Origin of the sequence: Bradyrhizobium sp. A5, assembly GCF_042076515.1 — a bacterium.
In the GTDB taxonomy this organism is placed as follows: Bacteria; Pseudomonadota; Alphaproteobacteria; order Rhizobiales; family Xanthobacteraceae; genus Bradyrhizobium; species Bradyrhizobium cosmicum.
Genome location: NZ_CP148990.1, coordinates 742,001 through 856,238, shown reverse-complemented (window position 1 = coordinate 856,238; position 114,238 = coordinate 742,001). Strand labels below are relative to the sequence as shown.

Here is a 114,238-nt window from a genome sequence, read left to right as displayed (position 1 = left end):
CGTGATCGCGGCGCTCAGGGGCGCCGTGATCGGCGGCGGGCTCGAGCTAGCCTGCGCCGCGCATATCCGCGTCGCCGAGCCCTCGGCCTATTTCGCGCTGCCGGAGGGACAGCGCGGCATCTTCGTCGGCGGCGGTGGGTCGGTGCGGCTGCCGCGGTTGATCGGCGTTGCCAGAATGATGGACATGATGCTGACGGGGCGCGTCTACAGCGCGACCGAAGGCGCCTCCTACGGCTTTGCGCAATATCTGACGGAGACCGGCAACGGGCTCGGCAAGGCGCTGGAGCTTGCGACCAAGATCGCCTCCAACGCGCCGCTGACGAATTTCGCCGTGCTGCAGGCGCTGCCGATGATCGCGGAGGCCAATCCGCAGACCGGCCTGCTGATGGAATCGCTGATGGCAACGGTCGCGCAGAGCGACAAGGAGGCCAAGCGCAGGATCCGCGAGTTTCTCGAGCACAAGACCGCCAAGGTGAAGCCGAAGCCATGAGTGCGCAGCCGTCCTCTTCCAGCATGGAGCGCGGCGCGAGTACTTTCCCGCTGCGGCCGATCTCTTTCGGCGATCCCGTCGTCGACATCGATCGTCGCGACGACGGCACGATTTACCTCAGGCCAAAACAGCCGCTCGGCGACTATCCCGTCCGCATCACCGACCGGCTGCATCACTGGGCGACGACCACGCCGGACCGCGTCTTCATGGCGGAGCGCGAGGGTGGCCGCGGTTGGCGCAAGATCACCTATGCCGAGCTGCTCACCGCGAGCCGGCATATCGCATCCGCGCTGATCCAGCGCGGCCTGTCGGCGGAGCGGCCGGTCGTGATCCTCTCCGGCAATTCGATCGACCATGCGTTGCTCGCCTTCGGCGCGTTCTATGCTGGCATTCCGTTCTGCCCGGTGTCCCCGGCCTATTCGCTGGTGTCGAAGGATTACGGCAAGCTGTCTTACCTGATGAAGCTGCTGACGCCCGGCCTCGTCTTCGCCGAGGATGCCGACAAGTTTTCCGATGCGCTTGCCGCCAATGTCTCTGATGGCACCGAGATCGCGGCCTCCTACGGCAGCGTGCCGGGCCGCGACGTCACGCTGCTCGCCGACCTCATGGCGACGCCAGTCCGCGGCGATCTCGACGCGGTGCACGAAAAAATCAGCCCCGATACGATCGCAAAATTCCTGCTGACGTCGGGCTCGACCGGAAATCCCAAGGCTGTCATCAATACCCAGCGCATGATCTGCGCCAACCAGGTGATGCTGCGCGAGACGCTCGCCTTCCTCAAGGACGAGCCGCCCGTCATCATCGACTGGCTGCCCTGGAACCACACCTTCGGCGGCAACCACAATATCGGGCTGACGCTGTACAATGGCGGCTCGATGTATCTCGATGCCGGCAAGCCGATGCCTGGAGGCATCGAGGAGACCGTGCGCAATCTCCAGGAGATTTCGCCAACGGTGTATTTCAACGTGCCCAAGGGCTATGAATCGCTGCTGCCATACTTGCGCGACGACCAGGGCCTGCGCGCGAAGTTCTTCGACCGGCTGCACGCGATGTTCTTCTCCGGCGCGGCGCTCTCGCCCTTCGTCTGGAACAGCCTCGACGAGCTCGCGGTGAAGGAAAAAGGCTATCGCGTGCCGATGCTGACCGGCCTTGGCGCCACCGAGACCGCGCCGTTCTTCATGTCGGTCAATCCGCGCACCAGCCGCTCCGGCCATGTCGGCCTGCCCGTGTCGGGCAACGACGCCAAGCTGGTGCCGAACAACGGCAAGCTGGAAGTACGCGCCAAGGGCCCGAACGTGATGCCCGGCTACTGGCGCCAGCCCGACATCACCGCGAAATCCTTCGACGAGGAAGGTTTCTACAAGCTCGGCGATGCGCTCAAGCCGGTCGATCCCGGCGATCTCAATGCCGGCTTCGACTTCGACGGCCGCGTCAGCGAGGACTTCAAGCTCGGCAGCGGCACCTGGGTCAGCGTCGGCCCGCTGCGCGCCCGTCTGGTTGCGGCCTGCGCGCCGCTGGTGCGCGACGTCGTCATCGCCGGCATCAACCGCGACGAAGTCTCCGCCCTCGTGCTGCTCGATCTCGACGGCTGCCGGCTGATCAACCCGACGCTGCCGGCCGACGATCTCACCGTCACCGCGCGCGACCGGCTGGTGCGCGAAGCCTTCCGCGAACGCCTGACGCGCTTCCTCGCTTCGGCCACCGGTTCCTCGACGCGGATCACGCGTGCGATCCTGCTGGACACGCCGCTGTCGATCGACAAGGGCGAGGTCACCGACAAGGGCTCGATCAACCAGCGCGCAGTGCTGGAACATCGCGGCGCGCTGATCGACGAGCTCTACGCTGCCAATCCATCGGACCGTGTGATATCGGTCGGCTAAGAAACCATCGCACCTCAGGAGAACGCCATGTTGTTGAAAGATCAGGCAGCCATCGTCACCGGCGGCGCATCGGGGCTTGGCGCGGCCACCGCGCGAAGACTGGCGGCGCAGGGCGCCAAGGTCGCGGTCTTCGACCTCAATACCAAGCTCGCGGAAACCGTTGCGGCCGAGATCAAAGGCATCGCCGTGACCTGCGACGTGTCCGACGCCGCTTCCGCGGAAGCCGCGATCGCGCAGGCGACCAAGGCCCTTGGCGCACCGCGCGTGCTGGTCAATTGCGCCGGCATCGGCGTTGCCAAGCGCGTCGTCGGCCGCGACGGCCCGATGGCGCTCGCCGATTTCGACAAGGTGATCAAGGTCAATTTGATCGGCACCTTCAATATGCTGCGCCTTGCCGCGACCGAGATGTCCAAGCTCGAGCCGCAGGCGACCGGCGAACGCGGCGTCATCATCAACACCGCCTCCGTTGCCGCCTATGACGGCCAGATCGGCCAGTCGGCCTATTCGGCCTCCAAGGGCGGCATCGTCGGCATGACCTTGCCGATCGCGCGCGAGCTGGCGCAGTTCGGAGTGCGCGTGCTGACCATCGCGCCCGGCCTGTTCCTCACGCCCCTGCTCGCCAATTTGCCGCAGGAGGCCCAGGACTCGCTCGCCTCCGCGATCCCGTTCCCGCGCCGTCTCGGCAATGCCGACGAGTTCGCGGCCCTTGCCCTGCACATGGTCGAGAACTCGTACCTGAACGGCGAAGTGGTGCGTCTCGACGGTTCGCTGCGCATGGCGCCGAAGTAAGGCGAGAATCGCATGTTCGTGAACCGGCGCGACGTCCAGATCCAGTGGGGTGATTGCGACCCCGCCAACATCGTCTATTACCCGCGCTATTTCGCGATGTTCGACGATTCGACGTCGACCCTGTTCGAGGTCGCCGGATTCTCAAAGCAGGACCTGGTCCGCAAATACGGCCTGGTGGGCATCCCCATGGTCGACACGCGGTCCAGGTTCTACATCCCCTCGACCTATGGCGACTGGATCACCATCGAAACCAGGATCGAGAGCATCAAGCGCTCGAGCTTCGAGGTGAAGCACAACGTCTACAAGGGCGAGGCGCTGGCGATCGAGGGGTTTGAGACCCGCGTCCTGGTCGGCCGCGACCCCGTTAACCCCGACAAGCTGAAATCGGCTCCATTTCCTGCGGAAATGGTAGCCAAATTCACGGGGAGTTAGGTCCGGAACTAAATCGCCGCATCGCCAAAAGAGGGGGCTGAATTACCCCCCGATTTCTGCTTTCAAAGAAATACGTCAAGGGAGGAATAAATGAAACGCTTTTACCTAACCGCCGCCATCACTGCTGCGACGCTTGCCCTGCCGGCCCTGCCCGCGCTGGCCCAGACCGCCGAAGTCACCATCGGCATCACCACCACCACGACCGGCCCCGGCGCCGCGCTCGGCATTCCCGAGCGCAACGCACTGGAATTCGTGCCGAAGGAGATCGGCGGCGTGCCGCTGAAGGTGATCGTGCTCGACGACGGCGGCGATCCCACCACCGCGACCACCAACGCCCGCCGCTTCGTCACCGAATCTAAAGCCGACATCATCATGGGCTCGGCGCTGACCCCGCCGACCATCGCAGTCTCCAACGTCGCCAACGAAGCCGGCATTCCGCATTTCGGCCTCGCGCCGTTCCCGATTACACCGGAGCGCATGAAGTGGTCGGTGGCGATGCCGCAGCCGATCCCGATCGTGGGCAAGGTGCTGTACGACCACATGAAGTCAAAGGGCGTAAAGACGATCGGCTATATCGGCTATTCCGACTCCTATGGCGACCTCTGGTTCAACGATTTGAAGGCCCAGACCGGGCCGATGGGCATGACCATCGCCGACGAAGAGCGCTTCGCCCGCCCCGACACGTCAGTGACCGGACAGGTGCTCAAGCTCGTCGCCGCCAACCCCGACGCGATCCTGGTCGGCGCTTCCGGCACCGCGGCCGCGCTGCCGCAGACCGAGCTGCGCGAGCGCGGCTATCAGGGCCTGATCTACCAGACCCATGGCGCAGCCAGCATGGATTTCATCCGCATCGCCGGCAAGGCTGCTGAAGGCGTGCTGATGGCGTCGGGTCCGGTCATGGATCCCGAAGACCAGCCGGACGAGGCCGCCACCAAGAAGCCCGGCCTCGCGCTCAACACGGCGTATGAAGGCAAGTACGGCCCGAACAGCCGCAGCCAGTTCGCCGGTCACTCCTACGATGCGTTCGAGATCCTGAAGCGCGTGATCCCGGCGGCACTGAAGACGGCCAAGCCCGGCACGCCGGAATTCCGCGAAGCGATCCGCCAGGCACTGTTGTCGGAAAAGGAAATGGCCGCGAGCCAGGGTGTCTACAATTTCACCGAGAAGGACCGCTACGGCCTCGACGAGCGCTCGCGCATCCTGCTCACCGTGAAGAACGGCAAGTACTCGCTCGTGAAGTAGCCGCAGCGACAGGTTTGAGACGACGAGAGCCGGCCCGATGGGCCGGCTCTTTTGTTTCTCAAGCCGCCTGCCGCAGCGGGGCCCACGCGAACTCTGGATAGTACGCGTCCATCATGCGGTCGACATAGGCGGTGAGGTTTGCAAATCCCTCGGCCCGCTGGCGCAGTCCGGATTCGAAGAACGGCGTCAGGATCCCGGCGAGCGCGCCGAAGGCAGTGGCATCGACGCCGCAGGGCTTGTTGCCCATCAGGTAGGATTTGTTACCAAGCTGCACCGACAGCGCGAACAGCGAGCGCACCGCGAGATCGATATCATCATCCGGCCCGTGGCGGCCAAGGCCGGAAAGCAGATAGTTCTCGGCGACACGGAATTGCGCGTCCTCGCGCAGCTTCTCGCGATTGTGCTCCGGTGCGCCGTCGAAGAAATGCGCGGGGCCCTTGGCGAAATTGACCGGATCGACCCAGCGCGCGCCGACCAGCGCCCAATAGACGTGATGCTCGATCATGCGCTCGAACGCCCAGGCCTGCGCGCGCTCGGCCAGCGACAGGCCGGCGTCGAAATCGAAACCGTAGCGGCGCTCGATATGGGCGCGGATAAAGGTGGAATCGGCCACGGCCTCGCCGCCGTCGTCGATGAACGGCAATTGCCCCTTGGGCGAGGCGGGCGGCATCGCGCGTTCCTTCCGGTAGGGCAGTCCCGCCATTTTCAGCTGCACCTCGGTCTTGGTGACGAAGGGACTGATTTCCGGCAGGCCGAAGCCCGCGCCAAAGCCATAAAGTGTGATCATGAAAGCTCTCCTGAACGACCGAAAGAGTTGACGGAACCTAGTGCCGGGCTGCTGCCACCATGGTGGCAGCAGCCGTGATATCTTCTGCGAAACGGGCCCCCCGCCAGGCGCGGCCCATCACATGGCGGACCAGCGCGTCCGCGGCCTGGACCAGCGAGCGTGCCACCACGCTTGCGACTGCAAATCGGAGGTCGGCGGCCATGAGATCGAGCGAAACGAGGCGGCCGAACGCCCGGGCGTGCCACAGCTGTGCTCGCCACAACGGCGCCGCCGAGCCGAAATGGGTTGGAATGATCATGGACAAATCCTCTTCAGTCGATGTGTTGTCCCGGTATAGAACTCCCCTGCTGCCAACATCCTGTCAGCATCCACGCGCCGTTGTCTGATCCGCCCCCGATGAGAGAATCGTCATGAGACGCGCCGACCGGCTGTTTCAGATCATCCAGGTGCTGAGGCGCACGCGTAAGCCGCTGACCGCTGATGCGATTGCGGCCGAGCTCGAGACCTCGAAGCGCACCATCTATCGCGACATCGCGACCTTGATGGGCCAGCGCGTGCCGATCCGCGGCGAAGCCGGCATGGGCTACATCCTGGAGAAAGGATTCGACCTGCCGCCTTTGATGCTGACACCCGACGAGATCGAGGCGGCGGTGCTGGGCGCGCAATGGGTCGCGGGCCATGCCGATTCCACGCTGGCACGCGCGGCCGAAGATCTGATGGCCAAGATTGCCGACACCGTGCCCGAACGTCTGCGTCCCTTCGTGCTGGAGCCCGCGAGCCGCGCACGGCCAAGCTGGAACAGGGAGCCCGATCGCCTGGACATGGCGCGCACCCGCGCCCAGATCCACGAAGGCAAGAAGATCATGCTGCGCTATCGTGACGAGCAGGGCCGCCCCAGCGAGCGCATGATCTGGCCGATCTCGGTCGGCTATCTCGAAGCCGTGCGCCTGCTCGCGGCCTGGTGCGAGCTGCGCAGCGACTTCCGCAGCTTCCGCACCGACCGCGTGGTGGACGCCACCTATCTCGACGACAAATACCCGGAGCGGCGCGACGTGCTGCGCGCAAGATGGCGGCAGAGCCTGGTCTGGGGCCCGCCAAAGGACACGTGACGACGATGGAAGAGACCTCCCCCATCGACCTGTCGACGTGCTGCCAGAATTGCGGCGCCTGCTGTGGTTATTCGGAGAACTGGCCGCGCTTCTCGATCGAGAGTGACGAGGAACTTGCGGCAATCCCGGAAGCGTTCGTCAACGCACGCCAATCCGGCATGCGCTGCGAGGGCGATCGCTGTTCGGCGCTTAAGGGAGAGATCGGAAAGCAGACGGCCTGCGGCATTTATGAAGTGCGGCCGGAGGTGTGCCGCACCTGCATGCCGGGCGATGCCGAATGCGCAATGGCGCGGCGGAAGTTTGGGTTGCCGATAATAGAGGCCGTTTAAGCGGGAACGGCTTCGCCGATCTCGTCGTCGAGCTCGTCATCGAGCGGTGCGAGCACCGAGAGCGGCTTGGTCGACAGCGTGATCGGCTTGCGGCCGCCCGACAGCGACGGCGATGCCTTGGCCGAGCTTTCGCGCGACAGCGCGTAGAGCGTCGAGCCGACACGGCCGCCGTTCTCGATCAGGTCGCGCTCGTTGCAGCTGCCTGCGATCGCAACAGCCAGCGAGTGCAGATGGCTGCGGCGATAGCAGAACAGCGCCAGCTTCGCGCGTGCGTCTGGGGAAACACTCTCAACCAGCCTCGGCAGGCCACTCTCGCTGGCGCGATACATCTCGCCAAGGAGTTCGTCCTGAACCGGGCAGAAATCGCTTTCAAAGGCGTCGCGGCTTGAAAACATTGCAGTTCTCCCTCGACGCCGAAGATGCAGCGCAATTCTCTAATGAAAGGTTAACCAACCCCGACGGTAGTCACCCGGGGTGCTTGCGCGCCGGCCGCGAATCAGTCGCGCCCTGGCGCGTTGAAAAGGGAGCTAGCGACTGCCCTGTTGCCATCCTTCGAGACGCCCGCCGTTGGCGGGCTCCTCAGGATGAGGTCTGTTTCTGCTGAAAGATCCTAACTCCTCATGGTGAGTAGGCGCGAAGCGCCGTCTCGAACCATGCAGGCCCAGCGCCAATCCAGAGAGCGGCCCGTCTCAGTTCGCCGCCATGAAGATGGAGAGGCCGAAGCCGGTGAGATGATGCAGCGCCTGGTCGACGCCGATCAGGGTCCAGAACCAGGGATGCTGCAGGTCGACGCCGAAATTGGCCGAGATGAGTCCCTTGGCGCGGTCGATCGTGATGTGGATCACGAAGTCGATCAACGCCACGAACCAGAATTTTGGCGCCACGATCAGGATCAGGGGCAGCGCTACCGCGAGGTGAATCAGGCAGTGCACGAGCAGCGGCAGCGCCCAGCCGTGCTTCTGATCCTTGCCGTGCGCCATCCACGCGGTTTGCAGGACGAAATCGGCGATGATGTGCTTGAAGGTGAGCAACAACATCCAGCCAATGAGCGCTTCGACCGGAATCGCCGATGACATGGGTGGAAACGACAAGCTGACGCCCTCATTGAGGTGACAAGAAAAATTGGAGCGTTCAGCGCAACTTCTTCTTGGACCGGTCAAATCGCCGGGACCCCTTATTTATGACATCTCCCGCGGCGGAATGCAGCCGGGGGAACCGGAAAATCGCCAACTGTGGCTAACTGGTGATAGGATGACCAATCGCCGCGCCTGAGTTGAGTAAGGTTACCTTCGGCTCGAAATTTGCCTTCCGGCATCGGCGCGCTATCATTGAAGACAGAGAATAACGTTCTTTTTTCAGGCGTTTAGGAATTACAGGGCGCCGCCGCGATCGCATCCCGCGAGCCACCGCCATCCAGATATAAGGCCAGAGTGCTGCCATGAGTGCTGAAGGCCCCACGACGTCACCAACAGAGCCGCCGCCGCGGCGCCCCAAGGTGATCAAGACCAATCAGCAGCAGGTATTTCTCTACGTCGTTCTGACCCTGCTTCTGTCGCTCGCCACCGTCTGGGGCGGACGCGCCTTGCTGCACAATTCGGAGACGCTGACCTTTGCCGTCGGCGCCCCCAACAGCGACGAGGCGCTGTTCGCCGCCAAGCTCGCCACCGTCCTGAAGAACAACGCCTCGCGCTTCCGGATCAAGATCGTCAACAACGGCGATAACGCCAAGGCGCTCGCACAGTTCGACCGCAAGCAGGCCGACCTCGCCGTGCTGCGCACCGATGCCAAGGTGCCCCTGCGGGCGCGCACGCTCGCGATCCTCGAGCACGATCTCGTGCTCCTGCTGGGTCCCGGCAACAAGAAGATCAAGTCACTTGCCGAGCTGAAGAAGAAGAAGAAGGTCGCGGTCGTCGCCGAGAGCGAATCCTCGCTCGCCTTCGTGCGCAGCATCCTCGACATCCCCGACGGTCCTGATACCGCCAGGATCCAGATGGCGCCGCAGGGCGCAACGCTCGACAAGCTGTTTGCACCGTCGAGCGGCTTCGGCGCGGTGATCGCCATCGTCCACGCCTCCAGGGCGGTGCGCGACAAGGCCTATGAGCAGGTCGCCAAACGCGGCGGCTTCACGCTGAACGCCATCGACGAGGCCAAGGCACTGGCGCGCAAATTCCCCGGCCTCTCGAACGAGACGCTGACAGCCGGCACGCTATCGGCCTCCCCCGAGATCCCCGACGACGACCTCGACACGATCGGGCTGGAATGGCTGCTGGTTGCGCAATCCAGGATGTCCGCGAGTGCGGCGGGCGACCTCGCACGCACCATCTACGAGAACAAGTCCGCGCTCCGCCTCGACAACGGCTTTGCCAGCAGGATCGAGCCGGCCTCCGTCGAGAAGGACGCCTTCGTGATGGCGCATCAGGGGGCCGCCGACTACATCAACGACGACACCAAGTCGTTCATGGATAAGTACAGCGACCTGATGTATCTGGGCGCCGCTGCGCTCAGCGTCATCGGCTCGATCTTCGCGGCGATCTACGCCAAGATCACCCGGATCGCGCCCGAGAAGGCCAGCGAGCTCTCCACCGCCATCCTCGACATCGGCGAACGGATCGAGCACGCCCATTCGCTCGATCAGCTCGAATGTCTCCAGGACGAGCTCGAGGGCATTTTGCGCGGTGCCGTCATCGGCCTCAGGGACGGCACGATCAGCACCGACGGGCTCGACACCTTCAAGCTCGGCTACGAATTCGTCCGCGACGAGATCGGCATGCGCCGCGACTACCTCAAGCGCCATGCTGGCGAGGCCGACAAGGTCGCCCAGGATACAGCCCCGCCCCAGCATGACGACAGCAAGGTCGTGGTGGTGAAGACGGCTCAGAGTGCCTGACCTTTCATCGAATATCTCGAAATCGCGGTCCGCCGGCATGGCGGCCCGGCCCGCCGAAGCACCGGAGCCGCGCCCCGGTTCAACGACATTGCAGGCGGCCAGCACCCGTCGTTGACGGCCCCTGCCCGGGCGGGCACTTTGGCATCGAGGTCCCAACCGGGACCGCTGGATTCACGACCGAGCCCGCCTCCCCGCATGTCCAAGCCGATGATCCCCGCTTTGGCCCAGTTCGTGGCCGCCACGGCCGGCCGCAACATGACCAAGGCGGCCTATGTGGCGGTCGGCGTCGGCGTGCTCAGCATGGTGCTGCTGACGGTCAGCCCGGCCTATGAGACCGCGCACCGCTGGGTCGATGCCCTGCTGTGGGCCTGCCTCGTCTATTTCGTGTTCGAATGGGTGGTCCGGATGCGCCACATGGCGCGAACGGGGCGTCTGTCGCTCTACATTTCCTCCTCCGCCGGGCTGGTCGACGCCCTTGGCGCGCTGGCCGTGCCGGTCGCGCTCCTTCTCGGCGTCGAGCCGAAGACGGCGTGGCTGCTCAGCGTGCTCTGGGGGCTGAAGGTGGTGCCGGGCATTCCCGGCCTGCGGCAGCTTCGCCGGGTGCTGGTGCTGGAATCGGGGCCGCTGGTGAGCGTGCTCGTGATCTTCCTGATGGTGGTCTTCCTCGCCTCCGTCGCCGAATATTTTCTGGAGCGGGACGTGCAGCCGCAGACGTTTGGCAGCGTCCCCGCCGCGCTGTGGTGGGCGGTCGTCACACTAACGACGACAGGCTATGGCGACGTCGTGCCGGTCACGCCGCTGGGACGCGTGGTGGCGGCGATGGTGATGATCTCCGGCCTCGGCGTGTTCGGGCTGTGGACCGGTATTCTGGCGACGGGATTCGCTGCCGAGACCAGGCGCGACAATTTTCTCAAGACCTGGGAATCCGTCAGCAAGGTGCCATTCTTCGCGGCACTTGGACCTTCGGCCATCGCCGACGTCACCCACATGCTGCGGACCATGGAGCTGCCGGCACGGACCATGATCATCCGGAAGGGCGCGCAGGGCGATTGCATGTATTTCATCGCCGCCGGAGAGGTCGAGGTCGACCTGCCCGGCAAGAAGGTGCAGCTTGGCGAGGGCGCCTTCTTCGGCGAAATGGCCCTGCTCGGCAACAATCTGCGCGGCGCCAACGTCTCGACCACGAAGGTATCGCGGCTCCTGGTGCTCGACCTCGTCGACTTCCGTGTGCTGATGGCGCGGCATCCCGACCTCGCCGAGACCATCGACGCGGAAGCGAAGCGCCGCACGCTCGAAAACAAGTAAATGGAGACAAGAATGTCGGATATCACCGACGCGGCCTCTGGCCCCGTGCTCGAAGTTGACGGCGCACGCGCCACCATCCGCCTCAACAGACCCAAACATCTCAACCGGCTCCAGGCCGAAGATCTCGGCGACCTGATCAAACTGTTCGACCGGATCGAGGCCGATCCTGATATCCGCGTGCTGGTGCTGACCGGCACCGGGCGCGCGTTCTCCGCAGGCTACGATCTCAACTCGGTCGCCGAACGCGCCGTCAGCGCCAACGAGCAGCAGAGCGCGGGCTCAGCGTTCGAGGTGGTCGTCAACCGGCTGGAGGATCTGGGCGTGCCGACGATCTGCCGGCTCAATGGCGGCGTCTATGGCGGCTCGACCGACCTCGCGCTCGCCTGCGACTTCCGCATCGGCGTCGACACCGCCGAGATGTTCATGCCGGCGGCGCGGCTCGGGCTGCATTATTACAGGAGCGGCATCAAGCGCTACGTGACGCGGCTCGGCGTCGACAATGCGAAGAAGCTGTTCCTCACCGCGCAAAAGATCGGCGCGCCGGAGATGCTGCGGATCGGCTATCTCACCGCCATGGTGCCGGAGGAGACGCTCGACGAGGAAGTCGACGAGCTCGCGGGCATCCTCGCCCGCAACGCGCCGCAGGCGATGCGCGGCATGAAGCGCGCCATCAACGAATTCGCCCGCGGCGAGCTCGACGAGCCCGCCGCCGACCAGCGCCACCGCGACAGCATGCGCGGCGACGAGATCAAGGAAGGCATCAAGGCGTTTGGAGAGAAGCGAGCGCCAAGATTCTGATCATGCCCGCTTCGACCGCATCGCGCGCACCTGCGTGAGCTTGGGATCGCGGACGAGCGCCTGGTAGCATTTGCTGTCGATGGCGTAGATCGCGATCCGGCCCTCACTGTCGGCATGAACGCCCCAGCCGAAGCGCTTGCCCAGGCTTGATGCCCTCATGCACGCCCGCCCCCGAGAGAAGAACGCTCCACGGGCCGCATGCTTCTCCGTTTTCGTCGCCTTCACATCGAGTTCGCGTCCCTGCGCAGACGTCGCGAAGATCACATCGTCGGACGTGTATTTGTAGGGCGCCTTGGCGATCATCCCGTATTGCAGGCACGCCACCGTCGGCTTTCCCCCGCGGAGCGGCGGTTCCTCGCCGGTACGCGCGGGACAGTCTTCAGCAACCCGGATGAAAGTGTTGAAGCAGTTGGTCGTGTGCATCGCCTTCGTCATCTGCAACCCCGGATCATTCAACCACCCGCGGAGGCGGCATGCTGCGCCGCCATCTCGTCATCGGCCGCATTGATCTGCTTGAATGCCGGCCTCGACGTCATCCTGTCGGCATAGCGCACGAAAACGTCTTTCTTCGGCACGATGCCGAACATCATGGTCCAGCTGAACGCGACGCCCCACAGGACGTCGGCGGCGGTCATGCGCTCGCCGAGCAGATACGGCCCCTTCGACAGTTGCGTCTCCAGCGCGCCCAGCATGGTGTCGTAATCGGCATAGGGCGATTGCGTGATCGGCGCCGGCTCGCGCTGCATGAACTTGTCGATCAGGGCCGGCTCGAAGGACGAGCCGTAATAGGCGATCCAGCGCAGATAGGGACCGCGCAGCGGATCGTTCAGCGCGGGCGTGAGGCCCGCCTGCGGAAACAGATCGGCGAGATAGATCGTGATCGCGACCTGCTCGGTCACGAGCGCTTCGCCGTGCCGGATCGCCGGCACCTTTCCGAGCGGGTTGACGGCGAGATAGGCCGACTTCCGCTGCTCGCCGGCCTTCATGTTGAGGACATGGAGATCGTAGGGCGCGCCCAGCTCCTCCAGCAGCACCCGCGTGCCGGTGGCGCGGCTTTGCGGCGAATAATACAGGGTGATGCGGCGGGAATCGGTCATGGCAGCTCTCCATCTGGCCGGCTGGCGATGGCGCGCTTGTAGCCGACCATACCTGACATCTTGTGTCAGGTATGCTTTAAGGGATCATGCGCGCGAGCCGGATGCTATCGATCCTCACCACCCTCCAGGCCAGGGGGCGGGTCACCGCGCCCGAGCTCGCGGAGACTTGCGAGGTCTCGGTGCGCACGATCTATCGCGACATCGACGCGCTGGCGGCGTCCGGCGTTCCCGTCTATGCCGATCGTGGCGCCGAGGGCGGCTATCGCCTGCTCGATGGCTATCGTGTGCGGCTGAACGGTCTGTCGCAGAGCGAGGCGGGCGCGCTGTTCCTTGCCGGATTGCCGGGCCCCGCCGCGGCGCTCGGGCTGGATGCCGCGATGATCGCGGCGCAGAACAAGCTGATGGCGGCACTGCCGGCTAATCTGCGCGAAGATGCCGGGCGGATGCAGGAGCGTTTTCATCTCGATGCGCCCGGCTGGTTCGGCGAGGCGGAAGAACCCAGACATCTGCGCACCATCGCCGGCGCGGCTCTGCGCGGAACACTGATCCAGATTCGTTACCAGAGCTGGCGCGCCGAGAAGCAGAGCCGCGTCGCGCCGCTCGGCCTCGTGCTGAAGGGCGGCAGCTGGTATATCGCGGGCCTGGTCGACGGCAGCGTGCGCACCTATCGAGTTGCACGCGTGCTCGACTGCACCGCGCTCGACGATCGCTTCGATCGCCCCGCCGATTTCGATCTCGCCGCCTATTGGCAGGCCGCGACGCTCCGCCTCGAAGCCGAGATGCATCCGAATGTCGCGATCGTCCGGCTGTCGCCGTTCGGCGTGAAACTGCTCGATGCGCTGAGCCAGCCTTACGTCAAGGTGCGCACGCAGCTCGAAGAGACCGCTGACGCTGACGGCTGGCGCATCGCCAGAGTGCCGACCGGCAAGACGTCATGGCATGCCGCGGCCGAATTGCTGCGGCTTGGGCCCGAGGCCGAAGTGCTGGAGCCGGCCGATCTGCGCGAGAAGATGGCGGAGCTGACGCAGGCCATGGCCGCGCGTTATCGCACATCGACGCATGACGCGGCCCGGGCGGCGCGGAAAGCCTGATATCGGCGCATGTCGCCGAGGCCCACGAAACAATCCTGAAACACGATTCTCCTCTCCCCGCATGAACGCGTTCGCGCTTCGGCTCGACCGAGATGCAGGGACACAACAACGGCCCCGCGCCACACTGGAGAATGACAATGTTTCGTAAGCTTGCACTTGGTCTGATCGCCGCCGCTTCGCTCGGCGCCGCCGCTCTGGCGCCCACCGCCGCCTCGGCGCACGGCTTCCACCACCACTGGGGTCCCGGCTGGGGCTTTGGCGGCATCTACGTCAACACCGGCGTCAGCAACTGCTACCAGGAGCGCGTCGTCCGCACCCGCCATGGCCTGCGCGTCCGTGTGGTGAATGTCTGCGCGTACGGGATCTACTGAGCACGCCGTGCATCGGCTGGCGCAACCCCGGTCGCCTTGCGACCGGGGTTCGTCGCCTCAGTTCGCGAGAGCCGTCAGCCCCGGCTCGCCGCGTTGTGGCAGCGCCGCGGAAGCCGCCTGCTCCTCTACGAGAGAATTACGCTGCGATATCCACCTTTCGGCGCTCGAGCGCCGCAGCGACGGTGCGAAGAAGAAACCCTGGGCAACGTCGCAGCCGATCCGGCGTATGATCTCGAGCGCTTCCGAACTCTCGACGCCCTCGGCGACGACCTTCATATTGAACGCCTTCGCAAGCGCCACGGAGGCATCGACGATCTTCATCATGTCGTCATCGGATTCACAGCCCTTGATGAAGGACTGATCGATCTTCAGTTCGCTGAACGGCAGCCGCGCCAACGCTGCGAGCGACGAATAGCCCGTGCCGAAATCGTCGATCGCCGTCCCGATCTGCTTGATCCGCAGCCGCACCAGAATGTCGTTGGCGCGATCGACGTCGGCCATCGCCGAGGTCTCCGTGATCTCCACCGTCAGGGACGACGGAGCGACGTTTTCGCGCCGCAGGATCTCCTCGATGCGCTCAGGCAGGGTCAGATCCGACATCAGCGAGCCGGAGATGTTGACGGCGACGGTGAAGCCGGGAGTGCGTTCGATCAGCTTGCGGCCCTGCGACATTGCCGACGAGAGGATACGGTCCGTCACCTCGCGCATGAGGCCGGATTCCTCGGCAATTGGGATGAAGACCAGTGGCGAGATCATGCCGAATTCGGGTGTACGCCAGCGCGCGAGCGCTTCGGCGCCGACGACCTTTCCGGTCTGAAGCCCGATCTTCGGCTGGAATTCGACGAAGAACTCGTGGTCGGCCAGGCCGCGCAGAATTCTCTCCGGCGTGATCTGGAGTGACGGAGTGGCGGAGGTCGCCACCGGCGGCGACCGCTGCGGCAACTCCAGCGCGCTACGCAGGCGGTTGAGATCGAGCGGCTTCGTCAGGCAGCCGCCGAGCGAGAGCTTCAGCCCGTTCACGACTCTGCGCGTTGCCTTCATGATGCGATCGTCGCAACCGCTGATGATCACGATCGACATCTCGCGAAGGTCTCGCTCGGCCACGAAACGCAGCAGCTCCACCCCGTCGCGCTCGCCGAGCGACAGGTCGAGCGCCATGACTTCGAAGGTGTCGCGGGTCAGAAGCTCGGTCGCAGCCTCGTACGAAGAAGCGACGACGGTGTCGTAGCCGAGTTTTGCGCCGATCTTGCCGATCAGAACGCGCTGCACCAGATCGTCATCGACCACCAGAAGACGGTCTCTCGTCGCATTCATCACCAATCTCTCCCGATGTCGTCGCCCTGATGGCGCGACGTTAGGGCGGCGGTATCGACGGGTCGTGAATGCCAGATCGCTAAAGCTTTCCCGATTCGGAGCGATTCGTTAAGTACGTTTCTGGAGCGCCAAGCCGTTGATTCTGATCGAGATTTATGCACTGCACGGCGAAGCAGTATCGGAATATTCCGTCCAATCCGAAGATGCGATGAACACGCCGTAAAGCAGCCTATCGGAAGCCGGCAGAAGCACGACAGACTACGGGGCCGGCATCACCAGCGCTCCGTCACCTGACCGCCGGCCGATGCTTGCGAAACCAGGCCCAGGTCTCGCGTGTCGTTCTGATGTAGCCTCGGCCGCGATAGACGATCTCGCCGTCAACGATCTCGTTCAGCCTCGGCAGCGCATGAAACGGGATCGATGGATAGGCGTGGTGCTCGACGTGATAGGGCATGTTCCACGCGAACCATTTGACGATTGCGCCGGTATAGGTGGTGCGGGTGTTCTGGAACGCGCTGCGCGTCGTGTCGCAGCCGGTATGCTCGGCATAGAGATAGGGCCGCAGGAAGAACTGCCCGATGATCAGCGGCACGATCCAGACCCAGAGCAGCAGCGCCGATTCAAACCACAGCGACAGCGCGAAAAGCAGCGCATAGAGCGCGACATAGGCCCGCGCTTCGGTCACGATGGTGGCGCGCTTGCTTTCGGGAATCCAGGGCACGACGACCTTGCCGGTGACGGCATGGCCGAGCATCAGCCGGAGGCGGCCGGCGACCTGAATCAGGCCGCTATAGGCGATCGCGAGCTGCGTATCGGTGGCCGGCTTCACGCCGACGATCAGCTCCGGGTCCTTGTCCGGATCCTGGGTGTAGCGGTGATGGTCCCAGTGAAACAGGCAGTAATATTCGTACGGCAATCCGATGATGAAGGCCGAGAGATTGCCGACCGCGAGGTTGAGGCCACGGCTTCTGAACGCGGTCTTGTGCGCGGTCTCGTGCACCGCCATGAACAGGAAGGCGACGAGATAGCCCTGCACCGCCATCAGCGGCAGCGCCCAGAGCACGCCGTAGCTCGACGTCACCTTCCAGATCAGCGCACCGACCAGCACGATCACGCCGTAATGGCCGAGGCTTTGGGCGGCCCCCCTGAGATTCGAGCGCACTGACAATTCGCGCAGCATCGCCGGCGTCAGCGGCTTCAGGCGGTGCCCGGGTTCTGAAACGGTCGCGTCGCTCATGGTCGGATGCCTGCCCTATTTGCTGAGAAGCGCTGCGATCTCGGCCTTGATGAAGGCCTGGTCGCGCGGATTGTTGACGGGATTGCCGGCACGATGGCCGTGCAGCGACGGGATCGGATGCAGCACTGCCGATTTCGCGTTGGCCAGCTTGCCAAGCTCGTCCTCGTTGTCGCGGACGTCGAAATAGCGGTCGGTGGCGCCCGGCATCAACAGCATGTGCGCCTTGATCGCCGCGAGCGCGCGGTCCAGATCGCCGCCAAAGGCGGCGCAGCGGCTAATGTCGCCGCCCTGCCAGATGCCGACCTGCGCCAGCAGGTCGTTGGCGTCACGCCGCGCGAACGCGGCATCCCAGGCCCGGACGAGATAGTCCTCCAGCGAGATGAAGCCGGCCTCGCGCCAGACTTCGTCGCGGTAGAACCCGTGCGACATCGCCCAGCCGGCATAGACGCGCCCCATGGCGCGATAGCCGGCCACGGGCTTCTCGACGAATCGGCCATCGCGGAAGGCGGGATCGCCTGTGAGGGCGGCCTTCACGCTTTCGAGGAAGACGTGATTGTAGGGCGCGCATCGCGCACTGCCGCAAACGATTGCGGCGCGCGCGACCATGTCAGGATGCAGCGCCGCCCAGTGATAGGCCTGCATGCCGCCCATCGACCAGCCATAAACAAGAGCCAGCCTTGTGATGCCAAAGCGCTCGATGAGCAGCCGATGCTGAACCGCGACGGCGTCGTGATAGGTCAGTTGCGGAAACGGCACGGCCGAGTTCGACGGCGAGGACGACAGCCCGTTGCCGAACAGGTTCGGGATGATGATGAAATAGCGCGTGGGATCGAGCACGCCGTCGGACCCAATGAGCCACTCGGTATCAAAATGCTGCGCGCTGAACGAGGTCGGATAGAGGATGACGTTGTCCTTGGCCGGGCTGAGCGTGCCGTAGGTCTGGTACGCCAGCTTCAGTGCGGGGAAGACGGCGCCCGACTGGAGCGCGACGTCGCCGGCCTCGAAGATTTCGTAGTCGCGCTGTGCCGTCATCGATCAACCTCGCTCACGCGGCCGCAAACTACGCCCGCCGAAACAACGATGCATCGATCGTGCCGGTCCAGCAAACGCATCGTTGCGTCGCATTTAATAATGTACTTATAGTACAGTTATTAAATCGATGCAACGAGCAATCCAGGGTCTTTCCGCGGAGACATGGATCGCTTCGCCGCAATGATGGTGGGGAACGTGTGGAGCGCCCCCAACCAACCGAGCACCTGCTACGGAAACTCCACGACGATCTTGCCGAAGTGCCCGCCCCGCTGCATCAGGCGCAGCGCATCGGGCACGGCGTCGAAGCCGAACACGCGGTCGATCACCGGTCTCATGGCGTTGCGTCCGACCGCTGCTGTCATCCCCTCGAACATGCGGCGGCTGCCGACCGACAGGCCAGTAACATGCAGGTTCTTTGAAAACAGGGTCGGGATCGCGATCTGCTGCGAGACGCCGGAGAGCACGCCGATCACCAGAATGTTGCCGCCGACCCGCGCAGCCTCGAGCGATTGCGCGAAGGTGTCCTTGCCGCCGACCTCGACGACATGGTCGACGCCGCCGCCCGTCCACTCCGAAGCCGCCTTGCCCCATTCCGGCAACGAACGATAGTTGATGGTGTGGCCGGCGCCGAGCGCACGCGCGCGTTCGAGCTTCTCGTCACTCGACGACGTCACGATCACACTCGCGCCGGCGAGCTTTGCGAATTGCAGCGCGAAGATCGACACGCCGCCGGTGCCCTGCACCAGCACGGTGTCGCCGGGCTGAACCTTTGCTTCCTCGAACAACGCGCGCCAGGCCGTGAGCCCGGCGCAGGGCAGCGTCGCAGCCTCCTGGAAGGACAGGTGCGAGGGGATGTGGCTGACGCCCTCGGCATCGAGCAGCATCACCTCCTGCAAAACGCCCGGCCGCGTGCCGCCAAGCGCGTAGCGGCGGCTGGCCGCCGACACCTTGCCGTCGATCCATGACTGGAAGAACATCGGACAGACGCGGTCGCCGACCGCGACACGGGTAACGCCCTCACCGACGGCGATCACCTCGCCCGCACCATCCGAGAACGGGATCAGCGGCAACCTGGCGACACCGCCCTTGCCCTGTATCGTGAGCAGATCGCGGTAGTTCAGCGACGCCGCCTTCATCCTCACCGCGACCTGGCCCGGACCGGGCGCGGGCTCCGGCAGATCGGCCAGCTCCATGCCCTCGATCGACCAGTCGCGCGCGACCTGCCAGGCCTTCATGGGAACCGCTCCGTTTCAGGTGCCAAAGCTCTTCTGGACCGCCCTGTCGAGGGTCTCGCCGCCGACGAAGCGCTGGCGCAGCTCGCGCTTGAGCAGCTTGCCGCTCGGATTCTTCGGCAGGCTGTCGACGAAGATCACGCGCTTGGGCACCTTGAAATGCGCCATCTGGCCGGCGCAGTGCTTCACCACGGTTTCCTCGTCGAGCGTCTCGCCGGCCTTGACCACGACGATCGCGGTGACCGCCTCGATCCAGCGTGGATCGGGCAGGCCAACGACGGCAACCTCGGAGACCGCGGGGATACGATAGACCATCTCCTCGACCTCGCGGCTGGCGACATTCTCGCCGCCGGTCTTGATCATGTCCTTGACGCGGTCGACCACGGTGATGTGGCCTTCGTCATCGACGGTGGCGAGATCGCCGGAGTGAAACCAGCCGCCGGTGAAGGCAGCCGCAGTCTTCACCGGGTCATTGTAGTAACCGGACAAGAGATGCGGCGAGCGATGCACAATCTCGCCCACCTCTCCGACCTTGACGTCTTCCATCGCCGTGTTGACCACGCGTGTCTCGACATTGAGCACGGGCTTGCCCGCAGAGCCGGCCTTGCGCAGCTGGTCCTCGGGCCGCAGCACGGTCGCGAGCGGCGCGATCTCGGTCTGGCCGTAGAAGTTCCAGAATTTGACGTTGGGCAGGCGGCGCTGCAGTTCGAGCAGCACTTCCACCGGCATGATCGACGCGCCGTAGTAGCCCTTCTGCAGCGTCGACAGGTCGGTCTTGTCGAACTTCGGCGAGCGCAGCATTGCGATCCAGATCGTCGGCGGTGCGAAGAACGACGTGATCTTGTGCGCCTGGATCAACGCCAGGATGTTGTCGGCGGTCGGCTTGCCCGTGATGACGCCGGAGGCGCCGAGATACACTTGCGGCCCCAGGAACACGTCGAGCTGGGCGCAATGATAGAGCGGCAGCGCGTGCAGGAACTTGTCGTCGACGCTCATGCCGCCGTCGATGATGCAGCTGACATACTGCCACATCACGGCTTCATGAGTCAGCATCGCGCCCTTGGGCAGCGACTCCGTGCCGCTGGTGTAGACGATCTGCGCGAGATCGCGGCTGTCGACGGACGCTTCCAGGAACGAGCCGTCGGCATCAAGGAGATCGTCGAAGGTGGTGAGCCCTGCGGGCGCCGTGGCGGGGTCTTCGCCCGGCAGCCAGATCATCTTCTCGACCGCGCAATCCCTGGCGCTTGCAGCCTTCGCCGGCTCGACGAAATCGGGGCCGGTCGCGAGCAGCTTTGCGCCGGAGCTCTTGAGGATGAAATTGATCTCGTCCGGATTGAGCATGAAGTTGATCGGCACCAGCACCGCGCCTATGCGCGCCAACGCGAAACGCAGCGCGGCGAACGCATGCGAATTGCGCGAGAGCACGGCGACGCGATCGCCCTTCCTGACGCCGAGGCCAAGCAGGCCACGGCCGAGCCGATTGCAGATCGCGTCCATCTCGGCAAAGGTCCAGCTCACATTGCCGCAGCTCACCGCAAGCTTGTTCGGCTCGCGACCTGCCGAGCGGCGCAAGAGATCGCCGATGGAGTGCTCGCGCGCTTTCGAGATGGTGGCTGCGGTATCGTTCGGCATTTCCGTCCCCCGGGAATTTCAATCTGCGTGACGGCCGACTCAACGCTCGTCAGGCCACTTCGCTTACGCATTTCGCGTTTGCCCAAAGCGTAGTCGGCGCAACCTGCCCCGTCAAATCATCCAGAGGCGCGGCGCCGTCACGCAAGAATTGACGTTTCAGAGAGGCAACCCTAGCCTCGCGCACCAAAATATATAAACGGGGGGAAATATCCATGTATCGAATTGCGCGCGCCGCTCTTGCGGCCGGACTGCTTGCCGGGTTCGCCATCGCCCCGGCTCTGGCCCAGCAGACGCCGCTCAAGATCGGCGTGCTCTCCGACTTCTCCTCGGTCTATTCCGATATCGGCGGCCAGGGCAATGTCGAGGCCACCAGGATGGCGATCGAGGATTTCGGCGGGCAGATGTTCGGCAAGCCGATCGACATGGTCTCTGCCGACGTGCTGAACAAGCCCGACGTTGCCTCCACCATCGCCCGCAAATGGTGGGAGACCGAGAGCGTCGACATGATCATCGACCTGCCGACCTCGGCCACCGCGCTGGCGGTGATGGAGCTGTCGAAGCAGTACGAGAAGATCATGATCGTGACCGATGCGGCGAGCTCCGACATTACCGGTAAATCCTGCTCGCCCTACACCGCGCACTGGACCTACGACACCTATTCCAACGCCCACACGGTCGGCAGCGCCATCGTCAAGAACGGCGGCGACACCTGGTTCTTCCTCACCGCGGACTATGTATTCGGCCATTCGATCGAGCGCGACACCGGCGACGTCGTGAAAGCGGCCGGTGGCAAGGTACTCGGCAGCGTCAAGCACCCGCTCAACACGGCCGATTTCTCGTCCTTCCTGCTGCAGGCCCAGGCCTCCAAGGCCAAGATCATCGGGCTTGCCAATGGCGGCGGCGACACCATCAACGCGATCAAGCAGGCCGGCGAGTTCGGCATCGTCGCCGGCGGCCAGAACCTGGCGGCGATCGTGATGTTCATCTCCGACGTGCACAGCCTGGGGCTGAAGCTGGCGCAGGGCCTGATCATCACCGAGGCCTATTACTGGGACCTCAACGACAAGACCCGCGCCTTCGGCAAGCGTTTCATGGAGCGCATGAAGCGCATGCCGACGATGAACCAGGCCGCCACCTACAGCGCGACGCTGCACTACCTCAAGGCCGTGCAGGCCGCCGGCACCAGGGACACCAAGACGGTGATGGCGAAGATGCGCGAGCTGCCCGTGAAGGATGCCTTCACCGACAACGGCATCCTGCGCGAGGACGGCCGCATGGTGCACAGCATGTTCCTGTTCCAGGTGAAGAAGCCAGAGGAGTCGAAAGGCCCGTGGGACTACTACAAGCTGCTCGCCGAAGTCCCCGCCGACCAGGCCTTCCGTCCGCTGAAGGACGGCGGCTGCCCGCTGGTGAAGTAACGCTGACGAAGACGAACCTGCATCGCCGCGCGCGGTGCAGGTTCTCTAGCGGCGCCGCAGGTCCGACGGGCTGTGGCCGAACTTCCTGCGGAACGCCGTGCTGAAATACGACGAGCTGCTGAAACCGAGCTGATAGGCAACTTCAGTGATCGACAGCGACCGCAGCTCCGGGCGGGTCAGCACGTCGTAGCAGCGCTGCAGCCGGCGATCCAGGATCCATTCGGACACCGAGACATCAGTGAGCCGGAACAGATAATGCAGATGCCTGAGCGAGACGCCGTTGCTCTTCGCGATCTTCTCCAGCGACAAATCCGCATCGGTGAGATGCGCCTCGATCCAGGCCTTGACCGAGCGCAGGCGCGCCTGCTGCGCGCTCGCATCTTCCGAGAATTCGTCCCGATCGCCCATGTCGAGCGCGAGCGCCACCACGTCCATCAGTTCGGCGCCGAGCCGCGTCCTCGCTGTCTCGTCAAGCGACGCACCTTCCGCGGCGAGCGTCGCGCAGAACTCGGCGGCGATCCGCCCAAGGCCGCGGCCCGTCGCCATCGTCGTGACGACAGGCAGGCGTCCGTCACTGAAGCGCGCGGAAAACTCCTTGCGCGGGATCTCGAGATACAGCGATCGCACCTTGCCGATACATTCGAGATCGTAGGCCTCGGAGGCCGAAAAGATCGCGCCGACGCCGGGATTCGACAGCAGGGTCTGGCCCGCCTGCAGCACGTTGACCCGGCCCTGCTGGACGAATTCAACGTAGTAGCAATCTTTGTCGAGTTTTGCGATGTGACGCTCGCGGCGCGAGATGCGCTGCTCCGACAGCAGGACATCCGTCATCGTAACGGCGCCGAAGTGGGCCTCGCGAATGAAGCCGTGATAGTCGGAGCGCTCCTCGGCATTCACGTCGACATGGACGTAGACATCGCAGATCGCGCCTTGCCACGCAGCGTAGCGTTTGGCCGGCTCCAGATCGTCCGTCGAAAATACCAGGTTCATCGTCCGCCCATCAATTGCAAGGCCATGATGAACGTCGTTTGTGCATCGCACAAGCCGGCCAAGCACCGGGATTCTAGATCGCCGCCGCCTACACGCAAGACCGGTTTGCGCGGAGAAGCAAAAGCTTTGCGCTCCGGAGCAAGCCGCGTTCCGGCATGTGGCCTATGAAGAACAAAAAGCAGTACACAAAATAGGCGGGAAACGTTCGCTTGCGTCAGGTCCAGTCAACTGCTGCACAGCTTGCCGTGCCGCCCGAATGGCGATGCCCGTGAGCAGCGCCTTGTCGTCGCAAATCACAACGCGGTTCACGCAGCCGGTCAAGACCATCGCCGATATCGAGGCGCTGGAGCAGCGGCCTTACGACTCCCTCATCCCTGCCCGCAATCTCCTGCACCTGTTCGAAGCCACGGCACGCCTGCATCCCGACCGTCCCGCGCTGACGGTGCTGACCAAGGGCTCGCGCGAGCCTGATGACGTCACGCTGACGCATCGTCAGTTGCTTGCGGAAATCATTCGCGCCGCCAATCTGTTCAGGTCGCATGGGATCGGGAAAAGCGGCGGAACAGCCGCGTTTCTCTGTCCGATCCTGCCGCCGCTGTTTCCTTCATTGCTCGGCGCCCAGGTGGCGGGCGTCGCCAGCTCGATCAACTATCTTCTCAACGAAGACGCGATCGCCGACCTGCTCGAGGCGCAGAGCGCAACCGTGCTGGTGGTCCCGTCCGAAGCCACCGATCGCGCCATCTGGGCCAAGGCGGCCAACGTCGCGCAGCGCGTCCCATCGCTCAAGACGATCTTGGTGATCGGCGCGAATAATCCTCTGCCTGGAGGTTTTCTGAACTTCGATGAGGCGGTCGCGCGCGCGCACGACACGCTGGACTTCGAGCCCTCGACAGATCGCGCCGCGATATGCGCCCTCTTCCACACCGGCGGGACCACCGGGCGACCGAAACTGGTTCGGCTGACGCACGGCAACCAGATCCACGCCGCCTGGAGTTTTGCGCAGGTGCACGGACTGGATGAACTGGATGCCGCCGTGAACGGCTTTCCGCTGTTTCACGTCGGCGGCACCATAACGCTCGGCCTGTCGATCCTCGCGGCCGGCGGACACGTGATCATGCCCTCGCCCTACAGCCTCAGAAGTCCCGATGCGATCCGCGACTATTGGCACACTGTCGAGCGGTTCGGCGCGACCATCGTCAGCGGCGTGCCGACGTCGATTGCCGCGCTTGCCGAGGTGCCGGTCGGATCCTCCGACATCAGCACCGTCCGCATGGCGCTCACCGGCGGCGCCGTGGCGCCAAAGGCCGTCAGCGAGAGGTTTCAGGCACGCACCGGCATCACGCTGTTCGAGACCTACGGCATGACGGAGACCGCGGCCGCAATCGCGTTCAATCCCGGTCGCGGAACGCCGGTGCAGGGCAGCGTCGGCTTCCGGGCGCCGTTCGCGAAGACGAAGATCGTCGCGCTTGATGATGCCGATTTGAAGACGGAATGTCCGCCGCTCACCAGCGGGCTCGTCCTTGTCAGCGGCCCTCAGGTGTTTCCCGGCTATCTCGATCCCCGGCACAACAAGGGCGTGCTGACCGACGACAACTGGATCGTCACCGGCGACGTCGGCTATCTCACGCCGGACCAGCGCCTGGTGCTGACGGGGCGCGAAAAGGACCTGATCGTGCGGAGCGGTCACAACATCGACCCCGCCGCCATCGAGGACGTCGCCAATGCCTTTCCGGGGGTGCAGATGAGCTCGGCCGTCGGCATGCCGGACGCCTATGCCGGCGAAGTGCCCATTCTCTTCGTGGTGCCGTCGCCGGGACAGACCATCGACCTCGCAGAGCTGCGCGAGCATCTCGAGCGCAACGTCAATGAACCTCCAGCGAAGCCGAAGCGCGTCGTGCTGCTCGAAAGCCTTCCGGTCACCGCGGTCGGCAAGATCTTCAAGCCCACGCTCCGCGACCTCGCCGTTCAGGAGAAGGTCAGGAGCGAGATCGACCGCATCTTCGGCCCGGACACCGCGGCGGAGATTCGCGTCGAGAAGGATTCGAGGCTGAATACGCTGGTCCACGTCACGGTGAACTCCAACGATCAGGATCGGAGGAAAGCACTCGCCGAGAGCCTGACGCCGCTTCCACAGACCTATCGCATCGAGACCCGATCGTCATAGCGGACCCCGCAGAGGCCGGCGTCGAAGAAAGGCAACACTGGGATGAAGCGCATTCGGTTCAATCAGCAGGAAATCGTCTTCGCGGTCTTTGCGCTGCTGTTCCTGCTATTCTCGATTTTCCTGCGCGGCTTTCTCACGCCGGAAAACATGCTGACGCTGCTGCAGAACGTCTCCGTGCTCGGCATCCTCGGCCTCGCCATGGCGATCGTCGTGATCGGGCGCGGCATCGACATCTCGCTGATCGCGGCGCTCGCGGTGCCGCCGGGACTGGTCCTGCAGATGGTGCAGAACGGTCACTCGCTGCCGGCCTCGCTGCTGACCGCCGTGCTGCTCGCGATTGCCTTCGGTCTCGTCAACGGCTGGCTGATCGCCTACGCCGAAGTCCCTTCGCTGTTCGCCACGCTCGCGACGGGCCTGCTCCTCGCGGGCCTCGGACAGGCCGCGTTGTTCCAACTCGACGTCGTGCAGTGGAGCCCGGGCATGGACGGCTTCGAGCGGCTCGGACAGGGCACCATTCTCGGCATTCCGACGTCGATCTGGATGTTCGCGATCGCCTGCGTCGTGGTCGCCTTCCTGCTGCGGAAGACGCGCTGGGGCGCCTATATCTACGCGATCGGCGATAATCCCTACGCAGCGCGCGTAACCGGCATTCCCTCCCGCCCGATCATCGTCCTGCAATATGTGATCACCGCCTTGATCGGCTGCTTCGCCGGCCTCGTGATGGCGGCATCGGTCAACTCGATGCCGACCCGCATCTTCAACTCGACGCTGATCTACGACGTCATCCTGGTCGTGGTGCTCGGCGGCATCGGCCTGTCGGGCGGACGCGGCGGCGTGTTGAACGTCGTCATCGGCACGCTCGTGATCGGCACGATGCTCAACGGCATGACGATCATGGACATCTCCTACGCCGGACAGAATCTCATCAAGGGCATCGTCCTGCTGCTCGCCGTCATCACGGACTCCTTCCTGAATCCGCGCAACGAAGAAACGGCACAACAAGGCGACATCTGAACCACCGACTACAGCGATAATCACAACCAAGGAGGAAACAATGAAGCATCTCGGCAGCCCGACAAAGGTAATCGTTGCCGCACTGGGCCTTGCGGCCATGACCGCGCCAGCACTCGCCCAACAGGGTCTGGACGAGCCGTTTCAGAAGCCATTCAAGGAGGCGCTGGCCGGCAAGACCGTGGCCTACGTCCCGGTCGCCATGAACTTCGATCTCACCGAAGGCTGGTATGCCGGCCTGAAGAAGGAGCTTGAGCCGTTCGGCGTCAAGTTCGTGATCCGCGACGCCAACTGGAACACCAATGCCGGCGCGCAAGCCGTGACGTCGCTGATCTCCGAGAAGCCGGCGGTCATCGTCGTCCATAATCCGGACGTGCAGACCTACGCAAAACTGCTGCAGCGCGCCGAGAACGAAGGCATCTACGTCATCCAGATCAACATGGGATCGGCCTATCGCAGCTCCGCCTTCGTCGGCGCCAACTGGGTCGAGATCGGCGAGCGCCAGACCGAAGGCGTGGTCAAGGCCTGCGAGGGCAAGTCGAACAAGATCGCGATCATCCAGGGCGCGCTGTCGGCGGCCGCGAGCGCCTATACCTTGAAGGGCGTCGAGAACGTGCTCGCCAAGCACCCCGAAATCAAGGTGGTGTCCAGCCAGGCCGCCGATTGGGACGCCGCCAAGGCCAAGGCGATCACGCAGACAGTGCTGAAGCAGAATCCGGATCTCTGCGGCATCGTCGGCTTCTGGGACGGCATGGACATCGGCACTGCCGCCGCGGTCAAGGAAGCCGGTCTCACCGGCAAGGTGTTCGTGGCGACCTCGGGCGGCGGCGAGCGCAAGGGCGCGTGCGAGCTGGTCAAGTCCGGCGCGTTCGATCTCAACATGAGCTACGACGTGCCGACCCAGGCATCGCAGATGGCCGGCACCATCAAGTGGCTGCTGTCGTCGGGCGTGAAGCCCGGCTCGGTCAAAGGTTCGGAATACACCACGCTGATTCCGATCACCAAGGAGAACGCAGATAACCAGATGACCTGCTGGAATCTCAGCGACCTCAAGAAATAGTCGTCGCGACGCAAGACCAAGGCATCCCGGACGATCTCACGTCCGGGATGCGGTCCCGAAACTTGCAAGGTCCTGGAATGCCGATGCGCGATACCCTGACAAGCCTGCGTTACCGCTACTGGCCCGATCATCTCCTCGGTGAAATCCTGTCCAAGCGATGGACCGAGACCGCCATTCCGGTGATCCTTCTCCTGATCGTTGGCCTCGCGCTCAGCCGGTCCATCGACAACTTCCTGTCGCCGGCGAGCTTCGCTGACACCGCACGGCAGGCCGGAGAGATCGGTTTCATCGCGCTCGGGCTGGCGCTGGTCGTCATCGTTGGCGGCATCGATCTCTCCGTCGGCTCGATCTTCGCTCTGACCGATTTTTGCGCGCTCTACTGCCTTGACGTTCTGGGCTGGCCGGTGCCGGCGGTGATCGCCGCCACGCTGCTCTGCGGCGCCCTGCTCGGCGCGGTCAACGGCGTTCTGATCGGATATCTGCGGCTGCGCGCTTTCATCACCACGCTGATCACCCTGATCATCTACCGTTCGGCCTACGATCTGCTGATCCAGCGCTATTCCAACGCGATCGCGTCGGCCTTTCCCGACATCCCCTCGTGGGATTTCATCGGCGGCGGCAGCGTGTTCGGCATCCCGACTGTCGCGCTCGTCTATATCGTCATCGCCATCTTTGGCCACATCTTCCTGACCCGGCTCCGGCCCGGCTGGCACATCACCGCGATCGGCGGCTCGCGCCGCTCGGCGTACAATTCCGGCATTCCCGTCCGCCGCACCATCGCGCTCTGCTACGTCGCAAGCGGCGTGCTGACCAGTATCGGCGCGCTGTTCTTCGCGTCCCGGCTCGGCACCGTCGGCGGCGACATCGGCGTCGGCCTCGAGGTGATCGTGCTGACCGCGACGGTGCTGGGCGGCATCACGCTCGGCGGCGGCAAGGGCTCGGTCGCCAAATCAGCCGTCGGCGTGCTGATCGTGCTGCTGGTCACCAACGGCCTGACCACCATGAACGCACGCGGCGGCGTCAACCGGATGGCGCTCGCCAGCATTTTGCTGGTCGCCGCGATGGTCGACATCCGCTGGCAGAAGAACCGCACCCGCATCATCAGCAAGGTCTATGTCGCGCCGACCTATCATTCGCTGCCGCCGCCACCACCGACCGAGATCGGACAAGGCGGCCCGTTCGAGCAGAACGACAAGCTGCGCAACGTCGAATCGATCGGCCTCGGCCGCATCGAGGCGCCGGAGGACGTCATCCTCGATCGCCACGACAATCTCTATGCCGGCTCGCGCCATGGCGACATCATGCGCTTCCTGGCGCCCGACTATCAGAAGATGGAGGTGTTCGCACATATCGGCGGTCAGCCGCTCGGCATGGCCTTTGACCGTGAGGACAATCTCTACGTCTGCATCGGCGGCATGGGGCTCTACCGCATCAAGCCCGACGGCACGGTGGAGAAGGCGACTGACGAGACCAACCGCAGCATGCGCTCGGTGAACGACGACAGCCGGCTGCGGCTCGCCGACGACCTCGACATTACCGACGACGGCCTGATCTTCTTCTCGGAAGCCACGGTGCGTTACGAGATGGACGAGTGGCCGATCGACGGCCTCGAGGCGCGCGGCAACGGCCGCATCATCTCCTACGACACCAAGACCGGCGCAACGCGCACCGAACTGCGCGGCCTCAAATTCCCCAACGGCATTTGCGTGGCCTCCGACGGCCAGTCAATCCTGTTCGCCGAAACCTTCGGCTGCTCGATCAAGCGCTATTGGTTCGCGGGGCCGAAGAAGGGCAACGTCGAGGTCGTGATGGACAATCTGCCGGGCTACCCCGACAACATCAACCTCGCTTCCGACGGCAATTACTGGCTCGCGCTGGTCGGCATGCGCAGCCCCTCGCTCGACCTCGCCTGGAAGATGCCGGGCTTCCGGCGCCGCATGGCCAAACGCGTACCGGTCGACGAATGGCTGTTCCCCAACATCAACACGGGCTGCGTGGTCAAGTTCAACGAGCAGGGCAAGATCGTCGAATCGTTCTGGGACCTGCATGGCGAAAACCATCCGATGATCACCTCGATGCGCGAGCATCGCGGCTATCTCTATCTCGGCGGCATCCTCAACAACCGGATCGGCCGTTACAAGCTCGACGACGCCGATCCGGACTTCGTCCAGTATGACAAGCGGTGGGGGAAGCAGTCGTGATCGCAGCCGTCAGGGAATTCGCCAACCGCATTCTCGGGCGCGGCGATGCCACCATCACCGTGCCGTCCTTCGACGGCGCACTGAAACCCAACCAGAGGCTGGAAGCGGCGGAGACCTTGCTGACATGCGAGGCGCCCGAAGACCTCGCTACCGATGGAAGCAATCTTTTCATCGCGGACGGCGCGCGGCTGATGCGGCTGGACGACGGCGTGGCTTCGGAGGTTCGCAGCTTCGAGCGGCCGATCTCGGCGCTGTGTGCCCTGCCTGGCGGGGGACTTGCGGTCGCGCTCGGGGGACGCGAGGTGCGTCTTTATTCCAGCCCTTCGGCCGAGCAACCACACCTGACGTTTGCCGATGCCGCCTTCAACGCCGTCAACGCGCTGGCCTTGGCGAATGACAACACGCTCATCGCAACCGATGGCTCAGCGACATGCGGCGTCGACGACTGGGCGCGCGACCTGATGGAGCTCAATCGCACCGGCCGCGTGTTCAAGCTGGACCCCGGCAGCAAGACCGTGACACCGCTGGCGCAAGGGCTCGGCCACGCCTTTGGTGCCTGCGTGCATGGCAACGGCGTGCTGGTCAGCGAGAGCTGGCGTCATCGCCTCGTGCTCGTGGCGCCGGGCGCACCGCCGCGGACCGTGCTCGCTCACCTGCCCGTCTATCCGTCGCGGCTCGCGAAGGCCTCGGGCGGCGGTTACTGGCTCACGGCCTTCACCGCGCGCACCCAGCTCGTCGAGTTTGTGTTGCGCGAGCCGGCCTATCGGCGCCGCATGATGGCCGAGATCGATCCGGCGTACTGGGTCGCGCCGCGCCTGCGCTCCGGCATCTCGTTCAAGGAACCGATGCAGGGCGCGCACATCAAGACCATGGGTGTCATCAAGCCATGGGCGCCGCCCCGCTCCTACGGCCTCGTCATCCGCCTCGATGCCGAGGGACAGCCGCTCTATTCGCTGCACAGCCGGGTCGATGGTATCAATCACGGCGTCGTCGCGGCCATCGAGATGGGCGGCGACCTCGTCCTGATCGCGAAGGGACCGGGCCGGGTTCTGAAGCTGCCCCTGGCCGGCCTTGCCGAGGAGTTCTGCTCATGAGCGACATCGCACTCTCGTTGCGCAACGCCACGAAACTCTACGCCGGCGTGCCCGCCATCGACGGGGTCGACTTCGACCTGCGCCGCGGCGAGATCCACGCGCTGGTCGGCGAGAATGGCGCCGGCAAATCGACCCTGACCAAGGTGATGGCAGGCGTGGTGACGCTGACCTCGGGCACCATGACGGTCGACGGCGCCGACGTCGCGCCAAGGACCCCACTGGAAGCGCGCAATCTCGGCATCGCCATGGTGTTCCAGGAGAACAGCCTGGTGCCGACCATGACGGTGGCGCAGAATTTGTTCTTGGGGCAGGAGAAATTCTACAACCGCCTGCGCGGCATCTACATTGCCGCGCAGCAGTTCCTGCAATCGCTCAATTTCGACGTCACGCCGACCGCGACCGTCAGCGGTCTCGGGGCGGCCAAGAAGCAGATGGTGGAAATCGCGCGCGCGGTCCTGCACCGCGCCAAGGTCATCATCTTCGACGAGCCGACCGCATCGCTGACGCCGGAGGAGAAGAAGTACTTCTTCGACCTCGTCCGCGATCTCAAGAAGCGCGGTGTCTCGATCGTCTTCATCTCGCACGCCCTGGAAGAGGCCCTGCTGCTTGCCGACCGCATCACTGTCCTGCGTGACGGCAGGCATGTCGTGACCGACGACGCCGCCAAATTCGATCGCGCCGCCATCATTCAGGCCATGGTCGGCCGCGACCTCTCCAACACGCTCTACGGCGCTCGAAAGAGCACCGTGCGGCCGGCCGGCGCACGCGTGCTCACGGTGCAGAACCTGAAGATGGCGCCGATGGTGAAGAACAATTCGCTGTCAGTGTTCGCAGGCCAGATCACCGGCGTGTTCGGCTTGGTCGGCGCGGGCCGCACCGAGACGTTCAAGATCGTCTCCGGCGTGCTCAAGCGCGACTTCTTCCACGGCGGCGAGATCCTGCTGCACGACAAGCCGGTGCGCTACCGGGTGCCGGCGCCGGCGGTCAAGGCCGGCATCGCCTATGTCACCGAGGATCGCAAGGTCGAAGGCTTCTTCGAGACGTCCTCGATCGCGCGCAACATTTATCTCGGCCTGCTGTCGAAATTTCCCAAGGGCCGCATGATCCTGTCGCGGCGGGAGACCGATGCGGTGGGCAAGACCTGGATCCAGAAGCTCAAGGTTCGGGCCATCGGCGACCACGGCAAGGTGGTCGAGCTCTCGGGCGGCAATCAGCAAAAGGTCGTGATCGCCAAATCGCTGGTGCAGGAGCCGGACCTGATCATCTTCGACGAGCCGACGCGCGGCGTCGACGTGGGCGCCATCGTCGAGATCCACGAGTTGATCAACCAGCTCGCCGACGAGGGCAAGGCGGTCGTGGTCATCTCATCCTACCTGCCAGAGGTCATGGCTCTCTCCGACCGCATCCTGGTCTCGCGCCAGGGCAAGGTCGTGGAGGAATTCTCCGCGCTGGACGCGACGGAGGAGAGGATCATGTACGCGGCTATCCACTAGGCGCCTCCCGAGCTTTCCAGGCCGGCAGACTGCCGGAACCTTGAGCAGAGGTACCGTTCGCACGGTCTGATCTGCATCAAGTTGCGCTGCAAAAATCGCTGCCATGTTGCGCCAGCCCTTCCGCACGATGAGCGGCCGGGCGTTCGTGTCTCAACATGTGGGCGCCGCTGGCGGCGTGATGAACAGATGAACTTCACACCGGGTCGCATCGCCGCGGCGGTCGCCATCCTCGTCGCGGGCGGCGGCTATTACTACTGGCTGCACCGCGATTCCAACCCGCTGCCGGCAGGCTTCGCCCGCGGCAACGGCCGCGTCGAAGCGGTCGAGATCGACATCGCCACCAAGACACCGGGCCGGATTCGCGAGATCCTGGTCAACGAAGGCGATTTCGTGAAAGCCGGCCAGGTTCTGGCGCGGATGGACACCGATCAATTGCAGGCGCAACGCCGCCAGGCCGAAGCGCAACTCCAGCGCGCTTCGATCAATGTCGAGACCGCGAAGAGCCTGGTGAACCAGCGCGAGGCCGAGCGCAGGGCTGCCGAGGCCGTGGTCGACCAGCGCATCGCGCAGCTCGACAGCGCGAGGCGCAAGCTGGATCGTTCCGAGCAATTGATCAGGACGAACGCAGTGTCACAGCAGGTGCTGGACGACGACCGCTCGGCCAACGCCACGGCGAAGGCGGCGCTTGCCGCTGCCCAGGCCCAGGTCGCCGCATCCGAGGCCGCGATCAGCTCCGCCCGTGCCATGGTGATCGATGCCGGCGCCTCGGTCGACGCGGCCAAGGCCGCGATCGAAAGCATCAACGCCGACCTCAACGACAGCGTGCTGAAGGCGCCGCGCGAAGGCCGGGTGCAATATCGGGTATCACAGCCGGGCGAGGTGCTCGCGGCCGGCGGCCGCGTGCTCAACATGGTCGATCTCGGCGACGTCTACATGACGTTCTTCCTGCCGACGGCGGCTGCCGGCCGCGTCGCGATCGGATCCGAGGTCCGCCTCGTGCTCGACGCCATTCCGCAATACGTGATCCCGGCCAAGGCCACCTTCGTCGCCGATGTCGCGCAATTCACGCCCAAGACCGTCGAGACCGAGGAGGAGCGCCAGAAGCTGATGTTCCGCATCAAGGCGCATATCGCGCCCGAGCTGCTGCGCCAGCACGTCGAGCACGTGAAGACCGGCCTGCCCGGTATGGCCTATGTGCAGCTCGATTCGGCCACGCAATGGCCCGACAATCTCAAGATCAAGCTGACCCGATGAGCACGACTGCCGCAACCGACGCACCGGCCGGGCCCGGCAGCGTGGTGCATCTGGAAGGCGTGAGCCTGAGCTACGGCAAGATCCGGGCGCTCGACGCCATTACCCTCGACTTGCCGTCCGGCTGCATGGTCGGATTGATCGGCCCTGACGGCGTCGGCAAATCCAGCCTGCTCGCGCTGATCGCCGGCGCACGCGAAATTCAGGAAGGACATGTCCACGTGCTCGGCGGCGACATGGCGAGCTCGCGCCATCGCCGCACGGTCTGTCCCGACATCGCCTTTATGCCGCAGGGGCTCGGCAAGAACCTTTATCCGACGCTGTCGGTGTTCGAGAACATCGACTTCTTCGGCCGCCTCTTCGGGCACGGGAAGGCGGAACGAACGCGGCGGATCGCGGGCCTGTTGCGCGACACGGGACTCACCCCCTTCGCCGACCGCCCGGCGGCCAAGCTCTCCGGCGGCATGAAGCAGAAGCTGGGCCTGTGCTGCGCCTTGATCCACGATCCCGAGCTGCTGATTCTGGATGAGCCGACGACCGGCGTCGATCCATTGTCGCGGCGCCAGTTCTGGGAGTTGATCGCCTCGATCCGAGGCGGCCGGCCCGGCATGAGCGTGATCGTCTCGACCGCCTATATGGAAGAGGCCGCGCAGTTCGACTTCCTGATCGCGATGAACGCGGGGCGCGTGCTGGCGACCGGAACACCCGCCTCACTCAAGAGCCAGACCGGCACCGACACGCTCGATGGCGCCTTCATCCGGCTCTTGCCGGAGGCAGATCGCGGCAGCCATACCGGGATCGTCATCCCGCCGCGCAGCGGCGACCACGACGAGATCGCGATCGAGGCCGACCACCTGACCCGGCGGTTCAATGGCTTCGTCGCCGTCGACGATGTGAGCTTCCGCATCGGCAAGGGCGAGATCTTCGGCTTCCTCGGCTCGAACGGATGCGGCAAGACCACGACCATGAAGATGCTCACCGGCCTGTTGCCCGTGAGCGAAGGCAGCGCTCGGCTGTTCGGCAAGGCGATCGATGCCGGCGACATGTCGGTGCGCCGGCGCATCGGCTACATGTCGCAGGGCTTCTCGCTCTATTCGGAGCTCACGGTCGTCCAGAATCTCGATCTGCATGCAAGGCTGTTCAAATTGCCGGCGGAGACCATTCCCGCGCGAATCCACGAGATGATCACGAGGTTCGATCTTGCCGACGCGGCCGATGCCCTGCCCGATGCGCTGCCGCTCGGCCTGCGGCAGCGGCTGTCGCTGGCCGTCGCCATGATCCATGCGCCCGACATCCTCATCCTCGACGAACCGACCTCCGGTGTCGACCCGGTCGCCCGCGACCGCTTCTGGCAGATTCTCGCCGAGCTCGCGCGCAAGGACAACGTCACCATCTTCGTATCGACCCATTTCATGAACGAGGCCGAGCGCTGCGATCGCATTTCGCTGATGCATGCCGGCAAGGTGCTGACGTCGGACACACCAGCCGCGATCGTGGCCGCGCACGGCGCCGCCACGCTGGAGCAGGCCTTCATCGCCTGCCTGGAACAGGCGGGCGCGGACGCGGCGGATGAAACCAGCCAGCCGGCGGCCACATCGCCCGAGCCGGCTGCGACGGCAGCACCTCGGCGCAGGCGCAGCGCGAGGTTCAATCCGACCCGCATGTTCGCCTATTCCCGGCGCGAGACGCTGGAGCTGCGCCGCGATCCGATCCGCGCCACGCTCGCGGTCCTCGGCAGCGTGCTGCTCCTGTTCGTGCTCGGCTACGGCATCAGCATGGACGTCGAGAACCTGACCTTCGCCGTGCTCGACCGCGACGACAGTGCGATCAGCCGCGACTACAGCCTCCAGATCGCAGGCTCGCGCTACTTCACCGAAAAATCCCCGATCACGGATTATGCCGATCTCGACCGCCGCATGCGTGCCGGTGAGATTGGCCTCGCCATCGAATTGCCGCCCGGCTTCGGCCGGGACGTCAGTCACGGCCGGCATGTCGAAATCGGCGCCTGGGTCGACGGCGCCAACCCGACCCGCGCCGAGACGTTGCGTTCCTATACCCAGGCCATCCACGCGACCTGGCTCGCGCAAAAGGGGCGCGAGCTCTATGGCGAAACGGCGATCGCCGGCACCTTTCAGCTCGCGATGCGCTATCGCTACAATCCGGACGTCCGAAGCGTCGTCGCAATGGCGCCGGGCATCATCCCGCTGCTCCTGATCATGATCCCCGCGGTGCTCGCCGCGCTCGCGGTCGTGCGCGAGAAGGAGCTCGGCTCGATCGTCAATTTCTACGTCACGCCGGTGACGCGGCTGGAGTTCCTGCTAGGCACGCAGCTGCCTTACGTCGTGCTGGCATTCGGTAACTTCCTCCTCCTCGTCGCCTTCGCGCTCGCCGTCTTCGGCGTGCCCTTCACCGGCAGCTTTCCGACCTACGCGCTCGCCGCGCTTCTCTACGTCACGGCAACGACCGCCATGGGGCTGGTGATCTCGGCCTTCATGAAGAGCCAGATCGCCGCGCTGTTCGGCACCGTGCTGATCACGCTGATTCCGGCGATCCAATATTCCGGCCTGATCGATCCGGTCTCCTCGCTGCAGGGAGCGGGCAGGCTGATCGGGCTCATCTACCCGACAAGCCATTTCGTGACCATCTCGCGCGGCGCGTTCTCGAAGGGTCTCGGCTTCGACACGCTTCACAACGACCTGCTAGCGCTCGCCGTCACGATCCCGGTGCTGCTCGCCACCGGCGCGCTGCTCCTGAAAAAACAGGCCCGCTGACCATGCGCCTCGGCAACCTCTTCCAGCTCGGCATCAAGGAATTGCGGGGCCTCTCGCGCGACCCGGTGCTGCTCGTGCTGATCGCCTACTCCTTTACGCTCGCGGTCTATGAGGGCGCCAACACGCTGCCGGAGACGTTGAATCGCGCCGCGATCGCCATCGTCGACGAGGACCATTCGCCGATCTCGACCCGGATCGGGATGGCGTTCACCGAGCCCTACTTCTCCACCCCCCGGCTGATCTCGCAATACGAGATGGACCAGCGAATGGATGCCGGTCTCGACACCTTCGCGCTCGACATCCCGCCGGACTTCCAGCGCGACCTGCTGGCGCGCAAGGCGCCGACCATTCAGCTCAACGTCGACGCGACGCGGATCTCGCAGGCCTTCAACGGCAGCGGTTATGTCGAACAGATCGTCAGCGCCGAGATCGCGGAATTCCTGGCGCGCAGCAGGCAGGCGCAGATGCCACAGATCGATCTCGCGCTGCGCGCCCGCTTCAATCCGGAGCTGAAGAGGTCCTGGTTCGGCGCGATCGACCACCTCATCATGTCGATCACCATGCTCTCGATCATCCTGACCGGCGCGGCGCTGATCAGGGAGCGCGAGCACGGCACGATCGAGCACCTGCTGGTGATGCCGGTCACGCCGTTGGAGATCATGGTGAGCAAGATCTGGTCGATGGGAGCCGTGGTGCTGGTCGCCTCCGCGCTGTCGATCGCCTTCGTGGTCAAGGGATGGCTGGCGGTCACGATCGACGGCTCGGTGGCGCTGTTCCTCGTCGGCGCGGCGCTGCAGCTCTTTGCCACCACCAGCATGGGCATCTTCCTCGCCACCGTCGCCGGCTCGATGCCGCAATTCGGGCTGCTGCTGATCATGATCCTGCTGCCGCTGCAGACCCTGTCCGGCAGCATGACGCCGCGGGAGAGCATGCCGCAATTCGTCCAGGACATCATGCTGGCGGCGCCCAACACGCATTTCGTGATGCTCGCGCAGGCCATCCTGTTCCGCGGCGCGGGACTTGAGGCCGTATGGCCGCAGCTGGTCGCGCTCACGCTGATCGGCGTCGTCTTCTTCCTGATCGCGCTGCGCCGGTTCCGCGCGTTTCTGGCCTAGGGCCTTTGACGCGTTTTCTTGACGCGAACCGGTATCCACTTCGCTCGAAAACGCTCTAGGCACGACGCGGCCCGGCGCGCCGCCTGCCTCAGAGCTTGTGCCCCTTCTGCCGCAGCGCCTCGATCAGGCGCTGCTTCAACTCGTCGGCCGCCTTCTGGCTGACGTCCTGGCCGATCTGCACGCTCGCCTGCGCCAGCGCATCCGACTTCTCCAGGAATTTCTGGCCCGCAGGCCCGGCATAGAAGGCTTCGATCTGGCGCAGCTCGTCCACCGTGAAGCTGGCGGCATAGAGCGCCGCGATCCGGTCGATCATCGCGGCAGAGAACGGGGCATAGATCTGGGCGCCGGGCGCCGTCATGGCGTCATAGTCGCGCTCGATCTCCGGCCTGTCCTGCGCGACCACCGGCCGGAGCTTGAGCAGGAGCTGCGGCAGCAATGCGCGGTATTGATCCGCGATCTTCAACGTCGCCACCAGCTTGCGCGCCGCATTCATCGCCTCCGGCGACGGCGCTTGTGCAAAGGCACCGCAGACCAGGAACAGGAGGGTGCCGGCAATCGTCAACAAACGTCTGGACATGAACCTCTCCGTGAAATGCAGGCGACGCGATGCTTCAGCGGCTCGCAGGGGCGCGGGCCCCGGCGCCCACGTCGGGAGCCTCACCTTCCTCGACCTCCGTCACCTTCACGAACAGGCTGGGCACGCGTTCGGCACGATCGAGCAGCCAGGCGGCGCCGATCATGATGACGATGCCGCCGGCGGAGACCGCGAGCTGCTCCCAGGCGCCCTGGGTGTATTGCGTCAGGATCCAGTGCGCGGAGAACGACAGGAACACCCCGAGGCAGAAGATCGGCAGCGAATGCTGGCCGCAGAGGATGACCGGACGCAGCCACGCGATATGCAGCGGCCGCCATTTGGGCGGGATGAAATGGGTGACCCAGATCGCCAGCGCCAGGAAATGGGTGAAACGCAGCATGTCGAGATCGGTCTTGTCGATCGGGTAGATCGCCTTGATCATCCATTTCGGGATCAGGGCCTCGAGCGCGGGAATGTGCCAGGTCATCACGATCAAGAAGGCAAAGACGAGCCAGACCGCGGCCAGTCCCAGCGCCGTCTTCGACCACACCCACGTCGCGACCTTGTCGATCTGGCCGATGCCGCACCAGGCCGCGAACACGAACATCAGCTGCCAGCAGAACGGGTTGAAGTACCAGGTGGTGCCGGGCGGGTAGGAGGCGATGTTCCAGTCGAACCAGCGCGCCAGCACGTAGAGCATCACGGAAGCGGCAAGCGTCAGGTTCGGCCGGCGCACCAGGCACCACACCATGAACGGCGCGGCCAGCACCAGCACGATGTAGAGCGGCAGCACGTCGAGATTGACCGGCTTGTATTTCAGCACGATCGCCTGGCCGATCAGCTCGTCCGGGTGCTGGAGAAAATTGAACACGTTGAACTCGTGCTGGTACATCGGATTGTCGAAGCGGCGCGCGGTGCGGGCGACCTGCGCGGTGAACAGCAGGAACAGCATGATGTGGGCGACGTACAGCTCGGCCGCGCGACGCCACAGCCGCTTGAGCGCGGCGAGAAACCAGCCGCCCGCGACGACCGGGCCGTAGATCCAGCCGACCAGGTATCCGGAGATGAACACGAAGAACTCGGCGGCGTCGCTGAAGCCGTAACTGCGCAACGTCAGCCAGGCGACGACGTCGTGCGGGATGTGGTCGAGGAAGATCATCCACAGGCCGATGCCGCGGAAGAGATCGAGCCGCAAATCGCGCTCGACCGGCGCCAACAGCGCCGACTGGTCCCGTATGATCATGGCCCCGCCTCTTCCGCTGGACGTCGCGCCGGTGCGGCGCCAGCAAAATGGGATGCTGCTAAATCAAAAGTCGCCTGGCCCCGCGGCCATCGGCAAACGGTAGCCGACCTTGGCGTCTGCGCAAGAGGCTTGGTCATCGCGACCGCAGGGGGCTCTCGTCAAAGACGTCGAAAACAACCCCATGCACAGTAGCCAAGCCGTTGCGTCACCTGCGGAATCCAATTGACCCGTCGGGCAGGCAATAGCCGCGGCGGTACGATCGCACGCCTGGGCGCAAAAGGTCAGGTGAACTCGTCGCCCCGGGCGAGCGCCTCGTTCAGCATCGCCTCTGCCTTGTGCTGCAGCGGCAGCGCGCCGCTTTCGGCCGCGATCGCGATGGCGGCGCGCAGGGCCACGAGAATGGCCGCCTGGTTCGCCGCGCCGGAGGCCGGCGTCACGACGGCTTCGCCGAACAGGGCCTCCGCCTCGAGGCCGGCAAAGCCCTGCTGGCGGGCGGTGTTGCGCGCTTCGCGCAACATGTTCTGCGCCGCCTTGACGTCGCCGAGCTCGCTGGTGGCGAGCGCGAGGTAGATCGAGCTGCGCAGCACCGCCGAGGTATAGCCGACCGCCTTCGCCTCCTCCCGCGCCTCGGCCAGCATGCCGCGCGCGCGGTCGAACAGCCCCTGCTCCAGATAGGCGATGCCGAGGTGGCAGGCCAGCACCGGCACGAACAGCCGGATGCCGTGCTTCTGCGCCAGCACGAACCCCTCTTCGAGAATGGCGGCAGCCGCCGCCGGCTCGCCGCGGCCAAGCATCAGCCAGCCGCCGCTATAGGCGGCAGCGACGCGGTCATAGGGACGTCCCGTCTCCTCTGCGATCGCAGCGGCCTGCCGCTGGAGCTGTTCGGCGGTGTCGAACTCGCCCATGACGGTATGGGTAATGCTGTTCATCATGCAGCAAAGCAGGAGCAAAGATCGTGGGGTCGTGCCGATCGGGGCGCTTGCTGCCGGCTCCACGAGATGGCCGCGAGCAGTGGCAAGCATCTCCTTGGCAGCCTGATAGCGGCCGGCAAGAAAATACGCCTGCCCGAGACCATATTGCGCGAGATTGCGCCAGCCAGGATTGCCAGAGCTCTCCGCCAGATGCACGACGTCTTCACCAATCGCGACAGCCTCGACGGGCGTACCATAAAAATTCTGCGCACCTGCCCTCATCGTCATGGCCGCGACCTTGCGGCCAACGTCGTTGATCGCTTGGGCTCGCCGTTCGGCTTCGCTTCCCAAATCCAGGGCTTCCGCCACACGGCCCGACCCAGCAAAGGCCAAGCGCGCCTCCATCCGGAGGTCAATGGCGTCCGTTTCGCGCGCTTGTGTCACTGGTGTCTTGTCAAGAGACCCCATCGCGATCTCGAAATAATCAACCGCGTCGGCATAGGCTGAGCGCACCAGACATTTTCGACCGGCACTCCTGCCGTGGTAAAACGCCTTCTGCCAATCCTTTGCCCTCGTCGCGTGATAGCAGAGCGTATCCGGACCATCGGCCCATGCCTGATCGGTTTCGAGGGCTGCCAGAATGCTGGCGTGGATGCCTTCGCGCACCTTTTCGACCATTGAATCGTAAGTCACCTGCCGGACCATCTCGTGCCGAAATTCGAGCGAGTCCTCCAACTCACTATCGATCCTGACCAGCAGTTCGGCCCGATCAAGCGCAGTGAGGCAATCCTGCAGAACGTCCTCCGGCAAGGCCGCGACTTTCCGCAGCATGGCCTGGTCCGCCCGGGGACCAAGCGCTGCGGCGATCTGGAGAAGCGACCGCTCCTGTCGTGACACGCGATCCAGTCGAGCCGCGATCACACCTTGAATGCTGCTGGGGATGCCGAGTTCGTCCACAGGACGCGCGAGGGAAAGGTCGCCCCACTGGCCAAGAAGCATGCCGCTGTCCTTCAGACTGCGGCAGACTTCCTCGATGAACAGTGGAACGTTGGCCGTATGAGAGATGATCCGGTTTTTCAGGTCGGCGTTCGTCGCGGAAGGACCGAGCATCTCCGCGAGCATGGCCAGACCCGAATCATCGTCGAGAGGCCGCATCGCCACGATTTCCGCATGGCAACGCGCGATCCACACCGGCATTCCATTGGGCCGCGTCGTCAGCAGCACAAGCAAATCAGGGCTCTGCAGCCCGGCCAGGGTGGCCACAACCGCATCGCTGGCCCGGTCGATCCAGTGCAAGTCCTCGATCAGAAGGATCGTACGCTGGCGACGCGCGACGCCTTCGACAATTGCGCAGCTTGCGTCTGAAATCGCACGACCGCGGGCGTGAGGCTCCAATTCGTCCCATTGCGAATCGGAAATCGGCAGGTCCAGGACCGCGTCGATGGCTCGCTGCTGCACCGCCGGCAACGCGTCTCTGGGGTCGTCCGTCTTGACGTGATCCCTCGCAGCGGTATCGAGGATCGACAGCAACAGGCGCTTGAGAGTGCTGTACGGCGCGCCCTGGAGATTCGGGCTGCACTCGGCATCGATCAACCGCCAGCCGTCAGCCCGAAGGTCCTGCGCGAACTCATGTGCAAGCCGTGACTTTCCAATGCCCGCGTCCCCCATCAGCAGGACAGTCTGCCGGCTGACGCCGACCCTTTCCGTAGCGCGCCACAGCAATGCTCGCTCCGTCGTGCGGTCGACGAAGCGGGAAACGCTGCGCGCACGCCGTACCCGCCAGCTCGAAAGATCGCTCGCGCCCATGACCCTGTACACAGGCATAGGCTCGGCAAAACCACGGAGCGCCCTGCGGCCCAGGAATTCGAAGCGGACGTGCCCGTCCGCGAGCTTCTGACAGGCTTCGGAGACGTAGATCTGGTTCGCCTCGGCCGCCGCCTCCAGCCGCGCCGCCAGATGCTGGGCGGCTCCGCCGATCTCGTAGACCTTGGAAAATTCGTTGGCGACCATATAGGCCACGACATGACCGGAGTGGAGGCCGACCCGGACCTGGAGCCCGGGATCGCCCAGGCTGCCAACACGCCGGACCAGTTCGATGGCCGCGTGGCAGGCCAGAGGCGCGTGGTTGTCGTCGGCGATCGGGGCGCCGAAGACCGCGGCCACACCGTCACCCAGCTCCTTGCTGACGATGCCGCCGAACTGGCGCACGGCGCCTCTCATGGCCGCAAGCGCCGGTTCGAGGCGCGACACGGCCGCCTCCGGCTCCAGCTCGGCAACAAGACCTGTGGAATCGACGACGTCGGCACGCAGGATCGTCACAAACCGCCGTTCGCTGTCGGGGTCGACGCGCTGGCGGACCGCCGCTCCGCATTTGGAGCACCAGCTGTCGCCCGGACCAATCGCCGACTGACACGCGAAGCAATGCATTCCAGCGCCTTCAACGACTGCCCCGGCAGTCCCGCTCCAACGCCCGCGAGGCGTTCGACTCAACATTACCTATAGGACAATGCATGGCAATCGGGCTTGCAACATATGCGACGTTACAAGATGGCGGCTATCTGGACGGAGCAGAGTCCGGAATGATAGCGTGGCTGCTCACAATAAATCGCATGATCGGCCGCAGTGTATTTTCGGCCACTCATCTGCAGTTTTCTGGGCACAGACATATCGGGGGAAAAGGCGATGGCCGGACTGGTATATAGCGGCAAGGCATTTCGAGACTTGATGAACAGCAATTACTACCCTTTGGCGAACATGAAAAAGAGCGTCGCCAAGCTCAAGGCTTCGGACGACATCGACCTGCCGACCCTGGAGTACGGCGAGTATCACCTGATTTTGAATCCGCCATCGAGGTGGCCACAGGGCAGCGCCAAGTTCTGGCACAAGGAGAAGGGACGGGCGCGCGTCGATCTCAGCACCCAGCCAAACACGGTCCCGCTATCCAAGGACGAGCCGGGCGTGATTCCCCTGACACGATGCGATCTGCTCGATGCCTGTGTCCGGAAATGCTTCAATTCCGAGCCGCCGATCCCGATGAAGACGAACATCATCACCCACGCGGCCAGCGATGCCTATGCCCACCGGCACGAAATCCGGCTGGAATGGGAGTACAAGAAGGGTTCGGACAAGCCGACGCTGCTCAATCTGACGATGGTGTGCCCGCACAGATCCTGACCTTGGCGGGAAGGCGATATCGGGTTGTGATGACTTCGGGTCGCCAGGCAAAAACGGCCCGCGCGAGGCGGGCCGTTCTTCATGGGAGCCGGTAGCCGCCCCAGGGTCCTGCGAGCTCATCCTTGGCAAGCGAGGTCATGATGATGCCGGGGCGGATCGCGTTTCAAGCAGGCACCTCGCCTGCCCCAACGCACTTTCCGCCGTGCTTCCATCACAGGCGCAGCAGCACCTTGACGGCGCGCCGCTCGTCCATCGCGCGGTAGCCTTCGGCGACATCGGCAAGCGGCAGCTCGAGGTCGAACACCTTGCCGGGATTGATCTTGCGCTGGAGCACCAAATCCATCAGGTGCGGCAGGAACCTGCGCACCGGAGCCGGTCCACCCATCAGGCCGCGCTGCGAGAAGAACAGTTGCTGACCGTCGAAGGTCACGCCATGCGGGACGCCGACATAACCGATCATCGAACCCGGCCGCGCGCATGCGAGCGCCTGGTCCATCGATTCCTTGGTGCCGACGCATTCCAGGACCGAATCGGCGCCGACGTTCTGGGTCAGCTGCCTGATCCTTGCGATGCCCTCCTCGCCGCGTTCCGACACGATGTCGGTCGCGCCGTATTCGAGCGCGAGCTCCTGGCGCTTCTTGTGGCGGCTCATCGCGATGATGCGGGCTGCACCCATCTGACTGGCGGCGAGCACGCCCATCAAGCCCACGGCGCCGTCGCCCACGACGACGACCGTCGATCCCGGCTGCACGCGCGCCGCGTCGGCCGCATACCAGCCGGTGCCGAGCACGTCCGACGTCGCCAGCAGGCTGGGGATCAGATCGGCCGGCGGCAGCTCGGCCGTCGCAACCAGGGTGCCGTCGGCCAGGGGGACTCGCGCCACCGGCGCCTGCGCGCCCGTCATGAACTCGCGCTGCTCGCAGGACGATTGGAAACCGAACCGGCAATGTGGACACGTGTTGTCGGACAGGCAGAACGAGCCGACGACGAACTGCCCCGGGCGCACGGTTTTGACCGCACCACCGACTTGCTCGACGATGCCGCAATATTCGTGGCCCATGGCCTGGGGCCCGGCCGTTTCGTTCAAGCCGCGGTACGGCCACAGATCGGAGCCGCAGATGCAAGTGGCGGCCAGGCGGATGACGGCGTCCGTGGGCCTGAGGATTTTCGGCTCCGCCACCTGTTCGCAACGAATGTCGCGGGGGCCGTGCAAGACTGTAGCGAGCATGATGCGGTCTCTCCTGGTTGACGTCGCTATGACCGGCTTGCCGGAGCGCCGGCCGCATATTGCGCGTCGGTCACCTTCTCCAGCCAGTCGACCGGACTGCCGTTCAGCTTTTCGGCGATGGCGATATGCGTCATCGCGGTCGCGGGTGTGGCGCCGTGCCAGTGCTTTTCCGCCGGCGCGAACCACACGATGTCTCCCGGCCTGATCTCCTCGATCGGCCCGCCCTCGCGCTGCACCCAGCCGAGCCCCGACGTCACGATCAGCGTCTGACCGAGCGGGTGGGTGTGCCAGGCCGTGCGGGCGCCCGGTTCGAACGTGACGGTCGCGCCGCCGATGCGCGCGGGATCATCACCGGCGAACGGCGCGTCGATCCGCACGGTCCCGGTGAAATATTCGGCAGGGCCTCTCGCCGAAGCCTGCGCCCCGCTGCGTGTGATGCGCATGATGGACCTCCATTGTTGCGCTGGACCATACGCCACGGCGGTTCATGCGATTAGACGCCGAAACCGGCATATACTTATGAGATTTACTCACGAATGGCGGGGATTGCCGGGCCGGATGGCCCGGCCGCGCTGGCCGCGTAGGTACGCGGTCTTGACGTGAGTCAATCTGCCGGAGAGCCAAGCCGCTATCATTGGGCTCTTTCCAGCCGGCGTCGGAGCGTGAGATGGTCAAATGCGGCGTGAAATGGTTGATGATGATTTCCGGCCTGACCGCCGGGTTCGCCGTTGTCGCCCAGGCTGAAGACCTCGACATCGGCAAAGGAGAGTTTCAATCTTCGTGCGCGAGTTGTCACGGTGCCGACGCAAGGGGCAAAGGACCGGTCAGCGACCAACTCAGGATAGCGCCTCCTGACTTGACCATGCTGGCCAGGAACAACAACGGCGTCTTTCCCGCGGACGCTGTCTACAAAGCCATCGACGGATCGAAACTACCTCCCGCGCATGGCATTCGTGAAATGCCGATTTGGGGCGACCGATTCAATCCCATCGTCAACTTGCCCCATTATGTCGATCCCTCCTATTGGAAGATGGCGGGGCCGGAGCAGAACCCGGAAGTCGTCGTGCGAAAACGCATCCTGGCTGTCGTCGATTACCTCAGTCGCATTCAGCAAAAGTAACGATCTGCGCCAGACCTTCTCTCTACTGCGCCCGGTCAAAGCAAAATGGCCCGCGTGATGCGGGGGCCATTTTCCCATCGGGACCGGTAAAGTCCAATCACGCAGGCCGTCAGCGCAGGCCGCCGGTGACATGGAGCGTCTCGCCGGTGACGTAGGACGCGTCATCAGACGCGAAGAAGGCCACCGCGGCGGCGATCTCCTCCACCTTGCCGATGCGGCCGAGCGGGGTGGTGGATTCGATCCAGCTGCGCATGTCGCCTTCGTGCAGGCCGGCCGAGACGACGCCTTCGGTGGCGATCATGCCCGGATTGACGGCGTTGACGCGGATCTTGCGCGGCGCCAGCTCCTTCGCCAGCACGGCGGAGATGGCGTCCACCGAGGCCTTCGTTGCGGTGTAGACGGCGGTGTTCGCCGGCGCGAGGGTCGAGACGCCGGAGCTGATGTTGATGATGCTTCCGCCATTGGGGTTGAAGTGCTTCGACGCTTCACCTGAAACCAGCAGCAGGCCGAGCACGTTGAGGTCGAAATGCCGGTGGAAATGCTCGGGCGTGATGGCCTCGAGCGGCGCGAATTCGTAGACGCCGGCGTTGTTGACCAGGATGTCGATCGCGCCCAACGCCTTCACGGTCTCCGCGACGACGCTTTTCACGTCCTTGGGGTCGGCGAGGTTGCCGTGGACCGCGACGGCCTTGCCACCCTTGGCGACGATGGACGCGACCACGCGGTCGGCGGCCTCTTTGCTGGCGCTGTAATTGACGCCGACCGCCGCGCCCTCGGCCGCGAGCCGGACGGCGATTTCGGCACCGATGCCTTTGGACGCGCCGGTCACGAGCGCTACTTTTCCTTCAAGTCTCTTGGTCATCGCATGTCTCCGTTGTTCGGCAGGACGCCGATATTCAATAGTTCAATACTAGTGAACTATTGAAGGAGTTCAAGGGAGGTGTTATCTTTTAGGCATGGTGCAGTTCGTTCACCCATCGCGGGACGAGATCACGCTGGCCGGGGTGCTCGCAGCCCTCGCGGATCCGATGCGGCGGCGCATCGTCAAAAGCCTGGTCGCGGAAAACGCCTGCATGTCATGCACCGAGGCGGCGCCCTGCCCCGACATGGCGAAATCGACCCTGTCGAACCATTTCCGCATCCTGCGCGAGGCCGGCCTGATCCGGACATCGAAGCAAGGCGTCCAGCACCGCAACGTCGTGCGCGAGGACGACATCAACGCGCGGTTTCCGAAACTGTTGAAGATGATTTTGAGTTTTCCGGAGTGACGCTGCTCGCGCACGAGCGAAGTTACGGGACGCGCCAGGCAGCGCTAATGATTTCGCCGAAGCGATGATCCAAAAAAATGGCCCGCGCAACGCGGGCCATTTTCGCATCGGGACCGGTGAAGTCCGAACTTGGTTGCGGGGATAGGATTTGAACCTATGACCTTCAGGTTATGAGCCTGACGAGCTACCGGGCTGCTCCACCCCGCGTTAAACCATTGCGCGCCTTCGCGAAAATGCCGGGGACGGTGGATGAAGGGCCGACGCGGTTCGCGTGGCTTGCTTGTCCCGTCCCAAAGGCTTCCTTGGAAGGCAACCCCGGGCAAAGCCCATTGGGTGCGGGGGGTATGTACCAACCCGCACTGGCTTTGGAAAGGGCTGCGCGGACGTTTTTTTCGACTTTATGACAGGCCGGTGGGCCGAATTCCGGCCGGTTTGGCCCGCTCTTGCCAGAAGTTCCACAAAGGGCCAGCTTGCGGCAACAAAAGCGAAGGGAAACGTCATGTCAGGGAGCAGCGCCTTGTCAAACGCCTTGGATGGATCCCCGACGAGCGTTCCACTGGGAGCTCTGAAGGATTGCTTCCAGGCCATGGTCTTGCGGTCGCGGACGGAGCCGCCGCCTGACCTCGCCGAGCGGCTCGACCGGCTGGCGCGGCTGCGCGCCGTGGTCGCCGACAACGAAGAGCGTTTCCGGCAGGCGATCTCGGCCGATTTCGGCCACCGCTCCGCGGTCGAAACCACCATTGCCGAGACGATGATGGTGTACTCCGAGATCCGGCATGCGACCAAGCAGTTGAAGAGCTGGATGGCGCCGCAGCGCATCGCCACCACGCTGCAATTCCTGCCCGCGCGCAACCGGCTGATGCCGCAGCCGCTCGGCGTGGTCGGCATCATCGCGCCCTGGAATTATCCGCTGCAGCTGACGCTGGCGCCCGCGATCGGCGCGCTCGCCGCCGGCAATCGCGTCATCATCAAGCCGAGCGAGCTCGCGCCGCACTTCGCCGGCCTGCTGAAGGAGACCGTCGCCGCCAGGTTCGACGCGACCGAGCTGCTCGTCACCGGCATCGAGGACGAGATTGCAAAGGCCTTTGCCTCGCTGCCGTTCGATCATCTCGTCTTCACCGGCTCGACGCGGGTCGGGCGGCTGGTCGCGGAAGCCGCGGGGCGTAATCTGACGCCTGTGACGCTCGAGCTCGGCGGCAAGTCACCGGCGATCATCGATGCCTCCGCCGATCTCGACGAGGCGGCCGAGCGCATCGCCTATGGCAAGCTGCTGAATGCCGGGCAGACCTGCATCGCGCCCGATTACGTGCTGGTGCCGGAGCGTTCGCTGCAGGCCTTCACCGAGAAGGTGCGTGCGCAGATGCGGCGCATGTTCGGCACCGATCCCGCCAACAAGGACTACACCTCGATCATTTCCGACCGGCATTATGCGCGCCTGGAAGGCCTCGTCGCCGATGCGGCTCAGCGCGGGGCAAAGATCCTGCAGCCGGCGAAGGCCGACGATCCCAACTGGAAATCCCATCGCAAATTTCCGCCGACGCTGATCGTCGGTGCGACCGCAGACATGGCGGTGATGCAGGAGGAAATCTTCGGCCCCGTGCTGCCGATGCTCGGCACGCGCTCGCCGGCCGACGCAATCGCCTTCGTCAACGCCCGCGACCGGCCGCTGGCGTTGTACTGGTTCGGCAAGGACCGCATTGCGCGCGACGAGGTGCTGGCGCGCACCATTTCCGGCGGGGTCACCGTCAACGACTGCCTGTTCCACTTCGCGCAGGCCAACCAGCCGATGGGCGGCGTCGGCGCATCCGGCACCGGCGCCTATCACGGCGAATGGGGTTTTCGCACCTTCAGCAAGCTGAAGCCGGTGTTCTATCGCTCGAAGTTCAACCGCCTCGCCGACCTCTATCCGCCCTATGGCGGCAAGATCGCGCGGCTGGAGAAGCTGATGCGGTTCATGTCGTAATTGCTCGTCATTCCGGGGCGCGACGAAGTCGCGAGCCCGGAATCCATTTGTCCGCATCAATGATGGTGAGATGGATTCCGGGCTCGCGCTACGCGCGCCCCGGAATGACGACCAAACAAAAAGACTCTCAGGGGGAAACATCAGTGACTGATACATTCGATTTCGTCGTCGTGGGCGCGGGCTCGGGCGGCTGCGCAGTGGCGGGGCGGCTGTCGGAGGATGCGGCGACATCGGTGGCGCTGCTCGATGCCGGCGGACGGAACGACAATTGGCGGATCACCACGCCATTCGGGCTCGCTTTGCCCTACAGCGCGGCCAACTGGGCCTTCGATACCGTGCCGCAAAAAGGATTGAATGGCCGCATCGGCTATCAACCACGTGGCAAGGGCCTCGGCGGCTCCTCGGCGATCAACGCCATGGTCTACATCCGCGGCAACAAATGGGACTACGACCACTGGGCCTCGCTCGGCAATGCGGGCTGGTCGTACGCCGACGTGCTGCCCTATTTCAAGGCTTCCGAGAACAACGCCGATTTCGACGGCGAGTATCATGGCAAGGGCGGCCCGCTGCACGTCAACAGACTGCGTTCGGACAATCCGATCCATGACGTCTTCCATCAGGCCGCGCGCGAGGCGCAGTTCCGCATCCGCGACGACTTCAACGCCGAGGACCACGAAGGGCTCGGCAGCTACCAGGTGACCCAGCACAATGGCGAGCGCTGGAGCGCGGCGCGCGCCTATCTGCAGCCCCACATGGACAAGCGCGCGAATCTGCGGGTCGAGACGGGGGCGCATGCGACGAAAATCCTGTTCCAAGGGGGGCGCGCGGTCGGCATCGAATATCTGCAGGGCAAGCAGACCAAGCAGCTGCGCGCACGCCGCGAGGTGATCCTCGCCTCCGGCGCGTTCCAGTCACCACAATTGCTGATGCTGTCGGGCGTCGGCGATGGCGAGGCGCTTCGCGCGCACGGCATCGGCGTCGTGCATCATTTGCCGGGCGTCGGGCGCAATCTGCAGGACCATCCGGACTTCGTGTTCGTCTACGCCTCGGACTATCCGCACTTCGTTCACTCGTCGCTCGGCCGATTGCCGTCCCTGCTGCGCGCCATCCAGCAGTATCGCAGCAAGCGGCGCGGCCTGATGACCACCAATTTCGCCGAGTGCGGCGGCTTCCTGAAGACCAGCCCCGATCTCGACGTGCCCGATATCCAGCTGCACTTCATCATCGCCATGCTCGACGACCATGGCCGCAAGAAGCACAAGGAAGCAGGCTTCTCATGCCATGTCTGCCTGCTCAGGCCGAAGAGCCGCGGCAGCGTATGGCTGAAAAGCGCCGATCCGCTCGCTGCACCGATGATCGATCCGAATTTTCTGGGCGAGGAAGCCGATCTGGAAACGATGGTCGGGGGCTTCAAGACCACGCGGCGGCTGATGGAGACGCCTGCGATGCGCGCGTTGCAGAAGAAGGACATGTTCACGTCCGATGTCCGCACCGACGACGACATCCGCGCCGTGCTGCGCAACCGCGTCGACACCGTCTATCACCCCGTCGGCACCTGCAAGATGGGCACCGATACCTTGGCCGTGGTCGACCCGAAGCTGAAGGTGCACGGCGTCGAAGGCCTGCGCGTCGTCGACGCCTCGATCATGCCGACGTTGATCGGCGGCAACACCAACGCGCCGACCATCATGATTGGGGAGAAGGCGGCGGACATGATCAGGGCGGAGGCGCGGGCAAGTTGAGGGGCCGCTGTCGCGTCACTCTCCGCCGTCGTCCCCGCGAAAGCGGGGACCCATAACCACAGGGAGGCGTGATGGCGCGAGATGGTCACTCCGAGTCTTCGCCAAATTGCTCCCTGTGGTTAGGGTCCCGGGCTCGCGCTACGCGCGCCCCGGGACGACAGCTGGGCTCAATTCAGCAGGAACCCGCCGTCCACCGTCACCACGCTCCCCGTCATGTAGCGCGACGCCTTCGAGACCAGCAGCAGGATGGCGCCGTCGAGATCGGACTCGGCGCCGACGCGGCGCTGCGGGATGCGCTTTGCCAATCGCTCGCCTGGCGGCGTCGACCAGAACGCGTGATTCATTTCCGTGTCGATATAGCCGGGCGCAAGCGCGTTGATGCGGATGTTCTGCCCGGCAAGCTCAAGCGCCATTGCCTTGGTCGCCTGGATGATCCCGGCCTTGGAGATCGCGTAAGGCGACACCGCCTTCAACACGCCGGTGCCGAGCACGGAGGCGATATTGACGATGTTGCCCTCCTGCTTGCGCGCGATCATGCGCCGCGCAATCTCGGTCGCGAGAAAATAGGCGCCCTTCAGATTGGCGCCGATCACCGCGTCCCAGTCGGATTCGGTCTGCTCGGTCGCGAGCTTCTCGATGGCGATGCCGGCATTGTTGATCAGCACGGTGATCGGACCGAGCGCGGCTTCGGCCGCGTCGACGGCCCTGGCGATCGAAGCAATGTCGGTGACGTCGAGCGCGACTGCCGCGGCACGGCCACCCTTGCCGCGGATTTCCTGTTCCAGACTCTTCAACTTGTCCGTTTGCCGCGCCGCAAGCACGACGGCCGCACCGTTGGCCGCTAGAACCCGGGCAAATTGCCGCCCCAACCCCTGGCTTGCGCCGGTGACGAGGATGGTTTCTTGACTGACGTCGAATAGGTCTGACATGACGGTTTCCTTGACGCTTCCCTGACGCTTCCCTGGGCGCAATCCCACGAACTTTGCGGCTATCAATACAGACGATTTTAGCGATCTGAAACCGGAATGATCGTTGGGACGTTCATTCGTTCCATGGCAGGCTCTCGCTCATGAACAGCTTCGATCTCGCGGTCTATGCGGCGCTCGTCATCGCTGTCGGCTTCGGCTTCCGGACCGGCCTGCTCCGCAGCGCCATGACCATCCTCGCCTATCTGCTTGCCGCCCCCATTGCGGTTTCGCTGATGCCGATGATCGTGCCGCAGATCGCCGGCGATCCGAATTCACCGCAGCTCCAGAACTGGATCTGGTTCTTCGGCATCTTTTTGGTCGTCGGCATGTTGCTGGGGTATATCGGCCGCTTCGTGCTGGATGACACGGTCCGCGAGGCCGGCATCGGCGACCAGCTCGGAGGCGCCGCGCTCGGTGCCATCAGGGTCGGCCTCGTCGCCACCACGCTGGTCCTGGTGTTTGACCAGATCGTGCCGGCCAACCGCCAGCCGCCATTTCTCGTCGGCTCGCGGCTGCGGCCGCTGTTCTCGGCCATGGGACAGATGGGCTTCAAGACACTGCCGCCGGAAGCCGCCGCCGCTATCGACCGCCTCAAGCAGGAACAGCGCATCTGATCAGGCACATTTGCATCGCCGCGCGGGCGCGCATGCATTTTGGTGCGAACCCCTCCCTTATCAGCGGCGCCACGATTGGCTAGAGTGCAGCCCTCTAAAAACCTGCCTGACATTACGGGAGTGAAACAGTGGATCTTGGGATCAAAGGTCGCCGCGCCATCGTCTGCGCATCCAGCAAGGGCCTCGGCCGCGCCTGCGCCTTCTCGCTGGCCGAAGCCGGCGTTGACGTCACGCTGACCGCGCGCGGCGCCGAAGCTTTGAAGAAGACGGCCGACGAGATCCGGAAGCTCTATCCGGGCGTGAAGGTCACCGAGATCGTCGGCGACATCACGACGCCCGCGGGGCGCGAGGCCGTACTGAAGGCCTGCCCCGAGCCGGACATTCTCATCAACAATGCCGGCGGCCCGCCGCCCGGCGATTTCCGCAACTGGACCCGTGACGACTGGATCAAGGCGATCGACGCCAACATGCTCACGCCGATCGAGCTGATCAAGTCGACCGTGGACGGCATGATGGCGCGCAAGTTCGGCCGCATCGTCAACATCACTTCGGCCGCGGTGAAGGCGCCGATCGACATCCTCGGCCTCTCCAACGGCGCGCGCGCCGGCCTCACCGGCTTCATTGCCGGCCTGTCACGCAAGACCGTTATCAACAACGTCACCATCAACGGCCTGCTGCCGGGCCCGTTCGAGACCGATCGTCTGACGAGCACTGCCAAGGGCGAGGCCGACAAGCGGGGCACGACGCCCGAGCAGGTCCTGGCCGAGCGCGCCAAGCTCAACCCGGCCGGCCGCTTCGGCCAGCCCGACGAGTTCGGCTATGCCTGCGCGTTCCTGTGCGGCGCCAAGGCCGGCTTCATCACCGGTCAGAACATTTTGCTCGACGGCGGCGCCTTCCCCGGAACGCTGTGAGGGCGGTCTGGTACGAGCAGACGGGACCGGCGCCGGACGTTCTCACCTATGGTGAGATGGCGACGCCGGTCGCGGGCCCAGGCGAAGTTCGCATTCGCCTGGAAGCCTCCGGCGTCAACCCGGCCGATGTCGGCCGGCGCGGCGGCAGCTACCGCGCGATGGACTACCCACGCGTGATCCCGAACAGCGACGGCGCGGGTTTCGTCAAGCAGGTCGGCAACGGCGTGACGCGCTTCAAGGTCGGCGACCGCGTCTGGCTGTTCAACGGCCAGCGCAACGGCCGCGCCTTCGGCACGGCGGCCGAATATATTGCGCTCGCCGAGCAACTGGTGACGCCGCTGCCGGACCATCTCTCCTTTGCGGAAGGCGCGACGCTCGGCATTCCCGCCATGACGGCGTGGTGCTCGCTGTTTGCGGACGGCCCGATCGTCGGCAAGACCGTGCTCGTCACCGGCGGTGCCGGCGCGGTCGGGCACTACGCCGTGCAGCTTGCCAAATGGGGCGGCGCGCAGGTGATCGCGACCGTCAGCTCGGCGATGAAGGGCGAGCAGGCGCGGCGCGCGGGCGCCGATCTCGTCGTCAACTACAGGGATGAAGACGTCGTCGCCAAGGCGATGGCCTTCACCGGCGGACGCGGCGTCGACCACGTCGTCGATGTGGATTTCGGCGGCAACATTGCGACCACGTTGAAGCTGATGGCGATGAATTCCACCATCGCGGTCTACGCCACCAACGGCAACCGCACGCCAACGGTGCCGATGCGCGAGCTGATGGAGAAGTGCATTACGCTCCGCGCGCTGGTGCTGTTCGCGCTGCCGTCGGCGCTGCTTGCCGCAGCGCAGGCCGACATCTCGAATTGGCTGGCGGCGGGGCCGCGGCTTCACAATGTCGCGGCGCAATTCGCGCTGTCGGACACGGCACAGGCGCACCTGGCCGTCGAGAAAGGCGACAAGCTCGGCACCGTGATCGTCGACTGCGCACGGTGAGCTTCCACAGCGTCATGGCCGGGCTTGTCCCAGCCATCCACGCCCTTCGTTGCGGTAAAAAGAACGTGGATGCCGGGGACAAGCCCGGGCATGACGAACTCATGCAAATCTCAAGCCCTACACGACCGGCGTGGTCCGCTCGTCGGTCCAGTCGATGCCGAGCTCGTCCATGCCGTCGGCCAGGAGATCGCCCAGCATCGGCTCGCCCAGCAGGTACTGCACCGCCTCATGCCTGGGCTTCTTGTATTCGGCGCGCGCCTCGATGGCGCGGGCGCGCAAATCATCCCACTCCTCCACCGTGCCGTCGCCGCGACCGAGCCACATCAGCGTCACGAGGTCGAGTTGCTCGTCCTCGTTCATCGCCAGGATGAAGCCCGAAAGCTCGCCGGCGACCGGATCGGACGCGGTGTCCTCCAGCACGTCCGTCTCGCCATCGTCCGCGGGATTGGAGCCCGAATCCGGATCGGAGGCGGCTTCCTTGACGTCGAATTCGCGCGCCTTTTCGATGATGAAGGTTACCTTCTCGGTGGAAATCGAAAGCTCTGGCATCTGCTCCCCCTTTGGATCTCGATGGGTTCCCTCGATAACGCAGGATCACGACAGATGATCCATTGCGCTGCGCAACGGAAAGTGCGCATCTTTCGGCATCAAGATGAGAACATGGGGACACACCGCATGCAGTGGAAGGTCGGCAAGGTCAAAATCACCAAGATTGTGGAGCTGGAGACCGTCGGCTCGACCCGCTTCATCCTGCCGCTGGCGAGCAACGAGGAAGTCCAGAAGCTGCCCTGGCTGATTCCGCACTTTGCGACGGAAGAAGGCCGGCTGAAGATGTCGATCCATTCGCTGGTGGTGGAGACGCCGAACCAGCGCGTCGTGGTCGACACCGGCCTTGGCAACGACAAGCAGGGCCGCAGCGTCCCGACCTGGAATAACCGCACCACTCCGTTCCTGGAGACCATGATTGCGGCGGGCTTTGCCCCCGACAGCATCGACACCGTGCTGTGCACCCATCTTCACGTCGACCATGTCGGCTGGAATACGAAGCTCGTCGGCGGCAAATGGGTGCCGACCTTTCCGAAGGCGCGCTATGTCTTCGGCAGGACCGAATACGAGCATTGGCGCGACCATTCGACCGAGCCGGACAAGCAGGCGGTGTTTGCAGATTCCGTGAAACCGATCGTGGATGCCGGCCGGGCCGATTTGATCCCCAGCGACCATCGGCTGTCCGATGACATCAGCATGATCCCGACCCCGGGGCATAGCCCCGGCCATATGAGCATCCTGATCCAGTCGGACGGCGAGCAGGGATTGCTGACCGGCGACGTCGCCCATCATCCCTGCCAGATGAAGCATCTCGGCTGGTCCTCGACGGCGGATTCCGACCAGACGCAATCGGCCAGGACGCGCCGTGAGCTGTTCGGTCGGTTTGCGGATACGCCGACATTGGTCATCGGCGGGCATTTCTCGGCGGGGCATATCAAACGGGATGGGGATGCGTTCAGGTTGGTGGCGCTGCAATCGTAGGGTGGGCAAAGCGAAGCGTGCCCACCAACCTCAGTCGGCCAAGAGCATTGGTGGGGCACGTCGCTTCGGCCCACCCTACAAAGTAAGGGCTGCAATGCGCCCCGTTTTGAGCGGTTGAATTTCCCGCCGCCCTGTTCCATGAAGCTATTTAACCGATCGGTCCATCTCCAGGGAGAAACGAGAATGAAGCTTGTTCGTTACGGCGAAAAGGGTGCGGAAAAGCCCGGCCTGATCGACAAATCCGGCCAGTTGCGCGACCTGTCGGCGCATCTGAAGGATCTCACCGGCGAGGCCTATTCTCCGGAGTCGCTGAAGAAGCTGGCAGCCCTTGATCCCGCCTCACTGCCCGCCGTCTCCGGCAAGCCGCGGTTCGGGGCGCCCGTGACCGGCATCTCGAAATTCGTCGCCATCGGCCTCAACTACAGCGACCACGCCAAGGAAACCGGCGCTGCGATCCCGACCGAGCCGATCATCTTCCTGAAGGCCAACACGTCGCTGTCCGGCCCGAACGACGCGGTCGAGAAGCCGCGCGGATCGACCAAGCTCGACTGGGAGGTCGAGATCGCCGCGATCATCGGCACCCGCGCCAAATACGTCTCGGAGGCCGATGCGCTGAACTACGTCGCCGGCTACTGCGTCTGCAACGACGTCTCCGAGCGCAACTTCCAGACCGAGCGCCTGGGCCAGTGGACCAAGGGCAAGTCGCATGACACGTTCGGCCCGGTCGGACCGTGGCTCGCCACCAAGGACGAGATCAAGGACGTGCAGAACCTGTCGATGTGGCTCGACGTCAACGGCCAGCGCCGCCAGACCGGCTCGACCCAGACCATGATCTTCTCCATGGCCAAGTGCATCTCCTACGTCTCGCAGTTCATGACGCTGCTGCCCGGCGACATCGTCACCACCGGCACCCCGCCCGGCGTCGGCCTCGGCATGAAGCCGCCGACCTTCCTCAATGTCGGCGACGTCGTCACGCTCGGCATCGAGGGCCTCGGCGAGCAGCGCCAGGAGATCGTCGCGGCGTAAGCTTTGGCGCGCTCCAACACACCCACTGTCGTCATGCCCGGGCTTGTCCCGGGCATCCACGTCTCACAGTCTAGCCACGCGGAAGCGCGTGGATGGCCGGGTCAAGCCCGGCCATGACGGTGGAGATACCGTTCGTAGATCGATCGCAGGGACTGCCGCCATGAAACTCTCCTTCTCCGCCGCCTCGCCCTTCGCCCGCAAGGTGCGCATCGCCGCGATTGAGCTCGGGCTGATCGACAAGATCGAATTCACGCCGGCAACAGTAGCGCCGGGCACGGCCAACGAGGATTATTCGCGCATCACGCCGCTGAAGAAGCTGCCGGTGCTGATCACCAACGACGGCGACGTCATCCTGGATTCCTATGTCATCGTCGAATATCTCAACGAGATGGCCGGCGGCAGCCTGATCCCGGACTACGGTCCGCGCCGCTGGAAGGCCAAGACCAATCACTCCCTCATCAACGGCATGCTCGATTCCATGCTGCTGTGCCGCTACGAGAAGATGGTCCGGCCGCAGGGCCTGCAATGGCAGGCATGGTCGGACGACCACTGGAACCGGGCCTGGACCGGCATGGCGCGCTTCGAGAACATGCCCGACGTCCTCAACGGCCCGTTCGACATCTCGCAGATCGGCCTCGTCTGCGTGCTCGGCTATGCCGACTTCCGCTTCGCCGATTGCGGCTGGCGCAAGGCCTATCCGAAGCTCGACGCCTTCCACCAGAAGATGCTGGAGCGGCCCTCCGTGAAGATCTCGGTGCCGCCGGCCGCATAATCGAATAGCGGGAGTTCTCATGAGTTTGAAGTTCTCGATCGGCGATCTCACCATCCATCGCATCATCGAGCAGGAGACGACCTTCCTGCCGGCGCTGGAGATGCTGCCGGGTCTGACGCCGGAGGTGCTGGCCGAGAACCGCGAATGGATGCAGGAGTCGAAGGCACTGGATGCGCAGGACACGCTCATCCTGTGTTTCCAGTCCTATGTGATCAAGACGCCGCATCACACCATTCTGGTCGACAGCTGCATCGGTAACGACAAGCCGCGGCCGCAGCGGCCGAAATGGAACATGAAGACCGATGACGCCTATTTGCGCGGACTTTCGAGCGCGGGCTTCTCGCCTGACGACATCGATTTCGTGATGTGCACGCATCTCCATGTCGATCACGTCGGCTGGAATACCCGCATGGAGAACGGCCGCTGGGTGCCGACCTTCCCCAAGGCGCGCTACGTATTCGGCAAGCAGGAATTCGACTACTGGACCGAACAGAATGCGAAGGCGGAAGTCGCGCCCTTCGTCGACAGCGTGCTGCCGGTGGTCGAGGCCAGGCGCCACGAGGTGGTCGGCAACGACCATCAGATCGGCGATCACGTCCGCATCCTGCCGACGCCGGGCCACACGCCCGGCCATGTCGCCTTCACCTTCGGTCGCGGCAAGGACGACGCTGTTTTCAGCGGCGACCTCATGCACTCGCCGATCCAGGCGCTCTATCCGGAGATGTCGGTGAAGTTCGACGTCGATCCGACCGCGGCGGCAACGACGCGCCGCAGCTTCCTGGAGCGTTATTGCGACACCGACACGCTGTGCTGCACCGCGCATTTCCCCTCGCCGTCGGTGGGGAAGATCAAGCGCAAGGGCAGCGGGTTCGTCTGCGCGGCGGTGTGATCCAGCGCTGCTCGTCCCGCGAACTCCCATCCTCCCCTGGAGGAGGAGGATCGGTTCGCATGCAGCGGAGCGGAATGCGAACCGAGGTGGGGTGAAGGTCTTTCCGCATCGAACACTGCCCGTGTTGAGAGATCACCCCACCCCGCTCGCGCTGCGCGCGATCGACCCTCCCCTCCAGGGGAGGATAAGAGGCGCCCTCACGGAGGAAACGATGACCGATCTCCCCGACATCCCCCTGCCCGCCGGAATCCGCTCGCGTTATGTCGACGGCATCAACGGCTTGCGCATGCATGTGCTCGAAGCCGGCTTCGAAACCAAGGGGCGGCCGTGCATCCTGCTGCTGCACGGTTTTCCGGAGCTCGCCTTCTCCTGGCGCAAGGTGATGCCGGCGCTTGCGGCCGCCGGTTATCACGTGATCGCGCCCGACCAGCGCGGCTATGGACGTACCACCGGCTGGAATGCGGATTACGACGGCGACCTCGCGCCGTTCCGTCTGTTCAATCTGGTGCGCGATGCGCTCGGGCTTGTGTCGGCGTTCGGCTACAAGCAGGTCGACCTCGCCGGACATGATTTCGGCAGCCCGGTCGCGGCCTGGTGCGCGCTGATCCGGCCCGACGTGTTCCGTTCGGTGACGATGATGAGCGCGCCGTTCGGCGGGCCGCCGCCGCTTCCGTTCAACATTGTCGAAGCACCCGCGCAGGCGCCGGCCGACGATCCCGTGCATCGCGAGCTCGCCGCGCTGCCGCGCCCTCGCATCCACTATCAATGGTACTATTCAACGCGCGCGGCGAACGCCGACATGCAGCACGCGCCGCAGGGCGTGCATGATTTCCTGCGCGCCTATTATCATCACAAGAGCGCGGACTGGATCGACAACAAGCCCACCCCGCTGAAGTCGTGGTCGGCGAGTGAGCTCGCAAAACTGCCGACCTACTACGTGATGGACGCCGGCGAGACCATGGCCGAGACGGTCGGCAAGGAGATGCCGTCGCCGGCGGCGATCGCCGCCAATCGATGGCTGCCGGACAGCGACCTGGCCTATTACAGCGCCGAATACGGCCGCACCGGATTCCAGGGCGGCCTGCAATGGTATCGCTGCGGCACATCGGGTGCGTTCAACAGCGAGCTGCAACTGTTCTCCGGCCGCAGCATCGACGTGCCCTCCTGCTTCATCTCGGGCAAGCAGGATTGGGGCATCTATCAGCGCCCCGGCGTGCTGGAGGCGATGCAGACGAGCGCGTGCACCAGGATGCTCGGCTGCCATTTGATCGATGGTGCCGGTCATTGGGTGCAGCAGGAGCAGCCGGCCGAGGTCAGCCGATTGCTGCTCGACTTCCTGGCGCGCGCAAAAGCGTAGCCGCTTCGCGCCCGTCGGATCGAAGCGCACATTCTCCGCTACCGGGAACATTTGGCAATGACTGGCGTTGCGGCAGGCCGGCGTTGCGTCCGGAGATATGGAGAACACCTATGGAAAAGAAAATCGCCGGACTGTTGGGCGCCATGGCAGCGCTTGGCGCTGTCGGCTCCGCGCAGGCCGCCCATGCCCCGACGGACGTCCTGAAAGCAAATTCGTTCGCCGAACTGTTGCAGCCAATCCCGGATGCGGCGACGACGCTACAGGCGATCGACGAAGCCGCGCCGGCTTCGTCTGGCGAGAACGTGCAAGTCGCGCAGTTCTACCATCACCATCATCACCACCATCATCATCACAGCTTCTACCGCCGCTACGCACCGCGGGTGGTCGTGGTGCCGCGCTATCGGTTCCGCCATCACCACCATCATCACCATCACCACCACCACAGCTTCTATCGCCGCGACTATTGAGCCGGCCTCAGCACAGCAAAACAGGGCCCACGGGCCCTGTTTTCGTTCCGGGTTCTTGCCGGGTTCTTGCCGGGTTCTGGAAACGGCAGGTCTATTCCCCCCGGGACTTGTCCTTGGCCGCGCGATGCAGATGCCGATAGGTTCCGTCGAACACCGTATCGGTCGACGAGGTCCATTCGGTGCCTGCCGACAGTGTCGGGCGGCTGTTATAGATTCGCCGCGCCTGAAGTTCGCGCTCGGAGGCCTCCTCCGCATCCATTGGCTCGAGTTCGAAATTCGCTTCCTCCGGGATCACGATGATTTGCGCGAACGGTTCATTCGGCCGGAAGATGTGGGTGCGCCCCTCGGCGGGGGCCTTGAAGACGGTGAAGAACAGCATGGGCCACCAATTGCGCACCAGCGCCGGCACCGCGATCGGCACCGTATCGGTCCGGTCAGTATAGAACCGCGGATGCGGTTCGGTCCGGATCGCCATGCCTTTCTCGACCTTCAGATCGAGCAGTATCTGGTAGGTGTAGAAGACATCTCCGAAATTCCGGAATGGCGGCCACTGCACGCCGCTGTCCGGTGGCTCGCCCCAATCGGCTTCGAACATCAGACGGCCGTCTCTGGTGCTGACGTGGAGCTCGAAGTCGTAGGGATAGAACAGCTCGATGCCGTATTGCGCGCCTTCGGAGAACGGCACGCAATGCCAGACCTGTTCGCGGGAGCCGTCGGCCCGCGGCTCACGCTTGCCTGCCCAGCCCGGAATTTCGAGCCTGGTCCGCCGCGGCGCCAGCCGCGGATCGTTCAGGCGGTATTTGACCTTGCTCATGAAGCCCCCATGCCGAGATTTCCCAGTTCTGGAACGGCTGTGAACGGGATCGGGTTCCGCTGCGGGACAGGTTGAAAAATTGACGGAGGCGTTTGACCCGGGAAGATCGACCACCTATAGATTAGAATAATTCTAAACTGAAGGACCCGATGAAGAATTTTGCCGATTTGACGGAGCGCGAGGTGCTTGCCGTCGCGATTTCCTCCGAGGAGGAGGACAGCCGCATCTACATGACCTTCGCGGAGGACCTGAAGGAGCGTTACCCGGATTCAGCCAAGCTGTTCGAACAGATGGCCGAGGAGGAGCGCGGCCATCGCCATATGCTGCTGGAATTGTACGAGCAGCGCTTCGGGCCGAATTTGCCGCCGATCCGCCGCGAGGACGTCAAGGGCTTCCTGCGCCGTCGCCCGGTCTGGCTGACCAAGAACCTGTCACTCGACACCATCCGCAAGGAAGTCGAGACCATGGAAATGCAGGCCGAGAACTTCTACGTGAAGGCGGCCGAACGGGCGCAGGATGTCGGGGTGCGCCGCCTGCTCGGCGATCTCGCCGAGGCCGAGAAAGGCCACGAAGAGTTCGCTGCCAAACTGACCGGCCAGATCCTGAATACCGACGTGCGCGCCGAGGAAGACCGCACCAGCCGTCGCATGTTCGTGCTGCAATATGTGCAGCCGGGCCTCGCCGGCCTGATGGACGGATCGGTGTCGACGCTGGCGCCGCTGTTCGCGGCGGCCTTCGCCACGCATCAGAACTGGCAGACGTTCCTGGTCGGCCTCGCCGCCTCGATCGGCGCCGGCATCAGCATGGGCTTTGCAGAAGCGCTGTCCGATGACGGCTCGCTCACCGGCCGCGGCTCGCCATGGCTGCGCGGTCTCACCTGCGGAGCGATGACGACGCTCGGCGGGCTTGGCCACACCATGCCCTATCTGGTGCCGGACCATTGGGCGAACGCGTTCTGGATCGCGACCGCGATTGCCGGTGTCGTGGTGTTCTTCGAATTGTGGGCGATCGCCTACATCCGCGCGCGGTACATGGACACACCGTTCCTTCAGGCGGTGTTCCAGATCGTGCTCGGCGGCGCCATCGTGCTGGCGGTGGGCATACTGATTGGAGCGGCTTAGCCGACGGCCATGAGCGGCATCGTTCAAACACCTTCGCGGGTCTGGCCGGCATGTTGATCCTGCCGGCCGCCGGCGAAGCCGCACGCGCCACCGACGAAATCCAGGTCTACAATGCCGGCATCGCCGCGCTCGGGCAGCCAATGCGCGCATGAGCGGCCGCCCCGTCAATCCCATCGCACACGCCTTTGCGCGGAGCTTCCAACCCTAGGGCGAACTCATCGCCAGATCGGGCACCATCATGACGGGCCAACTGCACTACGAGACACCGGCCAGGATCTTCCATTGGCTCATCGTGGCACTGCTTGCCGTGCAGTATCCGATCGGCTGGTTGATGCCGGACCTGCACCGCGGCATGACACCGGGTGCCGCGATGACGTTTCACCTCTCGATCGGGCTGACAATTCTGGGGCTGACCGCACTGCGTCTGGTCTGGCGGCTGACTCATCCCGTTGCGCCGGAGAGTTCGCTACCGGCGTGGAAGCGCATGAGCTCGGAGGCGGTGCACTGGCTGCTCTATGCACTGGTGCTCGCGACGACGATTTCAGGCTGGCTGTTTGCATCCTACCGCGGATGGTCCGTCTCGTTCTTCTACCTCATGCCGCTGCCGATGCTGGCGTCAGACAACATCGCCGCGGGACGTACCATCGACGGCCTGCATCAGGCTTCGGAATGGGCACTCCTCGTCGTGATCGGAATTCATGTCGCCGCCGCGCTCGCGCACATTTTCGTCTATCGCGATGGTGTCATGCAGCGGATGCTTCCCAGGTAGTTCTTGTAACAGGATAACCGCCGTCAAACGGCGGTTGCGGCCTCAAGAAAAACTGCGCATCATCCCGTCAGTGAAGCGCAGGAGCATGTCGTGGCCAAGTCGGAATGGAGTTTCAAGAGCGCGGTCGAGCTGTCGGCCGCGTTGACCGCGAAGAAGGTCTCGTCGGTCGAGCTCACGCAGGATGCGATCGACCGCATCGAACGGCACGACGGCAAGATCAACGCGATCTGCGTGCGGGATTTCGATCGTGCGCTTGACGCCGCACGCGCGGCGGACGCGGCGCTGGCGCGCGGCGAAACAAGGCCGCTGCTCGGCCTGCCCATGACGGTGAAGGAATCCTACAACATCGCGGGCCTGCCGACGACCTGGGGCATTCCCGCGCAGAAGGATTTCATTGCCAGGGAAGACGCGCTGCCAGTGACGCGGGTGAAGGACGCCGGCACCGTCGTTGTCGGCAAGACCAATGTGCCGCTCGGGCTCGGTGACTGGCAGAGCTACAACGACATCTACGGCACCACCAACAACCCCTACGATCTCGGCCGGACGCCGGGTGGGTCCTCCGGCGGCTCCTCGGCCGCGCTCGCGGCGGGCTATGGACCACTGTCGATCGGCTCGGACATCGGCGGCTCGTTGCGCGTGCCGGCTTTCCATTGCGGCGTCTACGCGCACAAGCCGACCTTCAACCTCGCTGCGATGCGCGGCCACACGCCACCGCCGTTGCCGCCCTTGCCGTTCGAGCGCGACCTCTCGGTGATCGGTCCAATGGCGCGCAGCGCCGCCGACCTGTCGCTGGTGCTCGACGTGATGGCCGGGCCCGATCCGATCGACGCAGGTCTGGCTTATCGGCTCGAGCTGCCGGCGGCGCGCCACGCCGCCTTCAAGGATTTTCGCGTGCTGGTGATCGACACCCATCCGGTGATGCCGACCGATACCGCGGTGCGCGGCACCATCAACCGGCTAGCCGACAACCTCGCCAGGGTTGGCGTGAAGATCGAGCGCAGCAGCCCGCTGCTGCCTGATTTCGCCGCATCGTCGCGGCTCTATATGCGCATGCTGCTGTCGTTCCTCGGGGCCGGCTTTCCGCCCGATGTGTATGCCGGCGCGAAGAAGGCGGCCGAGGCACTGCCGGAAGGCGACACCAGCCTCGGCGCCGAGCGGCTGCGCGGCATCGCGCTCAGCCACCGCGACTGGCAGATGGCGAACGGTGGACGCACGCGGCTGCGTGCGCAATGGCGCGAGCTGTTCAAGACGTTCGACGCGGTGATTTGCCCGATCATGCCGATTGCGGCCTATCCGCACGACCATTCGCCGGACCAGGAACAGCGCCGCATCACGATCGACGGCAAGGCGCACGTCTACACCGACCAGCTCGCCTGGCCCGGCATCGCCACGCTGCCCGGCCTGCCCTCGACCGCGATCCCCACCGGCTTTGCGCCGGATGGACTGCCCATCGGTGTGCAGATCGTCGGCCCGTGGCTGGAGGACCGCACGCCTCTCAAGCTCGCCGAATTGATCGAACGCGAATTCGGCGGGTTCGTGCCGCCGAAGATGTTTGATGATTAGTTCTCTTATCTCTCCCCGCAATGCGGGGAGAGATAAAAGCAATCAGCTATCGAACACGATCACGCTGCGCAGCGTCTTGCCTGCCTTCATGCTGGCAAAGCCCTCGTTGATCTCACTGAGCTTCAGCTTGGCCGAGATCCAGTCTTCCAGGTGCAGCCGTCCGCGCAGGTAGAAATCGACCAGCCTCGGCATGTCGACACGGAAATGGTTGGAGCCCATCGACGAGCCCTGAATGCGGCGCTCGCGCAGGAAGTCGAAGCCGTGGAGCTCGATCTTCTGGCCGAGCGGGATCATGCCGACGATGGTGGCGGTGCCGCCGGAGGCGAGCATGCCGAACGCCTGCTCGGCGGTCTCCTTGCGGCCGAGCACCTCGAACGAATGATGCACGCCGCCATTGGTGAGGTCGCGCACCTGCTTCACAACGTCTCCATCGGCGGGATTGATGATGTCGGTGGCGCCCAGCTTGGTCGCGAGCTGGAGTTTTGCCGGATTGGTGTCGATGGCGATGATGCGGCCGGCGCCTGCGATCTGCGCGCCGTTGATCGCGGCCATGCCGACGCCGCCGCAGCCGATCACAGCGACGGTCTCGCCGGCCGTCACCTTCGCGGTGTTCACGACAGCGCCGTATCCGGTGATGACGCCGCAGCCGATCAGCGCGGCGAGATCGAGCGGCATTTCCTTGCGGATTTTGACGATGGCGTTCTCGTGCACCAGCATCTGCTCGGCGAAGGACGAGAGGTTGAGAAACTGGTGCAGCTTCTCGGGCTTCGACCATTGCATCCGGTTGGAGACCCCCGGCAGCAGTTTTACGGTGGTGTCGGTGCAGAGCACAGTGCGACCCGTGGTGCAATTGTCGCAGGTGCCGCAGAACACCGACAGGCACGTGACGACGTGATCGCCCGGCTTCACATAGGTCACGTCGGAGCCGACCTGCTCGACGACGCCGGCGGATTCGTGCCCGAGCACCGCGGGCAGCGGATGCGGATAGAGGCCTTCCATGAAATGCAGATCGGAGTGGCAGAGACCGGCAACCGTCGTGCGGATCAGAACCTCGCGCGGGCCCGGCTTCGGCAGGCTGACATCCTCGATGACCAGCGGCTTGTTGACTTCATAGAGGACGGCGGCCTTCATCGAGCACTCCCTGTCGCTTTTCTTGGTTTGGACGCGAGCACAGCCTACGCCGCCAGAACCAGTTCGCCAACCTCGCTCATGCCGGCATCGCGATCGCCCAGCAGCAGCGCGGCGATCTTCTGCTGCACCGCATTTTCCGTCAGCCGGAACGGATCGTTCGGCGCCACGCGATGATCGATAACCAGACGCGACAGCAGCAGCCGGCGCGCATCGCCGCGCCTCTCGTGGATGCGATGCGCTTCCCAGGCGAGCGCAACGGCGCTTGCGACGTGATAGAGCAGGCTGGTGGCGCGGCGCGCGTCGGCTTCGTTCTCGGATGTCCCCGCGACCTCGCGGGCGAAACCGACGGCGCGATCGACGAGGCCGCGCAAATTGTCGCGCCAGGCCTGCGGCACGGAGGCGCTGTCGTCGAGACGGGCATGCAGATCGGCGGATAGCGCGGATTCGGCGCCGTGGCGGCCGACCGCCCGCCGGAGCGCGTCGATCGCGACGATGTTGCCGGTGCCTTCCCAGACCGAGCCGAGATGCGCATCGCGCAGCAGCCGCGCGGTGGCGAATTCCTCGATATAGCCGATGCCGCCGCGCATCTCGAGCGCATCGCCGCAGACTTTTCGCGCATCGCGGGTGGCGCGGAATTTCAGCGTCGGCGTCAGGATGCGCAGCAGCGCGGCTGCGTCCTGACTGCCCGCTTCGGCGCGGTCGAGCGCTTCGGCGGTGAGAAAACTCGTCGACAGCGCCTGCTCGACCGGGAGCATGATCTTCAGCATCTGCCTTCGGCCAAGCGGCAGATCGATAATGCGGCTGCCGAACACCACGCGATTCTTGGCCACCGTCATCGCGTCGTGATAGGCGCGGCGCATCAGCGCGGTGGATTTCACGCCGTTGGAGAGCCGCGACGAGTTCACCATCTCGGCCATCTGCACGAAGCCGCGGTCGAGCTTGCCGACCGCATAGGCGATCGCGCCTTCGAGCTTGATCTCTCCCGAAGCCATCGAGCGGGTGCCGAGCTTGTCCTTGAGGCGCACGATCCGGTAGTGGTTCTGCGATCCGTCGTCGAGGAAGCGCGGCATCAGGAACAGGCCGACGCCGCGCGTGCCGGGACCGGCGCCCTCAGGGCGCGCCAGCAGCATCACCACTTTCGCGTCGGCATTCGAGCAGAACCATTTCTCGCCGTACAAGCGCCAATGGTCACCCTCCTGCACGGCGCGCGTGGTCAGCGTGCCGACGTCGGAGCCGCCCTCCTTCTCGGTCATGAACTGGCCGCCCTGCGTCAGCTTGGCCATGTCGGTCTGGGTGAGGCCGTCGAGATATTTTGCTTTCAGCGCCTCGCTGCCGAAATTCGCCAGCAGTTTTGCGCATCCATCGGTGACGTTGATCGGGCAGCCCATGCCGAACTCGGTCTGGTTGAACAGGAAGGTGAAGGCGTGTTTTGCCACCACCGGATATTTGTCCGGCCAGCCCATGATACCCTTGCGGATCGAGAGCGCATGGATGCCGAACTCGCCGAACGCGGCGTTCTCCAGCTGGCGATAGGCCGGGTGGTATTCGATCCACTGCACGTCGCGGCCGAACTTGTCGCGCTGGTGCAGCACAGGCGTGTGCCGGTCGGCGAGCCGTGCATAGTCGTCGAGCGGGCCGCCGACGAGCTCGCCGAGGCGATCGAGATGCGGCTCGATGTGACGGAATAATGTCTCCGGCAGATGGATCCGCAGGAGATCCGTCAGCGCCTGATCGGCGCGGTAGAAATTCATGCCCGATGTATCGGGCGCCAGCAGGCCGGATGGTGCCGCCGCGACATTGTTTGGCTGCGCTGTGACCGGCTTGTGCATGATCGTCCTCTTGGTTTCCGCGTCCTGCCGACATTTAACGCTGTTTAGCGCTTGCCGCTTGGGATGATGTCGATCATGCTCCAGCCGACAGATTGGATAAAGCCGCAAATTGTCAGAGAGGCATGATCGCCGCGAGGGAGCAATTCGCTCTGCGGAATGTGATCATCCTCCCGATACCCCTGCTGGCTGTTCGCACGCGCCATGCATAGATCAGCGGCTCCTGATCCTCGAGGGACCACGTCATGGACCATCCGAAATACAAGATCGCACTCATCGTCGGCGCCGGCGAAGGCCTGAGCGCCTCGCTGGCGCGGCTGCTGTCCGCCCAGGGCATCCGCGTCGCGCTGGCCGCGCGCAAGATCGAAAAGCTCGGCGCGCTCTGCAGCGAAACCGGCGCCAAGGCCTATGCCTGCAACGCCACCGAACCGGAGGAGGTCGAGCGCCTGTTCGGCCTGGTCGAGCGCGAGATCGGTACGCCCGATCTCGTGGTCTACAACGCCAGCGGCCGCACGCGGGGGCCGTTCGTCGATCTCGTTCCGGCCGATGTGGCGCAAGCGATCGCGATCAGCGCCTATGGCGGCTTCCTGGTGGCGCAGCAGGCGGCCAAGCGCATGCTGCCGAACAAGCATGGCGCGATCCTGTTCACCGGCGCTTCGGCCAGCGTCAAGGGCTACGCGCAATCCGCATCCTTCGCGATGGGCAAGTTCGCGCTGCGCGGCCTCGCGCAGAGCCTGGCGCGCGAATTGTCGCCGCAGGGCATTCATGTCGCGCATTTCGTCATCGACGGCGGCATCAAGAGCGCGACGCGCGCGGAAGCACCGGACAAGCCGGATTCGATGCTCGATCCCGATGCGATCGCGGAGAGCTATTGGAACGTGTTGCAGCAGCCGCGCAGTGCCTGGAGCTGGGAGCTCGAGCTGCGCCCCTGGGTGGAGAAGTTTTGAGGCGTGACTGCCGTAGGGTGGGCAAAGGCGCATAGCGCCGTGCCCACCATCAATGACGAAACAACAATGGTGGGCACGCTTCGCTTTGCCCATCCCACCAAGAGTAGGGAGCGACAATGACCACGGACACCACCATCGACACCGGCACCAGTGAACTGCTCTGCGTCATCCGCGACCGTGTCGCGGTGATCACGTTGAACCGGCCGGAGGCGCGCAACTCGCTGTCGGACACGCTGACGCCGGCGCTGCGCACGATGATCCGGACCTGCGGCGAGAGCCCCGATGTCGGCGCGCTCTTGCTCACCGGCGCGGGCGAAGCGTTCTGCGCCGGCGGCAACGTCAAGAGCATGGGCGCGCATCGCGACAAGGCTAAGCTCGAGATGTCGTTTGATGACAAGGTCGCCGATCTCCAGGAGCGGCAGCGGTTGCTGACCGGCGCGCTGGTCGCGGTGCGCAAGCCGACCATCGCCGCCTTGCCCGGCCCCGCGGTCGGCGCGGGGCTTGCCATCGCGATGGCCTGCGACATCCGCATCGCCGCGCAATCGGCCTTCGTGGCCACCGGCTACGCGCGCATCGCGCTCTCCGGCGACTACGGCATCGCCTGGCTGCTGACGCGCCTCGTCGGCACCGCCCGGGCGCGCGAGTTGCTGTTCACCGGCGATCGCGTCGATGCCGCGCGGGCCGAAGCCATCGGCCTCGTCAACCGCGTCGTGCCCGACGATAAATTGCAAGCCGAAGCATTCGCCCTGGCAAAGTCGCTCGCCGAAGGCCCGCGCCTCGCGCTGCGCTACATGAAGGACAATCTCGACGAGGCCCTGCTGTTCGATTTCGAAACCGCCCGCGACCACGAGGCCGAGCGGCTGATCCGCTTGACCACGACGGCCGATCACAAGGAAGCGGTGCAGGCGTTCATCGACAAGCGCAAGGCGGTGTTCACGGGGAAGTAGGCCGACGGATCAGCATCAGTCGCCGTCATTCCGGGGCGATGCGCATCATCGAGCTTTGATGCGCAATTACGCATCAGAGAATCCATCAGGCGACAGTACACGTCGTGAAATGGATTCCGGGCTCGCGCCATGCGCGCCCCGGAATGACGGCATGAGAGGGCGGGGAGACTGCAAAAAAATGCCCGGCTCTGGATCGCCAGAACCGGGCTTGCAGTGACGTCAGGTCGAGGCTGAGGGGCTTTCGGCCTGACGGGTAAGTGCGGCGAGGCGCCAACTCGCGCAGGGAATGTCTTTCGGTGCGACGCTGATTTCCTTGTCGAAGCGCACCAGCTTCCAGTCATCGGGATGATTGACGAAGGCGAAGCCGGATTTGCGCGCGAGCGAGATCATGGTGTCGTTCGCGCGCAGCGTGTCGCCGAACAGGTGCTCGGCGCCGAGCGCGGCGGCGCGGCATTCCAGATTCTTCATGAGCGCGGTGGCGATGCCGTGGCCCTGCCAGCGGTCATCGACGGACAGGCCGAACTCCAGCGCCGCGGTCTCGGCATGGAAGGCATAGCGCGCTTCGGCGACGATGGTCTCGAAGCCGTCGACCAACTTGGTCGCAACAACAGTAAAGCGTTCGCGCCCGCCGACATCGAGGAATTCGCTCAGCAGGCCCTTCGGCAATTCGCTGATCGCGCCGAAGAAGCGGTTGTAGCGGGACCGCGTCGTGAGCGAGCGGAAATAGTGCTGAAGCTCTTCGGTGTCGCGCGGCTCGACGAAACGGACGTTGAGCGCCTCGCCGTGTCGGGTGCGTAGCGTGTCCGAATATTGCTTCAGGTCTTCCAGGCGGAGAGAGATCATGACACGTGCCCAAGAGAAAGAGGGACCGCCGGCGCCCCCACAGTCGGGCGGCGCCGGCCTGGCGGCCAATCAGGCCCGCCAGAAGGGTTTGTCAGCCTCGTGGGCAATGTCGCTCCAGGACAGACCGACGTCATGAAGATCGCGGGCTGTCCAGTGGGTCAGTTCACGCCTGGTGCGATAGCGCTCGTGCCAGACATGCAGGGTCTCCCCAATCTGGGTGAGTAGTCCGGACGCATGATGATTTGTCATTGAATTTTGGGTCAAAGTAGACATGTTCAGCTCCTTGAGCTAACTTGAACGCCAATATCTGCCTCCGAGTGCACTGCGACAAACGACAATTTGTACCTTTTCGCATGAAATAACGTCATGCATCCTGCTGCCAGATGACTGCCAGATTGCCCTCGCTGAACGGATTGCGGGCGTTCGAGGCTGCCGCGCGCCATCTCAGCTTCACGCTGGCCGCAAGCGAGCTGAACGTGACGCAGACCGCGATCAGCCATCAGATCCGCAGGCTCGAGGAAGAGCTCGGCATCCGCCTGTTCATCCGGCAGAACCGCGCGCTGGCGTTGACGCCGGAGGCGCGCGACTATCTGCCGGGCGTCCGCGCCGCCTTCAACGACCTCCGCCTCGCCACCGACCGGTTGCTGCGCAAGGACGACGACAAGGTGTTGACCGTCTCGACGCTGGCCTCGCTCGCGGCAAAATGGCTGCTGCCGCGGCTGACCGATTTCCAGGAGCAGCATCCCGGCATCGACGTCCGCATCACCACCTCGACCAGCCTGGTCGATTTCCAGCGCGACAATGTCGACGCCGCGATCCGCTATGGCCGCGGCCAGTGGCCGGGCCTGCGTGCCGACTGGCTGATGGCCGACGAGCTGTTTCCGGTGTGCAGCCCGTCGCTGCTGCGCGGCGACAAGCCGCTGCGCAAGCCCGAGGATCTCCGGGGCTATCCGCTGCTGCACACCTCCAACGCCAACAGCGACGACTGGCGGCTGTGGCTGACCGCGGCGGGGCTGCCGGTCGATATCGCAAGGCAGCCGGGCATCACCTTCGACATGATCTTCATGACCATCCAGGCCGCGATCGACGGCATCGGCGTGGCGATGGGCCGGACCTCCTACGTCCAGGACGACATCGCCAAGGGCCGGCTCGTGGTGCCCTTCAAGATTGCGCTGCCGGCCGATGCCGGCTTCTACCTGGTCGCGCCGGAGGGCCGCCGCGAGGCCCCGAAGCTTACCGCGTTCCGCACATGGATGATTGCTGCAACGCAGAATAAAGCCTGAAAAATCATCAGCTTCGCCAGCAAAATTGGTTGACTCACCCCCGCTCGGCGCGAGAGAGGTGACAGATTGTCGCAGCATCGATCTGTCGCCTTGCCGTGAAACGAGTTCCGGTCCGGCCACGTCTTCAGGGAGCCATGCCATGGCTGGACCAGCAACCAATCCGCCCGAGATCAAGTCGCGCATCGGCGCGATCCTGCGCGCCACTTCGGGCAATTTCCTCGAGCAGTTCGACTTCTTCCTGTTCGGCTTCTATGCCGCGGCCATCGGCAAGGCGTTCTTCCCCTCCACCAACGAGACGGCATCGCTGCTCAACACATTCGGTGTGTTCTGGCTCGGCGCCCTGATGCGTCCGGTCGGCGCGATCGTGCTCGGCGCCTATATCGATCGCATCGGACGCCGCCAGGGCCTGATCGTCACGCTTGGCATCATGGCCATCGGCACCGTCGTCATCGCGTTCTGCCCGAGCTATGCAACCATCGGCATTGCGGCGCCGGTCATCGTGCTGATCGGCCGCTTGCTGCAAGGCTTCTCCGCCGGCGTCGAACTCGGCGGCGTGTCGGTGTATCTCGCCGAGATCTCGACGCCGGGCAATCGCGGCTTCTACACCTCGTTCCAGTCGTCGAGCCAGCAGGTCGCGATTTTCGTCGCCTCGATCCTCGGCTTCCTCCTCTCCGAGGTGATGCCGGCCGACACCGTGGCCGCCTGGGGCTGGCGCATTCCCTTCTTCGTCGGCTGCATGATCATTCCCCTGATCTTCTTCCTGCGGCGCACGCTCGAGGAAACACCGGCCTTCCTCGCCATGAAGAGGCACCCGAGCGCGAACGAAGTGTTCGCGTCCGCGCTCGCCAACTGGCGCATCGTGCTGCTCGGCATGATGATCGCGATCCTGACAACGACGACGTTTTACTTCGTCACCGTGTACACGCCGACCTTCGGCAAGACCGTGCTGAAGCTGTCGTCGCAGGATGCGCTGCTGGTGACGCTGCTCGTCGCCGTCACCAACTTCTTCTGGAATCCGGTCGGCGGCGCGCTGTCCGACCGTATCGGCCGCAAGCCGGTGCTGGTCGGCATCGCTACCCTGGCGCTGCTCACCGCCTACCCCGCGCTGAGCTGGCTGGTGGCCGCACCGACCTTCGGCAAGCTGCTCGCCGTCGAGATGATGTTCTCGTTCTATTTCGGCATTTACAGCGGCACCATGCTCGGCGCTCTCGTCGAGATCGTACCGGCGCATGTGCGCACGACCTGCTTCTCACTGGCCTTCGCGCTCGCCGCCGCGCTGTTCGGCACCTTCACCCCGTTCGCCTCGACGTTGCTGATCGACTACACCGGCAACAAGGCCGCGCCCGGTCTCTGGCTGATGTTCGCGGCGGCGCTCGGCATCATCGCCGCGCTGGTCGTCTATCGCGGCGGCGGCAGGGCGGTGCCGACCTATGATGCGGTGGCGGAGCCGGTCGCGGGGCATTGATGGCTCTCGCCTCTCCCCGCTTGCCGGGAGAGGGGGCGCACGATGGGGAGAGATTACAGCTCCACCACCACGTAATCGCTCTCGACCTTCACCGTGACAGTCTCGGCCACATACGGCCCCTTCACCACGCTCGCGCCCGGCTCGACGTGGGCCGGGTACGCCTTGACGCGGAAGCGGCGGGGATCGCAGTAGGACTGGCCGGTGCGGATGTCGAACTCCCAGCCGTGCCAAGGGCAGCGGATGATCTCGCCGAGCTTCGTATATTCGATCTCGCCGGGCTCGCTCGACTGTGCGAGCCCGATCAACGGGCCCTCGCACAGCGCCGCGCCCTGATGCGGGCAGCGGTTCATCAATCCGAAATATTCGCCCTTGATGTTGAAGACCGCGATCGGCCGTCCCTCGATCTCCAGGAATTTTCGCGTGCCGGGCGGAAGCTCATCCACTGGCGCAATGACATGACGCGCCATCAAGCAATTCCGTACAGCTTCTTCGCATTGCCGAGATAGAACGCCTCGCGATTGGCTTCGCTGACGCCGGCCGGCAACACGCGCGACGGCTCGTCATAGTCCCAATGCGGATAGTCGGTCGCGAACAGCAGGCGGTCCCAGCCGATCCATTTGATGACGTCGAACAGATCCTCGCGCCGCTCCGGATCTTCCATCGGCTGCGTGGTCCACCACACCTGCTCGCGGATATATTCCGACGGCGGCCGTTTGACATGCGGCACCTCGCTCCTGAGACGCTGCCAGACCTTGTCGAGCCGCCAGGCCAGCGACGGCGCCCAGCCGAAGCCGGCCTCGATCATCACCATCTTCAGTTTCGGGAAGCGCTCGAACACGCCTTCCAGGACGAGGCTCGCCAGCGCCGATTGCTGGCATTGTGAATGTCCCACCATCTCCTCGATGTAATAGGACGGCCAGCCCGACGGCGTGATCGGGTTGCCGCCGAAGCCGAAGGCGTGGACGCCGACGGGCAGGCCCGCTTCTTCCGCGGCCTGATAGATCGGCCAGTAGCGGCGCTGGCCGAGCGGTTCGACATTGCGGCTGAGCAGCAGCACCTGCACAAAGTTCTTGTCCCCGGCGCGCTCGCGGATCTCCGCGGCGGCAGACAGACCGTCCTCATTGCCGACGACGATGGACGCCTTCAGCCGCTTGTCCTTGCTGGTCCATTTGTCGATCTGCCAATCGTTGATCGCCGAGCACAGCGCAGCCGAGAGCTCGTGGTTGCGGATGCCCTGCCCGGTGTTGAGCGGATTGAGAACGCCCAGCTGCACATTGTTGGGATCGAGCAGCTGCTTCTGCATGAAGGAGAGCGAGGAGCCCTGCGGGCCGCCTTCCGGCGGATAGGCGTCGCGGCGCGAGGCGTTGGGCTGTGCCTTTGGATAAGGCGGGCCTTCCATCATGCCCTGATAGGCGTGCACGCCGTAGACCTCGAGATGATGCTGCCAGCGTTTGGCGAGGTAGGGATAGAGCTCGGTGCGGGTCGCGCGTGCCGGATGGATGTCGCAGTCCGCGATCGCGGTCTTCACGGTGAGGGGAGCGGCGGAATCCGTTTGTTCGCGGAACTGGATGTTCATGGCCTTGCCTCCTTGGGAGGGAGTTCTTTCAGGCGGGGATAGGTCGCATGCGGATTATCGATCATGATCTTGCGCACGAGATCGGGAGACAGACCTTCGGGCAGCGCGTCCTGGCCGTCAAACTGCCAGTGCGGATAGTCCGTGGAGAATAGGACCAATTCGTCCGACTGCATATGATCAAACAGGCGAATTAATGTCTCGGCCTCCGGCGGCGCATCAAATGGCTGTAACGAGAAGCGGATATTGCTTCGCACAATTTCCAGCGGCGCGCGATCGACCCAGGGAGTCTCCATCCGCACCCCGCGCCAGAACTTGTGCAGCCGCCAGAGATAGGGGGAAATCCAGGAGACGCCGGATTCCAGCATCACCATCTTCAGCCCAGGATATTTGGCGAACACGCCCTCGACGATCAGGCTGGTGAGCTGGGCCTGGAACGCCTGGGCCTGACCGACATAATCCTCGATGTGGTAGGACCCCCATCCCACCGCGGTCGGCGGATTGTGATAGGCGGAACCGGCGTGGATGCCGACCGGCAGGTCCAGCCGTTCGGCGGCCTCATAGATCGGCCACAGCGCCCGCTTGCCGAGCGGCGTGTCGCCCATCACCAGCATCAGGACCTGCACGAAGCGCCTGTCCTGCGCGCAGCGCTCGATCTCGGCGACCGCCTTGTCGACGCTTTGCGTGGGAATGACGATCGAGCCGCGCAGCCGCCGATCGCGATCGAGCCATTTCTTCGCGAGCCACTCGTTCAGCGCGCGGCAGAAGGCGGCCTGCAAATCTTCCGAAAACACCATCTGCACGCCATAGAGCGGATTGCAGATGGCGAGCTCGAGCTGGAAGGGATCGAGCACATGGCGCTGCATGTCCTCCAGCCTCTCGCCAGGCTTGCCGCTCTCGGGCCGCCAGTCGGGACGCGAAGTGATCGGCGAATGCTCGGGATAGGATTGCGAGACGAGGTCGACCATGCCGCGCGTCGTCACCTGATCGCGCCAATAGTCGTTCAAATACGGCAGCAGGCTGGTCAGATGCGGCACGGCCGGATGCACGTCGCAATCCACCCCGCCGGCGATCAGGGACGCCATCACGTCTCCTTGTTGCGTTTCCTCGTGACGTTACCTTGCGCAGCGCTTCACCGCGCCGTCTTGCGCCTGCCATTCAAGCAGGCCTGCCCGTCGTCCGCAACTCGGCCAAGGCGACTGGCATATGCTAGGAAGGCACAGCTCGGTTGCGAGGAATGAGAGGATCAAGGGATGAAAGAGCTCGTCGGCATTGCGGAACAGGTCGCGGCCCAACTGATCGCGCGCAAGCAAACCATTGCGGTCGCCGAATCCTCGACCGGCGGCCTGATCTCGGCCAGCCTGCTCGCGGTCCCCGGCGCCTCGGCCTACTACCTCGGCGGGGCCGTGGTCTACACCCGCGATGCCAGGCGCGTGCTGATGGATATTTCAGATGAAGGAATGAAGGGCTTTCGCTCCTCGTCCGAGCCCTACGCAAAGCTCCTCGCGGACCAGATGCGTAGCCGCTTCAGCGCCGACTGGGGCCTGTCCGAGACCGGTGCCGCCGGCCCCACCGGCAACCGCTACGGCGACGCCGCCGGCCACAGCTGCATGGCGGTGTCCGGCCCCACGGCGGAGGTGATCACGCTGGAGACGGCGAGCGGCGACCGGTTTGCAAATATGCAGGTGTTTGCGGCGACGGCGTTGAAGTTGTTGCTGAGGAAGCTGGAGGGGTGAGCTGATCGAGCGAGCGGCCGCTGCGTTGCCTAACCCGTCATCCTGAGGTGCGAGACGCGCGGTGCAACGCGCCGCGGGGGGAGCCTCGAAGGATGAACGGCCGAGATGCAGCCGGGCCGTCGCCCTTCGAGGGCCGCTGAAGAAGCGGCCACCTCAGGGTGACGGTGAGAGGTTGGTGCCCGCGACAACCGACGATCACCTTCCCAAATGCCGCATGAAAATCCGCACCACATAGCCGTGCACCCGCGGCGCCTCGTCATAGATATCCGACGCGATCCGCTCGATCGTCTCGCGCAGGGACAAGAATTGCGCCTGGCGCGCGCTGCTCTCGGTGCCCTGCATGCCCGCAAGCTCGTCCATCGCGGCGTCGCTGATCTGGCACTGCACGATTTCGCCCTCGCTCAGCATGGTAAAGCGAAAGGCGAGCCGTTCGAGATCATGGCCAATGATCTTGTCACGCATCAGCGGCATGGAAAGCGGTCCGGTCGGCCCCCGCGCCGACAATGCTTGGAATTGCCGGGCTTGTCAGCCGCAAAGAGGTTGAGGCACTCTACTGGAACGCGACTTCGGCGAAACTGCGGAGCTTTCGCGAATGCAGCCGCTCGGATTCCTGCTGCTTGAGCCGCTCCAGCGCCTTCAGGCCGATTTCGAGATGCTGGCCGACACGGCGGCGGTAGAATTCGCTGGCCATGCCTGCGAGCTTGATCTCGCCGTGCAGCGGCTTGTCGGAGACGCAAAGCAGCGTGCCGTAGGGGACGCGGAAGCGGTAGCCGTTGGCGGCGATCGCGGCCGATTCCATGTCGAGCGCGACGGCGCGCGATTGCGACAGGCGGCGAATGACCTCAGGCCCGCTGATCTCCCAATTGCGGTTGTCGACGCTGGCCACCGTCCCGGTGCGCATCAGACGCTTGAGCTCGAAACCCTCGAGACCCGTGACGTCCTCGACCGCCTCTTCGAGCGCGACCTGCATTTCGGCGAGCGCCGGGATCGGCACCCACAGCGGCAGTTCGCGATCCAGTACATGGTCCTCGCGGACATAGCCGTGGGCGAGCACATAGTCGCCGAGCCGCTGCGTGTTGCGCAGGCCGGCGCAATGGCCGAGCATCAGCCAGGCATGCGGGCGCAGCACGGCGACGTGGTCGGTGACGTTGCGCGCATTGGACGGACCGGTGCCGATATTGATCAGGGTGATACCGCGGTAGCCCGGCGCGACCAGATGGAAGGCCGGCATCTGAGGCACGCGCGCGGGCGCCGTCCCGCTGGTCGCCCCGCCACCGCGCATGATGACATTACCGGGTGCAACGAAGGCCTCGAGGCCGGCCTCGCCGGACTGAAGCCGCTGCTGGCAGGCTTGCGCGAAGGCGTCGACATAGAACTGGTAGTTGGTGAAAATGACAAAGTTCTGGAAATGCTCGGGGTCGGTACCGGTGTAGTGATAGAGCCGGCGCAGCGAATAATCGACGCGGGCGGCGCGAAACAGCGACAGCGGCTCGGGCACGCCGGGCTGGAGCTTGAAAGTGCCGTCGGCGATGGAATCGTCCATGGTGGCCAGATCCGGCACGTCGAACGCATCGCGCAGCGATCGCGCGACGGGCGAGTTCTCGCTGGTGGTGATGGCAGCCTCGATGTTGATGTCGCGGCGATAGGCGAAGTGAATCGGGATCGGCTCGGCGGACTCGCCGATCTCGACGGGCACACCGTGGTTCTGGATCAGGAGGCCGATCTGCTCGGTCAGGTAGGCGCGAAACAGATCCGGCCGCGTCACGCTGGTTTCGTGCACGCCAGGTCCGGCGACGAAGCCGTAAGCGAGGCGCGAGTCCAGCCGCGCATGCGTCGCGGTGGTGATGCGCACGAAGGGATAATAGGCCCGCACTCGGGCCGTGATCGCTTCGCCGTTGACGTAAGCCTCGAACCTGTCACGCAGGAATTTCGTGTTGCGATCGTAGATCTCTTCGAGCCGGGCGACGGCCGGACCGGCGTCGGTGAAGGATTTGGTGGCGATGGAAGGTGGGGATTGCATGGTTCGATTGCCGGATTGCTTGGGGCTTGAGTCGAACTATAGCAAATAACGAGGACGCGTAGGGTGGGCAAAGCGAAGCGTGCCCACCACCGTCGCGCGAAGAGTGGGGGGCACGGTGCGTTGCGCCTTTGCCTACCCTACGAGATCGAGCCTGCCGCGCGAGATCCCGGATGCGCGCTAAGCGCGCTCCGGGATGCCGCGCTTTCGCGCGTCACTTCTCCCTGAACGCCCGCATCAACTGGTCGTGCAGGGGTTTCATCAGATAGGACAGCATGGTGCGGTCGCCGGTCTGAACGAAGGCTTCCACGGGCATGCCGGGGATCATCCTGGAGTCGCCGAGGCGGGCGATCTCGTCCGCCGGCAGCGAGACGCGGATGGTGTAGTAGCTCTGGCCGGTGCGCTGATCGGTAGTGACGTCAGGCGAGACGCGGCTGACGACGCCGTTGAGCTCGGGCGTGGTGCGCTGATTGAAGGCGGACAGGCGCAGCAGCGTCTTCTGGCCGATCTGCAGCTTGTCGATGTCAACCGGATTGACCTTGGCCTCGACCTGGAGATCGTCGGCCTGCGGCACGATCAGCATAAGGGCGTCGCCGGCGGTGACGACGCCGCCGACGGTATGAACGGTCGATTGCAGCACCATGCCGTCCTGCGGCGCGCGGATGTCGACGCGGCGAAGCTGGTCCTCGGCGGCAACCTTGCGCTCGATCATTTCGCCGATCTTGTCATTGGTCTCGCGCAGATCCTTGGAGACCTCGCTCACCATGTCCTTGTCGACCTGGATGATCTGGAGCTCGGTCTCGGTGATCTTGCCCTTGGCCTGCGCCCGCGAGGCGATGTACTGCGCGCGCTCGCCGTTGAGGCGGGCGCTGTCGCGTTCGAGCGTGGTCAGGCGCGAGATCTGCACCAGATGCTTCTCGTAGAGATCGCGGACGCCGACCAGCTCCTGCTGCACCAGCGAGATTTCCTTGTCCTTGGCCCTCTCCTGCGCTGAGAGACCCTCAATCTCCTCGTTGAGCTGCTGGATGCGCTCGCGAAGCTGCGCCTTCTGGCCGGCGCGGCCGTTGACACGGACGTCGAACAGCTTGGTTTCGGCGGAGAGCAGCGTCCTGACGTCGGGATCATTGCCGCGGTCGAGCAGCGATTGCGGGAAGTCGATCCTGTCGATTCCGCGCTGCTCGGCCTGGAGCCGCGCCGCGCGCGCCAGCGCTGCGTCGAGATTCTTGGTGACGATGGCGAGGTTCGCCTTGGTGACGGTGTCGTCCAGCCGCACCACGACGTCGCCGGCCTTGACCACGTCGCCGTCGCGGGCGCGCAGCTCGCCGACCACGCCGCCGGTCGGGTGCTGCACCTTCTTGACGTTGGATTCGACCACGATCTGGCCCGGCGCGATCAGCGCGCCGGAGATTTGCACGGTCGACGCCCAGCCGCCGAGGCCGACCACGAGGACCAAGACGATCCCGAGCCCGAGCATCAGGTGAAACCGGATCGATTCCCGCACGGTCCGCTTTGCGGCGGGTTTTGTCCCGCCGATCGTCATCGTGCTCATGACTTCCCGCCTTCGCTGACGATCTTGATCGGTGCCGGCGGCGTCACGCGCGGCTGCAGCACCTGGGCGAGCACCTGCTCCTTCGGTCCGAAGGCCTGCATGCGGCCGTCACGCAGCACCAGGATCTGGTCGACCGCCTCGACGCCGATCGGCCGGTGCGCCACCACGATGACGATGGCGCCGCGGTCGCGTGCGCCGCGGATCGCGCGGGTCAGCGCCTCGTCGCCTTCGGTGTCGAGATTGGAATTGGGCTCGTCGAGCACGATCAGGAACGGATTGCCGTAGAGGGCACGCGCCAGCGCCACGCGCTGGGCCTGGCCTGCGGAGAGCGCGGTGCCCTGCTCGCCGACTTGCGTGTTGTAGCCCTCACGCATCTTGATGATCATCTCGTGCACGCCGGCTTCCTTGGCCGCGGCAATGATGCCGTCGGAGGTGGCCGCAGGGTCGAACCGGCTGATGTTCTGCGCGATGGAGCCGCCGAACAATTCGACGTCCTGCGGCAGATAACCGATGTGGCGGCCGAGCATGTCGCTTGACCATTGGTCGAGCGCCGCGCCGTCGAGCCGCACCTTGCCGCGGACAGGATGCCAGACGCCGACGAGGGCCCGGATCAGCGAGGATTTGCCGGAGCCGCTCGGCCCGATCACACCGAGGCCGTTGCCGGCAGCGAGCGCGAAGGTGACGTCCTGCACGATGAGGCGCTGGTCGCCCGGCGGCACCATGGCGATGCCCTCGACCGAGAGGCGGCTGGTGGGCGCCTGCAACTGGGTCGGCATCGTCTGCGCCGGCATCTGCTCCAAAAGGCGCGTGAGGCGATGCCAGCTCTGGCGGGCCGCGGCAAAGGACTTCCAGTGCGCGATGGCGAGATCGACCGGCGCCAGCGCGCGGGCCGAGAGGATCGAGCCGGCGATGATGATGCCGGCGGTCGCCTCCTGGTGGATGACGAGATAGGCACCGACCGCGAGCACCGCCGATTGCAGCATCATGCGCAGCACCTTGGCGACCGCGCCGAGACCGCCGGCGACGTCGCTCGCACGCTGATTGCCGTCGAGATATTTTTCGTTGGCCTCGCTCCAACGCTGGTTCATCCGGCCGGTCATGCCCATCGACACCATGACTTCGGCATTGCGGCGGCTGGACTGGGCAATGTCGTTGCGCTGGGCCGCGAGACCCATCGCGTCGCGCGCCGGCTGGCGGGACATGAACTCAGTGACCAGCGTCAGCCCGACCAGAATGATGGCGCCGACCAGGGCGGTGACGCCGATCATGACATGGAAGGCGAAGCAGATGGCGAGATAGAGCGGCAGCCAGGGCAGGTCGAAGAACGCGCTCGGCCCCATGCTGCCGAGGAAGGAGCGGACATTGTCGAGGTCGCGCAGCGGCTGCAGGCCCTCGTTGCGGTTGCCGACCAGCAGCGGCAGCCGCACGATGGTGTCGAACACGCGCTTGTTGAGGGCTTCATCGAGCGCGGTGCCGATCCGCCCCAGGATCCGGTTGCGGATCATGTCGAGCACGCCCTGCGCCATGTAGAGGAAGCTGGCGAGGACGATCAGGCCGATCAGGGTCGGAACGCTGCGGCTCGGCAGCACCCGGTCGTAGACCTCCAGCATGAAGATCGACCCGGTCAGATAGAGCAGGTTGATCATGCAGCTCATCAAGCCGACGCCAATGAACGCCGTGCGACAGGCGCGCAAGGCGTCACCGAGCTCTGAACGGCGGACGCCAGGTACGGCTGCCATCAGTCTGATCTCTTTCAGGTGAGGGGCCGGAGCCCCCGATTTCACAGGCAGTTCAGGGGTATTCGACCCGGATTAACATGGTCTTCCCGCTGCGCCGAGCGCAGCCGATTATTAATCCGGGACCCCGATGGGTCACATCACCCCCTGACGGCCTCGCACGCAAGTCCGGTATTTCACAGTCTTTGCGGCTTTTTATAGCAGACATCGCGGCCTCTCCCCAGCCGGGGAGAGGCGAAAGTTCCGATTGAACCGAGGGAGCTGCTAAAGCCGGCCGCCGCCGCGCACCAGCCTCACCACCAGCAGCAGGATGACCGCGCCGATCGCGGAATAGACGATCTCGGACACCAGGCCCGTGCCGATGTGAATGCCGAGCTTTGGAAACAACAGGCTCGCGACCAGCGCGCCGCAGATGCCGATGACGATGTCGCCGATGATCCCGAATCCGGCGCCCCGCACGATCTTGCCGGCCAGCCAGCCGGCGACCAGGCCGACGAACAGGATGACGAGCAGGCCTTCGTTGGAAATGTACATAAGTGACGTCCCTCTGGCGTGAATGCCCCGCATGGAACGGGAACCGGAATGAATGGGGTGTGAATGCGGTTCCCCACCGCCTGGTTGCGCCTGCGGAAACAAAAATGTCGAAAACAACCCCATGCACAGTAGAAACGGGTTCGGCAATTGGCGCACGGTGAACTGTGACAAGTCGGTGTTGTCGTGGAGGAATTCTGAAATCGCGCGCGATTCTCCTAACCTCACCCCGCATCCGCCTTCGCCCGAAGGCGGGCTTCGGCGGACAAGAGGGCGGGGCGAGGGCGCGCACCGGCTACGGGCGACAGCTAGGAAACGGCCACCGGCTCCGCCAGCACACACCGCGCCGCCCGGCCCGGTCCGACCTCCACATTGGGAGGCAGCTGCTCCAGGCAGCGCGGCTCGGCGAGCTTGCAACGGGGGGCGAAGGAGCAGCTGTTCGGCTTCTCCGCCAGCGACGGCGGCGTGCCGGGGATGGTTTCGAGGCGCTGCCCCCGCTTGGCGCCGTGGATGGTCGAGGCGAGCAGGCCCTTGGCGTAGGGATGCACAGGGCTGCGGACGATGTCGCGAAGCGTGCCCCGCTCCACGATCTGGCCGGCATACATCACCGCGACGCGGTCGCAGATCTCGATGGCGACGCCGATGTCGTGGGTGACGAAGATGACGGACATGCCGAACTCGCGCTGCAGTTCGCGCAAGAGCAGCAATATCTGGATCTGCACGGTGGCATCGAGCGCCGTGGTCGGCTCGTCCGCGAGCAGGATCTTGGGCCGGCAGGCCAGCGCCAACGCGATCATCGCACGCTGGCGCATGCCGCCGGACATCTCGTGCGGATAGGCGTCGAGACGCCGCTTGGCCGAGGGAATACGCACGACCTCGAGCATCTCGAGCGCCCTCGCCCTGCCCTCCGCGTAAGACTTGCCCTCGTGACGCACGACGCTTTCGGCGATCTGTGCGCCGATGGTGTAGACCGGGTCGAGCGCCAGCGCGGGCTCCTGAAAGATCATCGACACGGTCTGACCGCGGAACGACGAGAGTTCCTCGTCGTTCATGGCCAGCACGTCGCGGCCCATGACGTTGACCTTGCCCGTGATCTGCGTGCGCTTCTTCGGCAGCAGCCGCATCAGCGCACGCAATGTCACGCTCTTGCCCGAACCAGATTCGCCGAGCAGGCCCAGCACCTCGCCGTCGCCGAGCGAGAGACTGAGATCGTTCACGGCATAGACCGTGCGCTCGCCGGTGAAGCGGATGTTGAGACCTGAGATGTCGACGAGCTTTGTCATGACGGCAGCTTGGGTACCCGGTCGTGATAGTCGGTGACGCGCTGGAACGCAGCGCCGATGGTGAGTAGGGTCGCCTCGTCGAAGGAGCGGCCGATCAGCTGCATGCCGACTGGCAGGCCGCTTTTGGTGAAGCCCGAGGGAATGGTGAGCGACGGCAGCCCGAGATAGTTCACCGGACGGGTGAACAGCGTCAGGCGCTGCACCATGGCTGGCGCGTTCGGTCCGCCGCCAACGTCGCTCTCCTCGATGGTCGGTGCCGGCACCGGCGAGGCCGGCGCGATGATTGCGTCGACGCCGGCTGTGGCTGCATTGTGCGCCGCGAGCGCCGGCCCGCGCCAGCGCATCGCTTCGAGATAGGTGATGGCGGGCACGGCGAGACCGTTCTGAAGCCGCATCAAGACCTGCGGGCCGTAATCCTGCGGACGCTCGATCATCCAGCGCTTGTGGAACGCGGCAGCTTCCGCCGCGAGCACGAGCTGGCTTGCCGATGACAATTGCCGCTGGTCCGGCAGCTCGACCTTGACGATGTCGGCGCCTTCGCGCTTGAGCACCGCGATGGTCTCGTCGAGCACGCGCGCGACCTCGCTGTCGAGATCGTCGACATAGAAGGACGCGGGCACGCCGATCTTGAGGCCTTTCAGCGAGCCCTTGGTCGCCGCGACATAGTCCGACAGCGGCTCGTGGCTGGTGGTCGAATCTGCGGGATCGAGACCCGCCATCAAGGCCAGCAGCAGCGCGCAATCCTCCGCGGTCCGCGCGAGCGGGCCGACCGTGTCGAGCGATTGCGACAGCGGCATCGCGCCGGCGCGGCTGACGCGGCCGACGGTGGTCTTCAGGCCCGTGACGCCGCAGAAATGCGCGGGCATGCGGATCGAGCCGCCGGTGTCCGAGCCGAGCGCGGCAAACGTCAGGCGCGCGGCGACCGACGAGCCGGAGCCCGACGAGGAGCCGCCGGTGATATGCGCGACATTCCAGGGATTGCGGACTGGGCCATAATGGGCGTTGTGGCCGGTCGGGCCGTAGGCGAATTCCGCCAGATGCAGCGTGCCGAGGCGAACCTGGCCGGCGTCCTTCAGCCGCTGCAAAGCGGTCGACGTCACGGTCGGCACGAAATCGCGGCGGATCAGCGAGCCGCAGGTCGAGACCTTGCCGGCATCGTAATACATGTCCTTGTGCGCGAGCGGCACGCCATGCAGCGGACCGCGCACCTTGTCCTTGGCGAGCTCGGCGTCGGCGGCCTCGGCCGCTTTCAACGCAGCCTCCGCTTCGATCGACATGAAGGCGTTGAGATGCGGCTGCCACTGCGCGATGCGATGCAGCAGCGCGCGCGTCACCTCATGCGAGGACACCTGCTTCATCGCGATCGCACGCGCGACCTCGGTGAGCGTCATCAATGCAGGCTCAGTGCTCATTTCGACACCTTCAGCGTCTGCGCGATCGGATAGAGCGCGGGCTCGAGATCGAACGGCAACGTGCCGGCGATGGCCTCGAACCCTTCGAAGGCCGGTCCGATCGAATTGGAAATGCGCGTTGCGATCTCGTCATCGACGGGGACGCCTGCGATTTGCGCGATCGGCTTGATCTCTTTGGGTGTCGGTCTCGTCATGCGGTTTCCTCTGCGGGCGCGCGGCTATGGCCTGAACCCGGGATCACCATATAGCACGCCGCCTCGTGGCCCATTCTATCGACGGCCGTGAGCTTTGGTGCGGCATTTGCGCAGAGCGGCTCCGCAAACGCGCAGCGGGTGTGGAAGCGGCAGCCCGGCGGCGGATCGATCGGATTGGGCGGATCGCCCGAGATCGGCGGCTTCTCGGTGCGCCGATCCGGGTCGGACGACGGCATCGCCGCAAGCAGCGCGCGCGTATAGGGATGCGCGGGACTGTCCCAGACCTGGTCCACGGGGCCGAGCTCGACGACCTCGCCGAGATACATCACCAGCACGCGGTCCGAGATGTAGCGGACGACGTTGAGGTCGTGGCTGATGAAGAGATAGGTCAGGCCGAACTCGCGCTTGAGATCGGCGAGCAAATTCAGCACCTGTGCCTCGACCGATTTGTCGAGCGCGGACACCGCTTCATCGAGGATCACCAGGCGCGGCGACAGCGCGAGCGCGCGCGCGATGTTGACGCGCTGGCGCTGGCCGCCGGAGATCTCGTGCGGATAGCGGTTGGCGAAGTTTTCGGGGCGCAGGCCCACCTTGCCGAGCAGCTCGCGCGCCAGTGCGCGCGCCGTACCGTCGGCCATGCCGTGAACCTTCGGCCCGAAGGCGATGGATTCCTCGATGGTGAGGCGAGGATTAAGCGAGGCGTAGGAATCCTGGAACACCATCTGCATGCCGCGGCGAAGTTCACGCAGGCTCAGCGACTGCCCGACGGTCATGCCGTCATAGATGATATCGCCGACATCGCGCGGCATCAGGTGCATCAGGAGCCGCGCGGTGGTCGACTTGCCGCAGCCGGACTCGCCGACGATGCCGACGGTCTCGCCCTTGGCGACGGTGAAGGACACGTTGTCGACGGCCCGAACGGTGCGTTTTGCGGCGAACAGCCCACCGCGAACCGGAAAATGCTTGGTCAGGCCGTTGACCTGAAGCAGCGGCTGCGCGGCGCCGCCAAGGTCTTCGATCGGCTCCAGCATGGCGACGGGGGTGTTGGTCTCGCTCATGGGCTAGTTCCTGATGTCCATGGCGCTGCGCAGGCCGTCCGAGAGCAGGTTGAAGCAGATCGAGACCGCGAAGATCATCGCGCCCGGAAGCGCGGCGACCCACGGATTGACGTAGATCGCGGTCCGCAACGTGTTGAGCATCAGTCCCCATTCCGGTTCCGGCGGCTTGGTGCCGAGACCGAGGAAGGAAAGACCGGCGGCCAGGATCATCGAGACCGAGATCAGGCTGGTGGCATAGACGAAGATCGAGCCCAGCACATTGCCGAGAATGTGCACGCGCATGATGGTGAAGGGCCCCGCGCCGGAGGCGCGCGCGGCCTCGACGAAATCCATGTTGCGCACGCCGGTGGTGACGCTTTCGGCGACGCGGGTGATCTGCGGCACGAACACGACGGTCAGCGACACGATGGAGTTGAGAATGCCGGCTCCCAGCGCACCGGAGATCGCGATCGCGAGCAGCACGGACGGGAAGGCGTAGAACACGTCGATCGTGCGCATGATCGCGGTGTTGAGCTTGCCGCCGACATAGCCGGCGGCGAGGCCGAGCGAGGTGCCGATGCAGAAGGCGAGGATCACAGGAAGGATGCCGATGAGGAGCGACAGCCGCCCGCCATAGATCAGCCGCGCCAGCATGTCGCGGCCGAGCTCGTCGGTGCCGAGCGGATAACCCACCGTGCCGATGTGGCGGAGGCGGCGGATCATCGAGCCCTTGTAGGGATCTTCGAGTCCCAGCCACGGCGCGAGGATCGCGGAGAGGAAGATCAGCAGCAGCACCAGCGCGCAGGCCATGCTGACCTTGTCGCGGGCGATGCGGCGGCCGACGGTGGCCCAATAGCCGCGCGCCTTGGTCGCGGGCGCGGCCTGGAGCGCGGCGTCGGCGGTGGCGGACAACGGAAGCTCGCTCATCGGCTAGCCCCGCTTGATGCGCGGATCGATCGCGGCTTGCGCGATGTCGACCAGCAGATTGAGAAAGACGAAGAATAGCGCGAGGATCAGGATCGTGCCCTGGAGCAGCGGCAGGTCGCGCTGGAAGATCGCCGAGTTGAGCAAAAAGCCGGAGCCCGGCCAAGAGAACACGGTTTCGATCAGGATCGAGCCGCCTAGCATGTAACCGAGCTGAAGTCCCATCACCGCGAGCGCGGTGGGCGCGGCGTTCTTGATGACGTGGCGGAACACGCCGGTCTCGTGCAAACCCTTCGCGCGCAGCGCCTCGACGAAGTCTTGCGAAAGAATGTCGCCGGTCAGCGCACGCACGGTGCGGGTGACGATGCCCATCGGAATCACCGAAGTCGTGATCGCCGGCAGCACGAGATATTGCAGATGCGCCCAATCCCAGGCCCAGGCGGCGGAGCCGCCGGGACCGGCGCCGACCGCGGGCAGCCAGTTCAGCTGAACCGAGAAGATGATGACGAGCACCATGCCGAGCCAGTAATGCGGCACCGAGACGCCGGCGATCGCAAAGGACGTCGCGACCTTGTCGATCCAGGTCTCGCGGAAATAACCGGCGATCAGGCCGAGCAGGATGCCCATGGTGAAGCCGATGATGGCCGCGGCAATCGCGAGCGTGACGGTGTTGGCGACCGCGCGCATGACCTCGGCGAGCACGGGACGCCCGGTCGCGATGGAATTGCCGAGGTCGCCATGCAGCGCGCGCAACAGCCAAAGCCCGAACTGCACCGGCAGCGGCCGGTCGAAACCGTAGGCGGCGCGCAGCTGCGCCGCGAGCTCCTGCGAGGCATCCGCAGGCAGCACCGCGACGAGCGGATCGCCCGGCGTGATGTGCACGAGCAGAAAGCACACCAGCGCCACGCTGATGACGATCGGGATGACATAGACGATGCGTCTGGCGATGTAGGCGAGCACTGATTGACCTAACGTGATGTCGCACGATGAGATGCGTAGATTGCAGTAAGGGACGCGCGATGTGAGGGTTCCCTCCCCCCTTGCGGGGGAGGGTTAGGGAGAGGGGTGGCCACACAGGGACCGCGCGTGTGAACCCCCTTCCCCAACCCCTCCCCGCAAGGGGGAGGGGAGCCCTACCAGCGTGCTCGCCTCACGGCGTGATCGACACCAGCGAGAAGTCGATGAACCAGCTCTTCGGCTGCACAACGCCGGTCACCTTCGGGCTGATGGCGCGGGGGCCGACGTCGTGGGCGACGTAGAGGAAGGCTGCGTCGTCGACGGAGGCCGCGTGCAGTTCGGCGAGCGCGGCGTCACGCGCGGCGGGATCGAAAGTCTGCCGCGCCTTCTTCACCAGTTCGTCGAACTTGGGATTGTTGATGAAGCCCCAATTGTTCGAGACCGGAGGCGCCATGCTGGATTGCAGGAAGCGCACCAGCGCGAAGAACGGGTCCATCGCCGCATAGGTGACGTTGGTCGCGTTCGAGCCGTTGGCGCTGGGGTCCTTGGCACCGCGGCGCCAGTTGGTGAACAGCGTGTTCCACTCGATGACGTCGAGCTTCACGTCGAAATAGCATTCGGCGAGTGCCTGCTGGAGATATTCGTTCATCGGCAGCGGCTGCATCTGGCCCGAGCCGGAGGCGGAGGTCTGCACCTTCACCGTCAGCTTCTTGTTCGGACCGAAGCCGGCCTCCTGCATCAGCTTCTGGGCGGCCGCCTTGTCATACTTGATCTCGAAGGTCGGCTTGCCGCGCCAGGGATGGCCGGGCTCGAAGGTGCCGGTCGCCGGCACCATCAGGCCGGCCAGCAGGCCGTCCCTCAGGCCTTCGCGATCGACGCAGAGGTTCGCGGCCTTGCGCACGCGGATGTCGTTCCACGGCGAGCCTTCGATGCGCGAGAACTGCCACGGCCACACATGGGGCTGCTCGTTGGCGTAGAGCTTGAAGCCACGCTGCTTGAGCTCGGGCAGCGCGTCAGGCGCCGGCGCCTCGACCCAATCGACCTGACCGGAGAGCAGGGCCGCGGTGCGGGCGTTCGCTTCCGGCATCGGCACCAGCACCATCTTGTCGACCTTGGGCACGCGCGCCTTGTCCCAATAGCTCGCGTTCTTGAGCAGTTCGAGCCGTTCGCGCGGGGTGAAGCTCGCCATCTTCCACGGGCCGGTGCCCGCGGCGTCCTTGGCGAACGCAGTCCATGCGGCCTGCGACTTCGCCTTGGCATCGGCCCCTTCCGCCTTCTCATAGAAATGCTGCCACTTCGCCGGGCTGGCCATGAACAGGTTGGTGAGGTTGATCGGCAGGAAGCTGTCGGGCTCCTTGGTGGTGAGCTCGACCGTCATGTCGTCGATCTTCCTGGCGGAGGCCAGCGTCGGCATGCGCGACGCCGTGACGCCGACCTGGCTGGCGTCGAACTGCGGCGCATCCTGCTTCAGCACCTTGTCGACGTTCCACACCACGGCGTCGGCATTGAACGGCGAGCCGTCATGGAAGGTGACGCCGGGACGCAGCTTGAAGATCCATTTGGTCTTGTCGGCATCGTCGACCTTCCACTCGGTGGCAAGGCCGGGGATCACCACGCTCGGCTTGTCGGCGGACGAGAGGTCCCAGCCGGTCAGCGCGTCATACATGGTGAGGCCGGTGAAGCGGTTGCCTTCAAAACCCTGATCGGGCTGGCCCAGCGTGCGCGGAATATCGGCAGCGGTCATGCCGATGCGCAGCACGGTCTCGGCACTGGCCACGTGCGGCCATGCGGCCGCCGTCGTCAGAGCCAGCGCCGCAATCAGCGCCGCGCGTGTGGTCGTCTTGATAAGCATCGCCTCAATCCTTTTCCGGCTTACGATGATTAATTTTGATGCAAACGTATGCAATGGCTATGCCAAAGAGAAACTTTTTCTGCAAATTCCCCCTGCGACGACAAGTCTTTGTAATTTAGCAGAGGCAAAGCTGCGGCGCTGCCTATTCTGGCATCAAGATTGCAAGTTTGGTCCTGACTTCTCCCCAATTTACTCTTGGAGCCCTGGGCCATGCGTACCCGACTATCGACTTGTCTCGCCTTGCTTGCGCTGGCGGTTTCCGCAATCTCGGCGCGCGCCGAAACGGTGCTCCGCTACGGCATCTCGATGGCGGACATTCCGCTGACGACCGGCCAGCCCGATCGCGGCGCCGGCGCCTATCAGTTCACGGCCTACACGATCTACGATCCGCTGGTGGCGTGGGAGATGGACGTCGCCGACCGCCCGGGCAAGCTGGTGCCAGGGCTCGCCACCGAGTGGAAGGTGGACGACAAGGACAAGACCAAATGGCGCTTCACGTTGCGCAAGGGCGTGAAGTTCCACGACGGCAGCGAGTTCAACGCCGACGCCGTGATCTGGAATCTGGACAAGGTGCTCAACGACAAGGCGCCGCAATTCGACAAGCGGCAGAGCGCACAGGTGAAGACGCGGCTTCCGTCCGTCGCGAGCTATGCCAAGATCGACGATTCCACGGTGGAGATCAGCACCAAGACGGTCGACTCCTTCTTTCCCTATCAGATGCTGTGGTTCCTGGTGTCGAGCCCGACTCAATATGAGAAGCTCGGCAAGGACTGGGACAAGTTCGCCAGCCAGCCCTCCGGCACCGGCCCGTTCAAGCTGACCAAGCTCGTGCCGCGCGAGCTCGCCGAGCTGACGAAGAACCCGGACTACTGGAACAAGAAGCGCATTCCCAAGGTCGACAAGCTCGTGCTGGTGCCGATGCCGGAAGCGCTGACGCGCACCAACGCGCTGCTCGCCGGACAGGTGGATCTGATCGAGACGCCGGCGCCGGACGCCGTGCCGCAGCTCAAGGCCGCCGGCATGAAGCTGGTCGACAACGTCACCCCGCACGTCTGGAATTATCATCTCAGCGTGCTCCCCGGCTCGCCCTGGACCGACATCCGTCTGCGCAAGGCGCTTAACCTCGCAATCAACCGCGATGAGGTCGTCGGGCTGATGAACGGCCTCGCAAAACCCGCCAAGGGCCAGGTCGACCCGTCGAGCCCGTGGTTCGGCAAGCCGACCTTCGACATCAAGTATGATCTCGCCGCCGCCAAGAAGCTGGTCGAAGAGGCCGGCTACTCCAAGGCCAAGCCGCTGAAGACCACCTTCATCATCGCGCAGGGCGGCACCGGCCAGATGCTGTCGCTGCCGATGAACGAATTCCTGCAGCAGAGCTTCAAGGAGATCGGCATCGACATCGACTTCAAGGTGGTCGAGCTCGAGACGCTCTATACCCATTGGCGCAAGGGCGCGGCCGACGAGATGAACGCCGGCATCACCGCCAACAACATCGCCTACGTCACCTCCGACCCGCTCTACGCCATCGTCCGCTTCTTCCATTCCGGCCAGATCGCACCGGTCGGCGTCAACTGGGGCGGCTACAAGAACCCGAAGGTCGACGCGCTGATCGACGAGGCCAAGCAGACCTTCGATGCCACCAGGCAGGACGAATTGCTGGCCCAGGCGCACGCGCTGATCGTCGACGACGCCGCGCTGGTGTGGGTCGTGCACGACACCAACCCGCATGCGCTGTCGCCGAAGATCAAGCAGTTCGTGCAGGCCCAGCACTGGTTCCAGGACCTGACGACGATCGGGGTGGAGTGAGGGGAAAAGCACCGGTGTCGTAGGGTGGGCAAAGCAAAGCGTGCCCACCACTTCTACAGACGAAGCAAGATGGTGGTGGGCACGGCGCTTCGCGCCCTTGCCCACCCTACGACAGTGGACTGGCAGGCGACTACTTCGTCAGCAGCGCATACGCTCCGGTCCAGCCTTCCGCCGGCGGATTGAGCTGGAAGTCCTTGATGCGGACTTCGTAGAGCTTGAACAGCTTCTCCAGCGTGTCGGCGTCGTCGCTGCGGCGGCCGCGTTCGATGGCGTCGAGTGCGCCCTGCCAGTCGCGGCTGCGGTAGCAGCTGAGCATCTCGATGGTGATGTTGCGCAGGCGCTGGAACGGTCCCGATTGCATCACGTCGTCGCGGCCGGCGATGGCATAGATCACTTCCGGCTCGGTCTTGCCCTTGACCATGATGAAGTCGAGCTCGAGAATCGCGAACTTGTCCTTGGCCGCGAGTGCGGTCCTGGATCCCACGATGATCGGGAAGCCGTACTCTTTCGACTGGCCTTCGAGGCGCGACGCGAGATTCACGCTGTCGCCGAGCACCGAATAGTTCTTCTTCAGGTCGGAGCCCATGTTGCCGACCACGCCGATGCCGGTGTTGAGGCCGATGCCGACATTGAGCGGGATGTAGACATGGCCGCCATCGGTGGCTTCCTGCTCGCGCTCCTTGTTGACGGCGTCGATCCGCTCCAGCATCTGGATCGCGGCCTCGCAGGCGTTAATCTCGTGCTCGGCATCGTCGAGCGGCGCGTTCCAGAACGCCATGATGGCGTCGCCCATGTATTTGTCGATGTAGCCCTTCTGATCGATGATCACGTCGGTGAGCGGCGTCAGGAACCGGTTCATCAGCGCGATGAGCCCCTGCGGATCGTGCTTGTAGGTCTCCGAGATCGTGGTGAAGCCGCGCACGTCGGAGAACATGATCGTCATCACGCGCTCCTCGCCGCCGAGCACGAGCTTTTCCGGAGACTGCGCGAGCTGCTCGACCAGCACCGGCGACATGTATTGCGCGAATTGCCCGCGGATCTGCACGCGCTGGCGCTGCTCGCGGACAAAGCTGGCGAAGATCAGCGTCAGATAGATCGCCGTGGTCGAGAGTAGCGGATAGGTGAAGTCGATGAGGTAGCGGTACTGCGCGTAGAAGAACCAGGACACGCCGATCAGGATCGCGGCGAAGGTCGCACCCGCGAGCACCAGCCGGACGGGCCCGAGGTTCGGCGTGAAGATGATGACGAGAAGGCCGATGAACAGCGCCGCGAGCAATTCGACGCCGAGCGCGTAGTTCGGCTGCGAGATGATCGCGCCGCTCAGCACGCTTTCGAGCACCTGGGCGTGGATCTCGACGCCCGGCATGGTCGAGGACACCGGAGTGGTCTTGATGTCGTTCAGTCCGACCGCGGAGGTGCCGACCAGGATCAGCTTGCCGGCGATCTTGGCGGGCGGCGCGGTGTTGTCGAGCACGTCGGCGGCGGACACATAGATCGAGGGATCCTGGCGCGCATAGTGCACCCAGAGCTGGCCGTTCTTGTCGGTCGGAATCTCCACGCCCTTGAGGCGAACCGCGCGCACGCCGGTCTTGTCGGTCCGCACCAGCAGCGTCGGTGTTCCCGTGACGACGCGCAGGATCTCCAGGCTGAGCGAGGGCATGATGTTGCCCTGGGCGCGCATCACCATCGGCACGCGGCGGATCAGGCCGTCACGCTCGGTCCTGATGGTGAACAGGCCGCGGCCGGCAGCGACCTTCTCGATCGCGGGCACGTTGCGCAGCAGGCCCGGGAATTCGAACAGGAAGCGTTCGGCGCCCTCGTCCCCGACAGTCGCGACGCCGGTGAAGGGGAGCGACTTGTCGATCTCGGCCGCGATCGCCCGCTGCCCGGTCTCGCCCAGCACCACGCGCGAACGCTTGATGGCGTCGGCAAGAATCTGGTCGTTGCTCGGCAGCTCGCGCAGCTTGGCGCGGGTGGCATCGTCGAGATCGCGCATCTGGCTCGCGACCAGATCGGGGTTGAGCCGGTCCGCTTCCGAGAACACCACGTCGAATCCGATTGCCACCGCGCCGTTGTTGGTGAGGTTCTGGATCAAATCGGCGATCCGCGTCCGCGGCCACGGCCACTGGCCGAGCTCGGCGAGACTCTTGTCGTCGATATCGACGATGGTGACCGGCCGCGCCGCCTTGTGGCGCGGATCGATCAGCTGAAACATGTCGAAGGTGCGCAGCCGCAATTCCTGGATCGGCGGCGGATCCCACAGCCGCGCACCGGCAAACAGCACCAGCAGCGCAAGGCACATCACGCGGGCGATGCCGAGCTTGCGCGCAAACCACCGCCGCAGGATCTTGAGACGTTTCATATCAGTCGGATGTCCTGCCTCGCATCACGCCGGGTGCGCCGATCATGGAGCGTCTGTGGGCGATTGGCTATTCCCGGGATGCGGAGGATTATGGATTTTTTGCCGTGTTCAAAGCTGCGCGCCGGGGGGCTCGGGCGACGATCAGGCGATGTGGAAGATGAAATCGGTAGTGCTGAGGTTTCCGAGGGCGACGTTCTTGAGCAGGATCGTCTCGTGGTTGTCGAGCGTCAGCAGCGTACCGCCGTCCTGCTCGGTCGGGGCAAGATCGTTCACGGAGCTGATGCCGCTGAACTGCCGCAGATCGATCTTGTCGAGGCCGAACTCGAAGTCGTTGACGGTGTGCTGGACCGTATCCTGCGACGCCGCGGGCCCGAACACGAACTGGTCCTTGGCGGCACCTCCGATCAGCGTGTCGCTCGACTCGGTCGCGAAAATGACGTCCTTGCCGCCGGTGCCTTGCAGGGTGATGCCCTGGCTGTTGGCGCCCTCGACGAAGATGAAGTTCACAGTGTCGTAGTGACCGGCGGAATCGGTGACGGTCAGTGTGATCTGGTCGGTGCCCGGCGGCTCCGGGTACTCATCGGTGCTGGCGCCAGCCGGGTCGTAGGAGATGCCTGCTCCTTGTGCGAGGCCGGCATTGATCTGTTCGAGCGAACCAGACGTCGGATCAGCACTCGCGCTGCTGGTATCTGGATGCGAGGTCGACACCGTGACGGTGAAAGTATCCGTCGCCGCGCCCGCATCGGTGTCGGTGACGACCAGATCGGTGATGATATCGTTGCTGTTCTCGATGATATGCTCGACGTGGAAGCTCTCGGTGTTGATGACCGGGTCGCCTGCGGGAGCCGTCACATCCGCGCTGATGGTGGTGACATCGTGCGAGACCGGCGTGGTGCCGCCGGTGTTATTCACGCCTGAGATGTCGATCTTCACCGGCGTCGTGACATCGCCGGCGTAGGTGTCGTCGAGGGCATGGACGCCCAGCCCGCCGGGCGTACCGCTGTAGCCTTCGGCCGGGACGAAGCGAATCAGCGTCTCGGGGCTCAGCACGAGCGCATGGGCATTATCGACTGAGACAATATCGACCCAACGACCTCCGGCCTCGTACTGCCAGACACCCTGATCGGCGGTTGCGGCGTCCGACGTCACCGCGATGGCCTTCAAACTCGCGCCAGTATCGACGTCGTGGAACTTGTCCTTGAAGAGAACGCAGATCGCGCTTCCGGCCGGATCGCTCTCGTTGCCGGCAACGGCGTCCAACGTCGCGCTGTCGAGCGTCGGCGCGTCGTTGGCTCCGGTGATGGTGACCGTGACGTCCTGCGAGACGTGCGCGCCATGATTGTCCGTGAAGGTGACGGTGTAGATCTCGGTGATCGACTGGCCCTGAGCCAGCGATTGAAGCACCGCATTGCTGTTGTTCAGGCTGAAGTGCCAGCCCAGCGCCGCACTGTTGTCGGCATCAGTGTTGAACTCGGCGACCGAAGAATCGATCGTGAAGGTGCCGAGAGGCGTGTCGTCGTCGAAGCCCGGCAAATGCACGCTCGACGTCGACGACTTGAACACCGACGTCGCCGTATGGGTGTCGATCAGGTCGAGGTCCTTGATCGCAAGCGTGCCGCAGGTCGCCAGTGTCGAGGCAGCATCCTCCGTCACCGCGCCCACGGCATCCGCGGCACTGCTGGTGATGGTCGGTGTGTCGTTGGCGCCATTGATCGTGACCGTCACATCCTGCGAAATGTGCGCGCCGTGATTGTCGGTGAAGGTAACGGTGTAGATTTCGGTGATCGACTGGCCCTGAGCCAGCGATTGCAGCACCGCATTGCTGTCGTTCAGGCTGAAGTGCCAGCCCAACGCGGCACTGTTGTCGGTATCAGTGTTGTACTCGGCGACCGATGAATCGATCATGAAGGTGCCCAGCGAGGTGCCGTCGCTGAAGCCAGGCAGATGCGCGCTCGATGTCGACGACTTGAACACGGCCTGCGCCGTGTGGGTGTCGATCAGATCGAGATCCTGGATTACAAGCGTGCCGTCGATCGACAGCGTCGTGCTGCTTGAATCCTCGGTTACCGCGCCCTTGGCCGCCGCCTCGCCGCTGGTAATCGTCGGCGCGTCGTTGGCGCCGTTGATCGTGACGGTGACGTCCTGCGCGACGTGTGCGCCATGATTGTCCGTGAAGGTGACGGTGTAGACCTCAGTGATCGACTGGCCCTGGGCCAGCGATTGCAGCACTGCGCTATTGTTGTCGAGGCTGAAGTGCCAGCCCAGCGTGGCGCTGTTGTCGGTATCAGTGTTGTACTCGGCGACCGACGAATCGATCGTGAAGGTGCCGAGCGAGGTGCCATCGCTGAAGCCGGGCAGGTGCGCATCCGATGTCGACGACTTGAATGCTGCCGTTGCCGTATGCGTATCGATCAGATCCAGGTCCTGGAGCGCCAGCGTGCCGCCAACCAGCAGCGTCAATCCCGTATCTTCGGTCACCGCCCCTTTTGCGGCGGCATCATTGCTCGTGATGGTCGGCACGTCATTGGTGCCGGTGATCGTGACCGTGACGTCCTGGGTGACCGTCGCACCGTGGTTGTCGGTGAAGGTGACGGTGTAGATTTGGGTGATGGTCTGGCCTTCGGCCAGCGATTGCAGCGTCGGGTCGTTGTCAGCGAGGCTGAAGTGCCAGCCCAGCGTCGCGCCGTTGCTGGTGTCGCTGCTGGACTCGGTCACCGACGGATCAAGCGTGAAGGTGCCGATATGCGTGGCGCCTTCCGTGAAGCCCGGCAGATGCGCACTCGACGCCGACGATTTGAACACCGCCTGCGCCGTGTGGGTGTCGATCAGGTCGAGATCCTGAATCGCCAGCGTGCCGCCGGTCGAGAGCGTGGGCGTGGCCCCATCCTCGGTGACCGCACCCGTTGCCGCCGCGGCATTGCTTGTGATGGTCGGCACGTCATTGGTCCCGTTGATCGTGACCGTCACGTCCCGGGTGACCGTTCCGCCGTGATGATCATCGACGGTGATGGTGTAGATCTGGGTGATGGTCTGACCTTCGGCCAGCGACTGCAGCACCGGATTGCTGTCGTCGAGCGTGAAGCTCCAGCCCACGGACCCGACCGTGCTGACGCCGGGACTTTCGCTCACTGCCGTGAGCGCAAACGTGCCGATCTGCGAGGTACCGTTGCTGAAACCGGGCAGATGCGCGCTCGAAATCGTCGACTTCAGAACGAAACCCGCAGTGTGCGTGTCCGTGAGGTCGGGATCGTTGAAGGTAATGGTGCCGCCAGCCACCAGCGTAGCCGCCGCATCTTCCGTCACCGTGCCAGCCGGAGTCGTTGATTCCCCGACGATCGTCGGAACGTCGTTGGTGCCCTCGACGCTGACGTCGGCGCCATTAATGGACACGGTGATCGGCGTGCTGACGACGCCACCGTGCCCGTCGTCGACCTGGATCACGTAATTGAGGACCAGCTTCTCGCCGTCGCCGAGGAAATCGAAAAGGTGGTCGGTGACGCTGTAGGTCCAGGTGGCCGAACCGCTATTGCCATTTCCCGCGCCCTGCACAACGCTGAGCGGCACCTCGACGGCAGCGATCGCGGCTTGCTGCTGGGGCGTCAGCGTCGCGGTGACATCGTTGCCATGCGCGTCGAGATATTTGAACGGATGGGCGGACGAGAGCGCCGCGCTCACGATCGGCCGATCCGTCAAATCGACGTCGGTGAAGGTAACGGTGCCCGTGATGGTGTCGAGAGCCTCGTTGCCGGTCCCGACCTTCTCGATGACGATCCCGCCGGACGTCGCGACGGTGGGCTTGTCGTTCGTCCCCGTGATCGTGATGGTGATCGGGATGAAGGTGGTTTCGGGGTTGACCGAGAAATTGTTGTCGACGCGGACCATGTAGGTCAGCGTCAGGGTTTCGCCGGCCGCGAGGAAGTCGAAGACGTGGTCGGGAATCGTGTAGGTCCAGACCGCCGAGCCATTGTTGTTGTTGCCACCGTCCGCGGCGACGCTGATCTGAATCTGCGTCGCCGCAATGTCCTGCTTCTGCAGATCGGTGAGCGAGCCGGTGACGTCCTGCTGGCCGGCGCTCTTGTAGACGTAGTTCGGCGCGCCGGCGAGATTCACGCCCACCGTCGGCCGGTCGCCTAGATTTTGATCGACGAAGGTGATCCGGCCGGAGACCGTGTCGGAATCCACGGTGTCGCCGGTCTTGTCGGCGCGCTCGGTCAGCGAGAACGCCGACGTCACATTGCCGTTCGCATCGAGGCTGCGCGCCTGCGGCGGACCGGGAATGCGGTTGCTGGTCGCCGGATTATGCCCGGGGTCCGCCCCCTGCTGATTGGTGTTCGTGAAGACCGCGGTCGCGCTGTAGCCGCCCGCGGTCTTGAACATGAGACCGTCGCTGGTCGGCGTGATCGTGTCGGTGAAGTTCGTGGTCAGTTTGGTGTTGGTGTTGTTGTCGGTGAACTTCAGCGTGAACACGTCGCTGATCAGCTTCTGAATGTCCGGCGACATCAGCGCATTGGTGATCGAGACGTTGCCGCCGCTGATCTGGATCATCTGGCCGGCCTGGTTGACCGTCGCGATCGGCAGCAGCGTGACCTTGTCGAACAGGATGTAGGAGCCCGTCGTGCCGTTCGGCTCGACCAGCACCTGGAAGCTCGCCTGCGGCTGCGGATCGCCGCCGCCGGCGGGAACGACGAAGTTGATCTGGGTCAGCACCGCCGTGCCGCGGATGCCCATGGTGGCGACCGGCGTGTCGATCTTCATGTCGCCGTGCTTGGCGGTCTCGCCGGCGACGAAGGTGATGGTGCCGGCCACCAGACTGAGCAGCGAGGAATTGCTCGACCCGTTGGGGTCGTAGACCATCTCGTTCAGCACCATCCGCGCATTGGAGGACAGGCCGAACACGGTGCCGTCGATGAAGGTGATGCCGAGCGTCGAGTCGCCGCCGGTCGAGACGACGTCGCCCTTCTCGACATTGTCGCCATTATTCAGGATGACCGCGACACCGTTGCGGACCGCGGTCGCGCTGCCGGACAGCTTGGTGACGTGGCCGATGATTTGGGCCGCGGCGATGCCGCCTGCGGCCTGCGCATATTGCACGTGGCCGGTGAGCGCGTTGACGATGTCGCCGGTGAGGTGGGCGCCATCGGGCGAGGCGATCGCCGCGCGCTTGTCGCCCCTGAAATAATCGTGAACGACGAATTCGTGACCGTCGTGGGACAGCACGAGGTCGAGACCTGCGCGCTTGAACTCGCCGTTGAAGATCAGGTTCGGGTCGGGAACAACGAATGCGCCATCAGGCACATGGCCATGCGCCTTGGCGGTAAAGGAATCGACATGGCCATCGGCGGGCGAGCGGAAACCCTGGCCGTCCAAGGAAATCGCGGCGTCAAATTTGCCAGCGTAATTCAACCGGGCACCGTAAAAAGGGTTAAAATCTAAGTAAGTATCGACCGCCTAAGCTTGCATAGCATTACCAAGTCCTTAGCGAAACCATCTATTGCTTGTGTGATTTCGCATCACTTGGCCGGGGGAGCCCCCACATGGCGGCACGTGCACAGAGGAACTGGAGTAATATTTCAAGTAAGCCAAGGTTGAATTTGGCACAATTTCGCTCATTCTCAGTTTTCCAAAGTAATAGGCGACACAGCTTCAACAGAAGATACTTTCGTCATCTTTTGTTCGTGGTGCCCCGCGACATCCTGCGGCAAATACGGAGCAAAATCTGTGACCCAACTAACAGAACCCGTGAAATAGCGGGCTGTTAGCCATAAGGCGCAGAATCAGCGCCCCCACAACCTGCGCCTGCAATCGGTTCCATTTCACGGCAGCCGGGCCCCTCCTAGCCCCCGAATCGTAAAATTTTATGCAATTTGGGCAGGCCGGTTTCAGCCTGTCCCGCGGTTTTGGGCCCCCTGCCGGGCGCGTTAAGCAGAACAAAACGGCCCGCCTCGCACTATCTCTGCGAAAGCAACAAAGCCCGGCACGTTGAGGTCGAAGGAGGACCAGGCGAAGCCGGAAGGGGATGTCAGATGGAGACCGCTGCTCGCTCGCGCGCCTGGCGCGCAATCCTGGTGCTGTGCGGAGTGATCCTGTTCGGATCGGCCGCCGAGCTTCGCGCCGGCACGCTGCTGTCGCCGGGGGCGGGCCTGCTCGTGCGCAAATCCGCCGAGCCGTTCGGCGTGTTCGCCTTCGCCATCTCCGCCGGCGGCCTGCAGCAGAAATGGGTCGCGCTGACGCACAAACTCGACGACGACATGGTGCAGCTGGCGCTCTGCGACGGCGACCGGGACAGTTGCGCTTCGCCCGCGGCGCTGAAGCTGCTTGCCATCGTCGACCAGGCCCGCAGCCGCGACGGCCGCGCGCGGCTGGGCGAGACCAACCGCGCCATCAACCTTGCCATCCGGGCCGCCAATGACGGCACCGACGACATCTGGAGCTCGCCTCTTGCGACCTTTGCGCGAGGCGCCGGCGACTGCGAAGACTACGCCATCGCCAAGCTGGCCGCACTGCGGCTCGCGGGCGTCGCGGCTGAGGACCTCCGCATCGTCGTGGTCCGCGACGTCAGGGTCGGCGAAGAGCACGCCGTCGCCGCGGCAAAGCTCGACGGCCACTGGCTGATGCTCGACAACCGCCGCATGGCGATGGTCGAGGACGAGGCAGCGCAGACCTACCAGCCGCTGTTCGTGCTCTACCAGTCGGCCGTGATGAAATATGTCGACGAGCCCGTACGGATGTCGATGGCGACCGCCGAGGCGCACTAGCTTTCTTGTAGCCCTCACACCCGCCACAAAGCCATTCCACCGCGCGGGCCGGAACGCTAGCATGGCGTCTTCGATGCGGGGGCGACTGGAATGCGGTTCATCGTGCTGACTGTGCTTGCGCTGCTGGCGTTGCCCGCGGCACCAGGCTTCGCGCAATCCGACCGCTCCATCGCCGACAAGCTGCCGCTGTTCGCCAGGAACAACTGCCAGCAGATCCGCGACCCCGGCAATCAACTGTTCTGCGGCGATGCCGAGCTGACCGCCGCCGCCGACAGGCTGAGCGCGGCGATCGAGGCACGGCTGGCCCGCCTGCCCGACCGCCTGCCTGGAATCGAGGAAAATGCGATCTGGATCCGCCAGCGCAATCTCGGCTGCGGCATCATCGGCCAGACCGCGATCCGCGCCGACGATGTCGAACGGGTGAAGGCGTGCCTGCTCAGGGTCACTGAGGAGCGCGCCGCGATTCTGCGCGATCCGGATTTCGACTGTCTGGCGGCCAACACCGCGGCGGGCGCGGTGATCTGCGCGGACCCGTCGCTTGCGCTTGCGGAAACCGAGCTCAATGGCCAGGTACTCGGCCTGATCGGCAAGCTGGACTCGACAGCGGCACGCTTTGCCTTCGCCGAATACGGAAGGTGGACGCGGGAGCGCGATCGCAAGTGCAATCTGGTCGGCAAGGAGAACGTTCCGCTTGCCGAGCTCGAATCGGCGGAGGAGTGTCTTGCCGACTATCTCAAGCGCAAGGCCAACGACATCGCCGCCGCCAAGGGCGATCCGAAGAAAGTGTTCGGCCGGCAGGTCGCGGCCCGCATCCCCGACACCGACGCCGTCGACTTCTGCGCCGCACGGATTCACGCCGCCAATTCCTGCGGCAATTTCCTCCGCATCAACCGCGTCTACGCCCTCGACAGCCAGGTCTCCGACCAGGAGGCGCAGGTCACCGGCGAGATCGAGATGGTCGTGCTGGCGCCCTTCACGACGTGCAGCAAGATTGCATCCACCTGCACCGGCACCTGCTGGGACCCGAGGACCGGACTTCCGCAGCCGGGCATCGGTGGCAGGGAGCGCTCGGGAGAAGCCTTCAACGTCACGCGCCGCCTGAGAATCCAGCGGACGTTCGCCTTCGTCAAAGCCGCCGACGGCTGGCGCTGCCGCGAAGACGAACTGGCGCCTGTGATTTCGGGCACCGCTGGCGGGGGGTCGTAGGGCTCGTACCCTCCCTTGGAGGGGTCCGGGACGAGCGTAGCTCGCCCGTGGGTCGCTATGCATGAAGCGAAGCGGAGTGCGTAGCGGGGTGGGGTGCAATCTCTCCACATCGAGCACTGGCCGTGTTGAGAGATCACCCCACCCCGCTCGCGCTTCGCGCGATCGACCCTCCCCCTCCAGGGGAGGGTAAGCCATCAAAACATCAGATTGTCCTTCACCAGCACCCAGCGGCCGCCCTTGACCTGCTGAACCTGGGTGATGGTGTTGGCGAGATGGTCGGTCTTGGAGAACTTGGTCGGCGGCGAGGAGAAGATGTCGAGGAATTTGTCGCCCGACTCGAGTGAATCGAGCATCTTCTGCCCCGTGAGATCCTTGCCCGCCTTGTCCGCGTAGAACGCGAACGTCATCACCGCGTTGTAGCCGATGATGGCCTGCGTGTTGGCGTCGGTGCCGAACATCTTCTTGTAGTTGACCAGCCAGTCCTTCACCTTGCCCTTGGCGGTGTCCTCATAGGGAATCTCGAATCCGGACGCCGCGTAGAGGCCCTCGACGGCTTCCTTGCCGAGCATCGGCACCTCCATCACGTTGGTCGGCGTCGCGCCGAGAAAGGTGACGTCCCAGCCGAGCTTCCTGGCTTCCGTCATCGCGCCGATGGGCTCGCGGAGCACGGCGCCGAGCACGACGAGGTCGCAGCCGTCGGACTTCATCTTGGCGACCTGCGCGCTGAAGTCGGAGGCGCCGCGCTTGTAACTCGTGATCGAGGCCGGCTGCACCTTCATGGCGGTGAGCTGCTGGTTGAAGCCGTCGAGCACGTTTTTGCCGTACTCGTCGTCCTGATGCATGATGCACGGTTTCTTGAAGTTCTTCCACTCCATCATGTATTTCAGCGCGGCCCGCGTGCTCTCGACGTAAGGCAGCAGATTGTTGAACTTCAGCCGCTCCTGCGGCTTGGCGGGATCGAACTTGAAGGTGAATTCGGCCGCGGTCAGCGGGAAGAGCTGAAGCACGCCGGCATCGAGCAGGATATCCTGCGCGGCGAGCACGGTCGGGGAGCCCATCGGTCCCACCATCGCGAAGATCTTGTCGCGCTCGATCAGCTTCTGCGACGCCAGCACGGCCTTTTTCGGATCGTAGCCGCTGTCCTCGACCACCAGCCTGATCTTGCGCCCCTGGACGCCGCCAGAGGCGTTGATCTCTTCGACCGCCATCTTCATGCCGTTGGACACCGGCACGCCCCAGCCCTTGATCGGACCCGACAGGTCCTGATGGGTGCCGATGACGATCTCGGTGGCCGAGATGCCGTTATTGGTGACCTTGGTTTGCGCTGTGGCCGGCAGACAGCTGAGCGCCACGGCGCCGATAGCAAGGCCGAACGCGTTGAACGATCTCGACATTGACGTCTCCTCTCCTTGGGGCCCGTATCGTGCGAAGGGCGGGGGCCATCGCTCCTTCGCTCTTTTCAAACGATATGATTCACGCCACCGCGCGCTCGCGATACATCGCGTCGATCTCGGCGGCGTAGCGCTTGTTCACGAAACCGCGCTTCAGCTTCATGGTCGGCGTCAGTTCCTCGTCCTCCGGGGTGAGCTGCCGCTCGATCAGGTAGAACCGCTTGATGGTCTCGACGCGGGCGAAATTGCCGTTGACGCCTTCGATCTCGCGCCAGATCAGGTGCTGGATCTCGGTTGCCCGGCAGAGGCTCGCGTAATTGGTGAAGGGGATGTCGTGGTCCTGGGCGTACTTCTCGACGTTCTCCTGGTCGATCATCACGAGGCAAGTCAGATACGGCCGCTGGTCGCCGATCACAACGGCGTCCGAAATGTAGGGCGAGAACTTCAACTGGTTCTCGATCTCGGACGGGGTGATATTCTTGCCGCCGGAGGTGATGATGATGTCCTTCATCCGGTCGGTGATGCGGACGAAGCCCTCGTTGTCGATGGTGCCGACGTCGCCGGTGTGCAGCCAGCCGCGATGGTCGATGGTTTCGGCGGTCTTCTCCGGCTGGTTCAGATAGCCCATGAACAGGAAGTCGCCCTTGATCAGGATCTCCCCCTCGGGCGACAGCGCGACCTCGCCCCACGACACCGCGGTGCCGACCGAGCCGAGCTTGATCCGCTCCGCAGGCATCATGGTCGCGACGCCGCAATTCTCGGTCTGGCCGTAGACTTCGTGGACGTCGATGCCGAGCGCGAGATACCAGCGGATCAGCTCCGGTGCGATCGGCGCCGCGCCGGTGAAGGCGATGCGGCAACGGTCGAGCCCGATCATGCGGCGGATGTTGCGGAAGGCGATCCTGTACGCGATGCCATTGGCGATGCGCAGCGACAGCGGCGGTGCCCTGCCCTCGATCCGGCAATTGACCATGCGGTACCCGATCGCGATGGCGCGGCGGTAGGCCCATTGTTGGAGCGGCGTTGCGTCCCGCAGCGCGATGGTGATGGCAGAGTAGAATTTCTCCCAGATGCGCGGCACTGCGAGGAAGATGGTCGGCTGCACCTCGCGCAGATTGTCCGGCACGGTCTCCGGGCTCTCGGCGAAGTTCATCACCGAGCCGAGCGCGACCGAGATGTAATAGCCGCCGATGCGTTCGGCGACGTGGCAGAGCGGCAGGAAGATCAGCCGGTCTTCGTCGTCCCGCGCCGGGATGAAGTCGTTGGCGTGGCGCATCTGGTGCGTGACGCTGCGGTTGGCGTGCATCGCGCCCTTGGGCGGGCCTGTCGTGCCCGAGGTGTAGACGAGAATGGCAAGATCGCCGGCGCCGCGGCTGTCAATCATCTCCTGCCACAGTGCTTCGCGGCCGACCATGTGATTGCGGCCAAGCGCGCGAAACTCGTCGAGCGACATCACCATGTCGTCGGAGAAGCCGCTGAGACCCTCCATGTCGAACACGATGATCTTGTGCAAAGACGGACAACGCGCGCGGCAGGCGAGGATCTTGTCGAGCTGTTCCTCGTCCTCGGCGAAGATCACCTTCGTCCGGGAATCGTTGACGAGATATTCGACCTGGGACGATGCATCGGTCGGATAGATTCCGGACGAGACGCCGCCGGCGCACAAGATGCCCATGTCGGCATGAACCCATTCCGGCACAGCGTTGGCAACGATGGAGGCGACCTCGCCGGGCTTGAAGCCTGTCGCATGAAGTGCGTAGGCGATCTCCTTCGAGTTCTCCAGCCATTCGCGCCAGCTCGTCGGCTGCCAGATTCCAAATTTCTTTTCGCGAATGGCCGGCCTGTCGCCCCGCGTCTCCGCGGCGCGCAGAAAGCTCTTCGCGATCGTATCAGCGACCGTCAGCACCGCCCGTCGGGCCATGCGCATTCCCTCCTTGTCGCTTTCCCCGCCGCTGCCTGCCTTGCCGGCGGTCTATGTTAGCGGATAGGCAGGTTCATTTAACGCCACTTCCTCTTTAACGCCACGTATTCCCTAGCGCCACGTCTTCTTCTTTTTCCAGCGCCGCTCGCCGCGCGCGCCCTCTTCCCTGGCGCCAAGGTAGAATTCCTGGATGTCCTGGGAATGCATCAAGCGGTCGCAGGTGTCGTTCATCACGACGCGTCCGATCTCGAGCACATAGCCGTAGTGCGCCGTCTCCAGCGCCACCTTGGCATTCTGCTCGACCAGCAGGATCGACATGCCCTGCTCCTCGTTGACGCGGCGGATGATCGTGAAGATCTCCTTCACCAGCAGCGGCGACAGGCCGAGCGAGGGTTCGTCGAGCAGCAGCAGCGTCGGCCGGTTCATCAGCGCGCGGCCTATCGCGAGCATCTGCTGCTCGCCGCCGGAGAGCTGGCCGGCCGGCTGGTTGATACGCTCCTTCAGCCGCGGGAAATAGCCGTAGACGCGCTCCAGATCCTCCGCGACGCCGTCACGGTCCTTGCGCGGGTAGGCCCCCATCATCAGGTTCTCTCGCACCGAGAGGAACGGGAACACCTCGCGTCCCTCGGGCACATGGCTGAGGCCCAGACGCACGATGCGGTCCGCCTCCATGCGCTGGATCGGCTTGCCCATGAACTCGATCGAGCCCTTCTGCGGATCGAGAATGCCGGAGATGGTCTTCAGCACCGTGGTCTTGCCGGCGCCGTTGGCGCCCAGCAGCGTGACGATGCGACCGCGCGGCACCTCCAGCGAAATGCCGCGGATCGCCATGATCGGCCCGTAATAGCTCTCGATGTTGGAGAGTTTCAGGATGATGTCCGGCGTCACGGCGGCGTCCATGCCTCAGGCTCCCAGATACGCGGCGACGACGTCGGGGTGCTGCTGAACGTCAGCGGGCGAGCCCATCGCCAGCACCCGGCCGTAGTTCAGCGCGATGACGCGATCGGAGACGCGGTTCACCAGCGACATGTCGTGCTCGACCATCAACACGGTGACGCCGAGCTCGCTCTTCATGTCGCGGATCCAGAACGACATGTCGTTGGTCTCCTCGACATTGAGGCCGGAGGACGGCTCGTCGAGCAGGATCAGTTTCGGCTCCGAGCACAGCGCACGCGCGAGCTCGATCACCTTGCGAACGCCGTAGGGAAGGCCCGAGATCAGCTTGTCGCGGTAGGGTTCGAGATCGAGGAACTCGATCACCTGCTCGACACGGCGGCGGTGTATCTTCTCGTTGGCGCGCACGCTCGGCAGGAACAGGACCTCCTGCCAGAGCTGCGTGGTCGAATGCCTGTGGCGGCCGACCAGGAGGTTCGACAGCACGGTCGCATTCTCGAACAACTCGATGTTCTGGAAGGTGCGGGCGATGCCGAGCCTTGCGATGTCGTAGGGCGGCTGCTCCGTGATGTCCTGGTCCTCGAAGAAGATGCGGCCCGAGGTCGGCCGGTAGATCCGCGAGATCAGGTTGAAGATCGAGCTCTTGCCGGCGCCGTTGGGGCCGATGATCGAGAGGATCTCGCCCCGCTCCACCGCGAACGACACCGCGTCGACCGCCTTGAGGCCGCCGAAATGCAGCGACAGGTTCTCGGCGCGGAAATAGCTCATCTGTTCCGCTCCGACTTCACATAGATCTTCTGCCGCTTGAAGGTGGCGCGCTTGTAGAGCGGGAACAGCTGAAAGAAGAGCTTGATTTTCAGCCAGCGGCCGTAGAGCCCGAGCGGCTCGAACAGCACGAACAGCACGATGATGATGCCGTAGATCGCGCCCTTGAGGCCGTTGAGCGAGGCGAAGGCCGCGACCTTGGACTGGATATTGCCCGCGAGCGCCGCCCCGGCCCCGAACGTCGCGGCGATGCCGGCGATGATGCCGGGCATGTCGTCCTTCAAATAGGTCAGGAACGGGTCGATCATCACGATGAAGATCGCGCCCAGCACCGCGCCGTGCAGGCTGAAGGAGCCGCCGATCAGGATCACGATGATGAACTCGATCGAGAGCTGCAGCGTGAACATCTCCGGCGAGATGAAGGAGAGCTTGTGCGCGAACAGCACGCCGGCAAAGCCGGTGATCGCCGCCGAGATCGCGAAGGACTTCACCTTGTAGAGCGCGACGTTGACGCCCATGCTGCGCGCGGCCGTCTCGCTATCGCGGATCGCGACGAAGGCACGGCCCGTGGGCGAGCGCAGCAGATTGAGCGTGCCGACGATGGTCAGCACCAGCACGGCGAGGCAGAGGAAATAGAAGGCCGGGCTGTCGCGCGGCACCGCGACGCCGAGCAGCGACAGCGTCTTGACCCGCATGCCCTCGTTGCCGTTGGTGACGCTCTCCCAGCGCGCCAGGATTTCCTCGACGATCAGGGCAAAGGAGATGGTGGCGATGACGAGATAGATGCCCTGGAGCCGGAGCGCGGGGAAACCGACCATCGCACCGATCAGGCCGGTCAGGGCGCCTGCGGCGAGGAAGTAGATCGGAAAGGGCACGTTGTATTTCTGCAAATAGGCCGCCGTGTAGGCGCCGATCGCCAGAAACGCGGCATGACCCAGCGAAGCCTGCCCCGTAAAGCCGGTCAGGATCATCAGCGCCACGCCGACGGTCGCATAGATGCAGACGAAGACGAGCTGGCTCATCAGATAGCTGGAGAGCACGTAGGGCGCGATCAGCAACACGGCCAGCAGGACGCCGTAGGAGACGATGTAGCCCGAATGCGGAAACAGCCTGATGTCGTCCTCATAGTCGGTCTTGAACAGGAAGCGCATGGCGGTTCAGACCTTCTTGCGGACGTGAAGGCCGAACAGGCCCTCGGGCTTGAGCAAGAGCACGGCGAGCAGCACGATATAGGGCGCGACGTCCTTCCAGCCCTCGGCGAGATAAAAGCCGGCCATGCTCTCGATCACGCCGATCAGGACCCCGCCGACCACCGCGCCCGGGATAGAGCCGAAGCCGCCGAGCACCGCCGCCGGAAACGCCTTCAGGCCGAGCACGAGGCCCACATTCGAGTGGATGAAGGTGATCGGCGCCAGCAGCACGCCGGCGCAGGTCGCCACCGCCGCGCTGATCGCCCAGACGATCGACACCACCCGCTTGACCGGAATGCCCATGTAATAGGCCGCCAGCATGTTCTCGGAACTGGCGCGCATCGCGGTGCCGAGCGTGGTCTTGTTGAAGAACAGCCAGAGCAGCGTACAAAGGATCACCGTCGCCGCGATCACCGAGAGCTTGTCATAGGCCAGCACCAGCGAGCCGATGCGCAGCACGCCCTGGCTGAACGGCGTCTCGATCTTGAGATCGTCGGTGCCCCAGATCATGCCGGCGATCGAGCGCAGGAAGTAGCCGAGCCCGATGGTCGCCATGATGATGGAGAACTGCGGATAGCCGAGGATCGGTCGCACCACCACGCGCTCCGCCAGCATGCCGAACAGCGCCATCGCCGCCACCGCACCGGCAAAGCCGATCCAGTAGTTCAGGCCCATCATGCCGATGAAGGTGAAGGCGAAGAAGCCGCCCAGCATCATCAGATCGCCCTGGGCGAAATTGACGACCTCGGTGGCCTTGTAGACGAGCACGAAGCCGAGCGCGATCAGGCCGTAAACGCAGCCGAGCGCAACTCCGCTGACCAGCTGCTGAACGAAATCCAGCATTGCCGCGCATCCTCCCGATGCAACCAGCGGTTCTTCGTGACCGCCTTGCCGCATCTTGTGTCCAGTCGCTACGCGGTCGTTTCGCCGCGTTAGCTCCATTTGTCCCGGCGCAATTCAGCCTGAACCGCCACGCGCTGTCAACAAACGGTGACTTGCCTTTAGTCCAAGGCGGATGGCGGAATTTGCAGCAGCACGATTCACGGTGCCGAAACATCTTCGGGGCATGGTCGCGAGCGATGCAAAACCGCAAGGTGTGGCCGTCATGAAGCCGGACAACTCGGCGCTCGAGGTCCAAGGGTTAACGAAGCGTTTTGACCGTTTGGCGGTCGATAGCCTCGATCTCACCATTCACGCCGGCGAATTCTACGCGCTGGTTGGCCCCAACGGTGCCGGCAAGACCACCACTTTACGCATGGTTGCAGGCCTGCTCAGGCCCGATGCCGGCGCGGTCTCGATCTTCGGCATCGATGCGCTCGCAAATCCCGTCGCCGCCAAGCAGGTGATGGCGTGGGTCTCCGATGAGCCGATGATCTACGACAAGCTCACGCCGCTCGAATATCTCGAATTCGTCGCCGGCCTCTGGGGCATCGCGCCATCCATCTCGGAGCCGGTCGCACAGGAGCTGCTCAGCTCGCTCGGGCTCGCGCCGCACCGGCACGAACGCTGCGAGGGCTTCTCCAAGGGCATGCGCCAGAAGGTCGCTCTCGCCGGCGCGCTGGTGCACGATCCCCGCCTGATCATTCTCGACGAGCCGCTGACCGGACTCGATGCGGTCTCTGCCCGTCACGTGAAGGGCCTGCTGAGCGAACGCGTTCAGGCGGGCTGCACCATCATCATGACGACGCATATTCTCGAGGTTGCCGAGCGCATGGCCGACCGCATCGGCGTGATCGCCTCGGGCCGCCTGGTCGCGGAAGGGACGCTCACCGAATTGCGCCAGCAGAACGGCCATGCCGACACCAGCCTGGAAGATCTCTTCATCGCACTGGTGACGCTCCAGGAAGCCGCATGAGCTCGGCGACCGCGCTCTCCTGGTTTGCGCGCCACGAGTTGCGCCTCGCCTGGCGCGAATGGTTCGCGATGATGACCGGCGGCCGGCGCAAGCGGGCGCGTGCTGCCGTGATCGGCCTGCTGTCCTTCGCGGCCCTGCTGCATCTGCCGGCCTGGGCCGTGATCGGCCGCTTCGCCGATCTGCAGTTGCCGCTCGACAAATCCTCGCTGATCGTGATCTCGGCGACGATCTTCCTGGCCTGGACGCTGATGCTGTCGCAGGCGATCGAATCGGTGACGCGGGTGTTTTACGCCCGCGCCGATCTCGACCTCATCATGTCCTCGCCGGCGACGCTGGCCAATCTGTTCTCGGTGCGCATCGCCGCGATCGCACTCACCGTCACGGTGCTGGCGCTGCTGTTCTCGACACCTTTCATCGACGTGCTCGTGTTCAGCGGCGGCGCGCGCTGGCTTGCGGCGTTCGGCGTCGTCGTCGCCATGGGCCTGTCGGCCGCGGCGGTCGCGATTGCAGTCACCATCCTAATGTTCCGCCTGATCGGCCCGGCGCGGACGCGCTTCGTGGCCCAGATCCTCGCCGCGATCATCGGCGCCGGCTTCGTGATTGCGCTACAGGTCGCCGCGATCATGTCCTATGGCACGCTGTCGCGCATCACCATCCTGACATCAGGCACCTTTGCCGAACACGCTCCTGATGTCGACAGCATCTGGTGGTGGCCGGCGCGGGCGGCCTTGGGCGACACCGAGGCGCTGCTGCTGCTCCTCGCGCTCGGCCTTGTGCTGCTCGGAAGCGTCATGGCGATGTTCTCGGGCCGCTTCGCCAACACCGCGATTGATGCGGCCGCCTACGGCAGATCCGGCAGCAAGCGCGCAAAGGAACGCCCATTCCGAAGCGGATCGCGGCAAACGGCGCTGCGGCGGAAGGAATTCACCCTGTTGTGGCGCGATCCCTGGCTGGTCTCGCAAACCCTGATGCAGCTACTTTATCTGGTGCCGCCGGCGTTGCTGCTGTGGCGCAGCTTCGCCGACAGCTCCGCGGCGCTGACATTGATCACGCCTGTTATCGTCATGGCGGCAGGACAACTCGCCGGCGGCCTCGCTTGGCTGACGATCTCGGGCGAGGACGCGCCTGACCTGGTCGCAACCGCGCCGCTGACACCGTCCAGCGTCATCCGCGCCAAGATCGAGGTGGTGCTGATCGCGATCGCCGTGATCTTCTGCCCGCTGATTGCCGCCCTGGCATTCGCGTCGCCATTCCAGGCAGCCGTCAGCGCCTGTGCCGTCATCATCAGCGCGGCCTCCGCGACCGCGATCCAGCTCTGGTTCCGGGTGCAGGCCCGGCGCAGCCAATTCCGTCGCCGCCAGACCTCGTCGCGGCTCGCGACCTTCGCCGAGGCCTTCTCCTCGATCGGCTGGGCTGCCACCGCCGCCCTGCTGCTCGCGTTGCCGCTGGCCGGCCTCATCAGCGGCCTGATCACCGCCGGTCTCGTCGCCATCACCTGGAAGTTCAGTCCAAAGCGCGATTAAAGGGCTGCGACACTGACGCGCTGTTGATCACATCCTATTGGCCGCGCGCTGCATTGCACGCTAGACTTTCCACTGGGCGTCATTGGGGACGGTTTCATGTGGCGATTGGTTTCGGCGGTCCTGGCGCTGTTCGGCGCGCACCTCTCACCTGCTCTCGCCCAGCAGCCCCAGCGCAGCGAATGCCTGGCGATGGCCAACGCGGCGCCTCGCGTCACGTCGGTGGCGTTCCGTCAGGCGGCAGCCGCGGCCGAGGTCCAAATCACCTATGCCGGCCATTCCACCTATTACATCGACACGCCCGGCGGCCTGCGCATCGCCACCGACTATAGCGGCGCCTATCAGGTCGGCCGGCTGCCCGATGTCGCCACGATGAACCGCGCGCACAGCACCCACTACACGCTGTTTCCCGACAAGCGCATTCCCCATGTGCTGCATGGCTGGAGCGAGGACGGCAAGCCGGCCATCGTCTCGGAGCGCATCGGCGACACCTTCGTCCGTAACGTCACCACCGATATCCGCCGCTATTTCGGCGACGATGCCGGCGCCGACATGATCCGCGACGGCAATTCGATCTTCATCTTCGAAGTTGCGGGCCTCTGCATCGGTCATCTCGGCCATCTCCACCACAAGCTCGACGACAGCCACTTCGCCCAGATCGGGCGGCTCGACATCGTGATGGTGCCGATCGACGGCACCTACACCATGTCGCTAGGCGGCGTCGCCGAGATCACCAAGCGGCTGCGTGCTTCCGTGGTGCTGCCGATGCACCGCTTCGCGACCCCGCTCGACGATTTCCTGCGCGGCATCGGCCAGCAGTTCGAGATCGACCGCCGCAGCAAGCGTTCCTTCCGGATGTCGCGCGATGCGCTGCCGACGACGCCGACGGTGATCGTCCTCGACGGCGTCTGACGCGCAATTTTCTCCAAGTCACCTGCGGTTCCTTCGTGCTGATCTCCTTGCGACGGGAGATCGACATGACCGACCTTGCGAGATTGTTGCACGCGGATGGACAGAATCCCGAGCACGCGGCGGCGCTTCAGCTTTATGGCCGCTTCGTCGGCGACTGGGATGCCGAGGTCACCGCCCATGGGCCCGGTGCAACGACACACACCGCGCCCGGCGAAATCCATTTCGGCTGGGTGCTGGAGGGCCGAGCCGTGCAGGACGTCTGGATCATTCCTCGCGCCGCAGGCAGCCCGACCTTCCCGATCGCCGGCAATTGGTACGGCACGACGCTGCGCGTCTACGATCCCACCATTTCCGCGTGGCGGATTTCCTGGTTCGACCCCGCACGCAGCGTGTTCCGCCAGCAGATCGGTCGTCCGCGCGGCGAGGACATCGTGCAGGAGGGCACGACCGAGGCTGGCGACCTGACGCGCTGGAGCTTTACGGAAATCACCGAGGATTCCTTCCACTGGCTCGGCGAGGTCAAGCCTGCCGCCGCAACCGATTGGCGGCTGGTGGTCGATGTCAGGGCGAAGCGGCGCAAGGACTGACGACAGCGCCGATACGCTTGCGATGACGGGCGCGGTTGCGCAACGCGCGCTGCTGCGTGGAGACATCAGGTGCTAGGCTCCCGCCACAAAAAACATAGAGGGAGCGAACACCGATGGCTGCAAGCGGTCTGCCTGCCAACACCAGCGGGCTATTCGTCGAACCGCGCGAGGACTGGCTCGCGCAACATCAGGAGGAGATCATCGATCCGGCACGGCGGATCGTCGATCCCCATCACCATCTCTGGAACCGCGGGCACCGCTACCTGATCGAGGAGATGGCGGCCGACATCGCCTCCGGCCACAACATTATTGCCACCGTCTATGTCGACTGCCGCTCGATGTACCGCGCGCACGGCCCCGAGGCATTCCGGCCCGTCGGCGAGGTCGAGTTCGCCAACGGCGTTGCCGCGATGAGCGCAAGCGGCGGCTACGGCACGGCCGCGATCTGTGCCGGAATCGTCAGCCACGCCAATCTGCTGCTGGGCGACGCCGCCAAGCCGGTGCTGGAGGCGGAGATCGCGGCCGGCAACGGCCGCTTCCGCGGCATCAGGCATTCCTCGGCCTGGGACGAAGACCCTGCCGTCGCCGGCATGTATGCGAACCGGCCAAGGGGACTGTTGCGGGACCCGACCTTCCGCAAGGGCTTTGCCTGCCTTGCGCCGCTGAATCTCAGCTTCGATGCCTGGCTTTTCCATCCGCAGATCGGCGAGCTGACCGAGCTCGCGCGCGCCTTCCCCGACACCAAAATCGTGCTCGACCATTGCGGCGGCCCGGCCGGAATCGGCCGCTTTGCAGGGCGGCGCGAGGAGGTGTTTCCGCAGTGGCGCGCGTCGATCCAGGAGATCGCGAGGTGCGAGAACGTCGTCGTCAAGCTCGGCGGGCTCGCGATGTGCCTGCTCGGCTACGACTTTCATTTGCGCAAGACGCCGCCGTCATCGGAGCAGCTTGCCGCCGCCTGGCGGCCCTATATCGAGACCTGCATCGAGGCCTTCGGCCCGGAACGCGCGATGTTCGAAAGCAATTTTCCGCCGGACAAGGGCCAGTGCAGCTACCAGGTGATCTTCAACGCCTTCAAGCGTATCGCCGCGCCCTTGAGCGAAGCCGAGAAGACCGCGCTGTTCTCGCAGACCGCGACCGATGTCTACCAGCTCGACTTGCCGTCGTGACAGGACTTGATGTCGTAACAAGACTTGCCGTCATGA

101 protein-coding genes and 1 tRNA gene (1 of these 102 only partly in view) are annotated in these 114,238 nt (G+C 64.5%); 52 read left to right on the top strand and 50 right to left on the bottom strand.

Annotation, left to right across the window (positions count from 1 at the left end; translation table 11 throughout):
• The 5 genes from WHZ77_RS03960 to WHZ77_RS03940 form a co-directional block, all read left to right on the top strand.
• Positions 1 to 490, top strand: partial view of a crotonase/enoyl-CoA hydratase family protein gene (locus WHZ77_RS03960; RefSeq protein WP_375312489.1) — the 3' portion only. It extends 320 nt beyond the left edge of the window; the window shows 490 of its 810 coding nt (coding positions 321-810); the start codon falls outside the window, past its left edge; the stop codon is at positions 488 to 490.
• Positions 487 to 2,370 carry a feruloyl-CoA synthase gene (locus WHZ77_RS03955; protein WP_375312488.1) on the top strand — a complete coding sequence of 628 codons (1,884 nt, stop codon included), beginning with the start codon at positions 487 to 489 and terminating at the stop codon, positions 2,368 to 2,370. Before WHZ77_RS03960 ends, WHZ77_RS03955 begins: the two co-directional genes overlap by 4 nt.
• Positions 2,371 to 2,397: 27 nt before the next feature.
• A complete protein-coding gene (locus WHZ77_RS03950) occupies positions 2,398 to 3,159 on the top strand; it encodes an SDR family NAD(P)-dependent oxidoreductase (protein ID WP_375312487.1) in 762 nt (253 codons plus the stop codon).
• 12 nt (positions 3,160 to 3,171) lie between these two features.
• The gene (locus tag WHZ77_RS03945) at positions 3,172 to 3,591 is read left to right on the top strand and encodes a thioesterase family protein (RefSeq protein WP_014439567.1); all 420 of its coding nucleotides are present in this window, start codon (positions 3,172 to 3,174) and stop codon (positions 3,589 to 3,591) included.
• A 90-nt stretch (positions 3,592 to 3,681) separates the two neighbouring features.
• A complete protein-coding gene (locus WHZ77_RS03940; protein ID WP_375312486.1) occupies positions 3,682 to 4,833 on the top strand; it encodes an ABC transporter substrate-binding protein in 1,152 nt (383 codons plus the stop codon).
• Between the two features lie 58 nt (positions 4,834 to 4,891).
• Here WHZ77_RS03940 and WHZ77_RS03935 read toward each other — a convergent pair whose 3' ends face one another.
• Entirely contained in the window at positions 4,892 to 5,620 is a 729-nt protein-coding gene (locus WHZ77_RS03935; RefSeq protein ID WP_375312485.1) for a glutathione S-transferase family protein, read from the bottom strand.
• A gap of 37 nt (positions 5,621 to 5,657) precedes the next feature.
• The gene (locus tag WHZ77_RS03930; RefSeq protein ID WP_375312484.1) at positions 5,658 to 5,918 is read right to left on the bottom strand and encodes a hypothetical protein; all 261 of its coding nucleotides are present in this window, start codon (positions 5,916 to 5,918) and stop codon (positions 5,658 to 5,660) included.
• A 112-nt stretch (positions 5,919 to 6,030) separates the two neighbouring features.
• Here WHZ77_RS03930 and WHZ77_RS03925 point away from each other — a divergent pair, with 112 nt between their 5' ends.
• Together WHZ77_RS03925 and WHZ77_RS03920 are read left to right on the top strand one after the other, a co-directional pair.
• Positions 6,031 to 6,729: a YafY family protein gene (locus WHZ77_RS03925; protein ID WP_143841941.1), complete on the top strand. Its 699-nt coding sequence runs from the start codon at positions 6,031 to 6,033 to the stop codon at positions 6,727 to 6,729.
• Positions 6,730 to 6,734: 5 nt separating this feature from the next.
• Positions 6,735 to 7,058, top strand: coding sequence for a YkgJ family cysteine cluster protein (locus WHZ77_RS03920; RefSeq protein WP_375312483.1), 324 nt, complete (start codon positions 6,735 to 6,737; stop codon positions 7,056 to 7,058).
• Here the strand turns inward: WHZ77_RS03920 and WHZ77_RS03915 are convergent.
• The gene (locus WHZ77_RS03915; protein WP_014439561.1) at positions 7,055 to 7,453 is read right to left on the bottom strand and encodes a hypothetical protein; all 399 of its coding nucleotides are present in this window, start codon (positions 7,451 to 7,453) and stop codon (positions 7,055 to 7,057) included. The two genes, WHZ77_RS03920 and WHZ77_RS03915, sit on opposite strands and share 4 nt — an antisense overlap.
• A gap of 294 nt (positions 7,454 to 7,747) precedes the next feature.
• Entirely contained in the window at positions 7,748 to 8,095 is a 348-nt protein-coding gene (locus WHZ77_RS03910) for a DUF3307 domain-containing protein (protein ID WP_375314653.1), read from the bottom strand.
• 401 nt (positions 8,096 to 8,496) lie between these two features.
• On the opposite strand from WHZ77_RS03910, the gene WHZ77_RS03905 reads away from it, so the two are divergent.
• The 3 genes from WHZ77_RS03905 (at position 8,497) to WHZ77_RS03895 (ending at position 12,048) form a co-directional block, all read left to right on the top strand.
• Positions 8,497 to 9,945, top strand: coding sequence for a TAXI family TRAP transporter solute-binding subunit (locus tag WHZ77_RS03905; protein WP_375312482.1), 1,449 nt, complete (start codon positions 8,497 to 8,499; stop codon positions 9,943 to 9,945).
• 195 nt (positions 9,946 to 10,140) lie between these two features.
• The gene (locus WHZ77_RS03900; RefSeq protein WP_375312481.1) at positions 10,141 to 11,250 is read left to right on the top strand and encodes a cyclic nucleotide-gated ion channel; all 1,110 of its coding nucleotides are present in this window, start codon (positions 10,141 to 10,143) and stop codon (positions 11,248 to 11,250) included.
• 12 nt (positions 11,251 to 11,262) lie between these two features.
• A complete protein-coding gene (locus WHZ77_RS03895; protein ID WP_375312480.1) occupies positions 11,263 to 12,048 on the top strand; it encodes an enoyl-CoA hydratase/isomerase family protein in 786 nt (261 codons plus the stop codon).
• Here the strand turns inward: WHZ77_RS03895 and WHZ77_RS03890 are convergent, their stop codons facing one another.
• Positions 12,049 to 12,483, bottom strand: a complete 435-nt coding sequence (locus WHZ77_RS03890) for a DUF6157 family protein (RefSeq protein ID WP_375312479.1) — start codon at positions 12,481 to 12,483, stop codon at positions 12,049 to 12,051. It abuts the gene before it with no gap.
• A 17-nt stretch (positions 12,484 to 12,500) separates the two neighbouring features.
• Positions 12,501 to 13,145, bottom strand: a complete 645-nt coding sequence (locus WHZ77_RS03885; RefSeq protein ID WP_375312478.1) for a glutathione S-transferase family protein — start codon at positions 13,143 to 13,145, stop codon at positions 12,501 to 12,503.
• Between the two features lie 86 nt (positions 13,146 to 13,231).
• Here WHZ77_RS03885 and WHZ77_RS03880 point away from each other — a divergent pair, with 86 nt between their 5' ends.
• Positions 13,232 to 14,236 (top strand): helix-turn-helix transcriptional regulator, encoded by a 1,005-nt coding sequence (locus WHZ77_RS03880; protein WP_375312477.1) that lies wholly within the window; start codon positions 13,232 to 13,234, stop codon positions 14,234 to 14,236.
• Positions 14,237 to 14,373: 137 nt separating this feature from the next.
• Entirely contained in the window at positions 14,374 to 14,607 is a 234-nt protein-coding gene (locus tag WHZ77_RS03875; RefSeq protein WP_375312476.1) for a hypothetical protein, read from the top strand.
• A gap of 57 nt (positions 14,608 to 14,664) precedes the next feature.
• Here WHZ77_RS03875 and WHZ77_RS03870 read toward each other — a convergent pair whose 3' ends face one another.
• The 5 genes from WHZ77_RS03870 to WHZ77_RS03850 all read right to left on the bottom strand — a co-directional run bounded on the left by WHZ77_RS03870 (position 14,665) and on the right by WHZ77_RS03850 (position 21,054).
• Entirely contained in the window at positions 14,665 to 15,921 is a 1,257-nt protein-coding gene (locus tag WHZ77_RS03870; RefSeq protein ID WP_375312475.1) for an EAL domain-containing protein, read from the bottom strand.
• A 286-nt stretch (positions 15,922 to 16,207) separates the two neighbouring features.
• Positions 16,208 to 17,158 (bottom strand): fatty acid desaturase, encoded by a 951-nt coding sequence (locus tag WHZ77_RS03865; protein ID WP_375312474.1) that lies wholly within the window; start codon positions 17,156 to 17,158, stop codon positions 16,208 to 16,210.
• A gap of 15 nt (positions 17,159 to 17,173) precedes the next feature.
• On the bottom strand, positions 17,174 to 18,190 hold the full coding sequence (locus WHZ77_RS03860; protein WP_375312473.1) for an alpha/beta fold hydrolase: 1,017 nt from the start codon (positions 18,188 to 18,190) through the stop codon (positions 17,174 to 17,176).
• Positions 18,191 to 18,417: 227 nt separating this feature from the next.
• Positions 18,418 to 19,425, bottom strand: coding sequence for an NAD(P)-dependent alcohol dehydrogenase (locus WHZ77_RS03855; RefSeq protein ID WP_375312472.1), 1,008 nt, complete (start codon positions 19,423 to 19,425; stop codon positions 18,418 to 18,420).
• A gap of 15 nt (positions 19,426 to 19,440) precedes the next feature.
• On the bottom strand, positions 19,441 to 21,054 hold the full coding sequence (locus WHZ77_RS03850) for an acyl-CoA synthetase (protein WP_375312471.1): 1,614 nt from the start codon (positions 21,052 to 21,054) through the stop codon (positions 19,441 to 19,443).
• Positions 21,055 to 21,266: 212 nt separating this feature from the next.
• On the opposite strand from WHZ77_RS03850, the gene WHZ77_RS03845 reads away from it, so the two are divergent.
• Complete coding sequence (locus WHZ77_RS03845; RefSeq protein ID WP_375312470.1) at positions 21,267 to 22,472, top strand: ABC transporter substrate-binding protein; 1,206 nt, start codon at positions 21,267 to 21,269, stop codon at positions 22,470 to 22,472.
• 45 nt (positions 22,473 to 22,517) lie between these two features.
• Here the strand turns inward: WHZ77_RS03845 and WHZ77_RS03840 are convergent, their stop codons facing one another.
• On the bottom strand, positions 22,518 to 23,462 hold the full coding sequence (locus WHZ77_RS03840) for a helix-turn-helix domain-containing protein (protein ID WP_375312469.1): 945 nt from the start codon (positions 23,460 to 23,462) through the stop codon (positions 22,518 to 22,520).
• A gap of 262 nt (positions 23,463 to 23,724) precedes the next feature.
• On the opposite strand from WHZ77_RS03840, the gene WHZ77_RS03835 reads away from it, so the two are divergent.
• The 9 genes from WHZ77_RS03835 (at position 23,725) to WHZ77_RS03795 (ending at position 37,622) form a co-directional block, all read left to right on the top strand.
• On the top strand, positions 23,725 to 25,626 hold the full coding sequence (locus WHZ77_RS03835) for an AMP-binding protein (RefSeq protein ID WP_375312468.1): 1,902 nt from the start codon (positions 23,725 to 23,727) through the stop codon (positions 25,624 to 25,626).
• 42 nt (positions 25,627 to 25,668) lie between these two features.
• On the top strand, positions 25,669 to 26,640 hold the full coding sequence (locus tag WHZ77_RS03830; protein ID WP_375312467.1) for an ABC transporter permease: 972 nt from the start codon (positions 25,669 to 25,671) through the stop codon (positions 26,638 to 26,640).
• A 40-nt stretch (positions 26,641 to 26,680) separates the two neighbouring features.
• On the top strand, positions 26,681 to 27,697 hold the full coding sequence (locus tag WHZ77_RS03825; protein WP_375312466.1) for a sugar ABC transporter substrate-binding protein: 1,017 nt from the start codon (positions 26,681 to 26,683) through the stop codon (positions 27,695 to 27,697).
• 77 nt (positions 27,698 to 27,774) lie between these two features.
• Positions 27,775 to 29,898, top strand: coding sequence for an ABC transporter permease (locus WHZ77_RS03820; protein WP_375312465.1), 2,124 nt, complete (start codon positions 27,775 to 27,777; stop codon positions 29,896 to 29,898).
• A complete protein-coding gene (locus WHZ77_RS03815; protein WP_375312464.1) occupies positions 29,895 to 30,992 on the top strand; it encodes a hypothetical protein in 1,098 nt (365 codons plus the stop codon). The genes WHZ77_RS03820 and WHZ77_RS03815 overlap by 4 nt, the downstream gene beginning before the upstream one ends.
• Complete coding sequence (locus tag WHZ77_RS03810; RefSeq protein ID WP_375312463.1) at positions 30,989 to 32,485, top strand: sugar ABC transporter ATP-binding protein; 1,497 nt, start codon at positions 30,989 to 30,991, stop codon at positions 32,483 to 32,485. The genes WHZ77_RS03815 and WHZ77_RS03810 overlap by 4 nt, the downstream gene beginning before the upstream one ends.
• Positions 32,486 to 32,671: 186 nt before the next feature.
• Entirely contained in the window at positions 32,672 to 33,739 is a 1,068-nt protein-coding gene (locus tag WHZ77_RS03805) for an HlyD family secretion protein (protein WP_375312462.1), read from the top strand.
• Entirely contained in the window at positions 33,736 to 36,507 is a 2,772-nt protein-coding gene (gene rbbA / locus WHZ77_RS03800) for a ribosome-associated ATPase/putative transporter RbbA (protein WP_375312461.1), read from the top strand. The genes WHZ77_RS03805 and rbbA overlap by 4 nt, the downstream gene beginning before the upstream one ends.
• Positions 36,508 to 36,509: 2 nt before the next feature.
• Positions 36,510 to 37,622, top strand: coding sequence for an ABC transporter permease (locus WHZ77_RS03795; protein ID WP_375312460.1), 1,113 nt, complete (start codon positions 36,510 to 36,512; stop codon positions 37,620 to 37,622).
• Between the two features lie 88 nt (positions 37,623 to 37,710).
• Here the strand turns inward: WHZ77_RS03795 and WHZ77_RS03790 are convergent, their stop codons facing one another.
• The 3 genes from WHZ77_RS03790 to WHZ77_RS03780 form a co-directional block, all read right to left on the bottom strand.
• Positions 37,711 to 38,199 (bottom strand): DUF2059 domain-containing protein, encoded by a 489-nt coding sequence (locus WHZ77_RS03790; protein WP_375312459.1) that lies wholly within the window; start codon positions 38,197 to 38,199, stop codon positions 37,711 to 37,713.
• A 34-nt stretch (positions 38,200 to 38,233) separates the two neighbouring features.
• Positions 38,234 to 39,439 carry an OpgC domain-containing protein gene (locus WHZ77_RS03785; RefSeq protein WP_375312458.1) on the bottom strand — a complete coding sequence of 402 codons (1,206 nt, stop codon included), beginning with the start codon at positions 39,437 to 39,439 and terminating at the stop codon, positions 38,234 to 38,236.
• 281 nt (positions 39,440 to 39,720) lie between these two features.
• Complete coding sequence (locus WHZ77_RS03780) at positions 39,721 to 42,777, bottom strand: AAA family ATPase (protein ID WP_375312457.1); 3,057 nt, start codon at positions 42,775 to 42,777, stop codon at positions 39,721 to 39,723.
• A gap of 255 nt (positions 42,778 to 43,032) precedes the next feature.
• Here WHZ77_RS03780 and WHZ77_RS03775 point away from each other — a divergent pair, with 255 nt between their 5' ends.
• Positions 43,033 to 43,524 (top strand): hypothetical protein, encoded by a 492-nt coding sequence (locus WHZ77_RS03775; protein WP_375312456.1) that lies wholly within the window; start codon positions 43,033 to 43,035, stop codon positions 43,522 to 43,524.
• A gap of 211 nt (positions 43,525 to 43,735) precedes the next feature.
• Here WHZ77_RS03775 and WHZ77_RS03770 read toward each other — a convergent pair whose 3' ends face one another.
• Both WHZ77_RS03770 and WHZ77_RS03765 read right to left on the bottom strand, forming a co-directional pair.
• On the bottom strand, positions 43,736 to 44,752 hold the full coding sequence (locus WHZ77_RS03770) for a zinc-dependent alcohol dehydrogenase family protein (protein ID WP_375312455.1): 1,017 nt from the start codon (positions 44,750 to 44,752) through the stop codon (positions 43,736 to 43,738).
• A 26-nt stretch (positions 44,753 to 44,778) separates the two neighbouring features.
• On the bottom strand, positions 44,779 to 45,195 hold the full coding sequence (locus WHZ77_RS03765) for a cupin domain-containing protein (protein WP_375312454.1): 417 nt from the start codon (positions 45,193 to 45,195) through the stop codon (positions 44,779 to 44,781).
• A gap of 224 nt (positions 45,196 to 45,419) precedes the next feature.
• On the opposite strand from WHZ77_RS03765, the gene WHZ77_RS03760 reads away from it, so the two are divergent.
• Positions 45,420 to 45,872: a c-type cytochrome gene (locus WHZ77_RS03760; protein WP_375312453.1), complete on the top strand. Its 453-nt coding sequence runs from the start codon at positions 45,420 to 45,422 to the stop codon at positions 45,870 to 45,872.
• A 109-nt stretch (positions 45,873 to 45,981) separates the two neighbouring features.
• Here the strand turns inward: WHZ77_RS03760 and WHZ77_RS03755 are convergent, their stop codons facing one another.
• Positions 45,982 to 46,734, bottom strand: coding sequence for an SDR family NAD(P)-dependent oxidoreductase (locus tag WHZ77_RS03755; protein ID WP_375312452.1), 753 nt, complete (start codon positions 46,732 to 46,734; stop codon positions 45,982 to 45,984).
• Positions 46,735 to 46,828: 94 nt separating this feature from the next.
• Here WHZ77_RS03755 and WHZ77_RS03750 point away from each other — a divergent pair, with 94 nt between their 5' ends.
• Positions 46,829 to 47,140: a helix-turn-helix transcriptional regulator gene (locus WHZ77_RS03750; protein WP_151647033.1), complete on the top strand. Its 312-nt coding sequence runs from the start codon at positions 46,829 to 46,831 to the stop codon at positions 47,138 to 47,140.
• A 130-nt stretch (positions 47,141 to 47,270) separates the two neighbouring features.
• Here WHZ77_RS03750 and WHZ77_RS03745 read toward each other — a convergent pair.
• Positions 47,271 to 47,347, bottom strand: a tRNA-Met gene (locus WHZ77_RS03745).
• A 292-nt stretch (positions 47,348 to 47,639) separates the two neighbouring features.
• On the opposite strand from WHZ77_RS03745, the gene WHZ77_RS03740 reads away from it, so the two are divergent.
• Complete coding sequence (locus WHZ77_RS03740; protein ID WP_375312451.1) at positions 47,640 to 49,103, top strand: coniferyl aldehyde dehydrogenase; 1,464 nt, start codon at positions 47,640 to 47,642, stop codon at positions 49,101 to 49,103.
• A 143-nt stretch (positions 49,104 to 49,246) separates the two neighbouring features.
• Positions 49,247 to 50,845, top strand: a complete 1,599-nt coding sequence (locus WHZ77_RS03735) for a GMC family oxidoreductase (protein ID WP_375312450.1) — start codon at positions 49,247 to 49,249, stop codon at positions 50,843 to 50,845.
• A 167-nt stretch (positions 50,846 to 51,012) separates the two neighbouring features.
• Here WHZ77_RS03735 and WHZ77_RS03730 read toward each other — a convergent pair whose 3' ends face one another.
• On the bottom strand, positions 51,013 to 51,774 hold the full coding sequence (locus WHZ77_RS03730) for an SDR family NAD(P)-dependent oxidoreductase (protein WP_375312449.1): 762 nt from the start codon (positions 51,772 to 51,774) through the stop codon (positions 51,013 to 51,015).
• Positions 51,775 to 51,914: 140 nt separating this feature from the next.
• Here WHZ77_RS03730 and WHZ77_RS03725 point away from each other — a divergent pair, with 140 nt between their 5' ends.
• The 3 genes from WHZ77_RS03725 (at position 51,915) to WHZ77_RS03715 (ending at position 54,324) form a co-directional block, all read left to right on the top strand.
• Entirely contained in the window at positions 51,915 to 52,427 is a 513-nt protein-coding gene (locus WHZ77_RS03725; protein WP_375312448.1) for a CvpA family protein, read from the top strand.
• 128 nt (positions 52,428 to 52,555) lie between these two features.
• A complete protein-coding gene (locus WHZ77_RS03720; protein WP_014439524.1) occupies positions 52,556 to 53,338 on the top strand; it encodes an SDR family oxidoreductase in 783 nt (260 codons plus the stop codon).
• Entirely contained in the window at positions 53,335 to 54,324 is a 990-nt protein-coding gene (locus tag WHZ77_RS03715; RefSeq protein WP_375312447.1) for an NADPH:quinone reductase, read from the top strand. The genes WHZ77_RS03720 and WHZ77_RS03715 overlap by 4 nt, the downstream gene beginning before the upstream one ends.
• Before the next feature lie 117 nt (positions 54,325 to 54,441).
• Here WHZ77_RS03715 and WHZ77_RS03710 read toward each other — a convergent pair whose 3' ends face one another.
• Positions 54,442 to 54,873 carry a DUF3775 domain-containing protein gene (locus WHZ77_RS03710; RefSeq protein WP_375312446.1) on the bottom strand — a complete coding sequence of 144 codons (432 nt, stop codon included), beginning with the start codon at positions 54,871 to 54,873 and terminating at the stop codon, positions 54,442 to 54,444.
• A 126-nt stretch (positions 54,874 to 54,999) separates the two neighbouring features.
• Here WHZ77_RS03710 and WHZ77_RS03705 point away from each other — a divergent pair, with 126 nt between their 5' ends.
• The 6 genes from WHZ77_RS03705 to WHZ77_RS03680 all read left to right on the top strand — a co-directional run bounded on the left by WHZ77_RS03705 (position 55,000) and on the right by WHZ77_RS03680 (position 60,362).
• A complete protein-coding gene (locus WHZ77_RS03705) occupies positions 55,000 to 55,851 on the top strand; it encodes an MBL fold metallo-hydrolase (protein ID WP_375312445.1) in 852 nt (283 codons plus the stop codon).
• A 183-nt stretch (positions 55,852 to 56,034) separates the two neighbouring features.
• On the top strand, positions 56,035 to 56,877 hold the full coding sequence (locus WHZ77_RS03700) for a fumarylacetoacetate hydrolase family protein (protein ID WP_375312444.1): 843 nt from the start codon (positions 56,035 to 56,037) through the stop codon (positions 56,875 to 56,877).
• Between the two features lie 160 nt (positions 56,878 to 57,037).
• Positions 57,038 to 57,649 (top strand): glutathione S-transferase family protein, encoded by a 612-nt coding sequence (locus tag WHZ77_RS03695; protein ID WP_354226636.1) that lies wholly within the window; start codon positions 57,038 to 57,040, stop codon positions 57,647 to 57,649.
• 19 nt (positions 57,650 to 57,668) lie between these two features.
• Positions 57,669 to 58,538 carry an MBL fold metallo-hydrolase gene (locus WHZ77_RS03690; protein WP_375312443.1) on the top strand — a complete coding sequence of 290 codons (870 nt, stop codon included), beginning with the start codon at positions 57,669 to 57,671 and terminating at the stop codon, positions 58,536 to 58,538.
• A 211-nt stretch (positions 58,539 to 58,749) separates the two neighbouring features.
• Complete coding sequence (locus WHZ77_RS03685; RefSeq protein ID WP_375312442.1) at positions 58,750 to 59,895, top strand: alpha/beta hydrolase; 1,146 nt, start codon at positions 58,750 to 58,752, stop codon at positions 59,893 to 59,895.
• 110 nt (positions 59,896 to 60,005) lie between these two features.
• Positions 60,006 to 60,362 (top strand): hypothetical protein, encoded by a 357-nt coding sequence (locus tag WHZ77_RS03680; protein ID WP_375312441.1) that lies wholly within the window; start codon positions 60,006 to 60,008, stop codon positions 60,360 to 60,362.
• 91 nt (positions 60,363 to 60,453) lie between these two features.
• Here WHZ77_RS03680 and WHZ77_RS03675 read toward each other — a convergent pair whose 3' ends face one another.
• Complete coding sequence (locus WHZ77_RS03675; protein ID WP_375312440.1) at positions 60,454 to 61,176, bottom strand: hypothetical protein; 723 nt, start codon at positions 61,174 to 61,176, stop codon at positions 60,454 to 60,456.
• Between the two features lie 149 nt (positions 61,177 to 61,325).
• On the opposite strand from WHZ77_RS03675, the gene mbfA reads away from it, so the two are divergent.
• From mbfA to WHZ77_RS03660, 3 genes are all read left to right on the top strand, one after another.
• Entirely contained in the window at positions 61,326 to 62,297 is a 972-nt protein-coding gene (mbfA, locus tag WHZ77_RS03670) for an iron exporter MbfA (RefSeq protein ID WP_375312439.1), read from the top strand.
• A gap of 238 nt (positions 62,298 to 62,535) precedes the next feature.
• The gene (locus WHZ77_RS03665) at positions 62,536 to 63,066 is read left to right on the top strand and encodes a cytochrome b (RefSeq protein ID WP_375312438.1); all 531 of its coding nucleotides are present in this window, start codon (positions 62,536 to 62,538) and stop codon (positions 63,064 to 63,066) included.
• Positions 63,067 to 63,156: 90 nt separating this feature from the next.
• Positions 63,157 to 64,629, top strand: a complete 1,473-nt coding sequence (locus WHZ77_RS03660) for an amidase (protein WP_375312437.1) — start codon at positions 63,157 to 63,159, stop codon at positions 64,627 to 64,629.
• Positions 64,630 to 64,671: 42 nt separating this feature from the next.
• Here the strand turns inward: WHZ77_RS03660 and WHZ77_RS03655 are convergent, their stop codons facing one another.
• From WHZ77_RS03655 to WHZ77_RS03645, 3 genes are read right to left on the bottom strand one after another with little or no spacing between them, the layout of a single operon-like run.
• A complete protein-coding gene (locus WHZ77_RS03655) occupies positions 64,672 to 65,760 on the bottom strand; it encodes a Zn-dependent alcohol dehydrogenase (protein WP_375312436.1) in 1,089 nt (362 codons plus the stop codon).
• A 44-nt stretch (positions 65,761 to 65,804) separates the two neighbouring features.
• On the bottom strand, positions 65,805 to 67,589 hold the full coding sequence (locus tag WHZ77_RS03650) for an acyl-CoA dehydrogenase family protein (protein ID WP_375312435.1): 1,785 nt from the start codon (positions 67,587 to 67,589) through the stop codon (positions 65,805 to 65,807).
• Between the two features lie 44 nt (positions 67,590 to 67,633).
• Positions 67,634 to 67,792, bottom strand: coding sequence for a hypothetical protein (locus WHZ77_RS03645; RefSeq protein ID WP_375312434.1), 159 nt, complete (start codon positions 67,790 to 67,792; stop codon positions 67,634 to 67,636).
• A 39-nt stretch (positions 67,793 to 67,831) separates the two neighbouring features.
• Between WHZ77_RS03645 and WHZ77_RS03640 the strand changes: the two genes are divergently transcribed.
• Both WHZ77_RS03640 and WHZ77_RS03635 read left to right on the top strand, forming a co-directional pair.
• Positions 67,832 to 68,533 (top strand): SDR family NAD(P)-dependent oxidoreductase, encoded by a 702-nt coding sequence (locus WHZ77_RS03640; RefSeq protein WP_014439512.1) that lies wholly within the window; start codon positions 67,832 to 67,834, stop codon positions 68,531 to 68,533.
• A gap of 116 nt (positions 68,534 to 68,649) precedes the next feature.
• A complete protein-coding gene (locus WHZ77_RS03635; protein WP_375312433.1) occupies positions 68,650 to 69,480 on the top strand; it encodes an enoyl-CoA hydratase in 831 nt (276 codons plus the stop codon).
• A 219-nt stretch (positions 69,481 to 69,699) separates the two neighbouring features.
• Here WHZ77_RS03635 and WHZ77_RS03630 read toward each other — a convergent pair whose 3' ends face one another.
• Both WHZ77_RS03630 and WHZ77_RS03625 read right to left on the bottom strand, forming a co-directional pair.
• Entirely contained in the window at positions 69,700 to 70,323 is a 624-nt protein-coding gene (locus WHZ77_RS03630) for a GNAT family N-acetyltransferase (protein ID WP_375312432.1), read from the bottom strand.
• Between the two features lie 69 nt (positions 70,324 to 70,392).
• Complete coding sequence (locus WHZ77_RS03625; RefSeq protein WP_375312431.1) at positions 70,393 to 70,596, bottom strand: DUF1127 domain-containing protein; 204 nt, start codon at positions 70,594 to 70,596, stop codon at positions 70,393 to 70,395.
• A 110-nt stretch (positions 70,597 to 70,706) separates the two neighbouring features.
• Between WHZ77_RS03625 and WHZ77_RS03620 the strand changes: the two genes are divergently transcribed.
• Entirely contained in the window at positions 70,707 to 71,606 is a 900-nt protein-coding gene (locus WHZ77_RS03620; RefSeq protein ID WP_375312430.1) for a transcriptional regulator GcvA, read from the top strand.
• Positions 71,607 to 71,745: 139 nt separating this feature from the next.
• Positions 71,746 to 73,071, top strand: a complete 1,326-nt coding sequence (locus tag WHZ77_RS03615; protein WP_375312429.1) for an MFS transporter — start codon at positions 71,746 to 71,748, stop codon at positions 73,069 to 73,071.
• Positions 73,072 to 73,124: 53 nt separating this feature from the next.
• Here the strand turns inward: WHZ77_RS03615 and WHZ77_RS03610 are convergent, their stop codons facing one another.
• From WHZ77_RS03610 to WHZ77_RS03600, 3 genes are read right to left on the bottom strand one after another with little or no spacing between them, the layout of a single operon-like run.
• Positions 73,125 to 73,538, bottom strand: coding sequence for a Rieske (2Fe-2S) protein (locus WHZ77_RS03610; protein ID WP_375312428.1), 414 nt, complete (start codon positions 73,536 to 73,538; stop codon positions 73,125 to 73,127).
• A complete protein-coding gene (locus WHZ77_RS03605) occupies positions 73,538 to 74,647 on the bottom strand; it encodes an amidohydrolase family protein (protein ID WP_375312427.1) in 1,110 nt (369 codons plus the stop codon). Before WHZ77_RS03605 ends, WHZ77_RS03610 begins: the two co-directional genes overlap by 1 nt.
• A complete protein-coding gene (locus WHZ77_RS03600) occupies positions 74,644 to 75,729 on the bottom strand; it encodes an amidohydrolase family protein (RefSeq protein ID WP_375312426.1) in 1,086 nt (361 codons plus the stop codon). Before WHZ77_RS03600 ends, WHZ77_RS03605 begins: the two co-directional genes overlap by 4 nt.
• Before the next feature lie 168 nt (positions 75,730 to 75,897).
• On the opposite strand from WHZ77_RS03600, the gene WHZ77_RS03595 reads away from it, so the two are divergent.
• Complete coding sequence (locus tag WHZ77_RS03595; RefSeq protein ID WP_375312425.1) at positions 75,898 to 76,380, top strand: CinA family protein; 483 nt, start codon at positions 75,898 to 75,900, stop codon at positions 76,378 to 76,380.
• A gap of 195 nt (positions 76,381 to 76,575) precedes the next feature.
• Here WHZ77_RS03595 and WHZ77_RS03590 read toward each other — a convergent pair whose 3' ends face one another.
• From WHZ77_RS03590 to WHZ77_RS03535, 12 genes are all read right to left on the bottom strand, one after another.
• Positions 76,576 to 76,851 (bottom strand): DUF1488 family protein, encoded by a 276-nt coding sequence (locus WHZ77_RS03590; protein ID WP_375312424.1) that lies wholly within the window; start codon positions 76,849 to 76,851, stop codon positions 76,576 to 76,578.
• 79 nt (positions 76,852 to 76,930) lie between these two features.
• Positions 76,931 to 78,400, bottom strand: a complete 1,470-nt coding sequence (locus tag WHZ77_RS03585) for an AMP nucleosidase (protein ID WP_375312423.1) — start codon at positions 78,398 to 78,400, stop codon at positions 76,931 to 76,933.
• A 211-nt stretch (positions 78,401 to 78,611) separates the two neighbouring features.
• Positions 78,612 to 79,946 carry an HlyD family type I secretion periplasmic adaptor subunit gene (locus WHZ77_RS03580; protein WP_375312422.1) on the bottom strand — a complete coding sequence of 445 codons (1,335 nt, stop codon included), beginning with the start codon at positions 79,944 to 79,946 and terminating at the stop codon, positions 78,612 to 78,614.
• Positions 79,943 to 81,685 (bottom strand): type I secretion system permease/ATPase, encoded by a 1,743-nt coding sequence (locus WHZ77_RS03575; protein ID WP_375312421.1) that lies wholly within the window; start codon positions 81,683 to 81,685, stop codon positions 79,943 to 79,945. The genes WHZ77_RS03580 and WHZ77_RS03575 overlap by 4 nt, the downstream gene beginning before the upstream one ends.
• A gap of 261 nt (positions 81,686 to 81,946) precedes the next feature.
• On the bottom strand, positions 81,947 to 82,216 hold the full coding sequence (locus tag WHZ77_RS03570; RefSeq protein WP_375312420.1) for a GlsB/YeaQ/YmgE family stress response membrane protein: 270 nt from the start codon (positions 82,214 to 82,216) through the stop codon (positions 81,947 to 81,949).
• 305 nt (positions 82,217 to 82,521) lie between these two features.
• Positions 82,522 to 83,496: an ABC transporter ATP-binding protein gene (locus WHZ77_RS03565; RefSeq protein WP_375312419.1), complete on the bottom strand. Its 975-nt coding sequence runs from the start codon at positions 83,494 to 83,496 to the stop codon at positions 82,522 to 82,524.
• Positions 83,493 to 84,908: an amidase gene (locus tag WHZ77_RS03560; RefSeq protein ID WP_375312418.1), complete on the bottom strand. Its 1,416-nt coding sequence runs from the start codon at positions 84,906 to 84,908 to the stop codon at positions 83,493 to 83,495. The genes WHZ77_RS03565 and WHZ77_RS03560 overlap by 4 nt, the downstream gene beginning before the upstream one ends.
• Positions 84,905 to 85,102 carry a hypothetical protein gene (locus WHZ77_RS03555; protein WP_247507473.1) on the bottom strand — a complete coding sequence of 66 codons (198 nt, stop codon included), beginning with the start codon at positions 85,100 to 85,102 and terminating at the stop codon, positions 84,905 to 84,907. The genes WHZ77_RS03560 and WHZ77_RS03555 overlap by 4 nt, the downstream gene beginning before the upstream one ends.
• Positions 85,099 to 86,160, bottom strand: coding sequence for an ABC transporter ATP-binding protein (locus tag WHZ77_RS03550; protein ID WP_375312417.1), 1,062 nt, complete (start codon positions 86,158 to 86,160; stop codon positions 85,099 to 85,101). Before WHZ77_RS03550 ends, WHZ77_RS03555 begins: the two co-directional genes overlap by 4 nt.
• 3 nt (positions 86,161 to 86,163) lie before the next feature.
• Entirely contained in the window at positions 86,164 to 87,066 is a 903-nt protein-coding gene (locus tag WHZ77_RS03545) for an ABC transporter permease (RefSeq protein ID WP_375312416.1), read from the bottom strand.
• A 3-nt stretch (positions 87,067 to 87,069) separates the two neighbouring features.
• Entirely contained in the window at positions 87,070 to 88,023 is a 954-nt protein-coding gene (locus WHZ77_RS03540) for an ABC transporter permease (RefSeq protein WP_375312415.1), read from the bottom strand.
• Positions 88,024 to 88,213: 190 nt separating this feature from the next.
• Entirely contained in the window at positions 88,214 to 89,872 is a 1,659-nt protein-coding gene (locus WHZ77_RS03535; protein ID WP_375312414.1) for an ABC transporter substrate-binding protein, read from the bottom strand.
• Between the two features lie 210 nt (positions 89,873 to 90,082).
• On the opposite strand from WHZ77_RS03535, the gene WHZ77_RS03530 reads away from it, so the two are divergent.
• Positions 90,083 to 91,678, top strand: coding sequence for an ABC transporter substrate-binding protein (locus WHZ77_RS03530; RefSeq protein WP_375312413.1), 1,596 nt, complete (start codon positions 90,083 to 90,085; stop codon positions 91,676 to 91,678).
• A gap of 130 nt (positions 91,679 to 91,808) precedes the next feature.
• Here the strand turns inward: WHZ77_RS03530 and WHZ77_RS03525 are convergent, their stop codons facing one another.
• Together WHZ77_RS03525 and WHZ77_RS03520 are read right to left on the bottom strand one after the other, a co-directional pair.
• A complete protein-coding gene (locus WHZ77_RS03525; protein ID WP_375312412.1) occupies positions 91,809 to 94,040 on the bottom strand; it encodes a CHASE2 domain-containing protein in 2,232 nt (743 codons plus the stop codon).
• A gap of 141 nt (positions 94,041 to 94,181) precedes the next feature.
• Entirely contained in the window at positions 94,182 to 99,443 is a 5,262-nt protein-coding gene (locus WHZ77_RS03520; RefSeq protein ID WP_375312411.1) for a VCBS domain-containing protein, read from the bottom strand.
• 620 nt (positions 99,444 to 100,063) lie between these two features.
• Here WHZ77_RS03520 and WHZ77_RS03515 point away from each other — a divergent pair.
• Together WHZ77_RS03515 and WHZ77_RS03510 are read left to right on the top strand one after the other, a co-directional pair.
• On the top strand, positions 100,064 to 100,795 hold the full coding sequence (locus WHZ77_RS03515) for a transglutaminase-like cysteine peptidase (protein ID WP_375312410.1): 732 nt from the start codon (positions 100,064 to 100,066) through the stop codon (positions 100,793 to 100,795).
• A 90-nt stretch (positions 100,796 to 100,885) separates the two neighbouring features.
• Entirely contained in the window at positions 100,886 to 102,001 is a 1,116-nt protein-coding gene (locus WHZ77_RS03510; protein ID WP_375312409.1) for a hypothetical protein, read from the top strand.
• Between the two features lie 194 nt (positions 102,002 to 102,195).
• On the opposite strand, the gene WHZ77_RS03505 is transcribed toward WHZ77_RS03510, so the two are convergent.
• The 6 genes from WHZ77_RS03505 to WHZ77_RS03480 all read right to left on the bottom strand — a co-directional run bounded on the left by WHZ77_RS03505 (position 102,196) and on the right by WHZ77_RS03480 (position 109,005).
• Positions 102,196 to 103,395, bottom strand: a complete 1,200-nt coding sequence (locus WHZ77_RS03505) for an ABC transporter substrate-binding protein (protein ID WP_375312408.1) — start codon at positions 103,393 to 103,395, stop codon at positions 102,196 to 102,198.
• 79 nt (positions 103,396 to 103,474) lie between these two features.
• On the bottom strand, positions 103,475 to 105,313 hold the full coding sequence (locus tag WHZ77_RS03500) for an AMP-dependent synthetase/ligase (protein WP_375312407.1): 1,839 nt from the start codon (positions 105,311 to 105,313) through the stop codon (positions 103,475 to 103,477).
• A 111-nt stretch (positions 105,314 to 105,424) separates the two neighbouring features.
• Positions 105,425 to 106,213 carry an ABC transporter ATP-binding protein gene (locus tag WHZ77_RS03495; protein WP_014439482.1) on the bottom strand — a complete coding sequence of 263 codons (789 nt, stop codon included), beginning with the start codon at positions 106,211 to 106,213 and terminating at the stop codon, positions 105,425 to 105,427.
• A gap of 3 nt (positions 106,214 to 106,216) precedes the next feature.
• Entirely contained in the window at positions 106,217 to 106,975 is a 759-nt protein-coding gene (locus WHZ77_RS03490; protein WP_375312406.1) for an ABC transporter ATP-binding protein, read from the bottom strand.
• A complete protein-coding gene (locus tag WHZ77_RS03485) occupies positions 106,972 to 108,123 on the bottom strand; it encodes a branched-chain amino acid ABC transporter permease (protein ID WP_375312405.1) in 1,152 nt (383 codons plus the stop codon). The genes WHZ77_RS03490 and WHZ77_RS03485 overlap by 4 nt, the downstream gene beginning before the upstream one ends.
• Positions 108,124 to 108,129: 6 nt before the next feature.
• Positions 108,130 to 109,005 (bottom strand): branched-chain amino acid ABC transporter permease, encoded by an 876-nt coding sequence (locus WHZ77_RS03480; RefSeq protein ID WP_375312404.1) that lies wholly within the window; start codon positions 109,003 to 109,005, stop codon positions 108,130 to 108,132.
• 262 nt (positions 109,006 to 109,267) lie between these two features.
• Here WHZ77_RS03480 and WHZ77_RS03475 point away from each other — a divergent pair, with 262 nt between their 5' ends.
• From WHZ77_RS03475 to WHZ77_RS03455, 5 genes are all read left to right on the top strand, one after another.
• Entirely contained in the window at positions 109,268 to 110,017 is a 750-nt protein-coding gene (locus WHZ77_RS03475) for an ABC transporter ATP-binding protein (protein ID WP_375312403.1), read from the top strand.
• Positions 110,014 to 111,540, top strand: a complete 1,527-nt coding sequence (locus tag WHZ77_RS03470; protein ID WP_375312402.1) for a permease — start codon at positions 110,014 to 110,016, stop codon at positions 111,538 to 111,540. The genes WHZ77_RS03475 and WHZ77_RS03470 overlap by 4 nt, the downstream gene beginning before the upstream one ends.
• 96 nt (positions 111,541 to 111,636) lie before the next feature.
• Entirely contained in the window at positions 111,637 to 112,449 is an 813-nt protein-coding gene (locus WHZ77_RS03465) for an MBL fold metallo-hydrolase (protein ID WP_375312401.1), read from the top strand.
• Positions 112,450 to 112,514: 65 nt separating this feature from the next.
• Positions 112,515 to 113,036 carry a hypothetical protein gene (locus WHZ77_RS03460; RefSeq protein ID WP_375312400.1) on the top strand — a complete coding sequence of 174 codons (522 nt, stop codon included), beginning with the start codon at positions 112,515 to 112,517 and terminating at the stop codon, positions 113,034 to 113,036.
• A gap of 113 nt (positions 113,037 to 113,149) precedes the next feature.
• Positions 113,150 to 114,202 (top strand): amidohydrolase family protein, encoded by a 1,053-nt coding sequence (locus WHZ77_RS03455; RefSeq protein WP_375312399.1) that lies wholly within the window; start codon positions 113,150 to 113,152, stop codon positions 114,200 to 114,202.
• Positions 114,203 to 114,238: the final 36 nt, after the last annotated feature.

Bases quoted from the DNA above. Each gene is read 5' to 3' on its own strand.
- WHZ77_RS03790 (WP_375312459.1), bottom strand. From the start codon at position 38,199: ATGTCCAGACGTTTGTTGACGATTGCCGGCACCCTCCTGTTCCTGGTC.
- WHZ77_RS03915 (WP_014439561.1), bottom strand. From the start codon at position 7,453: ATGTTTTCAAGCCGCGACGCCTTTGAAAGCGATTTCTGCCCGGTTCAG.
- WHZ77_RS03725 (WP_375312448.1), top strand. From the start codon at position 51,915: ATGAACAGCTTCGATCTCGCGGTCTATGCGGCGCTCGTCATCGCTGTC.
- WHZ77_RS03795 (WP_375312460.1), top strand. From the start codon at position 36,510: ATGCGCCTCGGCAACCTCTTCCAGCTCGGCATCAAGGAATTGCGGGGC.
- WHZ77_RS03605 (WP_375312427.1), bottom strand. From the start codon at position 74,647: ATGAACATCCAGTTCCGCGAACAAACGGATTCCGCCGCTCCCCTCACC.
- WHZ77_RS03770 (WP_375312455.1), bottom strand. From the start codon at position 44,752: ATGCTCGCTACAGTCTTGCACGGCCCCCGCGACATTCGTTGCGAACAG.
- WHZ77_RS03940 (WP_375312486.1), top strand. From the start codon at position 3,682: ATGAAACGCTTTTACCTAACCGCCGCCATCACTGCTGCGACGCTTGCC.
- WHZ77_RS03635 (WP_375312433.1), top strand. From the start codon at position 68,650: ATGACCACGGACACCACCATCGACACCGGCACCAGTGAACTGCTCTGC.
- WHZ77_RS03525 (WP_375312412.1), bottom strand. From the start codon at position 94,040: ATGAAACGTCTCAAGATCCTGCGGCGGTGGTTTGCGCGCAAGCTCGGC.
- WHZ77_RS03750 (WP_151647033.1), top strand. From the start codon at position 46,829: ATGGTGCAGTTCGTTCACCCATCGCGGGACGAGATCACGCTGGCCGGG.
- WHZ77_RS03870 (WP_375312475.1), bottom strand. From the start codon at position 15,921: ATGAATGCGACGAGAGACCGTCTTCTGGTGGTCGATGACGATCTGGTG.
- WHZ77_RS03840 (WP_375312469.1), bottom strand. From the start codon at position 23,462: ATGAACCTGGTATTTTCGACGGACGATCTGGAGCCGGCCAAACGCTAC.
- mbfA (WP_375312439.1), top strand. From the start codon at position 61,326: ATGAAGAATTTTGCCGATTTGACGGAGCGCGAGGTGCTTGCCGTCGCG.
- WHZ77_RS03485 (WP_375312405.1), bottom strand. From the start codon at position 108,123: ATGCGCTTCCTGTTCAAGACCGACTATGAGGACGACATCAGGCTGTTT.
- WHZ77_RS03855 (WP_375312472.1), bottom strand. From the start codon at position 19,425: ATGAAGGCCTGGCAGGTCGCGCGCGACTGGTCGATCGAGGGCATGGAG.
- WHZ77_RS03850 (WP_375312471.1), bottom strand. From the start codon at position 21,054: ATGCCGAACGATACCGCAGCCACCATCTCGAAAGCGCGCGAGCACTCC.
- WHZ77_RS03890 (WP_375312479.1), bottom strand. From the start codon at position 12,483: ATGACGAAGGCGATGCACACGACCAACTGCTTCAACACTTTCATCCGG.
- WHZ77_RS03665 (WP_375312438.1), top strand. From the start codon at position 62,536: ATGACGGGCCAACTGCACTACGAGACACCGGCCAGGATCTTCCATTGG.
- WHZ77_RS03880 (WP_375312477.1), top strand. From the start codon at position 13,232: ATGCGCGCGAGCCGGATGCTATCGATCCTCACCACCCTCCAGGCCAGG.
- WHZ77_RS03830 (WP_375312467.1), top strand. From the start codon at position 25,669: ATGAAGCGCATTCGGTTCAATCAGCAGGAAATCGTCTTCGCGGTCTTT.
- WHZ77_RS03475 (WP_375312403.1), top strand. From the start codon at position 109,268: ATGAAGCCGGACAACTCGGCGCTCGAGGTCCAAGGGTTAACGAAGCGT.
- WHZ77_RS03615 (WP_375312429.1), top strand. From the start codon at position 71,746: ATGGCTGGACCAGCAACCAATCCGCCCGAGATCAAGTCGCGCATCGGC.
- WHZ77_RS03935 (WP_375312485.1), bottom strand. From the start codon at position 5,620: ATGATCACACTTTATGGCTTTGGCGCGGGCTTCGGCCTGCCGGAAATC.
- WHZ77_RS03680 (WP_375312441.1), top strand. From the start codon at position 60,006: ATGGAAAAGAAAATCGCCGGACTGTTGGGCGCCATGGCAGCGCTTGGC.
- WHZ77_RS03930 (WP_375312484.1), bottom strand. From the start codon at position 5,918: ATGATCATTCCAACCCATTTCGGCTCGGCGGCGCCGTTGTGGCGAGCA.
- WHZ77_RS03455 (WP_375312399.1), top strand. From the start codon at position 113,150: ATGGCTGCAAGCGGTCTGCCTGCCAACACCAGCGGGCTATTCGTCGAA.
- WHZ77_RS03625 (WP_375312431.1), bottom strand. From the start codon at position 70,596: ATGTCTACTTTGACCCAAAATTCAATGACAAATCATCATGCGTCCGGA.
- WHZ77_RS03835 (WP_375312468.1), top strand. From the start codon at position 23,725: ATGCCCGTGAGCAGCGCCTTGTCGTCGCAAATCACAACGCGGTTCACG.
- WHZ77_RS03490 (WP_375312406.1), bottom strand. From the start codon at position 106,975: ATGAGCTATTTCCGCGCCGAGAACCTGTCGCTGCATTTCGGCGGCCTC.
- WHZ77_RS03875 (WP_375312476.1), top strand. From the start codon at position 14,374: ATGTTTCGTAAGCTTGCACTTGGTCTGATCGCCGCCGCTTCGCTCGGC.
- WHZ77_RS03910 (WP_375314653.1), bottom strand. From the start codon at position 8,095: ATGTTGTTGCTCACCTTCAAGCACATCATCGCCGATTTCGTCCTGCAA.
- WHZ77_RS03650 (WP_375312435.1), bottom strand. From the start codon at position 67,589: ATGCACAAGCCGGTCACAGCGCAGCCAAACAATGTCGCGGCGGCACCA.
- WHZ77_RS03710 (WP_375312446.1), bottom strand. From the start codon at position 54,873: ATGCCAGAGCTTTCGATTTCCACCGAGAAGGTAACCTTCATCATCGAA.
- WHZ77_RS03600 (WP_375312426.1), bottom strand. From the start codon at position 75,729: ATGGCGTCCCTGATCGCCGGCGGGGTGGATTGCGACGTGCATCCGGCC.
- WHZ77_RS03860 (WP_375312473.1), bottom strand. From the start codon at position 18,190: ATGACGGCACAGCGCGACTACGAAATCTTCGAGGCCGGCGACGTCGCG.
- WHZ77_RS03820 (WP_375312465.1), top strand. From the start codon at position 27,775: ATGCCGATGCGCGATACCCTGACAAGCCTGCGTTACCGCTACTGGCCC.
- WHZ77_RS03705 (WP_375312445.1), top strand. From the start codon at position 55,000: ATGCAGTGGAAGGTCGGCAAGGTCAAAATCACCAAGATTGTGGAGCTG.
- WHZ77_RS03825 (WP_375312466.1), top strand. From the start codon at position 26,681: ATGAAGCATCTCGGCAGCCCGACAAAGGTAATCGTTGCCGCACTGGGC.
- WHZ77_RS03590 (WP_375312424.1), bottom strand. From the start codon at position 76,851: ATGCCGCTGATGCGTGACAAGATCATTGGCCATGATCTCGAACGGCTC.
- WHZ77_RS03885 (WP_375312478.1), bottom strand. From the start codon at position 13,145: ATGACCGATTCCCGCCGCATCACCCTGTATTATTCGCCGCAAAGCCGC.
- WHZ77_RS03765 (WP_375312454.1), bottom strand. From the start codon at position 45,195: ATGCGCATCACACGCAGCGGGGCGCAGGCTTCGGCGAGAGGCCCTGCC.
- WHZ77_RS03510 (WP_375312409.1), top strand. From the start codon at position 100,886: ATGCGGTTCATCGTGCTGACTGTGCTTGCGCTGCTGGCGTTGCCCGCG.
- WHZ77_RS03645 (WP_375312434.1), bottom strand. From the start codon at position 67,792: ATGGCGCGTGCGAACAGCCAGCAGGGGTATCGGGAGGATGATCACATT.
- WHZ77_RS03685 (WP_375312442.1), top strand. From the start codon at position 58,750: ATGACCGATCTCCCCGACATCCCCCTGCCCGCCGGAATCCGCTCGCGT.
- WHZ77_RS03700 (WP_375312444.1), top strand. From the start codon at position 56,035: ATGAAGCTTGTTCGTTACGGCGAAAAGGGTGCGGAAAAGCCCGGCCTG.
- WHZ77_RS03630 (WP_375312432.1), bottom strand. From the start codon at position 70,323: ATGATCTCTCTCCGCCTGGAAGACCTGAAGCAATATTCGGACACGCTA.
- WHZ77_RS03675 (WP_375312440.1), bottom strand. From the start codon at position 61,176: ATGAGCAAGGTCAAATACCGCCTGAACGATCCGCGGCTGGCGCCGCGG.
- WHZ77_RS03500 (WP_375312407.1), bottom strand. From the start codon at position 105,313: ATGGCCCGACGGGCGGTGCTGACGGTCGCTGATACGATCGCGAAGAGC.
- WHZ77_RS03470 (WP_375312402.1), top strand. From the start codon at position 110,014: ATGAGCTCGGCGACCGCGCTCTCCTGGTTTGCGCGCCACGAGTTGCGC.
- WHZ77_RS03760 (WP_375312453.1), top strand. From the start codon at position 45,420: ATGGTCAAATGCGGCGTGAAATGGTTGATGATGATTTCCGGCCTGACC.
- WHZ77_RS03575 (WP_375312421.1), bottom strand. From the start codon at position 81,685: ATGGCAGCCGTACCTGGCGTCCGCCGTTCAGAGCTCGGTGACGCCTTG.
- WHZ77_RS03785 (WP_375312458.1), bottom strand. From the start codon at position 39,439: ATGATCATACGGGACCAGTCGGCGCTGTTGGCGCCGGTCGAGCGCGAT.
- WHZ77_RS03925 (WP_143841941.1), top strand. From the start codon at position 6,031: ATGAGACGCGCCGACCGGCTGTTTCAGATCATCCAGGTGCTGAGGCGC.
- WHZ77_RS03545 (WP_375312416.1), bottom strand. From the start codon at position 87,066: ATGAGCGAGCTTCCGTTGTCCGCCACCGCCGACGCCGCGCTCCAGGCC.
- WHZ77_RS03780 (WP_375312457.1), bottom strand. From the start codon at position 42,777: ATGCATTGCTTCGCGTGTCAGTCGGCGATTGGTCCGGGCGACAGCTGG.
- WHZ77_RS03920 (WP_375312483.1), top strand. From the start codon at position 6,735: ATGGAAGAGACCTCCCCCATCGACCTGTCGACGTGCTGCCAGAATTGC.
- WHZ77_RS03805 (WP_375312462.1), top strand. From the start codon at position 32,672: ATGAACTTCACACCGGGTCGCATCGCCGCGGCGGTCGCCATCCTCGTC.
- WHZ77_RS03740 (WP_375312451.1), top strand. From the start codon at position 47,640: ATGTCAGGGAGCAGCGCCTTGTCAAACGCCTTGGATGGATCCCCGACG.
- WHZ77_RS03690 (WP_375312443.1), top strand. From the start codon at position 57,669: ATGAGTTTGAAGTTCTCGATCGGCGATCTCACCATCCATCGCATCATC.
- WHZ77_RS03955 (WP_375312488.1), top strand. From the start codon at position 487: ATGAGTGCGCAGCCGTCCTCTTCCAGCATGGAGCGCGGCGCGAGTACT.
- WHZ77_RS03460 (WP_375312400.1), top strand. From the start codon at position 112,515: ATGACCGACCTTGCGAGATTGTTGCACGCGGATGGACAGAATCCCGAG.
- WHZ77_RS03865 (WP_375312474.1), bottom strand. From the start codon at position 17,158: ATGAGCGACGCGACCGTTTCAGAACCCGGGCACCGCCTGAAGCCGCTG.
- WHZ77_RS03555 (WP_247507473.1), bottom strand. From the start codon at position 85,102: ATGACGAGACCGACACCCAAAGAGATCAAGCCGATCGCGCAAATCGCA.
- WHZ77_RS03535 (WP_375312414.1), bottom strand. From the start codon at position 89,872: ATGCTTATCAAGACGACCACACGCGCGGCGCTGATTGCGGCGCTGGCT.
- WHZ77_RS03810 (WP_375312463.1), top strand. From the start codon at position 30,989: ATGAGCGACATCGCACTCTCGTTGCGCAACGCCACGAAACTCTACGCC.
- WHZ77_RS03515 (WP_375312410.1), top strand. From the start codon at position 100,064: ATGGAGACCGCTGCTCGCTCGCGCGCCTGGCGCGCAATCCTGGTGCTG.
- rbbA (WP_375312461.1), top strand. From the start codon at position 33,736: ATGAGCACGACTGCCGCAACCGACGCACCGGCCGGGCCCGGCAGCGTG.
- WHZ77_RS03655 (WP_375312436.1), bottom strand. From the start codon at position 65,760: ATGAAGGCCGCCGTCCTCTATGAAGTCAACAAGCCGCTGGTCATCGAG.
- WHZ77_RS03465 (WP_375312401.1), top strand. From the start codon at position 111,637: ATGTGGCGATTGGTTTCGGCGGTCCTGGCGCTGTTCGGCGCGCACCTC.
- WHZ77_RS03550 (WP_375312417.1), bottom strand. From the start codon at position 86,160: ATGAGCGAGACCAACACCCCCGTCGCCATGCTGGAGCCGATCGAAGAC.
- WHZ77_RS03580 (WP_375312422.1), bottom strand. From the start codon at position 79,946: ATGAGCACGATGACGATCGGCGGGACAAAACCCGCCGCAAAGCGGACC.
- WHZ77_RS03530 (WP_375312413.1), top strand. From the start codon at position 90,083: ATGCGTACCCGACTATCGACTTGTCTCGCCTTGCTTGCGCTGGCGGTT.
- WHZ77_RS03505 (WP_375312408.1), bottom strand. From the start codon at position 103,395: ATGTCGAGATCGTTCAACGCGTTCGGCCTTGCTATCGGCGCCGTGGCG.
- WHZ77_RS03585 (WP_375312423.1), bottom strand. From the start codon at position 78,400: ATGCAATCCCCACCTTCCATCGCCACCAAATCCTTCACCGACGCCGGT.
- WHZ77_RS03895 (WP_375312480.1), top strand. From the start codon at position 11,263: ATGTCGGATATCACCGACGCGGCCTCTGGCCCCGTGCTCGAAGTTGAC.
- WHZ77_RS03730 (WP_375312449.1), bottom strand. From the start codon at position 51,774: ATGTCAGACCTATTCGACGTCAGTCAAGAAACCATCCTCGTCACCGGC.
- WHZ77_RS03565 (WP_375312419.1), bottom strand. From the start codon at position 83,496: ATGACAAAGCTCGTCGACATCTCAGGTCTCAACATCCGCTTCACCGGC.
- WHZ77_RS03610 (WP_375312428.1), bottom strand. From the start codon at position 73,538: ATGGCGCGTCATGTCATTGCGCCAGTGGATGAGCTTCCGCCCGGCACG.
- WHZ77_RS03495 (WP_014439482.1), bottom strand. From the start codon at position 106,213: ATGGACGCCGCCGTGACGCCGGACATCATCCTGAAACTCTCCAACATC.
- WHZ77_RS03595 (WP_375312425.1), top strand. From the start codon at position 75,898: ATGAAAGAGCTCGTCGGCATTGCGGAACAGGTCGCGGCCCAACTGATC.
- WHZ77_RS03560 (WP_375312418.1), bottom strand. From the start codon at position 84,908: ATGAGCACTGAGCCTGCATTGATGACGCTCACCGAGGTCGCGCGTGCG.
- WHZ77_RS03480 (WP_375312404.1), bottom strand. From the start codon at position 109,005: ATGCTGGATTTCGTTCAGCAGCTGGTCAGCGGAGTTGCGCTCGGCTGC.
- WHZ77_RS03620 (WP_375312430.1), top strand. From the start codon at position 70,707: ATGACTGCCAGATTGCCCTCGCTGAACGGATTGCGGGCGTTCGAGGCT.
- WHZ77_RS03845 (WP_375312470.1), top strand. From the start codon at position 21,267: ATGTATCGAATTGCGCGCGCCGCTCTTGCGGCCGGACTGCTTGCCGGG.
- WHZ77_RS03695 (WP_354226636.1), top strand. From the start codon at position 57,038: ATGAAACTCTCCTTCTCCGCCGCCTCGCCCTTCGCCCGCAAGGTGCGC.
- WHZ77_RS03775 (WP_375312456.1), top strand. From the start codon at position 43,033: ATGGCCGGACTGGTATATAGCGGCAAGGCATTTCGAGACTTGATGAAC.
- WHZ77_RS03905 (WP_375312482.1), top strand. From the start codon at position 8,497: ATGAGTGCTGAAGGCCCCACGACGTCACCAACAGAGCCGCCGCCGCGG.
- WHZ77_RS03640 (WP_014439512.1), top strand. From the start codon at position 67,832: ATGGACCATCCGAAATACAAGATCGCACTCATCGTCGGCGCCGGCGAA.
- WHZ77_RS03950 (WP_375312487.1), top strand. From the start codon at position 2,398: ATGTTGTTGAAAGATCAGGCAGCCATCGTCACCGGCGGCGCATCGGGG.
- WHZ77_RS03570 (WP_375312420.1), bottom strand. From the start codon at position 82,216: ATGTACATTTCCAACGAAGGCCTGCTCGTCATCCTGTTCGTCGGCCTG.
- WHZ77_RS03755 (WP_375312452.1), bottom strand. From the start codon at position 46,734: ATGACCAAGAGACTTGAAGGAAAAGTAGCGCTCGTGACCGGCGCGTCC.
- WHZ77_RS03945 (WP_014439567.1), top strand. From the start codon at position 3,172: ATGTTCGTGAACCGGCGCGACGTCCAGATCCAGTGGGGTGATTGCGAC.
- WHZ77_RS03900 (WP_375312481.1), top strand. From the start codon at position 10,141: ATGTCCAAGCCGATGATCCCCGCTTTGGCCCAGTTCGTGGCCGCCACG.